The following is an 89,036-nucleotide window of genomic DNA, read 5'->3' on the forward strand; positions in this document are numbered from 1 at the left end:
GCGCGGCCGAGCGGCTTGTCGCAGCTCGAAAGGAGCTCTCCGCATGACGAAGAAGATCTACCTGCAGGATGTGACGCTGCGGGACGGGATGCACGCGATCCGCCACCAGCTTGAGCCCGCAAAGGTTGCCGAGATTGCACGGGCACTCGACAGCGCGGGTGTCGACGCAATCGAGGTCACCCACGGCGACGGGCTCTCGGGCTCGAGCCTCACCTACGGCCCAGGCTCACACACCGACCTCGAATGGATCGAGGCCGCCGCAGACGTCGTCGAGAATGCGCGGCTCACGGCGCTGATCCTCCCCGGGATCGGTACCCTCCACGACCTCAAGGCCGCATTCGACGCAGGGGTACGCTCCGTGCGCGTCGCCACCCACTGCACTGAGGCAGACGTTTCCGCGCAGCACATCACGGCGGCCCGGGAGTGGGGCATGGACGTCTCAGGGTTTCTCATGATGTCTCACCTGAGTGACCCTGCGAGTCTCGTCGAGCAGGCGAAGCTCATGGAGTCGTACGGGGCGAACTGTGTCTACGTCACCGACTCGGCCGGGCGACTCACCATGGACGGCTACCGGGAGCGGGTGCGCGCCTACCGCGACGCCCTGCAGCCCGAGACCGAGATCGGGGTGCATGCTCACCAGAACCTCTCGCTCGCGGTCGCCAACTCCGTCGTCGCCGTCGAGGAAGGCGCGTTCCGCGTCGACGCCTCGCTCGCCGGCCACGGTGCTGGAGCAGGCAACACCCCGATTGAGCCCTTCGTCGCAGTTGCGAAGCTGCACGGCTGGGACGTCGCCGCCGACCTCTTCGCACTGCAAGACGCCGCCGACGACCTCGTTCGCCCGCTCCACGACCGTCCGGTGCAAGTGGACCGCGAGACGCTCACGGTCGGCTATGCGGGCGTCTACTCGAGCTTCCTCCGCCACGCGGAGCACGCAGCCCAGACATACGGCCTCGATGCGCGAGACATTCTCGTCGAGGTTGGCGCTCGCCGACTCATCGGTGGGCAAGAAGACATGATCACCGATGTCGCACTCGACCTCGCGAAGAGAAAGGCCTAGCAATGGCAGACGCACAGTACACAAGCACCTGGATGGACCTCGCCGAGACGAGCTTCTCGCAGGGCTACATGGAGGCGGGCGGCTACGAGACGCGCTACCTGCGCGCTGGCGACCCGGACAACCCCCGCAAGCTGCTGCTCATGCACGGGATCACCGGCCACGCCGAGGCGTACAGCCGTAATCTGCAGTCGCACGGCGAGCACTTCGACGTGTTTGCCTTCGACTTCATCGGCCACGGTTACTCGGCGAAGCCCGAGCACCCGCTTGAGATCAAGCACTACATGGAGCACGTCCACGGCGTCATGGACGCGCTGGGGGCCGAGAAGTACTACATGTCTGGTGAGTCGCTCGGCGGCTGGACCACGGCAAAGTTCTCGCAGCTCTACCCCGAGCGGGTCGAGCGCGTTGTGCTCAACACCATGGGCGGAACTATGGCGAACCCCCAGGTCATGGAACGGCTATTTTCACTCTCGATGGAAGCCGCGAAGGACCCCTCTTGGGAGCGCGTGAAGGCACGGCTCGAGTGGCTCATGGCAGACCCGTCGATGGTCACCCCAGACCTCATTCGGGTGCGTCAGCGCATCTTCGAGCAGCCCGACTGGGAGATGGCGTGCCGCATGAACATGGCACTGCAGGATCTCGAGACTCGCAAGCGCAACATGCTCAGCGATGCAGACCTCTCCGCGATCTCGGTCCCCGCACTCGTGCTCTGGACAACGAAGGATCCCTCGGGGCCCGTCGACGAGGCGCGCCGCATCGCCGACCTGATCCCGAACGGCGAACTCGCTGTCATCGATGAGGCAGGCCACTGGCCGCAGTACGAGAAAACCGATGAATTCAACCGGCTGCATCTCGAGTTCCTGCTTCGAGACGCCGCCTAATCTCCCACTGCACACGACTTCATTACACGAAGAAAGAAGGTAAGGAATGACAAAGCTGTCTGACGGGTACGATCCCGGCCCGGGCATCTCCCACGCAGGCTCAATCAGCCTCGGCACGAAGGATCTCGAGAAATCACTCTGGTTCTTCCGCGACATCCTGGGCATGGAGGAGGTGGAGCGCGACGGTGACGTCGCGTACCTCCGCGCCTTCCAGGAGCTCGGACACCACTCGCTGGTGCTCCGAGAGCAGGACGAGAACGTGGTGAACGCCTTCAGCATGCGCACGAAGCGCCCGGAAGACGTGGAGCTGTTCTACGAGCACCTGCAGCGCGAGGAGATCGAGTCGGTGGAGATCCCCGCTGGCACTGAGAAGGGCCGCGGCACCGCGGTGCGCTTTCTCCTGCCAGGCGGAGAGCACCCCTTCGAGCTCTACTACGACATGGAGAAGCCCGAGGCGCCCGAGGAGATCCGCTCGCGGCTCCCGTCGAATAGCTCGACTCGTCGCGGGCTCGGCGTGCGCCGACTGGACCACTTCAACATCCAGACCTCACCGTCGACAATCAATCAGACCGAGCAGTGGGCTCGCGAGCACCTCGGGCTGAAGCGCCGCGAGTACGCGTACCTCCCCGATCACCCTGAGACGCTCATGGCGTCGTGGACCTCGGTCACCCCGCAGATGCACGATGTCGCCTTCGTCGCGAACAGGGCTGAGAAGACCGGCCAGCTGCACCACCTCGCCTACAACCTCGAGAACATGAGCGACGCGCTCACCGCGGCGGACATCCTCCGGGATCTCGATGTCTCGTATGGCGCTGGCCCGGGCAAGCACGGTATCGGTCAGGCGATGTACCTCTACGTTCACGACCCAGGCTCGGACCACCGCGTCGAGCTGTACGCCGGTGGCTACCTCATCTTCGACGAGGATTGGGAAGCGATCGAGTGGCGTCCGGAGGACTTCCCGGAGGGGCTTACCTGGTACGGGGATCCGATCGACACGAAGCCGGGTAGCCGCGGCCGCGACACGACGGGAACGGCTGGCCTGCAGAACCCGCTGCTCGGTGCCTAGTCTGGTAGTTCGCCGTAAGGCAGCGTAGATCTCCCTACCGTGAGAACCAGGTTCCTCCTGGGAACCGGTTCACTCGGTAGGGAGATTTGCGTCTTTCCCCACGAGCTCCGTGTCAGCAGGCGCGCGCCTCGCATACCGGAACGCCAGGAACACCCCGATTGCGAGCACCGCGATCCCGAGCGGGATGTGCACCGACATGCCAAGGCTCAGGTGCCCGAGCGAGAACTGGCCGAGCTCGAGTACCCAGAGGATGAGCGACCAGTTGAGGAGGTCGCGTGGCCACGCGGCTCGGCCTTTCCACACAATGAGCGCCATGACGATCTGCACGAGCCCGACCGTCACGACCGTCATCGCGACCATCCGGTGCATCGTCTGCGGGTCGGGGCTCATCGCGTCGAGCATCGCCCCGGCGAGGAACGGCTGGGCGGCGAGCAGTGCCGCGTGCAGGATGAGCACCCAGCGGGTGATGAGCGCCGCAACGGAGCCGCGGCGAACGGGGGCGGCACTAGTGGCTGTCATGTGATCCTCCATCGCGGATTGCTGGGGTGTCGAGCGGGCCCGCGGCTTCGCCGGGTTTCACGACCACGAACTGCGCCATCATGCCCTGATCCTCGTGCTGCAGCAGGTGGCAGTGGAACATGTACGGCAGGTGCGGGTCGGTCGACGAGCCGAACTCGACGTCAACGATGACCGTGCGGCTCGGCGGCGCGTACACAGTGTCCTTCCATCCGCGCAGCTCAGCGGCCGGCTCCCTGCCGCCAATCGAGTGCACGCGAAAACGAGCGTTGTGGATGTGCAGGTTGTGCGGCAGAAAATGCTCGTTCGTGATGAACCAGCGCTCGCGGTCGCCGACGCTGACGACCTCGTCGATTCGGCTCATGTTCATGCGCCGGTGGTTGATCTTGCTGTCCTGCAGGGTGACGGTGCGCCGCTTGTCTGGCTCTGCGTCGGAGGGGAAGGGCGCCGCGAGAAACCCGCCCGCCGCGACCCACTCGGCGAGCTGCGGGCGGTCGCCGCCGGCCTCTGCCGGGTCGCCGCCGTCGCCCGATTCCCGCGTGAGCTCCAGAATGTCGAAGCTGTCGCGGGTGCCGCTCGCGCGCTCGGTTGTTCCGAGCAGCCCGAGCGAGTGCGTGGCCGACCGCAACATCGCGGTCTCGCCAGGTGCGAGCGTCACGATGACCTCGGCGCGCTCGCCAGGGGTGAGGGTGATGCCGTCGATGATGACGGGCTCGGGAAGGAGCCCGGAATCGGTGCCGACGAGCTCGAGTTTGCTGTTGGCAGGGTCGGTGCCTGCGAGCTGCAGTCGGTAGCTGCGGGCGGTGGATCCGTTGAGTACTCGCAGCCTGGTCGTCGCACGGGTCGCGGTGAACTGCGGCGCGACCGTGCCGTTCACGAGGATCGTGTCGCCGAGCATGCCCGCGGCGGATCTATGCTGCTCGGCGAAGGATCCATCTGCCGCAAAGCTCCGGTCGCTGAGGATGAGCGGCACGTCGTCGACGCCGTAGTCGCGCGGCAGCGGGGAGTCCTGCGGGGGCTCCGCATCATCGATGAGGAACAGGCCCGCGAGTCCGCGGTACACGTGCGCCTCGGTCGTGCCGTGGTTGTGCGGGTGGTACCAGAGCGTCGAGGCGGGCTGCTCGACCGTCCACTCGGCGACCCAGCTTGCGCCCGGTTCGATGGGCTGGTGCGGGCCGCCGTCGGCGAGCGCAGGGAGCTTCATACCGTGCCAGTGGGTGGTCGTGACCTCGTCAAGGTCGTTGCGCACGGTCACCCGGACCCGCTCGCCCTCGGCGGCGCGGAGCGTCGGGCCACCGAAGGGGCCGTTGTACCCCCAGGTCTGGGTCTGCTTGCCCGGCAGGAAGGCGCTTGTGCCGGCCTGCGCCGCGAGCGTGAACTCGCGGACGCCGTCGCTAGCGACTGTGCCCTCGTCAAGTGGCGGGATCGCGAGCGGGGCGCGGCCCGTGTTCGCGCCTGCGGCACCGACGGGGTCGGGGGAGAGGATCGGCCGCTGCCCGATCCGCCACCCACCGAGGGCGATGATTGAGGTCGTGATGGCCCCGGCTGCGGCTCCGGCAAGCACGCCGCGGCGCGTGATCCGCGATGACGCAGGCATGAATCTCCTTGAACTTGGCGGCGCAAGAGATGTGCGCAACCCCTCTAGTATCTCCCAGCCGCCTGAACCCCAGGAGTTGGCAGTTTTTGTCGCCTCCGCTCCGCTCACGCGACAATAACTGCCAACTCCGGGCGTGCGGATGGGCGGGGAGTGCCTGGCACCGATGTGAGAACCCTCCGGGGGCTCGCGTAGGATGGATCTCTACGCCTACACAACGGAGGAACCCGCCACATGAGCGAGCAGACTGCGCCGAATCCCGCCACTGAAGAAGTTCAGAGCGAAGAGGAAATCTTCGAGCAGAAGCGCATCCGCTTGGAGAAGCGGGAGCGGCTGAACGCCGCGGGTGGCCTTGCCGGCGGCGCATACCCGGTCGCAGTACCGGTAACGACCACGATTCCCGCGGTGCGGGCGCAGTGGGGGCACCTCGAAGAGACCCCCGATTCGGCTTCGGGCGAGACCGTCGGCATCGCCGGCCGCATCGTCTTCCAGCGCAACACCGGCAAGCTCTGCTTCGCCTCGATCCAGGCCGGCGATGGCACCCGCATCCAGGCGATGCTGTCGCTCGCGGAGGTCGGCGAGGAATCGCTCGCCGAGTACAAGGAGCTCACCGACCTCGGTGACCACCTGTTCGTGAGCGGCGAGGTCATCTCGAGTCGCCGCGGCGAACTCTCGATCATGGTGAGCGAGTGGCAGGTCGCCGCGAAGGCGATCGCCCCGCTGCCGAACCTGCACGCAGAGCTCAACGAGGAGACGAGGGTGCGCCAGCGCTACCTCGACCTCATCGCCCGCGAGCAGGCGCGCACGAACGTGCTCACCCGCGCCCGCACCATGGCGAGCCTGCGCGAGACCTTCGCGAAGCACGGCTTCATGGAGGTCGAGACCCCCATGCTGCAGACCATGCACGGCGGTGCCTCGGCACGCCCCTTCGTCACGCACTCGAACGCTTTCGACATGGAGCTGTTCCTGCGCATCGCACCCGAGCTGTTCCTCAAGCGCGCGGCCGTCGGCGGCCTCGAGCGCGTCTTCGAGATCAACCGCAACTTCCGCAACGAGGGCGCTGACTCGACGCACAGCCCCGAGTTCGCAATGCTCGAGTCGTACCAGGCATACACCGACTACAACGGCATCGCAGACCTCACGCAGGAGCTCGTGCAGAACGCCGCGCTCGCCGCAAACGTTGGCAGCGACCGCGAGGGCACGCACACGGTGAAGTGGGCCGACGGCACGCTGTTCGACCTCGGCGGTGACTGGGCGCGCATCTCGATGTACGGCTCGCTCTCCGAGGCTGCCGGCGTGGAGATCACCCCGGAGACCTCCGTGGCTGACCTCCAGGCGATTGCCGACAAGGAGGGTGTCGAGGTGCCGCTGGCGAACCACGGCAAGCTCGTCGAAGAGCTCTGGGAGCACTTCGTGATCGACTCCCTCACCGGCCCGACGTTCGTCATGGACTTCCCGGTCGAGACGAGCCCGCTCACGCGCCACCACCGCTCGATTCCGGGCGTCGTCGAGAAGTGGGATCTCTACATCCGCGGCTTCGAACTCGCAACGGGGTACTCCGAGCTCATCGACCCCGTCGTGCAGCGCGAGCGCTTCGTGCAGCAGGCAGCCGAGGGCGCGCGCGGCGACGTCGAGGCGATGAAGGTTGACGAGGACTTCCTCCGCGCGCTCGAGCACGCTATGCCTCCCACCGGCGGCATGGGCATGGGCATGGATCGCCTGCTCATGGCGCTCACGGGTCTGGGGATCCGCGAGACGATTCTCTTCCCGCTCGTGAAGTAATCTCGGCCGACAGCCAGAATCAGGCCCCCGCGCTTAGCCGCGGCGGCCTGTTTTGGTGGCAGATCTCCTTCGCCAGTTCACGCTGAGCACGGCGATCCCGAGCAGTACGAGGGCGAGCCCGAGCCAGCCGCCAGCGGTGAGCCGCTCGCCGATCACCAGCACGGCGAGCAGCGTCGCGACGGCCGGTTCGAGCAGCGTGTAGAGCGTGACTGTCGACGCCGAGAGCGCGGCGAGCGACCAGCCGAAGAGTGCGTGGCCGATCGCCATGGGCACGATCCCGAGGTAGAGCAGCGGCGGCCACACAGCTGGATCGAGCAACTGTGCGCCACCGGAGACCACCATGAAGCCGAGCAGCGGGGGAGCCGCGACCCCGAGGATCGCCGCGACGCCCGCGGTGCGACCGAGTCCGGCGGGACGCTTCGGGGTGGCCTTGATGAGCCGCCCGAGCAGCCAGGCGTACACGGCGTAGGCCACCCCCGCGAGCAGCCCCACCGCGACGCCGAGCGGAAGCTGCGCGGGGTCAGAGCCCATCCAGCCGCCGCCCTCGCCGCGCCCCGTCACGAGGAGTACGCCGCCGACGATTGCGAGCAGTGCGGCGACGTACCAGCTGCCTCCGAGGCGCTGCCGGTCGATGAACAGCTCGAGCAGGCCAGCGAAGATGGGGGAGGAGCAAATCGTCACAATCGTGCCGAGGGCGACGCCCGCGAGCCCCATCGAGGCGTAGAAGCTCACCGTAAACACGCAGATCGCGGCCGCTCCGGCGAGCACGAGCGGCGTGGCACCCGGGGCCCGGAAGATGCCCCCGAGCTTGCGCAAGTTGCCGAGTGCGAGCAGGGCACCGCCGATGCCCATTGCCGCCGCCCCGGTCGTGACAGCGCTTAACGGTGCGGCGAACGATGCCCCGAATCCGGTCGTCCCCCACAGCACTGCGGTGACGAGTACGGCGATCGTTGCCTGCGCCCTGGCTGTGCTGCGCGTCGCTGCGGTGTGCATGGTTGTGATCCTAGGCGCTGCCGTCACGGGAGGCGACCGCCGTCGCGCAGAGTCGCGTTCTGCGACGCGTGCCGCAGACGTGCGTGAACGCCCAGGAAACCCACGGGAGGGGGCGGGTAAGGTTGGCAATTATGGATAACTGGTGGATGAATGCAGTCTGGTCGCTCACGCCGACCGTGCTCATCGGGCTCTTCTTCTGGATGGTCATGAGGCTCATTCTTCGTGCGGACCGCACTGAGCGACGCATTTACCGCGAGATCGAGGATCAGGAGCGCCAGAAGGCTGGCCTCCCCGCGCGCGACGAGTAACCCCCCGACTCGCTAGAATGGCGGGAGGCGCGGGTTTCCGCGCGGCTCCGGCATTCCCAGCGAGAGGACGACGATGGAGTTCTTTTCGGGCTGGAACTGGGCCGCTATCGGCGCAGCGGTCGCGATCACGATCGACATGGCGATTCGAATTGTCGCCCTCTTCGTGGTGCCGCGAAACCGCCGCCCAACCTCCGGCATGGCCTGGCTGCTCGCTATCTTCCTGCTCCCGGTGCCCGGTCTCATTGTCTTTCTGATCATTGGATCGAACCGGCTCCCGGCGCACCGCGAGAACAAGCAAGACGCCATCAACGAGATGGTCTCGAGCATTGCAGAGCGCGAGAACCGCGGGCTGATCTCAGACATTGACGCCATGTCGCCAGGGCTTGAGAGCGCCGTGCGCCTCGGGCAGACGCTCGGCGCGCAGCCCATGCTGCGGGGCAACGTCGCCTCGATGACGATCGACTATGAGCTCTCGTTTCACCAGATCGCCGAAGCTATCGACTGCGCGCGCGACTACGTGCACGTGCAGTTCTACATTCTTGTGCACGACGAAACCACCGATGTGGTGTTCGACGCGATGCGCCGAGCCATCGAACGCGGCGTCAAGGTGCGCGTCATGCTCGACCATATTTCTGCCGTGCGAAATCCCGGACGTCGCCGCACCGCCCAGAGCCTCAAAGACATGGGCGCCGAGTGGACCTACATGCTCCCGGTGCGCCCCTGGCGCGGCGAATATCAGCGCCCCGACCTGCGCAACCACCGCAAGCTCGTGGTCGTTGACGGCAAAGTCGGCTTCACGGGCTCACAGAACCTCGTCGACTCGAGCTACAACAAGCGCGGCAACATTCGGCGCGGCCTGCACTGGCGCGACATCATGGTGCGCGTTGAGGGGCCGATCGTGTTGGGCCTTGAAGCCGTGTTCCAGGCCGACTGGTACCTCGAGACCGATACCTTCCTCGACCAGCTCGAGATCGACATCGACACGGAGCAGACTGAGCTTCCGGGCGAACTCGACTGCCAGATCGTGCCGAGCGGCCCCGGATACGCTGCGGAAAACAACCTGCAGGTGTTTGTGTCGCTGCTGTACGCCGCCAGGCACCGCATCAGCATCACGAGCCCCTACTTCGTGCCCGACGGCTCGATCATGAACGCGCTGCGGGCGGCGACCGCGCGCGGCGTCGAGGTCGAGCTGTTCGTCTCGGAAATCGGCGACCAGGCCCTCGTGTATCACGCGCAGCGCTCCTACTACGAGGAACTCTTGAACGCGGGCGTGCGTATCTGGATGTACCGGCCGCCCTACATTCTCCATTCGAAGCACTTCACGATCGACGATGAGGTCGCGGTCGTCGGATCCTCGAACATGGATCCGCGCTCGTTCGGCCTGAACATGGAGATCTCGATGGTCGTGCGCGGCGAGAGCTTCGTGCAAGACCTCGACGAAGTCACCGATTACTACCGTGCGAACTCCCGCGAGCTCCTGCCCGAGGAATGGGAGAAGCAGCCGCTGCGCTCGCAGCTGCTTGACGGACTCGCGCGCCTCACCTCGGCGCTGCAGTAGTTCCCGCGGCTTGGCCCGGCGCGCGCGGAAGCGTCCCGGCCGTGCCTGCGCGCCGCGGGCGTTCGTTAGCCCAGCTTCATCGCCGAATAGTCGCTGCCGTCGAGGCGCAGCAGCCAGATCTCACCGTTGAGGATCCGCGGAACGTCAGACCCGGTGAGCAGTGCGAGCCCGGCCCGGAGCATCGCACCGTGTGCGACCGCAACGGAACCGGGGTGCGTCTGCGAGAGCTCACGGATCGCGTCGGCTGAGCGCTGGGCGACGTCCTCGATCCGCTCGGCTGCGGGGACGTCCCGGAGCCCAGGCCAGCGCGCCTCGCTCTCGGCGACGAGCAGCCCCTCGGCCTCGCCGAAGTCGCGCTCCCACAGGCCCCCGTTGATCCCGGGGGCATTGAGCCCGAGATGGTCAGCGATGATGTCGGCGGTCTCGATCGCGCGCCCGAGCGGTGAAGCGTGCACCGAGGCCCACGGTGCGGGTGCCGACGAACTCAGCAGCTCGGCGGCGCTGAGTGCCTGGGCGCGGCCGGTTGCATTGAGGGGCACCTCGGTGCGTCCCTGTATACGTCGAGCTCGGTTCCAATCGGTTTCGCCGTGTCGAACGAGCGCGAGCACCGGAGTTCCTGCAGTCATGCTGCCACGCTATCGGCTCTGGCAGGGTCGAAGTCTGAGGGTGCGCTCGGGGTGCGATGCGCCGACTGTTCGCGCGCCGCCTGTGGCACCGCGGAACCGTCGGAGTACACGAGCGTGCGGTCGCACTCGACGCGCACTCGCGTACCCGCGGGGACCCTGCTGCCAGCGATCCGGCTGCGCAGCCTGAGCCCGAGCCAGTCGACGGTGAGGTCGTCGCAGTCGCGCCCGAAGAGCGAGGAGGTGACGACTGCCTCCCCACCCGGGTCTGGCACGACCCGCACCCACTCGGGCAGGATCGCGAGCTCGGCGCTGTGCGCGGATGCTCCGGGGGAGGTGCGCTGCCCGGCGAGCTGTTCGAGATGTGCGGCGGGCACCGCGAGCGGGTGTTGCGCTGCGGTGAATCCCTCGGAGTCGAGCGAACCCGGAACGATCGTCGCGTCAGCGATAAAGCGCGCGACGAACGGCGTTGCGGGGCGTGCGAGTACCGCGGCCGGGGTGTCCTGCTGTTGGATCCTGCCGCCATCGAGCACGACTACACGGTCCGCGAGTGCGAGCGCCTCGCCGCGGTCGTGGGTGACGTGGATCACGGTGAGCCCGAGCTCGCGGGTAAGCTCCCGCAACTCGAGTCGCAGGCGATCGCGCAGCGGCTCATCGAGCGCGGAGAGCGCCTCATCGAGGAGGAGCACCCTGGGCCGCGCGACGATTGCTCGCGCAATCGCGACGCGCTGGCGTTGCCCGCCGGAGAGCGTCGCGGGGTTACGGGCTTCGGCGCCGGCGAGGCCGACGAGGGTGAGTGCCTCGCTCACGCGTTCGCGGCGCTCCGATCGCGATACTCCGGCCCGCTTGAGCGGGTACTCGATGTTCTTTCCGACGCTCCAGTGTGGCCACACGGCATGCTGTTGAAACACCATGCCGAGGCCACGGCGCTCCGGTTCGACCGCGCGGCCCGCGCCCGCGACGACGGTGTCGCCGATGCGCACGGTGCCGGCAGTCGGCTCGGCGAAGCCGGCAACGGTTCGTAGCAGCGTCGTTTTGCCCGAACCGGAGGGCCCGACGAGCGCAACGAACTCGCCGTCCCCGACGCTGAGGTCGACGTCGGCGAGGCCGAGGGTGCCGCCTGGAAACGCGAGGCTCACGGATTCGAGGGTGACCGATGACATGATGCTCCTAACGGGAGGCGCGCGCGGTGAGTCCGAGGCCTGCGAGGCCGACGAGCGCGACGATGAGGGACAGCGCAGACGAGGCGTTGTAGGCGCCGGCCTGCTGGAGGTTGAAGATGACCACACCAAGGGTCTGGGTGCCGGGGGCGAGGAGCAGCACCGACAGGGTGAGTTCGCGAACTGCTGTGAGCGCGACGAGCACAGCCCCGGAGAATGCGGCGGGCAGCGCCATCCGGCAGGAGATATCCCAGAGGGCGCGGAGCTTGGTGGCACCTGAGATCCGCGCGGCCTCCTCAGCGGTGGTCGGTGTCGCGGCGAGCGGCGCAGATACCGACTGCACGACGAGCGCGACGAACGATGTGAGGTACGCGCAGAGAATGATCCACGGAGTGTTGTACAGGCCGATGCGTGGGGCGATGACGAGCCAGGCGACCGCGATGACGAGCCCGGGGATCGCCTGCGGCAGCAGTGAGAGCCCGAGCAGCGCGCGGTTGCCGCGTGCACGGGTGCGAGTGACGACGGTGCCGACGGCGAGGCCGAGCACGCCGCAGATCAGCGCGGCCATGCCCGCGAGCCACAGCGAGTTCGTGACGCCGCTGAGCGTGCCGGGGGAGGAGAGCGCGCGTTCGAAGCTCGCGAGCGTGATGGTCTCGAGGGACAGCGGGACACCGGGTGCCGGAAGCAGTGCCTGCACGGTGAGCGTGAGGAGCGGCAGGATCGTGACGGCCACGATAACGACGGCCGCGATGATGCCAACGGGCAGCCGGGCCGGGCCGAGCGGGAGCCGGGCGGGAGCCGCGGACTGTGCGTCGAGCTCGACGCGAGTGCGCGAGCGGAACAGGTCGACGACGACTCCGAGTAGCGCGACCACGAGCAACAGGAACCCGATTGCGGCGACGACGGCGAGCGGATCCTCAACCGTGCCGGACTGCAGATACCGGTACACGAGCGTCGACAGGGTGACGTAGCGGCCGGGCAGGCCGACGATCGACGGGATGCCGAAGTCAGCGAGGTTCGCGACGGCGATGAGCATGAACGATGAGAGCATCGCCGGGCGCAGCAGCGGCAGCGTGACCTCGCAGAGCGCGCGCGGGGCGGAGGAGCCCGCGATTCTCGCGGCCTGTTCGAGGTCCGCGGGGACCCGGCGGAGAGCGGCCGTGACGATCATCATCGCGATCGGGAAGCTATGGATGGTGAGCAGGAACACGACGCCTGCCCCACCGTAGAGATTCCAGAGGGGGCCGCCGAAGCGTGCTGCCCAGAACTGGTTCAGCCCGGAGCTCGGCCCGAGGAGGCTGAGCCAGGCGATCGCGCCCACGAACGGCGGCATGAGCATTGGGCTGAGCGCGAGCAGCCGCAGGGTGCGGCGGAACGGAATGTCGGTGCGCTCGAGCAGGATCGCGAAGAGCGTTCCGATGGCGACGGCGAGCGCGCCCGAGAGGGTTGCCGAGACGAGCGAGTTCACGGCGGCGACGCGCACGTCTGGGGAGGTGAGCTCCGACCAGCCGCCGCCCGTGGCCGCGAGCACCACGATCGTGCCGATGGGGAGCAGCACGAGCGCGGAGACCGCGAGCCACAGCCCGGCGCGGGCGAAGGCGAAGCCGTCGAGCCTCACCCGTGCCGGCGCGAGCCTGCGGGGACGGCCGTGACCGGCCGCCCCCGCAGGTGACACGGCAAGCGCGTTACTGGAAGAGGCCATTGAAGGTTGCAACGGCGTCGGCCTGCGTCGACCGGATCTTGTCCAGCTCGGGCGACAGCAGCGCGAGATCCTTGACCTCAGGTGCGCCCTTGGGGGCAGCGACGTCCGAGCGGATCGGGAGGTACGACTGCGACACCGCGATCTCCTGGCCCTGCTTCGAGATGAGGAAGTCGACGAACAGCTTCGCTGCCTCGGGCTCTTCGGTGTTCGCGAAGATCCCGACCGGCTGCGTGACGTATGGAACGCCCTCGCTCGGGTACACGGCCGCGATCGGTGAGCCCGCAGCCTCGAGGTCGCGCACGAGCGAGTCGACGACGATGCCAACGGGGCTGCTGCCATCGGCAACCGCCTGCGATACCGGGCCGTTGCTGTCGACGACGAGGGGCTCGTTCTTCGCGAGGGCCTCAAGCCACGGCTTGCCGAGCTGTGCCTCGTCGAGCCAGACGGCTGCGTTGTACGCCGCTGCGCCCGAGACGTCGGGGTTCGGCATGGCGATCTTGCCCGCGTATGCGGGGTCGGTGAGATCCTGCCACGACGTCGGCGCGTCGGTGATGACATTCGTGTTCACCGCGATCACGGTGGGCAGCATGCGCGTTCCCACGTAGAAGTTCTCGGGGTCGAGCAGCTCGGGAAGGATGGCCTCGGCCTCGGGCGAAGCATACTCAAGCAGCAGGTCGCGAGCCGCGTAATCCTCGAACGTGCCCGCGTCTGCGGCGAGGAGCAGGTCTGCGCCAACGGCTCCGGCCTTTTCTTCGGCCGCGATGCGCGCGGTGAGGTCGCCGGTTCCCGCACGGAAGACCTCGACCGAGATCTCTGGCTGCTCCTCGGAGAACGCCGCAACAATCGCGTCGATCTTTTCCTGCGGCTCAGAGGTGTAGAGGGTCAGGCTCGCAGCCTCGGCTGGCGATTTCGCCGCCGGTGTCTCGGAGCTTGACGAATCGGTTGCTGCGGAGCATCCGGTGAGCGCGATGGCGCCGAGGGTGACTGCTGCGATGGCACCGAGGGTGTGCTTACGAATCATGGTGGTGTTACTGGCTTTCTGTCGAGTGAAGCGTGGTGGTGAGCGGAGAAACATAGGGGACAAGGGAAGGAGTAGGTCGTGAGCGCACGGGCTCGTTGAAGAGCGGTTCGTGGGCGGAGAGTGAGACCTCGGCCGCGCTTACGCCGAGGCTCGTGAACTGCACGAGCGAGAACGCGGGGGCGTCGTGGCCCGCTACGTGATCCGGGCCGGCATCCATCACCTGGTGGTACGCGAGCGAGGGCCCGACGAGCACTGGGATGCCAGCGGCCGTTGCCGCCAGCGAGTGATGGAAGTGGCCCGCGAGCACGGCTCGCGTATCGCTGCCCGAGAGCACTGCGAGGAACTGCTCGGCGTCGGCAAGGCCCTGCCGGCTGAGCGTCGGAAGCGGCGAACCCAGGGGTGCGTGGTGCAGCGCGACGATGGTGCCGGTTGGTGCCGGCTCCGCGAGTACGTCAGCGAGCCAGTCGAGCTGGTCGCCGCCGAGAGCGCCGGTGCGCGAGTCGAGCCTGATGATCCGCATGCCGTCAACGAGCGACACCCCGCGGTGGCTTGTCTCATGGCCGGGAAGCACCCGGGAAGCGATTGGATCGTCGTGGTTGCCGAGCACTGTGAGCACGGGAGCCGCGACTGCCTCAGACAGCGCGCGGCACGCCGCGGCAACGGCGGGGTACGCGCCTGGGTTGCCGCGCTGGACGAGGTCGCCCGTGATGATCACCGCTTCGGGCGTGATTCCTGTCGCACGCGCGTACTCGCCCACCCGTTCGAGTCGCTCGAGCCCGTCGACTGCCCCGTAGAGGCTGCAGTCGTCCGTGGCGTGGACGTCGCTCACGTGCAACACCGTGAAGCGGCCGCTCTCGCGGCTCACGAGGAGACCACCTGGGCGCCGGCTCGTGCGCGCAGCGCCGCGAGCTGTGAGGACTCAACCCCGTGCGCGAGGAGGTACTCGGCTGCGCCGCCCCACGCGTCGAGCGCAGCGATCGCGGTCTCGAGCGCTTCGCCAGGGCTGTCGAGGTGCAGCCGTTCAGCGGCGGCACGCTCGGCACCGGAGACCTGGAGCGCGTCGAGCTGGGCAGCAACGAGCCCGCGCCGCGCCGGTCGCACGGTCTCGCCCGAGCGGGTGTAGTCGTCGACAACCTCCGGGCGGGATTCACCCGCGGCGAGCCGGGCGAGCGCGACGACGAGCCCCGTGCGATCCTTCCCCGCCGCGCAGTGCACGAGGCAGACGCCGGGGTGATCGGCAATGGTCGCGACCGCCTCGGCGAGGGCGGCCCCGCGCCGCTGGATCAGCCCAAGGTAGATGTCTTCGAGCGACCCGGCAGCCGGCGGCGTTTCGCCGTAGAGCGGTACCGAAACGACCGGCAGCAGGTGCAATCGCTCGCCGTGTTCGGCGGTCTCGCGCAGATCGAGAATGAGGTCAACGCCAGCCGCTCGCAGGATCGCCTCGTCGTTCGGCGTAATGGCGTCGGGCGCAGCTGAGCGCACGAGCCACGGCTCTGCCTCTGCCCCGACTCCGCGTGCGTTGTAGCTGCCCTGTAGTGCGATGGTGTTCACGCCTGGCCCCTCCGGTGAATCTCGGTGTCGTGCGCTGTTTCGTGTGGTTTCATCGGCGATGAAACGCGCTTCACGAATCACTATCCTGGGCCGGGGTAGCGGGCGCGTGAACGAAGCATCAACCCTGCGTGAAGCTCAGGCGTGCATGCGGGGAGTGCCCGAGCGGCGCTGGTTGCGGGAGGCGGCGCGGCTGCCGGGGGTGCGACTGCCGGGGGCGCGGCTGGCGGGGTGCGGTGCCTGGGTGCGGTGCCGGGGGCGCGGCTGCCGGCGCTTGGACGCCGGGGCGCGGATGCGCCGCGGCTAGTTGGGGGCGTCAGCGAGGGCGCCTGCGACAACCTCGCGCATGCCGCCGCTGCGGCGGGGGATCTCGAGCGCGCTGAACGACTCGAGGAGCGCCTGCAGTGCAACGGAGTGGTTGATGCGGGCAAAGAACGGGTCGACAGCGTGCTGCTGGCCGACCGCCCCGGTCGAAATCACGACGTCGGCGAGCTCGGGGATGGGGGCTCGTGCATAGCTGCAGAGCGCGATGATGGCGGCTCCGCCGTGCTGCGCCGTGCGGACGGCGGCGAGCGTGTGGGTGTTTGCGCCGGAGTGGCTGAGGGCGAGGCAAACATCGCCGGGGCCTAGGGTGTGCGCGGTGAACTGCTGCGCGAGAATGTCGAGGGGAGCTTCAACAGGCCGGCCGCTCGTAGCGAAACGCATCGCCGCATCCTGCAGTGGTGGTGCCGAGAAGCCGTTGGCTGCAAACATCACCCGGCTGGCACCTGCGATCAGGCCCGCCGCCCGTTTCACGGCCTCCCTGTCCACCGCCCGTTCGCCGAGCTGGAGCGCCTCGCGCGCGCTCGCGAACACGTTGGCGACTCGGTCGCCCTGCTCGGGTTCGGTCGGGGCGTCTTGACGCGCAAGCTCGATGCGCAGGTGCTGGTAGCCGCGGAAGCCGAGGCGTTTGCACGCGCGAATGACCGTTGCCGGTGAGGTGCCTGCCGCCGTTGCGAGCTCCAAGGTAGACCAGTAGGGAATCTCCTCCGGTCGTTCCAAGATCACCCGAGCGACCGCCCCCTCCCCGTGGCCAAGGCCGGGGGCGTATGCCCGCACGAGCGCAAGCGCTGTGCTGCTTGCCCCAGTGGGCGAAGCATCCTGTCCCTGGGAGGTAGGCGCGGCCGTGGGAGACATACCTGCCACTGTATGTGGGTCGACGGCGCGGGAACGGCGTGGACGCTAACGCTTCGCCAGCTGTTCACCCGGTGGCCAGGTGCCGGGCTGATGCGTGGCGGCCACGCGCACCTGCCCCCGCATGCGCCCCTTTACAGCGAAACGCTCTGAGATTACCCTTAGGAAAACCATTGGGGTAACTAAGGGAAGCGATGGCGCTCACCTACGATCGAGTGAACGTGCGTGTCATCGCGGCTGAGGGGGCCGGACATGATGCGACACAAATTCTCCAAACTGCTACTCGGCATCGGGCTCGCCGGCGTACTCGTGGCGGCCCCAGCGGTGAATCCCGCGAGTGCGGCAGGCCCCGGGCCCGCGCCCGACTCCGGGCCGGTAATCGGCGGCACGCGCGTTGAGCTCCCGGCGCTTCCGGAGGAGGCCTACGTCGCTGCAACCACGGGCTATCAGCATTCCGTTGCTCTGGGCACGAGCGGAACGGCGTACGCGTGGGGTCTGAACGCGAACGGCCGACTGGGGAACGGTACGACCGCCGGCGAAACGTCTCCCGTGCCGGTCAGCATGCCGGAGGGCGTGAAGTTCGCCAAGATCGACGCTGGGTCACGCCACTCGCTTGCGATAGCGGCCGACGGCAGCGCATGGTCATGGGGTGCAGGGTTTAACGGGCAGCTCGGCACCGGCAGCAGAGAGGACAGCCCCATCCCCCAGCGAGTGTCGGCACCCGACGGGACGACGTTTGCAGCGGTGTCGGCGGGGTCCGTGGTTTCCCTGGGGCTTGCCAGCGACGGAACGCTGTACTCTTGGGGATCCAACGCGGACGGCCAACTCGGCGTCGGAATTCCCAATGAGGATCTCCACGGCAGCTTGGCCCCGATGAAGGTGGCAGCACCTGCGGGCGCAACATTCACGCAGATCTCGGCGGGGTTCTCGCACTCGCTGGCCCTCAGCTCTGACGGGAAAGTCTACGCCTGGGGCGGGAACGGGTATGGGCAGCTTGGCCTCGGCGACACTGCTCACCGAGACGCACCGACCCCGGTGGGCGTCCCTGACGACGTGAGGTTTGCTGAGGTCTCGGCGGGGCTGCTGCACTCGTTGGCGGTGACTGACGACGGGCGCATGTTCAGCTGGGGGAGCAATGCCGACGGCCAGCTCGGGCTGCTCACGCAGCCACTGCAGGAGCTCTCGCCAGTGGTGGCCGACGGAGCAACTGCGGCAGTCTCGACGCAGGTGCGGGCGAGCAACACCTTCTCGCTTGCGTTTTCCCCAGGCGGGGGAGCCTACGCGTGGGGGACCAACGCAGACGGGCTCGAAGGATCACCGGGCGTGACCAATTCGCCCGCCGCGCTCCCTGTGCTGCTCCCAGACGGAGTGCTGCCGCTTGACGTGCGCACCGATCAGGGGTTCTCACTCGTGCTCGGCGACGACGAAAACGTGTACTCCTGGGGGCGGAACGCCGACGGACAGCTCGGAGCCGGGAGCACTGAGGCGAGCCCGACACTGCAGCCAGTTCCGCGCCCGGTTGTTGAGGTCGCTCAGGTGACCTTCGGCGGCCTCCCGGGAAGCGCGCTGGAAACCGCGGGAGACGGCACGCTCTCAGTGCTCACCCCGGCGCACGCGGCAGGACCAGTCGACGTCGCCGTCGAGTGGAGCATTGCGGGCATTCCCCAGCCCCCGATCGTCTACGCGCAGGGCTTCACTTATGTTCCGGAAGCAACCGCGCCGACGATCTCCGATCCCGCCCCGCAGAGCGTCGTGGCCGGTGCGACGGCAACATTCTCGGTGACCGCAACGGGCACGCCCACGCCCGCGGTGGTCTGGGAGGTTTCGCACGACGGTGGGAAGACCTGGGAAGCCGCTACGGCATCTGCTGGCATGACACCGGGCACCGACGGGCTCACGCTCAGCGTCGCCACGACCGCGGATCACGACGGGCTCCTCTTCCGCGCGACCGCGACGAATGAGGCAGGAACAGTGGTGTCGGGCACCGCGCTGCTGAGTGTCACCGAACCCGCTGGCCCAGACCCGGATCCGGGCGAGGGCGAGAAGCCCGGCCCGGGCGCGGGCGGCGGCGGGACCGGGCCGGGGGCCCCAGGGCTCGCGGCGTCGGGATCGCCAGCTGGGGGTTCTGTGCTGGGATTCGGCGCTGTGCTCCTCGGGCTCGGCGCGATGCTTGCGGCGTGGGGTGCCTTCGCCGCGCGGGCGGCGAAGCGGCGGGGCTGATCCCCCGGATCGACGGGATCACGAGCGGTGGCAACTGCGGTTGCCGCCGCACGTGGTTGTGCGGGGCTGCCTGGTTCGCGGGGCCGCCCCTCCCATCCTCACCTCCCCGATGTATTCAGACCGACCCTTGCGAGCCCCGAAATGGGGTCGGAATGGATTACACGGGGGTGTGGGGTGTGGGGTGCGGGATGTGGGGGTTTGGAGGCTCGGGGGTGGGGGATTCGCGTGGGGCAGCATCGTGGCCGATCGATCGGGTGCGCACCCTCGACGCCGCAGAGCCCATGTGAATTCGCAACTGCGCTAGACATTTGAGTTAGTGACCGCTAACCTTTCGGTACGGCCGGGCGGCGCGAGCCTCCCGGGAACGCACCGAAAGGGGAGCGTCGATGGAGACCCTCACAAGCCAGGCGAGGCCAGCGAGCGCGGAGTATCGCGCGAACGAGGCCGCGCACCTCGCCGCCGTCGCCGACATGCGTACGCGCCTCGCCGAGATTTCGCTCGGTGGCAGCGAAGCGTCGCGCGAGCGCCACGTGGGCCGCGGCAAGCTGCTGCCGCGCGAGCGCGTCGAGCGCCTCGTGGATCGCGGCAGCCCGCTGCTCGAGGTCGGCGCGTTCGCGGCCGACGGAGTCTACGACGACGACATTCCCGCTGCGGGTCTCATCACGGCCGTGGGCGAGATCCACGGCCGCAAGGTCATGATTATCGCGAACGATGCGACGGTGAAGGGCGGCACCTACATGCCGCTCACCGTGAAAAAGCACCTCCGCGCACAGGAGATCGCGGCCGAGAACGAGCTGCCGTGCGTGAGTCTCGTGGACTCGGGCGGCGCGTTCCTCCCGCTGCAGGACGACGTCTTCCCCGACCGCGAGCACTTCGGCCGGATCTTCTACAACCAGGCACGCATGTCGGCCCGCGGCATCGCGCAGATCGCCGCGGTGATGGGGTCGAGCACCGCCGGCGGCGCGTACGTCCCGGCGATGAGCGACGAGGTCGTCATCGTGCGCGAGCAGGGCACGATCTTCCTGGGCGGCCCGCCGCTCGTGAAGGCCGCGACCGGTGAGGTCGTGAGCGCCGAGGAGCTCGGCGGCGGCGTCACGCACACCCGCGACTCCGGCGTCGCCGACCACCTCGCGGAGAACGACGAGCACGCGCTCGAGATCGTGCGCGACATCATCGCGCAGCTCCCCGCGCCCGGTCCCCGCGCCTGGGAGGTCGAGGCCTCGGAGGATCCCGCGGTCGACCCGAGCCAGCTCTACGGCGTTGTCCCGCCCGAGCCGCAGCAGCCGTACGATGCGCGCGAAATCATCTCCCGCATCGTCGACGGCAGCCGATTCCACGAGTTTAAGCGTGACTTCGGTTCGACGCTCGTGACGGGCTTCGCGCGGATCGAGGGGCACCCGGTCGGGATCATCGCGAATAACGGCGTGCTGTTTGCCGAGTCCGCGCAGAAGGGTGCGCACTTCGTGCAGCTGTGCGACACCCGCAAGATCCCCCTCGTGTTCCTGCAAAACCTCTCGGGGTTCATGGTGGGCCGCGAGTACGAGCGCGGCGGCATCGCCAAGCACGGAGCAAAGATGGTGACGGCGGTCGCGTGTGCGCGGGTGCCGAAGCTCACCGTCATCGTCGGCGGATCCTTCGGCGCGGGCAACTACGCGATGAGCGGCCGCGCGTATTCCCCGCGGTTCCTCTGGATGTGGCCGACGTCGAAGATCGGCGTGATGGGCGGGCCACAGGCGGCGTCCGTGCTTGCGACCGTGAAGCGCGATCAGATCGAGGCGAAGGGCGGCACGTGGAGCGCCGAGGAGGAGGCCGAGTTCTCGCGGCCCACGCTCGAGCGCTTCGCCACGCAGAGTGATGCGCGGTACGCGAGTGCGCGGCTGTGGGACGACGGGATCATCGATCCGCTCGTCACCCGCGGGGTGCTCGGCCTCGCGCTCGACACTGTTTCGCGGGCGCCGCTCGCGGAGACCGGCTATGGAATCTTTCGGATGTGATGGCAATGTTCTCTTCAGTACTTATTGCAAACCGCGGCGAGATCGCCTGCAGGATTATCAAGACGCTGCGCGAGCTAGGCGTCCGCTCGGTCGCGGTCTTCAGCGCCGCCGACGCGGACGCGCCGCACGTCAGGCTCGCTGACACGGCCGTCGCGCTCGACGGCACCGAACCCGGGTCTGCCGGCGGCTACCTCAGCGTGCGGCAGATCATCGCCGCAGCGCAGGCGACCGGTGCCGAGGCGATCCACCCCGGCTACGGCTTCCTCTCCGAGCAGCCAGCGCTCGCGCTTGCCTGCGCCGCAGCGGGCATCGTGTTCGTCGGGCCCAGCGTCGAGGCCCTCGAGGTCATGGGTGACAAGATCCGCGCCCGCGAGCGGGTGTCGGTGCGCGGCGTGCCGGTCGTGCCCGGTGTCTCGGAACCCGGGCTCGATAACGACGAGCTCGTCGCCCGATCCGCGAGGCTCACGTTCCCCGTGCTCGTGAAGCCGGCCGCGGGCGGCGGCGGCAAGGGAATGCACGCGGTCGACCGCGCGGAGGATCTGCCCGCAGCCCTCGAAACCGCCAGGCGAGAGGCGAAGGCGTCGTTCGGCGACGACACGCTGTTTCTCGAGCGGCTCATCGCCAGGCCCCGCCACATCGAGGTGCAGGTCGTCGCCGACAGCCACGGCACCGTGATCCACCTCGGCGAGCGCGAGTGCTCGCTGCAGCGGCGGCACCAGAAGGTCATCGAGGAGGCCCCGGCGCCGAACCTCACCGACGAGCTGCGTGCCAGGCTCGCTGACGCCGCGGTCGAGACGGCGCGCAGCGTCGACTACCTGGGCGTCGGCACGGTCGAGTTCATCGTCTCTGCCGACGACCCCGAAGAGTTCGCGTTCATGGAGATGAACACCAGGCTCCAGGTTGAGCACCCCGTCACCGAGGAAGTCACGGGTGTGGATCTCGTCGCCGCCCAGCTGCGCATCGCAGCGGGCGAACCGCTCGGTCTCACACAGGACGACGTGCAGATCACCGGCCACTCGATCGAGGCGCGCATTTATGCGGAGGATCCGCGAGCCGGCTTCCTCCCCACCGGCGGCGTCCTCGAATCGGTCTCGTTGCCCTCGGGCACGGGGATCCGCGTCGACGCCGCGCTCACCGAGGGCGCGCGCATCAGCTCGGACTACGATCCGATGCTCGCGAAGGTCATCACCTGGGCGAGCGACCGCGCCGGAGCGATCCGGCTCTTGCAGGGCGCGCTCGCGGAAACCGTGACGCTCGGCGTCGACACGAATGTTGAGTTTCTTCGGCTGCTGCTCGACGACCCCGACGTGCGTGCGGGGCTGCTCGACACTGCCCTCATCGAGCGCGTCGCCGGGGAACTCGCGTTCCGCGATGCCGATGATGACGCCTTCGCGGCGGCCGCCCTCGTGCTGCATGCGCGCGAGGTCGCAGGCCGCGCGCCCGGAGCCGCGGGCCTCGGCTGGCGCGTCGGCGAGCACGCTGCGGCGCGCTTCCGGCTCCGTGTCGCGGGGGCAGCCGATACGACGCGCACCGTGTTCGTCGCGGGCGCGCCCGGTGCCGCGCGGGTGCGGATCGAGGACGGCGAGTGGCGCGCGGGGAGCGTTCGGCTCGACGGTGCTCGTGCTGCGGGCGTTGGATCCGCTGCCGCCGGATCCGGTGCCGCGGGATCCGCTGCCGGTGGGCCGGGATCCGCCGCCGGCACCGCCCAGGTGCACCTCGACGGCCGGAGCGCGCGCGTGCACTTCGCGTTCGATCCGCGGGCTGTGAGCGCGCGGCCCGGCAGCATCGACGGGGCGCTGCGCCTCGCAAGCGACGGCGCCGCATGGCGCTTCGAAGACGTCGTGCTTGAGCGGGTCGCGCGGAGCGACGCCGCTGCACCCGAGCTGCTGTCGCCGATGCCCGGTGCGGTCGTTGCGATCCACGCGGAGGACGGCGCGATCGTTGCCGCGGGCCAGCCCGTGCTCAGCGTCGAAGCGATGAAGATGGAACACGTGCTGCGCGCGCCCGTGGACGGCACTCTCGTACTGCGCGTCGCGGCCGGCCAACAGGTGGGCGCGAACGAGGTGCTCGCAGAGGTGTTGCCGGTGGCGGAGGCTGAGGGCGGTGCCGGAGCTAGCGCCGGCGCGAACTCCGGTGCGGGCTCCGAGGAACGGGAACTACAATCGGCCGAAACGGCCAAGGAAGGTGCGGGACGATGAGCGGACGCAGATTCGAGCAGCGCGGGCGGTACTTCGAGGAGTTCGAAGAGGGTGATGTGTTCGTTCACGCCCCGGCTCGCACGGTGACCGAGGCTGACAACGTGTTGTTCACGACGATGACGATGAACCCGCAGTCGCTCCACCTCGACGCCGAGTGGGCCGCCGATACCGAGTTCGGCGAGCGGCTCGTGAACAGCATGTTCACGCTGTCAACGATGGTCGGCCTGTCAGTCGCTCAGCTCACACAGGGCACCATCGTCGCGAACCTCGGGATGACCGATATCCGCTTCCCCTCCCCGATGCGCGCGGGCGACACCATGACCGCCGAGACGCTCATCGTCGGCAAGCGCCTCTCACAGTCGCGCCCCGGCCAGGGCGTTGTCGAGTTCGAGCACACCGCGCGCGACCAGCACGGCAACGTCGTCGCGATCGCGCGCCGCTCGACCCTCATGCTCTGCCGCCCTGACGGGGCGTCCGGGCTCGGGGGGCCGGAGGATCCAGAACCCGCAGCAGGCGGTGCCGCATGATCGCCGGGCCCGCCCTGCTGTTCTGCCCGGGCGACCGCCCCGACCGCTACAGCAAGGCGGCCGAGCGCGCGGACACCGTGATCATTGACCTCGAAGACGCTGTCGCGCCGGCGGATAAGCCCGCCGCGCGTGCGGCGCTCATCGCGACCCCGCTCGACCCCGAGCGAGTCATCGTGCGGGTGAACCCGAGCGGCTCCGAGTTCCACGCCGCCGACTTGGAGGCGCTCGCGCAGACCGCGTACCGCACGGTCATGCTGCCGAAGGCCGAAACCCCCGGCGATCTCGACGGCCTCGACGGGTACGACGTGATCGCGCTGTGTGAGACGCCCGTCGGTGTCCGCGACGTCGACGCGCTTGCCGCCGAGCCGCGCGTGACCGCCCTCACCTGGGGTGCGGAAGACCTCGTGGCCGCGATCGGTGGCTTCAGCAGTCGCACCGCCGACGGCCGCTTCGGCGAGCTCGCGCAGTATGCCCGGTCGCGGGTGCTGCTCGCCGCTGCCGCGGCAGGCAAGCCCGCCTACGACACCGTGCACACCAACCTCGCTGACGACGACGGCCTCCGTGAGGAGGCGACCGAAGCGGCAGGCTCGGGGTTTCGCGGGGCGATGTGCTTGCACCCGCGACAGGTGCCGATCCTCCGCGAGGCCTATCTGCCCGGTGCAGCGGCGATCGCGTGGGCCACGGGCGTGCTCGACACCGCAAGCGCGGCCACCAGCGGGGTGTTTGCCTACAATGGGCAGATGATCGACGAACCGCTGCTGCGCCAGGCCCGCCGCATTGCCGAGGCCGCCGGGGCCGCGGGGGCGGCGGACTGACCGATGACCGGCCAGCCGTACTCCGGGCAACCACGCACCCCCGTGGTGCCGCGGCGCTCGGCGTCGCTGCTGTTGGTGCGCGACGATCCACTGCGGGTGCTCATGCTGCGTCGCGGCAGCTCGCGTGGCGCCTTCCCCTCTGCCCTCGTGTTTCCTGGTGGGGTGCTTGAGCAAGCGGATTGGGAGTGGCCCGGGACTGAAAACCTCGTCCCCGCAACCGAGGAAGCCGCGCTGAAGGTGACAGCGGTTCGCGAAACATGGGAAGAGGTCGGCGTGCTCCTCGCCCGCGACCGGGGCGGCCGACTCCTCCCGGAAAGCGCTGTTCCCACCCCCGCTGCGGCCGGCGAGGCGGGTCTCGCCGGGGTGCTTGCGCGGGCGGGTGCGCAGCTCGCCGCCGAAGAGATTGTGCCGTTTGGGCGGTGGATCACGCCAGAGGGCGGGCGGCGCCGCTTCGACACTGATTTCTTTGTAGCACGCGCCCCGGAGGAGCAGGAGCCCACTGCCGATGGCGTGGAGGCGGTGGCGATTCGCTGGGTTCGGCCCGACGAGGTCGCGGAGCTTACGAGCGAGATGCTGCTGCTCCCCACGCTCATGAACCTCAAACGGCTGGGCGAACACGGAACCGTGGACGAGGTGCTCGCCGCGGCCCCGAGTTTTCCCCGGGTCCCGGTGCAGCCGACCATTGGCTTCGCTGACGATGGCGCGCCCGTGGTGCGGATCCCCGCCGAGGCGGGCTACGGTCTCACCGAGTTCCGCCCAAAGGACGCGGGCCACCACGAACTCGAGGGTTAGCGGCGGCCTCCGCTCGGCCTCCGCTCGGCTTTCGCTCGGCCCGCGCCCGGCTTTCGCTCGGCCCGCGGCGCCCCTTGCGCCCGCCCTGCCGCCCTTGCGCTCGTCCTCACTGCCCCTATTTTTCTATTCCGAGCCCTGCGCCGCCCGCATAAGGCTCACCTAGGAAAAATAGGGTCGGAATGGATGCGCGGGCAGCAGCCTGGACACCCGCGCCGCAGTGACCCGCGCCGCAGCTACTTCGCCGCGAGCAGGTTGCTGAGCGCCATCTCGGCGAGGATGCTGCGCACTCGCGTGGGCGAGGCGAGCGAGCCGCTGTACGGGGTCGAGTTCAGCAGGCCGAAGACCGCGTGGAGTCGCACGGTGAGATCAGCGCGGCTGGCGTCGGGCATGAGTCGCTCGGCAACCTCAACCCAGCCATTGACGTAGCGGCGCTGCAGGCTGCGGACCTGATGGCGAGGCTCGTCGGGGAGATTCCCCAGCTCTCGTTCCTGCGCCAGGATCACGTTGCGTTCGTTCGTGGCGAAGTCGAGGTGGAAGTCGACGAGGCGGTGGAGGGTCTCTTCATCGCCGAGTTCCTCATCGATGATTGCCTCGTACCCTGCGAGCAGCCGCTCGCTCGCACCAACGAGCAACTGGGTGAGAATATCCTCTTTGCTCGAGAAGTGCCGGTAGAGCGCTGGCCCGCTCACGCCAACCGCGGAGCCGAGGAGGTCGATCGAGACGCCGCTGAAGCCGCGTTCGGCGATCAGCGTCGCCGCGGCCTCGAGATACCGTTCGCGGCGCTGCGCCTTTGCAAGCTCCCTTGGCAATGCTGACATGTTGATCATCGTAGCCCAGCACACGCTTTTGCCGACAGTACGGGCGACTCCGGTTATTGAACGGTAACCGTTGGAGTGATCGTTCCCGATGCTACGCCACGACGAGCAGTTCGCCCACCTCGCAGTCGAGCGCCCGGCAGATCGCGGTGAGGGTCGAGAAGCGGATCGCGCGCGCACGGTCGTTCTTCAGGACCGACAGGTTCACGATGCTCACCCCGACGCGCTCGCTGAGTTCGGTGAGCGTCATGCCGCGCTCGGCGAGAAGCTCGTCGAGCCGGCAGCGGATCGCGTGCCCCTCCTCGGGTTCCGCCGGGCTCATACGAGCCCCTCGGTCTCCCGCTGGATGCGCGCGCCAACGGAGTAGGCGGTCGCGATGATGCCGAAGACAAAGATCGCGACGAAGAAGTAGACGGGGTTCGCGGAGACGCCGAAGCTGAAGTAGTCGCCCTCAGAGAGGTCGAGGAGCGCCTCTGTTGTTCCCATTTGGCCGAGGATCGGCGGGAGCATCACGCCGAAGATTGCCGCGAAGCCGGTGGTCACGATGAGGGCGGTGCTACTGCGCCCGAAGAAGACGCCGCGCAGCGCCCGCTTTCCGAGGATGAGGAGGCACACGATCACCGTCGTGATGGCGACGAAGCGCGTTGCCTGCTCGGCGATGAGGAATCCGGTTGCCGGTGCCACGAGCGCGGGCAGGTCGACGGTTGCTGCGGTCACCACCGCGGAGACGTCGCTGCCGCCCGGGCCGAGCGGGAGCTTGGCGGGGAGTTCGAAGAATGTCGGGCTGACTGTGTGCGGGCCGGGACCCAGCGTGCGCACCGTGCTCGTTACGAAGTCGATCGCGCTTGCGATGATGATGGCCGCGCCGAGCAGCATGAGGATCACGAGGGCGACGCGGTCGGCCTTGGCCGGGCGGTAGTTGGAGGGGGCGCTCATGCGTGTGGGTCCTTGTGGGGTGATGGGGCAGGTGAGTTGGGCCGGGCTGGAGAGGTGTTGGATTACACGAGCCCCTCGGTTTCGCGCTGCATCCTTGCGCCAATGGCGTAGGCGATGGTCACGATGCCGAAGGCGAAGAATCCCAGGAAGTAGGGCATCATGTCCCCGCTGCTGCCATACACGGCTGGCTTGCCGACCGAGAGCCTGCTGATGATCTCGTTCGAGGCCAGCTGCCCGAGGAAGTGGCTGATGCCATAGCCGAAGGCGGCTGCAATGCCAGCCACAGTGAGTAGAACGGTGTTCCTGCGCTGGAATATCGCGCCACGAAGCGTGTTTCTTGCGAGCAGGATCAAGCAGATGATGATGGTCGCAATGGCGAGGAATGTCAGGATCTCTTTGGCGAGGAGCAAACCAGCCTCAGCTCCCGCCAGCTGAGCCACGGTCAGGGTGCCAGCAGTGATCTCAGCTGCGACGGCATCGCCCGAACCGAGCGGCACTGCAGCCTCGAGGTTTCGCGGCGTGATGGGTGCTCGGTGCGGCCCCGGGCCCGTGATGCTGACAATGCGCATTACGAGACCTACTGCCCGCTCGACTCCGATGAGCGCGCCGATGGCCATGAGGGCCCCGAGGGCGAAGCGGTCCGCGGTCGCCGGAGCATATGGCGTAGCAGTGCTGCTGTTCTCTGTGGTGGACATGCCTTCGTCCCTTCGGGTGTGTTATCGATTATCGTTGTTATCGCTTATCGATAAACTAATGTCGGATCGCAAGGGATGTCAAGTCCGGCATTTGGGGGTGAGAGGTGGCGGGGTGGTGCCCGATCCCGCGCGTCACGCCTCTGGCGAACACGGCCCCAAGTAGCCCCCGCTGCGCGTAGCCTGGATGCATCGGCGGATCCACACTCCGTGCGAACCGTCAAGGAGGGTATAGATGTTTGAGAGATTCACTGACCGCGCTCGTCGCGTGATCGTGCTCGCCCAGGAAGAGGCGAAGCTGCTCAACCACAACTACATTGGTACTGAGCACATCCTGCTCGGCCTCATTCACGAGGGCGAGGGTGTCGCGGCGAAAGCTCTTGAGCAGCTCGACATCTCACTCGACGCTGTGCGCGCACAGGTCACCGAAATTATCGGGACCGGTCAGCAGCCTCCGTCGGGCCACATTCCGTTCACGCCGCGTGCGAAGAAAATGCTTGAGCTGAGCCTGCGCGAGTCGCTGCAGCTCGGGCACAACTACATCGGCACCGAGCACATCCTCCTCGGCCTCATCCGTGAGGGCGAGGGCGTTGCCGCTCAGGTGCTCGTGAAGCTTGGCGCCGACCTCAACCGCGTGCGCCAGGCCGTGATCCAGCTCCTCTCCGGCTACCAGGCCGGCAAGGAGAGCGCGACCGTCGGCGCCCCCGAGGCAGGCGAAGCGCCCAAGGGATCGCAGGTGCTCGACCAGTTCGGTCGCAACCTCACCCAGGCCGCCCGCGAGGGCAAGCTCGATCCCGTCATCGGGCGCGAGAAAGAGGTCGAGCGGGTCATGCAGATCCTCTCGCGCCGCTCGAAGAACAACCCCGTGCTCATCGGCGAACCCGGCGTCGGCAAGACCGCCGTCGTCGAGGGGCTCGCGCAGGCAATCATCAAGGGCGAGGTGCCCGAGACGCTGAAGGACAAGCAGGTCTACGTGCTTGACCTCTCGTCGATGATCGCCGGCAGCCGCTACCGCGGTGACTTCGAGGAGCGCCTGAAGAAGGTCACCAAGGAGATCCGCAACCGCGGCGACATCATCATCTTCATCGACGAGATCCACACACTCGTCGGCGCAGGTGCTGCCGAGGGCGCGATCGACGCCGCGAACATCCTCAAGCCGATGCTCTCGCGCGGCGAGCTGCAGACCATCGGTGCGACCACGCTCGACGAGTTCCGCAAGCACTTCGAGAAGGACGCGGCGCTTGAGCGTCGCTTCCAGTCGATCATGGTCAACGAGCCGTCGCTGCCGCACTCGATCAACATCCTCAAGGGCCTCCGCGACCGCTACGAGGCACACCACAAGGTGTCGATCACTGACGGCGCGATCGTCGCCGCCGTGAACCTCGCGGATCGCTATGTGCAGGATCGCTTCCTCCCGGACAAGGCCATCGACCTGATCGACGAGGCCGGCGCACGCCTGCGGCTGTCGATCCTCTCGAGCCCGCCCGAGCTGCGCGAATTCGACGAGAAGATCGCCGTTGTCCGCGCCGACAAGGAGCAGGCAATCGAGGCGCAGGACTTCGAGAAGGCCGCGAACAAGCGCGACGAGGAGAAGAAGCTCATCGCCGAACGCCTCCGCCTTGAAAAGCAATGGCGCGCAGGCGACGTCGCGACGAACGCCGAGGTTGATGAGGGACTCATCGCCGAGGTGCTCGCGCAGGCGACCGGAATCCCCGTCTTCAAGCTCACCGAGGAAGAGACCAGCCGTCTCCGCTTCATGGAAGATGCCCTGCACCAGCGGGTCATCGGCCAGAACGAGGCGATCTCGGCGCTCGCGAAGACGATCCGCCGCCAGCGTGCTGGCCTGAAGGATCCGAAGCGCCCCTCGGGCTCGTTCATCTTCGCCGGCCCCACGGGCGTCGGCAAGACCGAGCTCGCGAAGGCCCTCGCGGAGTTCCTGTTCGACGACGAAGACGCGCTCATCTCGCTCGACATGTCGGAGTACGGCGAGAAGCACACCGTGTCCCGCCTGTTCGGTGCCCCTCCCGGGTTCGTCGGCTTCGAAGAGGGCGGTCAGCTCACCGAGAAGGTGCGCCGCAAGCCGTTCTCCGTCGTGCTCTTCGACGAGATCGAGAAGGCGCACCCCGACATCTTCAACTCGCTGTTGCAGGTGCTCGAGGAGGGTCGTCTCACCGACGGCCAGGGCCGCGTTGTTGACTTCAAGAACACCGTCATCATCATGACCACGAACCTCGGTTCCTCGGCAATTGCCGGCGGCCCGGTCGGGTTCCAGCTCGAGGGCGACTCGCAGGTCGGCTACGAGACGATGAAGGGCAAGGTCAACGAGGAGCTGAAGAAGCACTTCAAGCCCGAGTTCCTGAACCGTGTCGATGACACCATCGTGTTCCCGCAGCTCTCGAAGCCCGAGCTGCTGCAGATCGTCGATCTCTTCGTGAAGCAGCTCAAGGATCGTCTCCTTGACCGCGACATGTACATCGAGGTCTCGCAGTCGGCGCGCGAGCGTCTCTCCGAGATCGGGTACGACCCAACGCTCGGTGCGCGTCCGCTGCGCCGTGCGATCCAGCGCGAGATCGAGGACAGGCTCTCCGAGCAGATCCTCGGTGCGGAGCTGCTCGCAGGCGACACCGTGATGGTGGATCTCGAAGAGGGCAAGTTCACCTTCGAGACGAAGCGCGACACTGAGAAGTCGCACGGCGAGGCCTCGGCCGCCGCCGCTGCAGCTGCCGCCTCGACCGGGATCACCCCGGGCCAGGGCGAGTAGCGCTCAGCAACACCAGCTTTACCCTTCACTCACAGGGGCCCGGCATTGCGCCGGGCCCCTGTGGCGTTTGCGGGAGGTGTCGGAGCGCCCCAGGCTCGGCGCGGTCGGGCCCTTCGTGCTTGCGGGTGTGTGCCCGGTGTCTCTGGCTCCCTCCGCATCCTCTCTGCCCCGATTAATTCAGACCGACCCTTGCGAGGGGCGAAAACGGGTCGGAATGGATTAATCGGGGGTGTCGCGATCTGGGTGCGGCGGGAACCGGGGTGTTGTGGGAGGGAAAGGCTGCCGCGGGCGTCACGGGCATTTGCTGATTGCTCAGGTGTGCGCCCACGAATGCGAAGACCGTGTTATCGTTTATCAATCGATCGAATAACGATAGGAGTGGTCATGGGTGTACTGACGCGAGTAAGCACAAAAGTAGCGCTGACCCTGCTCTTTCTCTTCACGGTGTTCGCGACGGCCGTATTGCTTCCACTCACCCTCGGCGAGATCTCGGCGGCATTCCCAGAGGTGTCCTACCTCGTCACGCCCGGCTTTGTTGGAGCTGCGCTGATCGCGCTCTGCGGTCTCGCGATGATCGTGATCACGTGGGTGCTCACCTCGATGACACGCGACGACCGAATTTTCACCCCGCGAGCACTTCGCCTGGTCACAGCTCTTACCGTCCTACCGTTTGCGATCGTCGTGCTCCTCGCGGTCGCGATGAGTGTGCTGACCGCGCTCGAGCTCACCCCGCTCGGCGTGATGGCCGCGATGCTCGGGGCGCTCACAATCGCGCTCGTTGTTAGCCTCGTGCTCGTCACTATGCGTGCGCTCCTCGTCCGCGCAGCGACGCTGCACGCGGAGCTCTTGGAGGTCGTCTGATGGCGATCAGAGTGAACATCGACAAGCAGCTCGCCGAGCGCGGCCTGACCGTCGCAGAGTTTGCGGCGGCCGTCGGCATCACCCCAGCGAACGTTGCTGTGCTTAAGAACGGCCGTGCCCGCGCGATCCGTTTCACCACGCTCGATGCGATATGCCGCGTGCTCGACTGCCAGCCCGCGGACGTGCTGTCGTATGTGCCGGACGCGGGCAGACCGACGGACTCCGGCGGAGCCGCTGCCGGGGGTTAATTGGCCGGAGCCGCCGCCGGGGGTTAGTCGGTCGGTGCCGCCGCCGGGGGTTAGTCGGTCGGTGCCGCAGCTGCGGCCTGCGCTGCCGAGTTCACCGAGACTCTCTCAAACGTGAGCAGCCGATCCTTGACCGCCTCTCCGAAGAGATACCCGCCGAGCCCTCCGTTGGCGCGGACGATGCGGTGACACGGAACGATGAGCGCGATGAGGTTGTTCGCGCAGCCCGAGGCCGCTGCGCGAACAGCCGCAGGCCTGCCAGCCAGCGCAGCGAGCTCGGAGTAAGTGACCGTCTGGCCCGCGGGCACGCGCCTCAGCGCCCGCCAGACCTCGCCCCGAAACGGGGTCTCGCGCTGGGACACGTCGAGCCCGTCGAGCGCTCCGGTGTTCCCGACGGCGTATGCGCGAAGCGCCGCGGGGATAGCCCCTGCCGCGGTTGCCTCGGTCGCAAGACCACGCGCGGCGAGCGCGGGATCGCTCGCGCTGAGCCGCTTCCAGAGCGCGTCGGAGCACCGGGATCCGTCGACGGCTCGAGCTGCGCTGGCGTCCGTGCCAGCGCCGTGTACTGCCTTCCGGAACCCTGCGGCCCGCACCACCCCGTCCTCTGGCGACCACACGGTGAGGAACGGCCGGCCGACGATATCGACGGTGAAGTGTGCGAGCTGCCGTGTCATGGTGTCTCCTTAGAGCCAGTGGACGCGAGGAAGTCCGTCCAGAGAAACTGCGTCGCGTAGCCGCGGTACGGGCGCCAGGCCTCGGCGATCTGCTCCGCCTCCCGAGCACTCTCGACTCCGAGCGCCCTGCGCAGCACGAGGTCGCCCGAAGGAAACGCATCAGGGTCGCCGAGTGCACGCATCGCAATCATCTCGACGGTCCAGGGCCCGATCCCACGCAGCGCGAGCAGCTCGGCTCGCGCGGAGTCGCGATCGGCACCCGGGCCGAGGTCGAGACCGGCCGCGAGGGACTCGGCGAGCAGCCGGAGCGTCGCGGCCCGGGCACCGGTGATGCGGAGCGTCGCCTGCAGCGAATCGACGGCTTCGGCGCTGATGCGCTCGGCCGAGACTCTGCCCGAGAAGCGGGGGAGAAAGGATCCATGCTCGGCACCGGCGACCCCGGCCGACGTCGCGGGCGCACCGGGCGCACCGGGCTCGGCGAACGCCGCGACGAGCCTGCCCTGGAGCGTTCGAGCGGCGGCGAGTGAGACCTGCTGCCCGAGCACCGTCGCGAGGGCAAACTCGTGTGGGTCGCGAGCGCCGGGAAGCCTGAGCCCCGGGCGGGCGGCAACGAGCGGTGCGAGGATCGGGTCCCCGGCAAACGCGGCCGCGACCTGCCCGGGATCCGCGTCGAGGTCGAGCATACGGCGCACGAGTTGGATCGCCGGCATAGCATCAGCGAGACTCGGCAGTGTGAGCACTACTGGAATGCCCACCGAGGTGCCGGTCTGCGACGCAACGACGGGTATCTCGCGCCACGCGATTGCGACGCTCCCGGTTCCGCCGGGAACGTCGAGCGCGTGCTCGGTCGCGCCGCTTGCGCCGTGGACCACGTCGCGGCCCGGAATCGCGTGTGCGACGAGGAACGCCCGTGTCGCGATCGCGTCGAACGGTGCCCGTGTCTGGAGCCTGAGCGAGAGCCGGGGGAGCTCCGCAGAGGAGGGCACATCGCTCCCGCCTGCCCCGGCGGCTGCGCCTGCCCCGGCGGCTGCGCCTGCCACGGCGCCTGCGCCCGCGCGCACCCTCCTGCGTGCGATCTCGGAGGGCGCGAGCCCGAACTCATCCCGCATCGTGTCACCGAACTGTCTGACGCTCCCGAAGCCGGCCGCGAAGGCGACGTCTGTCAGGGAGAGCGTTGTCTGCTCGAAGAGGGCCCGCGCCGCGTGCGCTCGGCGTGTGCGTGCGAGCTGTAGCGGCGTCGCGCCGACCTCGTCCTGCAGAATGCGGCGCAGGTGCCGTTCGCTCACCGCGAGTTCTGTTGCGAGCCCTGCGACGCCAACGGTATCCACGGCACCGTCGCGGATCCGCCGCACCGCGCGGGCCACGAGGTCGCCGCGGTGATCCCAATCACGGCTTCCGGGAAGCGCGTCCGGTCGGCAGCGCTTGCACGCGCGGAAGCCCGCGGCGACGCACGCCGCGGCGCTCGGGAAGAACCGGCAGTTCTCGGGCCGCGGCTTTCGCGCCGGGCACGACGGCTTGCAGTAGATGCCCGTGCTGGTGACGCCGAGGTAGATACGGCCGTCCCATCGCGTGTCTCGGCCCGATGCGGCACGGTAGCACGCATCGAAGCTGAGGGGGAGCTGGGGCGAAGGGGAGAGCACGGCACAATTCTCCCTCGCCTCACCGGCCGCCGCACGCGGAAATCGGACGTCGTGGTGGGCGGATCCTCCGCGCGGGCGCTGCGCTGCGCCCCCACTAGACTTTGATCATGAGTTCGAGCGAGTCCAGCGCTATCAACGTCCGCCCCGCGACCACGCACGACGTCGTGAAAATCGTGGAACTCATGGAGCCCCTTGTCGCCAGGCGAATCCTGCTCGGCAAAGACATGGTCGAGCTCTACGGCGCTGTTCCCGGATTCATGGTGGCCGAGGACGCAGAGGGGCACGTCATCGGGTACGGTGCCCTCCACGTGATGTGGGAGCACCTCGGCGAGGTACGCACGCTTGGCGTATCCGAGGCGTACCTGGGCCGCGGCGTGGGCCGTGCGGTGCTTTGCGCACTCGAGGAGCGGGCGCGTGGCCTCGGCCTGCAGCAGCTGTTCTGCCTGACCTTTGAAACCGAGTTCTTCGGGCGTAACGGCTTTGAGGAGGTCGGCGAGAACACCGAGCTCGTCGCCGCCGAGGTCTACGCCGAGTTGCTGCGCTCGCACGATGAGGGCATCGCCGAGTTCCTGGATCTTGCCCGAGTGAAGCCAAATACCCTCGGCAACACCCGCATGTTGAAGCGGCTGTAGCGAAACCACGGGGTACGCTGTGGCCATGACCAGGCGTCCTCCTCAAGACCCGTCGGATGAGCACGGGACCCGGTCAGCGCTGCGCGATCCCGTCGGGCCGCAAAACCGCAGCGTGTACGTGCGCCGCCGCCTGATCGTGTTGCTCGGGTTGCTCGCGGTCGTCGCCGCGATCGTGCTGATGATTGTGCGGCCCGGTTCGAACAGTGGATCGGACCCCGCGACGAACGTCGACGTCCCGGCTGATGTCTCTGAGAAGCCAAACGGCGATGCCGCGAAGGATCCTGAGAAAGCCGGCGACCCTGTCGCCTGCGCGGTCGGGGCGCTCGAGGTGCTGGCCGTGACCGACCAGGGAACGTACGGCGACGGTGAGTTTCCGCAGCTCTCGCTGTCGGTGAAGAACACCGGCAAGGAGTCGTGCATCGCAGACCTTGGAACTGCGGGCATGAGCTTCACGGTGTCGAGCGGAACCGACGACGTGTGGCGTTCCACCGACTGCCAGGTGGATCCCGAGAGCCTCCCCGTTGTGCTGAAGGCCGGCGAGGTGCTCGAGAGCGAGCCCGTCGCATGGGATCGCACGCGCTCAAGCACCGAAACCTGCGAGATCGAGCGGGATCCGGTTGTCGCTGGCGGTGCCTCGTACCACCTCACGGTGACAGCGGGCGGCGGCGAAAGCGCAGAGACCGCCCAGTTCTTGCTGTACTGACCTGCGCTAGTCCTCGGGATCTTCCGATGCTGGGCGTAGACTCTGCCTATGACCGAGCTGCCCCAAACCCCAGAACCCACCTCCGCGAATGCTGAGCAGCCGCAGTACGCGCCTCCCGTTCAGCAGTGGCAGCAGCCGGTGCCGCCAGCGGGCTACCCGGAGCAGCCCGGCTACGCACCGCAGCCCGGCTACCACATGACGCAGGCGTTGCCCCCGATGAACGTCTTCGCCATCATCGGGTTTGTCGCGGTGTTCTTCTCCGGACTCGTCGGGGTCATCCTCGGCCACATCGCGCTCAGCCAGATCAAGCGCACCGGCGAGCGCGGCCGCGGCCTCGCACTCTCCGCCACCATCATCGGCTATGTGCGTCTCGCGGGCGAGATTCTCGGCGCGTTCTTGCTTCTGGCGATGTTTGGCGTGTTCGGGTACGCCGCGGCAAGCGGCTCGACAATGAGCTAGCCACAACTCGGTGAGCGAGCTAGCGCCCGCCGCGCTCGCTACAGCCCAGCGACCGCGCGCCCGGCGGCCCGCCCTGAGAACAGGCAGCCGCCGAGGAACGTCCCCTCGAGGGCGTTGTAGCCGTGCACCCCGCCGCCGCCGAAGCCCGCGACCTCGCCAACGGCGTACAGCCCCGGGACCGGGGTGCCGGTCGCATCAAGCGCGCGCGAGGAAAGATCGGTCTGCACCCCGCCGAGCGTCTTCCGCGTGAGCACGTGCAGTTTGATGCCGACGAGCGGGCCCGCGGAACGGTCGAGGAGCTTGTGCGGTTTCGTCGTGCGCGTGAGCTTGTCGCCGAGGTAGCGGCGCGAGTTGTGCACGCTCATCGCCTGGGCGTCTTTCGAGAAACTGTTCGAGAACTCGGCGTCGCGGGCGCGCACAACCTCCGCGACCGCCGCCGCGTCGAGCAGCGGCTCGTCGGTGAGCGCGTTCATCTTCTCCACGAGTTCCGCGACCGTGTCGGCGGTGACGAAGTCCGCGCCGCGGTCGATGAACGCCTGCACGGGACCCGGCGCGCCCCTGCCGAGCCGAGTCTTGACGAGGAGTTTCTTGTCGCGGTTCGTGAGGTCCGGGTTCTGCTCAGATCCCGACAGCGCGAACTCCTTGGCCGCCATGCGGCTCGTGACGATGAACCATGAGTGGTCGTGCTCCGCGAGATCCGGGAGCGTGCGCAGCAGTTGGAGCGTGCCCAGCGTGTCATGCCCGGGGAGGCCTGGGGCGGGGAGCCTGCGACCGAGCGCGTCGAGCCAGAGCGGGGACGGGCCGGGCAGGATCCGGATCGCGTGGCTCGGCCACACGGGGGCCCAATTTTTGATGCCCTCCGTGTAGTGCCACATACGATCCTGATTGACGAGGCGCGCACCCGCGTCAGCGGTGATATCAATCATGCGGCCGTCGACGTAGGCGGGCACTCCCGTGACCATCTCGCGGGGTGCGGTGCCGAGCCGCTCAGGCCAGTGCTTGCGCACGAGGTCGTGGTTGCCACCGATGCCGCCGCTGGCGACAATCACTGACGGCGCGCGCAGCTCGAAGTCGCCGGTCTCGCTGCGGCTCGATGAGGCACCGCGAACACCGGTGTCGGGCGCGAGCAGCGCGCCGCGCACCCCGACGACCGTGCCGTTCTCGGTGATGAGCTCGTCGACGCGGTGCCGGTGCTTGAGCTGGGTAAGGCCAGCAGCGACCGCCTCGTGTGCTGCCGCGATGAACGGCCCGACGACGCCGGTTCCCGTGCCCCACGGCACGTGAAAGCGGGGAACCGAGTTCCCGTGGCCTGTCGCAGTGAGATCGCCCCGCTCAGCCCACCCGACCATGGGGGTGAGGTCGATCCCGAGCTGCCTGATCCACTCTCGCTTGCCGCCCGCAGCCCACTCGACGTAGGCGCGGCCCCAGCGAGCGGCCCAGCCGTCTTCGGGAGTCTCGCCGTAGAACCTGTCCCACTGGGCGCTGCCCTGCCAGTCTTGCCAGGCGAGCTCGAACGAATCCTTGACGCCGAGCCTGCGCTGCTCCGGTGAGTTCACGAGGAAGAGCCCGCCGAACGACCACCAGGCTTGACCGCCGAGATCCTGCGGGCCCTCCTGATCGACGATGATCGTGCGCAGCCCCGCAACATAGGCCTCGCGAGCGGCGACCAGCCCGGAGAGACCTGCCCCTACAACAATGACATCAGCGTCCATGCCGCCATGCTACGCGCCGATGCTGCCCTCGGCGAATCTATCGACCCGCTCCTGCCCGGTGAGGGCCTGGATCTCGGTCATCATGCGCTCGGTCGCCTCGCGGCGGGCGCGGCCGGCGGGAAGCTCACCCAGATCGTCGAGACCAAACGGAGCGCCGAAGTGGATCCGCACCCGCTCGCGCTTGCCGGTGCGCGGGTCGCGAACATCGCGATTCGTGCCAAGGATCCCGACCGGCACCACCGTGGCTCCCGTCTCGAGCGCGAGCCAGGCCGCGCCGCCCTTCCCACGGTACAGCTTGCCGTCGCGCGACCTGCTGCCCTCGGGAAACACCGTAAAGACACTGCCGTCGAGGAGCACCTCGCGGCCCGCCGACAGCGCTTCCTGCGCTGCAGAGGAGGACCCGCGGTTCACGGGCACCGCACCGATTCCGTTGAAGAACCAGCGGCCGATAACACCGGAGAAGAGCGAGGACTTCGCAAGAAACTGCACCTTGCGCGGCGTGAACGACGGGATGAGTACGGTGTCGAGCATCGAAAAATGATTGCTCACGATGAGCACGGCGCCACGCTCCGGAAAATCCTCGCGCCCCGTGATGACCGGCCGGTACAGCAGCCACAGGAGGGGCTTAAGGATCGCCCTCCCCACGAAGAACACGGGGCCCGGGCGTGCGGGAGAAGGCGCAGAAGTCACCACAAGAGCTTATGGCACCCGTCGCGCCCTCGCTGCCGGGGGCGGCTTGCCCGCGCCGCGGGCGGATACCGCGCGGGCGGCCATCGTGCGGGCGGATACCGCGCGGACAGATACCGCGCAGACAAATACCGCGCGGGCGGTTATCGCGCGAGTGGCGGGTGTGGGTACTCTGGCTCGCGCTGCTGGAAGTCGAGGATCGCAGGGTTTTGGATCACGCCGTCACGAACCTCCACCGCGTGCGCGATGGTCGCGTCCGCCTCCCACGCCGCCGGGCCGCCCATCACTGCAGCGAGAAACGGCAGGAGCGCTGCACTGTTCTCCCAACTCGCGGAGTTCCAGAGGTACGACGGGCTGTGATCCACCGCGTAATAGGTGACGCCGTGCGCGAGCTCGATCGTCGGGTGCGCGAATGAGGTCGGGGTCGCCCAGCTGAATCCCATGCCCTCGTCACACGAGACGTCGACGATGAGGCTGCCCTGCCTGAACCGGTCGAGATCGCCGTCGCTGAGATAGATCACCGGCGCGCTCGGATCTTGCAGCGTGCAGTTCACCACAATGTCGCTCCTGCCCAGAAAGCTCGCGAGATCGACCCGGCCGCCCGCTCCCGAATGCTCCTCGACAAATGGGCCATCGTCAGAGTCGAAGTGCAGCATTTCTGCCGCGTGAATCGGCGAGGCAACCGCGGCGAGGTCGCGGCTCGTGAGCACGCGAATATCGGTCACGCCGCAGGCGGTGAGTGCGGTCACCGCACCGCGCGCGGTCGCCCCGAACCCGATCACTGTGGCGCTGAGTCGCCGGCCGTAGCTCCCGGTGACACCCTTGAGCTGCAGCGCGTGCAGCACGGAACTGTATCCGGCGAGTTCGTTATTGGTGTGAAACACGTGCAGCCCCGCCGCGCCGTCCGCCGCTCGATGATGCATCTCCTCGAACGCGATGAGGGTGAGCCGCCGCTCGACCGCGATCTGGGTGAGCTCGGCGTCTTGCACGCAGTGCGGCCAGCCCCAGAGCGTCTGGCCGGGCCGCATGGCCCGCAGATCCGCAAGCTGTGGCTTCGGGATCACCACGATGTCGGCGGCGCGGATCGCCGCAGCCCGGTCACGGACCGCGCCGAACTGCGCGGCGAGCTCTGCGTCCGAAACCGCGAAGCGCTCCCCGTAGCGCCCCTCGATGGTGATGCGCTCCCTGAGCTCGGCAGGGATGCGCTCAAAATGGTCAGGGTGGATGGGCACGCGGAACTCGTCGGGCTTTAGCGATGTGCCGATGAGTGCGAGTGTCTGTTCGGGAGGATGGGCGATTTGCGCGTTCATTGCGTCCGTTCGCGGGAATGCCAAGATGGCTCCCTACTCAGCACCCACGGTAACGCCCCAACTTGTGGCCCTTTCAGACTCGCTCAGCGCGTGCGCCTACTCAGCCTGCGTGGTCTGTTGCGCGCGGAGCCGTCGGCCTGCGGAGCCGTCAGCCTGCGTAGTCGGCTGCCGCGGGCAAGCCGAAGAACTCCTCGAGCGTCTGCATGCCCTGCGCCTTGACCTCCTGCGCAAGCTCAACGCCGACGTAGCGGTAGTGCCAGGGCTCGAAGAAGTATCCGGTGATGCCCTCGTAGCCGTCGGGGTAGCGCATGGTGAAGCCGAAGTCGGCAGCGTACTTCTGCAGCCACTGGCCCGCCGCTGTGTCGGCAAAGCAGGTGTCGAGCGTGCACGCATCGTCACCAGCGAAGTCGGCGGTCAGCCCCGTCTGGTGCTCGGAGTGGCCCGGGCGCGCAGAGGTGGTGTCGGCAAACGCCTGCCCCTGGTTCGCCACGAAGCTGCCGTAGATGCTCACCTGGGTGTCGTAGTCGCGGAAGGCGCTCACCAGGTGGATCGCTACGCCGTCAGCCGCAGCGGCGGCAACCATCTGCTCGGTCGCCCCGGCCGCGACCTGGCGCAGCGGCTGCCCGTTGGTGTTGCGGACGTTCGGAACGACGAGATCCCCCGGGGTATACGTCTGCGGGGTGAGCGGGCGAAGCTTGTTCGCGATCACCCAGATCGAATTCGGGTCGTCGAGCGAGTGCGCCGCGCGGTCGAAGGCTGGCGACTCGGGGGCGGCAGGCTCCTCCGGTGCGCTCACCTCGGGTGAAGCTGGGGGATCCTCCGCCTTCGGCGCGACAGGCTTCGGAGTTTCCTTCCCCTTCGTCGCAGGTGCCGTCGGATGTATCGCGTCGGGTTCGCTCGCGCACGACGTCAGCAGGCCGGCCGCGAGGACGCTCGCGATCGCCACGGCCGATACGCGGGCGATTGACCTGAATCTGAGAGCTGGCATGAAATCCACCCTAGTGCGCGGTTGATCTCGGGAGAGTGGGAAGTTCACGGGTCAATATCTCGAACCGGCGATGAACAGCTGACAAGTTTGACAGAATGAGGGCATGGCGATCGGAACTGCAGACTTCCCAGACCCCGACGGTCCGGAGGATCGTCCCGCGCCCGCCGGCAACCCCGGCTGGCTCAACGACGAGGAGCTCGCGTTTGTGCGCGGTCGCATCCCCGTGCTGTACGTCGAGGCGGTGCCCGTGAGGCTTGACGGCCTCGGCAAGGTGATCGAGGTTGGCCTGCTGCTGCGAAGCACCGCGGAGGGGCACCTCACCCGTGCGTTCGTCTCGGGCCGGGTGCGCTTCGGTGAGCCGCTGCGTGAGGCGCTGTACCGGCACCTTGAGAACGACCTCGGGCCGATGGCGTTTCCGCAGATGCCGACGGCGCTCATGCCCGCGATGGTCGCCGAGTACTTTCCGATGCCCGGGATCTCGCAGTACGTCGACGAACGCCAGCACGCGGTCTCGCTCGTCTATGTGGTACCGGTGACGGGAAGCTGCGACCCCAGGCAGGACGCCCTCGAGGTCACTTGGATGACCCCCGAGGATGCGCTCGCCGCAGACACCCTTGGTGAACTCCCGGGCGGCCGCGGCCAGCTGCTGCGCCAGGTGCTCAGCACTGTCGGCTGCTAGCCGGCTGCTCGGCCGCCTGCCCAGCGTTCCGGAGCGCCCGGAGCGCCCGGCCCCGCCTCCCGGAGCGCCTGGCCCCGTCTCCCGGAGCGCCCCGCCCCGCAGCCATCCTCCGTGCCCCGATTAATTGAATCTGAGCCTTATACAGCCCAAGAAACACTCGGAATGGATTAAACGGGGCAGTTAGGATCGCGAGGTCGGGCGGCGCTCCCAGCGGATGAGGTGCGCGCGGGAGAAGCCTCGGGAACACTTCGCACAGGAAGCTTCGCGCACCGGCTTCCGGAACCTGAAGTGTTCGTGTCCGCCGGGGCAGTGCCCGACCCAGGGGGCGCGCTCGTGCGCGATCTCGCCGTCGTGGGTGCGACCCCCGACATAGCCGAGGTCGCGGGCAACCTGCTGCCAGGCAGGGCCGTGCGCTGCCGCCGGGCCCGCGAGCGCATGCGCGACCTCGTGCAGCAACACCTGGTGGATCTCGTCGTCCTCGAACTTCTCGGCGAGATACTTCGACACTGTGATTCGGCGGTCGGTGTAGTTGCACAGCCCGGCCCGGCGCTTCGCGTTGTCGAATCCAAAGCTCCATGACCCGGCACCAAAGCGCGGGTCAAGGTGGTGCCGGATGAGCGCCTCAGCCCAGCCGCGCACCCGCTGTAGCTCGCTCACGGCTACGCCCCGAAGATGCCCGGGCTGGGGGCGGGGGAGTCGACCGCGGTCGCGTCGGTGACCGGTTTCGTGGTTCCGATGAGCTCTGCGAGCTCGCGGTCGGCAAGCATCCGTGCGGGATGCGGGCCGCCGGCGAGCAGCCGCGGCAGCCAGTCGAGCTCGCTCTCAGGGGATCCGGCTGCGCCGTTCGACGCGACAATCACAACGTTGCCGTAGCGGCGTCCCTTGAGCACCTGCGGCTCGGCGATCGCGACGACCTCGCTGAATAGCGACTTCAGCGTTGCAAGCTGACCGCGCACAAACGGCAGGCCCTTGCCGTCTGCGGCATTCACAACGACCAGGCCGTCGGGAGTGAGTAGCGGGCGCACGACCTCGTAGAACTCGACGCTCGAAACGTGCGCCGGGGTCTGGGACCCAGCAAAGATGTCAACGACGACGAGATCCATTGCTCCGTGCATGCCAGCCGGAAGCTTGCCGAGTACCTCGCGGGCGTCGCCGTGCCGCACGCGAATGCTCGCCCGCTTGGGCAGCGGGGCCGCCGCGCGGACGAGCTCGACGAGGGCGCTCTCCAACTCGATCACCTGCTGGCGGCTGCCAGGCCTGGTGGCTTCAACGTAGCGGGGGAGCGAGAAGGCTCCACCGCCGAGGTGCAGCGCCGAAATCGGTGCGCCAGGGGTACGAAACAGGTCGATGACGTGCCCGATACGACGCATGTACTCAAAGAACAGGTCAGAGGGGTCACCGAGATTAACGTGGGACTGCGGGGTGCCGTCAATCACGAGCTCGATGGCACCGTTCACCCACCGATCCTCCTGGATCGAAGCGGTGTGCCCCGAGGTGAGTGTGACGGGAGGCGGGAGGATCACACCAGCCCGAGCTCGGCGAACTTCGCGCGCATGTCAGCGTCGCTCGGCTCGACCTGGTGGCTGCCGTCGGGGTAGGTGATGACCGGAATGTTCTTGCGGCCGCTGATGTCTTCTGCGACCTGCGCGGCCTCAGGGGTCTCGATGAGGTCGATCCACTCATAGGCGACCTCCGCCTCCCCAAAGACGCGCTTAGCGCGGCGGCAATCACCACACCAGTCGGCGCCAAAAATACGGATGCTCTGGGACTCGGGCTGCTGCGTCTCGCTCATGCGAACAATCCTACGGACTTCCGTCAGCGGGTGTGCTGGCGTTCGCCAGTTGTGGATAACTCGGTGCGCCGGCGGCGCCAGATTCGCTGCGCGATGACGGCCGTTGCGATCCCGAGCAGCGCCCCAGCGAGGGTGTCGCTGAGCCAGTGCACGCCTAGCGCGGAGCGGCTCCACATCATCGCGAGAGTCCACGAGACGGCAGCGATCCAGATCCAGGTCACCGATGACCTGTTGACGAAGGTTGCTCCGCGGCGGTACACCGACGACACCGCGTACGCGACGGAGACCGCGAGCGCGGCCGCTCCCATCGAGTGACCGGAGGGGTACGAGTATCCATCCCAGGCGTAGAGCGCGTCGATGGGGCGCGGGCGCTCCACCAGGTACTTCGTGAGCTCAGAGAGCGCGACGCCAAGAATGAGCGCGGTGGCAAGCGCACCGGCTTCGCGGACGAAGTGGCGGGTCAGCAGCAGCGCGCACGCGACCGCGCCGCAGGCAGCGACGCCAAAACCCGAGCCGATCTCAGCCATGAACGCGGCGACCGTGAACGCGACCGACCCGGGGGTGAGACGCGCGGCCTCACGCCACACCTCGTCAAAGGGCAGCGGGCCGCTGTTCTCGAAGTGGAGGTACGCGCCGAGCGCCGCGACCGCAAGGATCGCGATGACCGCCCAGGCAATGGCCGGGGACGTGCGCTTCGAACTCATGCACTCACAGTAACGGGAGAGCCTGCCGCTCGCCTGGTAGCCAGCTTTGCCTGAGCTGGCAGTCGGGCAAGGGACTGGGCTACGGTGGGTGTGTGCCGGAAACGGGTGCAGCTTGGCGACCCTTGTGGCGACGCTGCGATGGTGTTACAGTTGAAAGCTGCACTATGGACACGAGTCTGCCTTCATATAGCGGAAGGCCTCGGGAGTTGGCGCGCAGGCGCAAATGAACCCCGTGTGACCCAAGAGCAATTCTTCGCAAGACCAAGTCAACCGGCCCGACGGGGCCCACGGAGGTACTTCCTTGGCTGCTGCGCCCAACGCATCGTCCACCAATAACCCGAAGAACGGTCGCAATCACTCGCGGCTCTCTTTCGCCAAGATTTCTGACACGCTGTCAGTACCAAATCTTCTGGCACTTCAGCTCGAGAGCTTTGATTGGCTCGTCGGTAACGACGCGTGGGCAACCCGCGTTACAGAGGCACAGGCTCAGGGGCGCGATGACATCGCGCTGAAGAGTGGCCTCGAGGAGATCTTCGAGGAGATGTCCCCGATCGAGGACAACGCTGGCACTATGCAGCTCTCCTTCGAGAACCCGATCCTCGACGAGCAGAAGTTCTCGATTGATGAGTGCAAGGAGCGCGGGAAGACCTACTCGGCTCCCCTCTACGTTGAGGCAGCGTTCTACAACACCGAGACCCAGGTACTGAAGAGCCAGACGGTCTACATGGGCGACTTCCCGCTCATGACCGACAAGGGCACCTTCATCATCAACGGCACCGAGCGCGTCATTGTGTCGCAGCTCGTCCGTAGCCCCGGCGTCTACTTCGAGCGCCAGCAGGAGAAGACCTCCGATAAGGACGTCTTCTCGGCACGCGTGATCCCGAGCCGTGGTGCATGGCTCGAGTTCGAGATCGACAAGCGCGACCAGGTCGGCGTCCGCATCGACCGCAAGCGCAAGCAGTCGGTCACCGTGTTCCTGAAGGCGCTCGGCATGACCACCGCCGAGATCCTCGAGGAGTTCGCCGGCTACGAGTCGATCGCGCTCACCCTCGAGAAGGACGGCGTTGTCGAGAAGGAGGGCGCAAACCTCCAGGAAGACGCCCTCAAGGACATCTACCGCAAGCAGCGCCCGGGCGAGCAGGTTGCGATCGAGGCCGCGCGTGCGCTCCTCGACAACAGCTACTTCAACCCGAAGCGTTACGACCTCGCAAAGGTCGGTCGCTACAAGATCAACCGCAAGCTCGGTCTCGAAGCTCCGATCACCGATTCGGTGCTCTCGCTCGAGGACATCGTTGCGACGATCAAGTACCTCGTAGGTCTCCACGCAGGCACCGAGACGCTTCCCGGCACCCGCGAGGGCAAGGCATTCGACAACCGCCTCGACACCGACGACATCGATCACTTCGGTAACCGTCGTATCCGCGCGGTTGGCGAGCTCATCCAGAACCAGGTGCGCACCGGCCTCAGCCGCATGGAGCGCGTCGTTCGCGAGCGCATGACCACGCAGGACATCGAAGCGATCACCCCGAACACCCTGATCAACACGCGCCCCGTGCTCGCGGCGATCAAGGAGTTCTTCGGCACCTCGCAGCTGTCGCAGTTCATGGATCAGAACAACCCGCTCGCAGGACTCACGAACAAGCGTCGTCTGTCTGCGCTCGGCCCCGGCGGTCTCTCACGTGACCGCGCAGGCGTCGAGGTGCGAGACGTTCACCCGTCGCACTACGGCCGTATGTGCCCCATTGAGACCCCGGAAGGCCCGAACATTGGCCTGATCGGTGCACTCGCAACGTTCGCACGCATCAACGCGTTCGGCTTCATCGAGACCCCGTACCGCCGCATCGTCGACGGCACCGTCACCGACAAGGTCGACTACCTCACCGCGCACGAAGAGGACGAGTTCCTGATCGCGCAGGCCGGTGCACCGATCGATAAGGACGGCAAGTTCGCCGACGAGCAGGTCCTCGCACGCCCCCGCGGCTCCGAGGTGCAGCTCGTCGACGCAGACACCGTGCAGTACATGGACGTCTCCGCGCGCCAGATGGTGTCGGTCGCGACTTCGCTGATCCCGTTCCTCGAACACGACGATGCGAACCGCGCGCTCATGGGCGCGAACATGCAGCGTCAGGCCGTGCCGCTCGTCCGTTCCGAGTCGCCGCTCGTCGGCACCGGCATGGAGGGCTACGCAGCCATCGACGCGGGTGACGTCATCGTTGCCGAGCAGGCCGGCGTCGTCACCGACGTCTCGGCTGACTTCGTGAGCATCACGCTCGACGAAGGCGGCACGAAGAAGTACTACATGCGCAAGTTCGACCGCTCGAACCAGGGCACGAACTACAACCACCGCGTCATCGTCAAGGCTGGCGAGCGGATCGAGGCCGGCGAGGTTATCGCTGACGGCCCCGCAACCGAGAACGGTGAGCTCGCACTCGGCAAGAACCTCCTCGTAGCGTTCATGCCGTGGGAGGGTCACAACTTCGAGGACGCGATCATCCTCAGCCAGAACCTCGTGAAGGACGACACGCTGTCGTCGATCCACATCGAGGAGTACGACGTCGATGCCCGCGACACCAAGCTCGGGAAGGAAGAGATCACCCGCGATCTCCCCAACGCGAGCATGGAGGCGCTGAAGGATCTCGACGAGCGCGGCATCATCCGCATCGGCGCAGAGGTCAACCCCGGCGACATCCTCGTCGGCAAGGTCACGCCGAAGGGTGAGACCGAGCTGTCGGCCGAGGAGCGTCTGCTCCGCGCGATCTTCAACGAGAAGAGCCGCGAGGTTCGCGACACCTCGCTGAAGGTTCCGCACGGCGTTGCCGGTACCGTTACCTCCGTCAAGGTGTTCGACGCTGAGAACGACAACGATGATGACCTCGGCTCTGGTGTGAACCAGCGCGTCGTCGTCTACATCGCGCAGAAGCGTAAGATCACCGAGGGCGACAAGCTTGCGGGCCGCCACGGTAACAAGGGCGTCATCTCGAAGATCCTCCCGGTCGAAGACATGCCGTTCCTCGAAGACGGTACCCCCGTCGACGTGATCCTCAACCCGCTCGGTATTCCCGGCCGCATGAACTTCGGCCAGGTGCTCGAAGTACACCTGGGCTGGATCGCCAAGCAGGGCTGGAAGGTCGACGGCAACCCGGAGTGGGCTGCAAAGCTCGCGAAGTCGGCGCTCGAGGCTGCCCCGAACACCAAGGTCGCGACCCCCGTGTTCGATGGCGCATCTGAGATCGAGATCGCAGGTCTTCTCGACTCGACCACGCCGAACCGTGACGGTGAGCGTCTCATCGACTCGTCGGGTAAGACCCGACTGTTCGATGGCCGCTCAGGTGAGCCGTACCCGTACCCGATCGCTGTCGGTTACATGTACATCCTGAAGCTCCACCACCTCGTGGACGACAAGATCCACGCGCGTTCGACCGGACCGTACTCGATGATCACCCAGCAGCCGCTCGGTGGTAAGGCGCAGTTCGGTGGCCAGCGCTTCGGTGAGATGGAAGTGTGGGCCCTCGAGGCCTACGGTGCCGCGTACGCGCTCCAGGAGCTGCTCACGGTGAAGTCGGATGACATCCTCGGCCGCGTCAAGGTCTACGAGGCGATCGTTCGTGGCGAGAACATTCCGGAGCCGGGCGTGCCCGAGTCGTTCCGCGTTCTCATGAAGGAAATGCAGTCGCTCTGCCTGAACGTTGAGGTGCTCGGCGCCGACGGTAACGCCGTCAGCCTGCGCGACAACGACGACGAGGCACACCGCACCGCGGAAGAGCTCGGCATTAACCTGTCCACTCGCTTCGAGGCAGCTTCGGCTGACGAGATCTAAGTAGGCTGCGCGCCCCGCCCGCGGGTGGGGCGCCCCTAGCCACTTCAGAATTTTTACGTTTTCATCCAAGGAGAACATTTTGCTCGAGGGTACGAGTTTCAATGAGCTGCAGATCCGCTTGGCAACCGCCGACGATATCCGCGGCTGGTCATTCGGCGAGGTTAAGAAGCCGGAGACCATCAACTACCGCACGCTGAAGCCGGAAAAGGACGGTCTGTTCGGCGAGCAGATCTTCGGTCCTTCCCGCGACTGGGAGTGCGCCTGTGGCAAGTACAAGCGTGTCCGTTACAAGGGCATCGTGTGTGAGCGCTGTGGCGTAGAGGTCACCAAGTCGAGCGTTCGTCGTGAGCGCATGGGCCACATCGAGCTCGCAGCTCCCGTGACCCACATCTGGTACTTCAAGGGCGTCCCGTCACGCCTGGGCTACCTGCTCGACATGGCACCGAAGGACCTCGAGAAGGTCATCTACTTCGCTGCGTACATGATCATCGACATCGATGACGAGGGCCGCCACGAAGACATGGCTGAGCTTGAGGCCGAGCTGCGGCTCGAGCTCAAGGCGCTCGGCGACCAGCGCGATATCGCGGTGGCACAGCGTCAGAAGCAGGCCGAGACCGACCTGGCCGCACTTGAGGCTGAGGGAGCGAAGGCAGACCAGCGCCGTCGCGCCGAGGCATCGGCCGAGAAGGACATGACCCTGATCCGCCGCGGCTTCGACGACGACATTGCTCGTCTCGAGCGCGTCTGGGACGACTTCCGCAGCCTGAAGATCGGTGACCTCAAGCCTGAGGACGCAATCTTCGCTGACCTCATGGATCGCTACGGCGACTACTTCGAGGCATACATGGGCGCAGAGGCCATCAAGAAGCGCCTTGAGGCGTTTGATCTTGAAGCAGAGGCAGAAATGCTGCACCTCCAGATCGCCGAGGGCAAGGGCCAGAAGAAGATCCGCGCGATCAAGCGCCTGAAGGTCGTCAGCGCCTTCCTGCAGACCGGCGCGAGCCCGGCCGCAATGGTGCTCGACGTCGTTCCGGTGATCCCGCCCGAGCTTCGCCCGATGGTGCAGCTCGACGGTGGCCGCTTCGCGACCTCGGATCTCAACGATCTGTACCGCCGCGTGATCAACCGTAACAACCGCCTCCGTCGTCTGCTCGATCTCGGTGCTCCCGAGATCATCGTGAACAACGAGAAGCGCATGCTGCAGGAAGCCGTCGACGCACTGTTCGACAACGGCCGCCGCGGCCGCCCCGTTACGGGCACCGGCAACCGTGCGCTGAAGTCGCTCTCTGACATGCTCAAGGGCAAGCAGGGTCGTTTCCGTCAGAACCTGCTCGGTAAGCGCGTTGACTACTCGGGCCGTTCGGTGATCGTCGTTGGACCGCAGCTCAAGCTGCACCAGTGTGGTCTGCCGAAGCAGATGGCGCTCGAGCTGTTCAAGCCGTTCGTCATCAAGCGCCTGATGGATCTGTCGCACGCACAGAACGTGAAGGCCGCCAAGCGCATGGTCGAGCGTTCACGCAGCGAGGTCTGGGACGTGCTCGAGGAGATCATCCGCGAGCGCCCCGTGATGCTCAACCGCGCACCGACGCTTCACCGCCTCGGTATTCAGGCGTTCGAGCCGCAGCTCGTTGAGGGCAAGGCTATCCAGCTGCACCCCCTCGTATGTGCAGCGTTCAACGCTGACTTCGACGGCGACCAGATGGCAGTGCACCTGCCGCTGTCGGTCGAGGCGCAGGCTGAGGCACGCGTGCTCATGCTCGCATCGAACAACATCCTGAAGCCGTCTGACGGCCGCCCGGTCACCCTGCCCTCGCAGGATATGATCATCGGCCTGCACCACCTCACCACGGTGAAGCAGGGTGCAGTCGGCGAGGGTCGCGCGTTCGCATCGATCGCCGAGGCTATCCTCGCGATGGACGAGAACTCGCTCGATCTCGGCGCAACGGTGAAGATTCGTCTCACCGGCTACACCGACGCTTCGGGTGTCACCTCAGAGAAGCCCGTGCTCGTCGAGACCACTCTCGGCCGCGCGCTCTTCAACGAGGCGCTCCCCGCTGACTACGTGTACTTCGAGCAGGTCGCAGACAAGGGCACGCTTTCGAGCCTCGTCAACGATCTCGCTGAGCGCTACCCGAAGGTCGAAGTTGCTGCAACGCTTGACCGCATCAAGGATGCGGGCTTCCACTGGGCAACTCGCTCGGGTGTGACCGTTGCGCTGTCCGACATCGTGACCCCGTCGAACAAGGCTGAAATCCTTGAGACGCACGAGAAGGAAGCAGCGGCAGTTCAGAAGCGCTTCGAGCGCGGTCTCATCACCGAGAACGAGCGTCACGCTGATCTCGTGAAGATCTGGACCCAGGCAACCGACGAGGTCGCAGAAGCCATGCGCGACGCGTTCCCCGAGGACAACAGCATCTTCCGGATGGTGTCGTCGGGTGCACGTGGTAACTGGCTGCAGATCCGTAACATCGCCGGTATGCGTGGCCTCGTGTCCGACCCGAAGGGTGAGATTATCCCTCGCCCGATCATTAACTCGTACCGTGAGGGTCTGTCGGTTGCGGAGTACTTCATCGCGACCCACGGTGCGCGTAAGGGTCTTGCCGATACCGCGCTGCGTACCGCTGACTCGGGTTACCTGACCCGTCGTCTGGTCGACGTCTCGCAGGATGTCATCATCCGTGAGGAAGACTGCGGCACCCGCCGTGGCCTCGAGCTCCCGATCGCTGCTGAGGTAGACGGGGTGATCGTCCCCGACGAGAACCTTGAGAACTCGGTCTACGCTCGTACGCTCTCGTCTGACGCTGTTGATGCAGACGGTAACGTCGTTGCTCCCGCAGGTTCGGACGTCGGCGACGTCGCAATCGAGAAGCTCGTCGCTGCTCGCGTCACCGAGATCAAGGTGCGCTCCGTGCTCACCTGTGAGTCGGCAGTCGGCGTGTGTGCAACCTGCTACGGCCGCTCGCTCGCGACCGGTCAGCGCGTTGACATCGGTGAGGCAGTTGGCATCATCGCGGCGCAGTCGATTGGTGAGCCGGGAACCCAGCTCACCATGCGTACCTTCCACACCGGTGGATCGGCTTCGGCTGACGACATCACGCAGGGTCTGCCCCGCGTGCAGGAGCTCTTCGAAGCACGTACCCCGAAGGGTGCGTCGCCGATCGCCGAGGCCGCTGGCCGCGTCACGATCGAAGACACGGACAAGAGCCGCCGCCTGATCCTCACGCCTGACGATGGCTCCGAGGAGAAGCAGTACCCCGTGCTGAAGCGTTCAACGCTCATCGTCGAAGACGGTGACCGTGTTGAGCTCGGCCAGCCCTTCATCCAGGGAACGCTCGACCCGAAGGACATCCTTCAGGTTGGCTCGACCGAAGAGGGCAAGCACATTCCGGGCGAGCGCGCAGTGCAGAAGTACCTCGTTGAGGGCGTGCAGGGCGTGTACCGTTCGCAGGGTGTACCGATCCACGATAAGCACATTGAGGTCATCGTTCGTCAGATGCTCCGCAAGGTGACCGTTGTCGATCACGGCGAGACCGAGCTGCTCCCGGGCGAGCTCGTCGACCGTTCGCGCTACCAGCGGATCAACCGCGAGGCGCTCGTCGACGGCAAGCGCGCCGCGACGGCCCGCCCCGAGGTCATGGGTATCACCAAGGCGTCGCTCGCAACCGAGTCGTGGCTGTCGGCGGCCTCCTTCCAGGAGACCACCCGCGTGCTCACGCAGGCTGCGATGGAGGGATCGCGAGATCCGCTCGTCGGCCTCAAGGAGAACGTCATCATCGGTAAGCTCATCCCGGCCGGTACGGGACTCAGCGTCTACCGCGATGTTGATGTTGCCGCGACCGAGGAGGCTCGTGCCGAGCGCTACCCGAACCGCATGTACGCGGGCGAGGGAACGTTCGACGAGAACGACTTCTCGTTCGTCGACTTCGACACCTTCACCTCTGACGAGTTCAACCCCGGCAACTACAGCTAAGGGTTCCGGCCTCCCGTCTCGCGGGTAGCCGGGTCAGGCACTGAGCGGGCGTCCACCTTCGGGTGGGCGCCCGCTTTGGGTTTTCAAGCCCGGGCTGTGTGCTTTTCGCGGCGCCCGCGGCAGCCTCCCTCTCCTGCAGCCACAGGAATGCCGCCGCACCCGAATCCCGATGCTCCCCGCGCATCCTAAAGCCCCCGATTAATCCATTCCGACCTCTTTTTGCCCCTCGCAAGGGTCGGTTTGAATAAGTCGGGTCGGAGAGGATGGGAGGGGTGACGCCGCGACCGAGAGAAGGCACGTCCTCAAGGTGGAATGCCGCCGTCCCGCAGCCGGCCCAGTTGCCTGACTAGTGGTCACTGTGCGCCACCGAACTCGGCGTGGCGGCGGCGAGCGTGGCGCACAGTGACCACTAGTCGGGCTAGGAAGGCCGGGTTGGTTCGGGGCGGACCACGTTGGGGCCCCAAGCAGGGGAGAGGCCCGCGCGAGCTAGCGCGGGCCCATACGGCCGCCCGCAGTGGGGTTTCCATCGCGTGTTGGGCGCGGGATCGCGCATTTGGGCCACATAGCTTGTATCGTGGCGGCAGAACGCAAGGCACTCGAGAGGCATACCAATGAGCGATGAGCGCGAAACTCCCGTCGATCCCGGCGCGGCAGTAGAGGAGCAGGTGGCGAGTGACGCCGCCGTGCAGGAGGCCGTAGTCCGCGCGACGACGACTCCCGACCCGGCTGCTGAGATCATCGTTGTCGATGCCTCGGGCACAGTGGTGGACCCCGCCGCCGAGACGAGCGCCGCAGAGACGGGCGCCGTAGAGACCAACGCTGCCGAGACGACCGCGGTCGCCGCCGGAGCCGAAGCCCTCGCGCAGCAGGCGCACCGCGAACAGGCGGCCAGCCTCGATACGCAGATGGATCTCGACACCCCCGCGACGCAGGAGCCCCGCATCGACATGGCTGAGGAGCTTCCCTCTGCGGCCGCTGAGGTTCCGGTGGTTGCCGCGGCTCCGACGGTGCAGTTTGCTGAGCCCGCGCGTGACGGTGAGATCCGCATCAGCGCTGATCACCCGATGGCCGCGCTCTACATGCAGTCGCCGATGCCGCCAGACCTCAAGGGCAACCGCGGGGCTGGTGTGCTTATCGCGCTGCTCGGCACGCTCGCGTTCGCGCTGCTCTATGCAGGGCTCATCTCGGCGATGATTGCACGCGATTTCCCGCCGTCGACTTTCCTCACCGAAGGCCTGCTGCCGTGGGTGACCTCGTGGGGCTTCATCGCCGGCGTCGTCGCGTTCTTTGTTGGCCTGTCGATTCTCGTGCTCATCTTCGGCCGCGCTGGCTGGTGGGCCTACGTGATCTTTAGCCTGTTCGTCGGCGTCATCGTGTGGGTTGCGACGACCAGCACATTTGCGCTGGCAGGCGGCCCGCTTGGGGCCGAGGGCGTCACCGGCTTCATTGCATCAGCACGACAGCTCGCGTTCACGCTGCCGACGTTGGGCGCTGCGATTCTCGCGCGCGAGGTCGCAGTGTGGTTCGGAGCCTGGATCGGTGCCCGCGGGCGCCGCGTCACCGCGAAGAACACTGTGATGCTTGAGGAGTATGAGGTCGCTCTCGCTGAGGTCCGGGCGAAGCAGTAGTGACTGACGGAGCGAAGCGCGGAGTGACCCGGGGATACGTCCTTGGGTTGCTCGGTGCGACGCTCGTTGTGGCCGCGGCGCTCGTTGTCGCGGCGTGGGGCCTGCTGGGCATGGCGCTCGGGCGTGAGCCCATCGAGACATCTGAGGTGCCGCTCTGGTTTGGGGTGGTCACCATTGGTCTGGGGCTCGCGGGGCTTGGGATGCTGCTGTGGCAGCAGGCCCTCTCGCTGCTGCGCGGCAATAAGCGTCCGATCTGGGGTCTCGTCATCGTCGCAATGTTCGGGATCTACCTCATATGGGGGCTCGCGGGGGTTCTCGCAGAGCTCACGATTGAGGAGACCTGGTTTAGTCCGTTCGCGCTCATTCTGATGCCGGTGTGGGGGATCGCCGTGATCCTCTTCTGGGCGGTGCTCGCGCGGCGAATCTACACCGACCGCCCGACGCCGCAGTGGCCGTGGGAGCGTCGTGAGGGCCGGGAGTGAACCTGGTGGGCGTGATCGACAGGCGCGTGAACACAGCTGTTGACGCCTGGCTGGCCTGGGTGCCCAAGTGGGAGCCGGCCGCCTATCGTGCACGCACGCGCCTGTGCCGCAGGTGCACCGGGTCGCCCGTGCTTGTCGCGTCGGGGATTCCCGAGGGCACGCCGCACCAGGTGAAACACTCGCTCGTGTCGCGGGTGCAGCGGATTGTGGATCGCGTGGTCGACGACTACACCGCCGAGCATCTGCCGATGCTGCATGCCGAGCTCAGCGGAGCGGATATGTGGCGGGTGGCCGGGTACGATCCCGCGGCTGGGCTGGACCCTGAGTATGACGGGCTGGATCCTGACCCGGAACCGACTGAGGCCGGTCAGCCCTTCCTCTTCACCATGGCTGGGCTCGCTGCCGAGTCGCAGCCTGAGCCGCCGCTGCCGCGTCCGCCGCTGAGCCAAGCCGAGAAGGAGCAGCTGCGCCGCGAGATCGAGCTGGCTGACCTGCGGGCGGCCGATATCGGCAACGAAGTTTGCTTTTCGCTCATGGCGCACCGCCCTCGAATCGCGGCTGCGATTGACAGGTTTGTTGAGCCGCAGGTGCGCGCGATGCTCGACGACCTCTCGCGCAACCTCGAACCCCCGGCCTAGTGCGCGGCGAGACCCTTGCGCAGGGGCTCCGCAGCGCGTAAGGTTATTCCTTGGTGCACTCCACCTGTCTCGCGCGTGCGCGAATGCAGGGGGAGAGCATCGAGGGTCACTCGCTCCCAGAGCTGAAACCCCCACGGCATAGCTGCACTCGGACCCACGGTTTCGGCCAAGGGTTCAGCAGCTCAGCGCGTGCGCAAGCTCGCGCAAATGCTCGCCCATTTGAAGCATTCCTGTCACCGTGCAGGACTACTAGGAGAATCAGTGCCTACTATTCAGCAGCTGGTTCGCAAGGGGCGGTCGCCGAAGGTCTCCAAGACCAAGGCTCCCGCACTGAAGGCGAACCCCCAGCAGCGCGGTGTGTGTACTCGTGTGTACACCACCACCCCGAAGAAGCCGAACTCGGCGATGCGTAAGGTCGCTCGTGTGAAGCTCTCGAACGGTACCGAGGTTACGGCCTACATCCCCGGTGAGGGCCACAACCTGCAGGAGCACTCGATGGTGCTCGTGCGCGGCGGTCGTGTGAAGGATCTCCCCGGTGTTCGTTACAAGATCGTGCGCGGCGCACTCGACACGCAGGCGGTCAAGGACCGCAAGCAAGCTCGTAGCCGCTACGGTGCAAAGAAGGTGAAGTAATGCCCCGTAAAGGTCCTGCTCCCAAGCGTCCCGTAGTAGCCGATCCGGTTTACGGCGCACCCATCGTCAGCCAGCTCGTCAACAAGATTCTTGTTGACGGCAAGAAGGGCCTCGCTGAGCGCATTGTTTACAATGCACTCGAGGTCGTTGCTGAGAAGAGCGGCCAGGATGCCGTGGTCGTACTCAAGAAGGCGCTCGACAACGTGCGCCCCACCCTTGAGGTACGTTCACGTCGTGTTGGTGGCTCGACCTACCAGGTGCCCGTTGAGGTCAAGCCGCACCGTGCGAACACACTCGCACTGCGTTGGCTCACCAGCTACGCGAAGGCTCGTCGAGAGAACTCGATGACCGACCGTCTGACCAATGAGATCCTCGACGCATCCAACGGCCTTGGTGCCGCTGTGAAGCGCCGCGAGGACACGCACAAGATGGCAGAGTCGAACCGCGCGTTCGCTCACTACCGCTGGTAGTCATCTGAGTGAGGGGCGGATCGTTACCCGTTCCGCCCCTCGCTTTGCGGATAACACCGCGCCCCACACTCTTAAATCCCCACCCCGGAGGAGACACCCGTGGCACAAGACGTGCTCACCGACCTGAGCAAGGTCCGCAACATCGGCATCATGGCCCACATTGATGCTGGCAAGACCACCACCACCGAGCGCATCCTGTTTTACACGGGTGTGAACCACAAGCTGGGCGAGACCCACGACGGTGGCGCGACGACTGACTGGATGGAGCAGGAGAAGGAGCGCGGCATCACGATTACGTCTGCCGCCGTAACCTGCTTCTGGAACGAAAACCAGATCAACATCATTGACACCCCCGGTCACGTTGACTTCACCGTCGAGGTGGAGCGTTCGCTCCGCGTTCTCGACGGCGCTGTCGCAGTGTTCGACGGCAAGGAGGGCGTTGAGCCCCAGTCGGAGACCGTCTGGCGTCAGGCTGACAAGTACGGCGTCCCGCGCGTCTGCTTCGTCAACAAGATGGACAAAATGGGTGCTGACTTCTACTTCACCGTAGACACCATCATCAACCGCCTGGGCGCGAAGCCGCTCGTCATGCAGCTGCCGATCGGTGCAGAGTCTGACTTCATCGGCGTCGTCGACCTGCTGTCGATGAAGGCCTTCGTCTGGGAGGGCGACTCGAAGGGTGACGTCACCCTCGGTGCGAACTACGAGACCAAGGAGATCCCCGCTGACCTCCTCGAGAAGGCGAAGGAGTACCGCGAGAAGCTCGTCGAGACTGTCGCCGAGACCGACGACGCACTTCTCGAGAAGTTCTTCGCTGGCGAGGACATCAGCATCGACGAGATCAAGGCGGGTATCCGCAAGCTCGTCGTGAACAACGAGATCTACCCGGTCTACTGTGGCTCGGCCTTCAAGAACCGCGGCATCCAGCCGATGCTCGACGCGGTTGTGGACTTCCTGCCGAACCCGCTCGACGTTGGTGCTATCGAGGCACACGACCCGCGCGACGAGTCGATCGTTATCGAGCGCCTCCCGAAGGCTGACCAGCCGTTCTCGGCACTCGCGTTCAAGGTTGCAGTGCACCCGTTCTTCGGTCGCCTCACCTACATCCGCGTGTACTCGGGTCGCATCGACTCCGGTGCCCAGGTCATCAACTCGACCAAGGGTAAGAAGGAGCGCATCGGAAAGATCTTCCAGATGCACGCCAACAAGGAGAACCCGGTTGACGACCTCATGGCCGGCAACATCTACGCGGTTATCGGTCTGAAGGACACCACCACCGGTGACACCCTCTCGGATCCGAACGAGCAGGTTGTGCTCGAGTCGATGACCTTCCCCGAGCCCGTGATCGAAGTGGCCATCGAGCCGAAGACCAAGGGTGACCAGGAGAAGCTCGGCACTGCGATCCAGAAGCTCGCAGAAGAGGATCCGACCTTCCGCGTCAGCCAGAACGAAGAGACCGGCCAGACCGTTATTGCGGGTATGGGCGAGCTCCACCTCGACATCCTTGTCGATCGCATGAAGCGCGAGTTCAAGGTTGAGGCCAACGTGGGCAAGCCCCAGGTTGCGTACCGTGAGACCATCCGCAAGACCGTTGCGAAGTACGACTACACCCACAAGAAGCAGACCGGTGGATCCGGTCAGTTTGCTAAGGTGCAGATCTCGATCGCTCCGCTTGAGGTTGAGGGCGACAAGATCTACGAGTTCGAGGACAAGGTCACCGGCGGCCGCGTGCCCCGCGAGTACATCCCCTCGGTCAACGCTGGTATCCAGGACGCCATGCAGTACGGCATCCTCGCTGGCTTCCCCGTTGTGGGCGTCAAGGCGCAGCTGCTCGACGGCCAGTACCACGATGTTGACTCGTCTGAAATGGCGTTCAAGATCGCTGGCTCGATGGCATTCAAGGAAGCCGCTCGCCAGGCGCAGCCGGTTATCCTTGAGCCGATGATGGCCGTTGAGGTTCGTACTCCCGAGGAGTACATGGGCGACGTGATCGGCGACCTCAACTCCCGCCGTGGCCAGATCCAGTCGATGGAAGACGCGAGTGGCGTAAAGGTCATTCGTGCACTGGTTCCGCTTTCAGAAATGTTCGGGTACATTGGTGATCTCCGGTCGAAGACCAGCGGTCGCGCAGTGTTCTCGATGACCTTCGACTCCTATGCTGAGGTGCCGAAGGCCGTGGCCGATGAGATCGTTCAGAAGGCTAAGGGCGAGTAACTTCGCCTCTTGATCTGTGGCGGGGTCCGCCTCGCCACAGATCACCCGGCTCAGGTCGCGTAGATAGACCAGAGCTTGTAACATTAAGTACACACCCTGTGCTCGTACCCTCTCGAAACCGTCAAGAGGAATGCGGCACATGACTGTCCTGAGGAGGACCATAGTGGCGAAGGCCAAGTTCGAGCGGACCAAGCCGCACGTAAACATCGGAACGATCGGTCACGTTGACCACGGTAAGACCACTCTTACCGCAGCAATCTCGAAGACTCTTGCAGACCATTTCCCGTCGGCAACGAACGTCCAGCGCGATTACGACCAGATCGACTCCGCACCCGAGGAGCGCCAGCGCGGCATTACCATCAACATCTCGCACGTTGAGTACGAGACCGAGAAGCGTCACTACGCTCACGTTGATGCACCAGGCCACGCTGACTACATCAAGAACATGATCACCGGTGCTGCTCAGATGGACGGCGCAATCCTCGTGGTTGCTGCTACTGACGGCATGATGGCGCAGACCAAGGAGCACATCCTCCTTGCGAAGCAGGTCGGCGTTCCCTACCTCCTCGTTGCACTCAACAAGTGCGACCAGGTCGACGACGAGGAAATCCTCGAGCTCGTCGAGATGGAGGTCCGCGAGGAGCTCTCGAAGCAGGGTTACCCCGGAGACGACGTTCCCGTCGTCCGCGTTTCGGGCTACGGCGCACTCCAGGGCGAAGAGAAGTGGGCAAAGTCCATTCTCGAGCTCATGGAAGCAGTAGACAACAGCGTTCCGGACCCCGTCCGTGACCGTGACAAGCCCTTCCTCATGCCTGTCGAGGACGTCTTCACCATCACCGGCCGTGGCACCGTTGTTACGGGCCGCGCCGAGCGTGGGACCCTGAAGATCAACTCTGAGGTCGAGATCGTTGGTCTCCGCCCCACGCAGAAGACCACCGTTACCGGTATCGAGATGTTCCACAAGCAGCTCGACGAAGCATGGGCTGGCGAGAACTGTGGCCTCCTGCTCCGTGGCACGAAGCGTGAAGATGTTGAGCGTGGCCAGGTTGTCGTAGCCCCCGGCTCGATCACCCCGCACACCAACTTCGAGGGCACCGCCTACATCCTCAAGAAGGAAGAGGGCGGCCGCCACAACCCGTTCGAGACGAACTACCGTCCGCAGTTCTACTTCCGTACGACTGACGTGACCGGCGTTATCACGCTGCCCGAGGACAAGCCGATGGTTATGCCCGGCGACACCACCGACATGGTCGTTGAGCTGATCCAGCCCATCGCTATGGAGGATGGCCTCGGCTTCGCAATCCGTGAGGGTGGCCGCACCGTCGGCGCCGGCACGGTGACCAAGGTTCTTTCCTAAGTCGCAGCCGTGTAGTCTCTGACTACTTCGTAGCCCTTGGCTACGAGAAGAACCCCGGAGGGTAACCTCCGGGGTTCTTTGCGTTTTCGGGGCGGGGTGTCGGGGGCCCCGGTCGTCGCGCGCTATCCTTAGATCTATTCTTAACGATCGGGTTACGCCGTTCGTTTCCGGGGCGAGTGCCCGTAGACACATGGGAGGGCGCGTGCGGAAGCCTGCGAGTGGCCGATTTGCACACTTCGTCGAGACGTACGGTGGGTTGTTCCTGCTCGATGTCATGGCCTGGGCGGTCGGCATCATTGTCGCGCTGGTGCTTCGGTTCGACTTCGCCTTCGGGCGGATCCACTGGGGCTTGACCCTCGCGGTCATCGGAGTGGCCGCAGCGCTTCAGCTGCTCTTCGGCTGGGTCTTTTCGATTTACCGCAGCCGGTATCAGATCGGCAGTTTTGACGAGGTGCGCGCGGTCGTGTTCAGCGTGACGGCAGTCACCCTGGTCACCTGGGGCTTCGCCTATCTCGTCGGGTACGGCAAGGGCATCCCGCAGAGCACCCTGGTGATCGCAGCGCCCATCACGTTTTCGCTCATGGGGGTCGCGCGCTACGTGCTCCGCCTGCTCACCGAGCGCAGCCTCAAGCCAGCGAAGGCCGAGCGCGTGCTGCTGTACGGTTCAGGCTACCTCGGAGTGCAGACCGCAAAGCGGCTGCTCACCGACGCGAAGTCTGAGTACCTCCCCGTCGGCTTTCTCGACGACGACCCCGCAAACAGCAACCTCGAGGTGCGCGGCGTAAAGGTGCTTGGCGGCATCCACGACCTCGAAAAGGTTGTTCGCAAGACGGGCGCGACCTCAGTGCTCGTGTGTATCGGCGACGCCGACTCGGGCATGCTCCGCAGGCTTGACGCCGATGCAGACCGACTGGGCCTCAGGGTCATGGTGCTGCCCCCGCTCAACCAGCTGCTCGACAACTCCGCGGCGATCTCGAACGTGCGAGCCTTGTCGATCGAAGACATTATCGGCCGGCACCCCGTGCGACTGAACACCGAGTCGATCGCGGACTATCTCCAGGGCAAGCGGGTGCTCGTCACCGGCGCTGGCGGTTCGATCGGCTCCGAGCTCTGCCGACAGCTCGTGAACTTCTCCCCGAGCGAGCTCATCATGCTCGATCGCGACGAGACCGCGCTGCAAGAGGTACAGATCTCGATCGCAGGTCACGGCCTGCTCGACACGAACGACGTGGTGCTTGCCGATATCCGCGACGGAGAGTCGCTCAGGGAGCTCTTCCTTGAGCGCAAGCCGGAGGTCGTGTTTCACGCCGCGGCGCTCAAGCACCTCCCGATGCTCGAACAGTACCCGGACGAAGCGTGGAAGACGAACGTGCTCGGCACGCTCAACGTGTTGAACGCGGCCCGCGCGGTGGAGGTGGGCACCTTCGTGAACGTGTCCACCGATAAGGCCGCGAACCCGACGAGCGTGCTCGGGCACTCGAAGCGCGTCGCTGAGAAGCTCACCGGCTGGATGGCGGAGCAGACGGGCGGCCGCTACCTGTCGGTGCGCTTCGGAAATGTCATTGGTAGCCGTGGATCGATGCTGCCGACCTTCCGCTACCTCATCGAGAAGGGCGGACCGATTACGGTCACCCACCCCGAGGCGACCCGGTTCTTCATGACGATCCCTGAGGCCTCACAGCTCGTGATCCAGGCCGGCGGGATCGGCCGCCCGGGCGAGGTCTTGATCCTCGACATGGGCGAGCCCGTGCGCATCCTCGACGTCGCGGAGCGGCTCATCGCCGAGTCCGGCAAGGACATCGAGATTGTCTTCACTGGGCTGCGGCACGGCGAGAAACTGCACGAGGTACTCACCGGAGATGGCGAGGGCAACGAGCGGCCCTTCCACCCGAAGATTTCGCACGCTCACATCGGCGTGATCAGCCCCGATATTCTTGACCACGACGGCTGGGTTGCCCGGCTCGATCTCACCCGCGCGGCTGAGGGGCGGGTACATTGAGCGCCCCGCAGTTCGCGCTTGTAGCCTTCGCCGCGACGCTTGCGCTGAGCCTCAGCCTGCCGCTTGTCATTCGCCCGCTGCTGGTGAAGCTCGGGGTCATGGACGTACCGAACGAGCGCTCCTCGCACGAGCGGCCGATTCTCCGGGGTCTCGGCCTTGCGGTGATGCTAGCGATGGCGCTCGTCGGGGGAGCCGCGACAGTGTTCGCGGCCGTGACCGGACCGGACGGCGCCGCCTGGAAGTTCATGCTCGTTGTGTCGCTCGGCTCGCTCTGCGCAGGGCTGCTCGGGTTCAGCGAGGATCTGCGCGGCATCAGCGTACCGGTGCGTAGCGCGATCCTGCTGCTCATCGCGGCCTCGACGTCGGTAGCGCTGCTGTGGCTTGCACGCACGCAGGTGCTGCCGGAGAGCGCCGGCCTCGACGTAGGCGCACTTCCGATGTGGATCGTGGTCGCCCTCGGCGTCTACGGGCTTCTGTTTGTGTCGAGCTACATTAACGTCGCGAACTTCATGGACGGCCTCAACGGCATCAGCGGGTTCCACGGCCTGATCGCGGGGCTCGCGTTTGCGGCCGCCGGCGCGCTGAGCGGACATGACTGGCTGCTCGTCATGGGGGTCATCCTCGCCGCCGGTTACGGCGGGTTCCTTCCGTGGAACCTCTCGCAGCCCGGTGCGTTTCTCGGCGACGTCGGCAGCTACCTCCTGGGCGGCGCGGTTGCGATCACGAGCTCCGCCGCGTTCGTGGCGGGCGTTCCGATCCTCGCCACCATCGGCCCCATGGTCATCTATTTCGGCGACGTCGGCACGACGCTCGTGAAGCGGATGCGCAAGGGCCACAAGTGGGACGAACCGCACAAGGAGCACGCCTACCAGCGGCTGCAGCAGCTCGGGATGTCACACGTGGCGGCATCGGCCATCAACGCGGGCTTCACGCTCGCCGCGTCGATCCTCGGGCTCGTCTCGTTCTTCGTCGCTCCCGCGTGGTGGATCCTGCTCCTCGTACTCGGCCTCGCACTCGTGGTGCTCTACCAGCTCACGCCCCGCCTGCTCGAAAAGAAGTTCGCCGCCTAACCCAGCTGCCTCATAGGATGATCCCTGTGAGTGAAACCAGCCATACAGTTTCTCAGCGCCTCGACGCGCTGCCGTTTACGCGCAAGCACCTGCGGGTGCTGTCGGGCTCGGGCCTCGGCTGGGCACTCGACGCGATGGACGTCGGGCTCATCTCCTTCATCATTGCGGCGCTCACGCAGCACTGGGGGCTCACGAAGGGCGAGGGTGGCCTCATCGCTTCGGTCGGCTTCCTCGGCATGGCGATCGGTGCCAGCCTCGGTGGGCTCCTCGCGGATCGGATCGGCCGCCGTCAGGTGTTCGCGATCACGCTCCTCATCTACGGACTCGCGACCGGCGCGAGCGCGCTCGTCGGCGGACTCGGGCTGCTGCTCATCTTCCGCTTCGTCGTGGGACTCGGCCTCGGAGCCGAGCTCCCCGTCGCCTCGACCTACGTCTCGGAGTTTGCCCCCGCACGCATCCGCGGCCGCATCATCGTGATCCTCGAGGCGTTCTGGGCGGTCGGCTGGACCGCATCGGCAATCATCGGCTACTTCGTTGTGCCGGCCTCCGAGAACGGGTGGCGCTGGGCGTTCGTGATTGGCGCGGTGCCCGCGGTGTACGCGCTTGTCGTGCGTCTCGGGCTGCCGGAGTCACCGCGTTGGCTGGCGTCACGCGGTCGCACCGCAGAGGCTGAGAAGATCGTCGCAGAGTTTGAGGCGTCTGCGGGCATCGGCTCGCTCGGTCGCGGGGGAGACGCTGGTGCTGGTGCTGCCGGACAGCGATCCTCCGCTGCTGCCGAGAACCGATCCACTGCCGCTTCCCCCGCCCCCGTGCGCAACCGCCTCGCTGCGATCTGGGCTCCCGAGTACCGCACCCGCACCGCCGCGATCTGGGCGGTCTGGTTCTGCGTGAACTTCGCGTACTACGGCGCATTCATCTGGATCCCGAGCATCCTCGTCGACGCGGGCTTCGGCCTTGTACGCTCCTTCGGGTTCACGCTGCTCATCACGCTCGCGCAGCTGCCGGGCTACGCGGTCGCGGCGTGGCTCATCGAGAAGTGGGGGCGCCGGCTCACGCTCTCGGTGTTCCTCGTCGGATCGGCTGCCTCGGCCGTGGCCTTCGGAACCGCAGAGGTCGAGGGCGCGATAATCGGCGCCGGCATGGCGCTGTCGTTCTTCAACCTCGGTGCCTGGGGCGCGCTCTACGCGGTCACCCCCGAGATCTACCCGACGTCGCTGCGCGGCACTGGGGCTGGCTGGGCCGCGGGCTTCGGGCGTATCGCCTCGATCATCGCGCCGCTGCTGGTGCCCGTGATGCTCGCAGCCGGAGGGGCTGGCCTCACCTTCACCGTGTTCGCGGTGTTCTTCATCGTTGCTGCGGTGGCGGCGTGGGGGCTCGTGGAATACAAGGGGCGGGCGCTCGACGAAGGCTGAGGCTGCAGCGGTGTGCACCCCGCTGCACTATTGAAGGCGTAGACCCCAGCCACCAGGAGCGCTCAACTGCCATGACCTCAGCGAGGTCATGAGGTTTTTACTGTAAATCACTCCTGACTTCGCTGAGGTCATGGGTTGTGAGCGATTCTGGCTGGGGGTTGAGGCTTGGGGCTGGCGCTGGGGGTGGAGGTGCGGGTTCGCGCTACCGCGCCTTCAACGCCTCGAGCGTGACGACGCGGGTCTCGGCGGACGGGGCCGCGTCGCGCACGTAGCCCGCGTGGACCCTCACCTCCGCGAAACCGGCGGCCTCGAGCAGCAGCCGCATTTCGTGCACGCCCCAGAGCCGCAGCGCGAACTGCTCAAGTTCGGTCTCGGCGAGCGCCCCGCCGTGCCAGCGCTCGTATCTCAGTTGCGCGACCGTGGTCTGCGCGACGACGTCGACGGACTCAGACAGGGCGGTGAGCGTGAGCAGATCGTCCCCGTCATGCCACGACTTCGCCCACGGCTCCGTCTCAGCGAGCGCATGCAGCGAGTCGAGGTCGAGAATCAATCGGCCGCCGGGGCGCAGCGCCCGGAAAAAGCCCTCGACGATCGCGCGGGTGCTGCCCGGGTCGAGCACGAGTTGCAGCGAGCCCGCGGGAATGATGACCGCGGCGTATTCGGAGCGGACATCGACCGTGTCGAAGCGACCGAGCGAGAGTTCAGCCGCGAGCCCGCGGGATTCGCACTCGGCGCGGCAGCGATCCAACATATCTGGCGAGGGATCGGTGCCGACCATCTCCAGTCCCGCCTCCAACAGCGGCACGAGCACGCGGCCGTTGCCCGCGGCCGGCTCAAGGATTGGCCCGTCGGTGCCGCGCAGCAGCTCCGTGTACAGCTCGACATCGCCAAACGACCGTCCGATCGGTTTGTCAGCGTGGTAGACGCGGGCGGCGAGGCTCCGATAGCGGTTCACCAGTGAAGAATCGGTCATGCAGCAAGGCTAGCAACCTGGCAGCGGTATACAGCGAATCGGGGAGGAGCTACCGGCTGGTAGCTCCTCCCCGATCCAGGGGTGCTGCGGGTATTCGGTGACGCGGTTACTCGGTGCTGCGGTTACTCGGTGACGCGACGGCTGCGGAACACGAGGTATCCGCCTGCCCCGAGGATCGCGGTCGCCGCGAGGGCGATGCCCGCGATGCTGCCGCCGGTTGCCGCAAGGCCGCCCTTGCCCTCGGTGACCGGGTCAGCCGGGGTTTTAGGTTTCTCGCCAGGCTTGTCGCCACCCGGGGTGTCGGTGCCGGGCTGCTTGCCCGGGTTTTCGCCGTCGGGGTTCTCACCGTCCGGGTTCTCGCCACCGGGGTTTTCGCCACCGGGGTTCTCGCCACCCGTGTCGGGGGCAGAGGTGACGGAGACGGGCTGGCTCAGCTCGCTGCCGTCGGCGCGGATCGCGACCACGGTGTGCTCGCCAGCAGCGGTGTCAGCCGGGATGGTGAGGGCGTGTGAGAACGCGCCAGTGTCGTCGGCTGCGACGGTGCCGAGCTGCTGCGGGGTGGAGCGCAGCTCGAACTTCAGCTCTTCGTTCGCTGCGAACCCCGTTCCCGTTGCGGTGATCGACTTGCCGGCCTCAACGGTGGTGCCCGAGAGCGTGAGCTCGGCGGGAACCGCAGGCGGCTCGGCCTGGCTGACGCGCACCTGGTCGATGACCCAGAACGCCGCGTTGGTTGCTGCGTATTCGAAGTGGAGGCTCGCGGTCTTCGGCAGCTCGCCGTTTGCGTCGCGGGGGAGGTCGAGGGCGAAGTGCTCGACCTGGTTGACCGGGTTCAGGCGGCTGCCCTCGGGCTGGTAGGTGACGAGCTTGTGCGGGGCAATGCCCGACGCCTCATCGAAGGCGACCCAGACGATGGCCTTCTGCGGGTCGTCAACCGCGTAATCAGAGACGTAAGAAATGTCGAGCACGTCGTTACCGTTGAGCTCATATGCCGGGCTCTTCAGGGTCGAGTTGAACTGGCCTTCGCCCCTGGGGGTCACATCGGCCCACTCATCTGAGTCGGCGACCGCGAAGACGTTGCGCGAGTGTACGTTGTTCTCGCGGAACTGGCCGAGCTCGACGTTCGAGAAGAAGTCGTCGGTCATGAATGTCCAGCCGCTGAACTCCGGGGCGCCACCCGAGGGCATCTTCGAGTTGTCGATCGACCAGCCGTTGGGGGCGGTGTTCGTCCATCCAAGGAGGTTCTCCGGGCCCTTCTCCTGCACCGCGGGCTTGAGCTGTGGGCGCAGCGCATCGAAGTCATCGGGCTGGATCTCGTTGATGACCGAGCCATCAAGATCCCACGCGGGATCGTTCGCGATGCCGATGTGCGAGAGCACCGACGGCGCGATGTCCGAGATCTTCACGTCGTGGCGCTCGGTGCCGGGAGCGAAGGGGCTGCCCTGGGCCGCAACGAACGTCTTGCGCTCGAGCTTGGTCGATCCGCCATGCCCGCCTGAAGGGGTGTGGCCGTGGTCGGCGGTGATGACGATCAGCCAGTCTTCTGACTGGTAGCTCGCGCGCGCCTTGATCGTGTCGACCATTTGCCCGATCTGACCGTCTGCCTTGAGCAGCGCCTGACGGTACGCCGCGGAGCTGGATCCGGATCCGTGCCCGGCCCCGTCGACCTCGTCGAGGTGCACAAAGAGATCGTCAGTCGTGGGGGACGCGAGCTTCTCGACGGCCGCCTGCGTGGTGAGGGTGTCGTTGCCGAACTGTGCGCGGCTATCGACTGCTGCGCCGAAGATCGTCGTCGAGATCGGGCCCCAGGTGCCGACCACGTTCGTGCTGCGGTTGGGGGTGTTCTGCTCGACCCGCGTGAGGTAGTCGGGGAACTGGCCGTAGTTGGGGTTGGTGAAGTTGTTGTTCGTGACGTTGTGCTTCGTGGGCCAGGTTCCCGTCGCGATCGTCGACCAGCCGGGGCCGGAGACGGTGGGGGCCATGGGGTTGCCCGGGAGGTTGCTCGTGCCGGTGAGGCCGCCGGCCTTGATCGCGGTCACCGTGGGGGTGGACTCGGGCGACATGATGTCGAACGAGGCACCATCGATGCCGACCACGAGGGTCTTCGGGGTCTTCTGGGTCGCGGCGGCCGGGGCTTCTGCCTGGGCCGGGGTTGCTGCTGCTCCGCCGACGCCGGTCGCGCCGAGCAGCAAGGCGGCTGCGGCAACCGCCATTGAGTGTTTCTTCACGTGTGTCTCCAAGGAAGGGGGTGAGGCCCGCGAAACCGCGGCCCGGTCACTGAGTGTTGCTTGGGAAAGAAGTCAATACAAGTCAACAGGCGCACGGTTTTCGAAGCTTCAAGAGCCCGCAAAGCGGCGTTGGCTCGCGAGACAGCCGCCCGTAACCTTGCTGGTCTCCCCTTCACCTAAAAGCAGTCGAGGCGGGGGTTGCGCATGTACCCCTGGGGGGTATAGTGTTGGCGTGTTGGTGATACCCGTATGGGGTATCCTGGATGTGAGGAGAAACGTCATGGCTACGACCGAATATCAGGTAACCGGAATGACCTGCTCGCACTGCGAAATGTCGATTCGCGAAGAAGTGAGCCAGATCGATGGCGTCGCAGATATCAGCGTCAGCGCTGCGACGGGCAAGCTCGAGGTCAGCGCGACCGGCGACGTCACCGACGCAGCCGTCATCGCAGCTGTCGCTGAGGCCGGCTACGAGGCGGTGCGCGCCTCGTGAGTACCGCAGCCCGCCTCACGCTCTACGGCGCAGGACTCGTGGCCGCCTTTGGGGCTGCCTTCGGGATCGCAAGCGTCGTCGTCCCAGAGAGCTTTGTCGCTGACTGGATCGCGTCAGGTGACCAGGCGGAGCACGAAGCTCCAACTGCTCCGGCGGATCCCAAGACACCGGAATCAGGAACGCACTAGCCCGCGGGCCGCGATCCTGAACTGAAGAAAAGGAAGAAGAGATGAGTACCTCTGCGCTCCCGAGTGCAAGCACCGGTGTCGAACTAGAAATCGGTGGCATGACCTGTGCCTCTTGCGCCAACCGCATCGAGAAGAAACTCAACAAGCTCGACGGCGTCGTCGCGACCGTGAACTACGCGACCGAGAAGGCAAAGGTGACCGTGCCCGAGGGCTACGATCCCGCGCTGCTCATCGCCGAGGTCGAAAAGACCGGCTACTCCGCGGCGATGCCCGCCCCGAAGAACGCGAAGAAAGACACTTCGGGCGACGAGGGCCAGGAAGAGGACGCAGAGCTCACCTCGCTCAGGCACCGACTCATCGGGTCGGTGATCCTTACTGTGCCCGTCATCGCGATGGCGATGATCCCGGCGCTGCAGTTTACCTACTGGCAGTGGGCCTCGCTCGCGCTTGCCGCCCCGGTCATCGTGTGGGCGGCGTGGCCGTTCCACAAGGCGGCCTGGACGAACCTCAAGCACGGTGCGGCAACCATGGACACGCTCATCTCGATGGGCACCTCCGCCGCGTTCCTCTGGTCGCTCTACGCGCTGTTCCTCGGAACCGCGGGCGTGCCCGGCATGACGCACCCCTTCGAGTTCACGCTCGCTCCGTCTGACGGTGCCGCGAACATCTACCTCGAGGTGGGCGCGGGAGTGACGATGTTCATTCTCGCTGGCCGCTACTTCGAGAAGCGCTCGAAGAAGCAGGCCGGTGCCGCGCTGCGCGCACTGCTTGAGCTCGGTGCGAAGGAAGTTGCGGTGCTGCGCGGGGGAGTCGAGACCAAGATCCCCGTTGAGGATCTGCAGGTCGGCGACGAGTTCGTCGTGCGCCCCGGCGAGAAGATCGCGACCGACGGCGTCGTCGTCTCAGGCACCAGCGCGGTCGACGCCTCCATGCTCACGGGCGAGGCTGTGCCCGTCGAGGTTGCAGCGGGCGACACCGTCACCGGCGCGACCACGAACGTCGGCGGACGCCTCGTCGTGCGCGCCAGCCGCATCGGCTCCGACACGCAGCTCGCGCAGATGGCGAAGCTCGTCGAAGACGCGCAGACCGGCAAGGCCGAGGTCCAGCGCCTCGCTGATCGAATCTCCGGTATCTTCGTGCCGATCGTCATCATGGTCGCAGCCGTCACGCTCGGCGGCTGGCTCGGAGCCGGCTTCCCGGTCTCCGCGGCCTTCACCGCGGCCGTCGCCGTGCTCGTGATCGCGTGCCCGTGCGCCCTGGGTCTCGCGACCCCGACCGCGCTGCTCGTCGGCACCGGCCGTGGCGCACAGATGGGCGTGCTCATCAAGGGCCCCGAGGTGCTCGAATCGACCCGCAAGGTCGACACCGTCGTGCTCGACAAGACCGGCACCGTCACCACCGGCAAGATGACCCTCGTTGACGTCGTCACCGAGCCCGGTGCGGACCGCGCCGAGCTGCTGCGCCTCGCTGGTGCACTCGAGGACGCCTCCGAACACCCGATCGCCCAGGCGATCGCAAAGGGGGCCACGCAGGAGGTCGGAACGCTCCCGCAGGTCGAGGGATTCGCGAACATCGAGGGCAAGGGCGTACAGGGCGTCGTCGACGGCCACGCCGTGCTCGTCGGCCGCGAGTCGCTGCTCGCCGAATGGTCGCTGCAGCTGAGCCCCGCGCTCGCCGCAACCAAGGCGCGCGCCGAGGGCGAAGGCAAGACCGTCGTCGCTGTCGGCTGGGACGGGCAAGCCCGCGGCATCATGATCGTCGCAGACACCGTGAAGCCATCGAGCATGCAGGCCATCAAGGAGCTCAAGGCGCTCGGGCTGCAGCCGATCCTGCTCACCGGCGACAATGAGGCGGTCGCACGCCACATCGCCGCCGAGGTCGGGATCGACGAGGTCATCGCCGAGGTGCTCCCGCAGGACAAGGTCGACGTCGTCAAGCGGTTGCAGGGCGAGGGCAAGATCGTCGCGATGGTCGGCGACGGCGTGAACGACGCCCCCGCGCTCGCGCAGGCCGACCTCGGCCTCGCGATGGGAACCGGCGCCGACGTCGCGATCGAGGCATCCGACATCACGCTCGTGCGTGGAGACCTGCGGAGCGCGGTCGACGCGATCCGCCTCTCGCGCAAGACGCTCTCGACGATCAAGACGAACCTGTTCTGGGCATTCGCCTACAACGTCGCGGCTATTCCGGTCGCAGCGCTCGGCATGCTCAACCCGATGCTCGCCGGGGCGGCGATGGCGCTCTCGAGCGTCTTCGTCGTGGGCAACAGCCTGCGCCTGCGCGCGTTCAAGAGCGTCGCAGCCTAGCCGCACGCACCCCGCTTTACGCACACCACTACGAAGGGATCCACCCGCATGACCGAAACCACCGCTCGCCCCGAAGCCACCGATCGCACTGAGGCAGCTCCCGCCGCGTCGAGCTGTTGCAGCACCTCCTCGGCGGCACCCGCAGTCGCCGCGAACGGCCGCGAAAACCTCATGGGCGGCGGCACGGCCGACGACATGACCACCTGCCCCGTGATGGTGGGCAGCCCCGTCAGCAAGGCGCAGGCAGAAGCCGTCGGCCTCTACCGCGACTTCGAGGGCGAGCGCTACTACTTCTGCTGCGCAGGGTGCGGGCCAGCGTTCGACTCCGATCCAGCGAAGTACGCCGCGAACATGGCGTAACTGCCAGACGAGGGCCCGCGGGAGACCGCGGGCCCTTTTCTTTTCCCCTCATGCCCCACCCCGCCACACACAGAACGAAGCCAATGAGCACACACCACGTCGTGATCCTCGGAGCAGGATCGGCAGGACTCTCAGCCGCACGCACCCTCGCGGCCCACCCGCAGATCACCGTCACCCTCGTCGGCCAAACGGGGGAGCGGCCCTACACCCGCATGCTCATCAAGGGCGTCGCCTTTGGAGACATCGCACCTGAGGCCATTCGAGCGCGGCTGCCGAAGACCGAATTCGTCACCGACAGCGCACTCTCGGTGGACAGCGAGGCGCGCGAGGTCGCGCTCGAGTCTGGCGTGAGGCTCAGCTTCGACTCACTCATCGTCGCGACGGGGAGTCACCCTCGGGAGCTCGCACCCGCCGTACCGGGGACGGCGGAAGCTGCGCGCCGCGGCGTGCTCACCACACTCCACAGCGTCGAGGACGCGGCGCGCATCGCTGCCCGGTTGGAGGCATCGTTCGAGCGGCTGCCCGTGGTGATTTACGGCGCGGGACTCACGGCTGCGGAAACTGCGTCGTCGCTGCGCTCCCTCGGGCACCCCGTGGCCCTCGTGGCGCGGAGCGAACAGCCCGGGGTTGCCTCCTTCGGGGCGGCTATCGCCGAACGCATCGCGGCGGCGCACGGGGAACACGTTGAGACTCACTTCGGGCGGACGATGAGTTCGATCAGTTCGGGGGCCGTGGGCGACGCCGATGCGACCGCGACGGTGCTGCTCGATGACGGCACCGAGCTGCAAGCCGCCCTCGTGATCGTCGCCACCGGCACACTGCCCCACGCTCCGAATCCCTGGCCGGCCGGCGTCGTCGTGGACGCCGGGCTCGGGGTGACGGGCGCGGCCAGCAGCGCTGAGGATATTGACGGTTTCGGCGCGGCTGGCGCGGTCGACACGGCTGGCGCAACCGTTGAAACCGGCGAAACCGGCGAAACCGTTGCAACCGGCGCGCCGGGCGACACGTCGGGCATCCCCGCTCCGGGAATCTACGCTGCGGGCGGGGTAGCGATCCACCGCGGCGGACCGCTCGGCAACTGGCGCATCGACCACTGGGAAGACGCGTCGGAGCAGGGCGCGCACGCGGCGCGGCGCGTGCTGTTCAGTCTGGGCCTTGCTGACGACCCGGGCGACTACCTCCCGCGCAGCGCTCACCTCGCGATGATCTACGGTCACACGGTCGCGGCTGCGGGATACACGGGGATCCCCGGGGCTGATCCCGATGATGCAGGTGTCTCCCTGCACGAGCGGGGCGGCGTGGTCGTCGGTGCGAGCGCGATCGACGCGGTGGGTCCCGTCTACCAGTGGGCGCAACTGCTGCACGGCGCAGGCCGGTAGATGCTCACCCTCACCGAGACTCAGCGCCGGCTCGGCCTGGGCTTTTGCCGTGGTGGCAACGATGCTGCTCATGCTTGCTGCCAGCGCGCCCTCGCCGTTTTATCCGATCTTCGCCGAACGCCTCGGGCTCCCGCCCGTCGCCACCACCCTCATCTTCGCGATCTACGCCTTCACCATGCTTGCCGCCCTGCTCACCACGGGCTCGCTCTCCGATATCGTCGGGCGGCGGCCCGTCGTCACGGTCGGCGCGGGACTGCTCGCAGTGAGCCTCGTGCTGTTCTGGCAGGCCTCGGGGCTCCCGTTGCTGCTGATTGCGCGCGCTGTGCAGGGCATCGCGGCCGGCCTGCTGCTCCCCGCATTCTCGGCGATGGTCGTCGACTTTACCTCGCCCAGGCGCCCTGATTCTGCCTCGCTCTGGAACACCATTGGCGCGATGACTGGGCTCGGCACCGGCGCGATCTCAGCGTCGGCAATCATCGACACCTCGACGAGCCCCGCCGCGGTGGTCTTCGGCTCGCTGGCCGCAGTATTTGTGGTCATCGCAGTCGCGGTGTGGGGCGTTCCGGGTGGGTCGGTTGGCGGAATCAGCGGGGGATCCGCAGCCGGTGATCCTTCGAAACCACGATCCCGGCGGTTCACCGTGCCGCGGCTCCGTGTGCCCGGCTACCTGCGCAGGCCCCTGCTCGTCGCGGTGCCCGCAATCATTGCGGGCTGGGCGACAAACGGGCTGTTTCTCGCGCTCGGGTCGTCGGTGGTGAAACAGGAGTTCGGCGCGCTCAGCCACGCCCAGCAAACGGTCGCGATCCCCATCTTCGCCGCCTCTGGCATCCTCGCCTCGACGCTGCTGTACCGCCGGAGCGCGCGCCTCGTGAGTGTCTACGGCACCGCCGCGCTCGCCCTCGGCACCGCGCTCAGCCTGGTGGCGTTGGGAGCCGACTCGCTCCGCGGCTACCTCGCGGCCGCAGCGGTGACGGGCACGGGTTTCGGGACCGCGTTCATGGGGGTGCTGAAGACGCTGATGCCGCGGGTGGATCCCGCTGAGCACGCCCAGGTGATGGCCGTGATCTATGTGGTGTCCTATCTCGCGTTCGGCGTGCCGACGATTGTGGCCGGGCTGCTCGTTCCGGTGATCACGCTCGGTGTGACGATGCAGGTGCTCGGGCTCGTCATAGTCGCGCTGGGTGCGGTCGCGACGGTGCTGCGACTGCGCTCTGGCCGGGAGGGGCGGGGGCTCGCGCGAGCGTGAGCGCGGGCTGATGAGCTGAGCTGCTGAGCTGCTGAGCCGTTGGGCTGCTGGGCCGCTGAGTCGCTCGGCCTCGTGGCTTCGCCTCGGAGTACTGCCGCGCCGCCTCGCCTGTTGGGGTGGGGCGCTGCGTGCGTTGTGCTCCGGGCGAAAGCAGGTGCGCTTTATACCCCAAGGGGGTATCCTTGAGGCGTGAAGAATTACCGAATCTGCGGTCGCTAGTTCGCGGTTCCCCGCGATCCTCAGCCCGCGCCTGATCCCCAGCTCGCACACGCCGAAGGACACACTCATGAACGACCAGCTCACCCTCACCGAGACCCCGCAGGACGCCGCGCACGACGGCTCGCACGAGGGGCCGCACGGCTACATCAGCGACAAGGACAAGTACCTGCAGCGCCTGAAGCGCATTGAGGGCCAGGCGCGCGGGATCTCACGGATGGTCGACGACGAGAAGTACTGCATCGATATCCTCACGCAGATCAGCGCCATGACGAGTGCGCTCCAGGCGGTTGGGCTGGGCCTGCTCAACGACCACCTCGGGCACTGCGTGGTTGACGCCGCCCGCATGGACGGCCCCGAGGCACAGGCGAAAATCAAGGAAGCAAGCGATGCGATCGCCCGCATGGTGAAGTCCTAACTCGCAGACAGAAGCCGGCCCCACACCGTGATTACGGAAGTGGGGCCGGCTTCGTGCTGTGTGGCGGGTGCCGGGTGCCGGCTCCGCCGGCACCGGCGTCGGCACCAGCTCCGCCGCCGGCCGCCCACTCACCCACCCACCAGCCACCGCCCCCTGAGTTCTGGTCAGTTCGCGCCATCTGCGCGGCTGATCCTCGAAAAGACTGGCGTGAACTGACCAGGAGACGTCACGGGAGCATGGTTCCGGAGCGATGGCGATCAGATGCGTCGGTGCGCATGCGCGCCCCCGCGCTTAGCTCGGGGTGGCGAAGACGCGCTTCGGCGACTTCATCGCGACCGCGCTGACGACTGCTCCAGCGAGGGCAAGCGTCGCCGCCCCGAGGAACGCCGCGGAGTACCCCGCCGTGAGCTCGGCGAGAGCCGGATCGATGCCCGCGACACCGTATGCGACAGCCGTGAGGATCGCGAGGGTGAGCGCCGAACCGATCTGGTAGCTCGTGCTGACGAGGCCAGAAGCGACGCCGGTTTCGGCGGGAGGTGCCGCGTTGATCGCTGTGCCCAGCGACGGTACGAACGTTAGTGACATTCCGAGCGCAGCAACGAGCGAAGCGGGGAGCACGTCGACGACGTAGTTGCCGTCAGGGCGTGCGAACGAGAGCCACAGGAGCCCAGCCGCGAGTATGAGTAGGCCTACGACGATGAGCGGCTTCGCACCGAATCGCGTCTGCAGGCGCGGCGCGAGCGCGATCATGACGAGCACGACGAGGCCGGTCATCGGCAGGAGGGCGGCTCCCGCGGCGAACGCGGATGCGCCGAGCACCTGCTGCAGGTAGAGGTTCAGGAAGAACCACATGGAGACCCACGCGCCGCCGAGCACGAGCTGCGCGCCATTGGCCGCCGCGAGCTGCGGGGCCCGGAGCATGCCGAGGCGCAGGAGCGGCGTGCGGCTGCGCGACTGGATCACGAAGAACGCGACGAGCAGCACGATACCCGCGGCGATGGCCCCGATCGTCGTGGGGGTAAACCAGCCGATCTCGGGTGCCATGACGATGCCGTAGACGAGAGCAGCGAGGCCGCCGGTGACAGTGACTGCCCCCGCGATGTCGATCGGGCCAGAAGCTCCGCGCTCGGTTCGAGGGAGAGCGGTCGCAGTGAAAGCGAGCACGATGAGGGCGAGTGGGATCGTTGCGTAGAACACCCACGGCCAGCTCGTGTACTCGGTGAGCACTCCGCCAATGAAGACGCCCGCGGCACCACCGATGGGTGCGGCCGCGCCGTAGACGGCGAAGGCCTTCGGGAGATCGGAGGTGCCGCCGAAGAGCATCATGAGGAGTGTAAGTGCTGCCGGGGCAATGAGCGCGGATCCGGCACCTTGAATTGCGCGGCCGGCGATCTCCGCGCCGACGCTGCCTGCCGCCCCGGCGATGACCGAGCCCGCAATGAGCACGAGCCAGCCGGTGACGAAGATCTTCCGCGCGCCGAAGGCGTCCGAGAGGCGTCCGCCGAGGAGCAGGAGCCCGCCGAAGGCGACGACGTAGGCGTTGAATACCCAGGAGAGTGACTCGGCGGTGAAGCCGAGATCACGCTGGATGTAGGGGAGCGCGACGCCAACGATCGAGGTGTCCATGATGACGACGAACTGGGCGGTGGCGATGAGGGCGAGGCCGAGCCATCTCTTGGCTCGGGATGGTGGGTGCTGACTGGACATGCTGGTTCCTCCTGAGAAGTCGCCGGCGAGTCCGGCTAGTGGAAAGCATATACCTATACCCGGTAGGGGTATGTAGCGTGACAGAGCATTACGTACCCAGTGGCGCTTGTGGGGTGCGGGTATCGTGGGTCAGTGGCGCACGTGCGGCTCATTGGTTGAAGCTTGATTGGATCCAGTTTGACCGAATTGGATCCAAAGTAAGCATAAAGTTTGCAAAATAAGCCACCATTGGCCTACTTTGGATACAATTGCTCGTGATGAGTGATTTCTGCCGTGCGGTTTTCTCAAGCGTCAATGACGACGAGGTCCGGCTCCATGGCGGCGCCTGCTACTGCAAACTTCGAGGAGAAGTAGACAATGCTCGTAATCGCTGATTTCTTCAGTCGTCTGGTGAGAAGATATCTCCCTGACCCGCTCGTGATCGCAATCCTGCTAACGATAGTGACGATCCTTTCGGCACTGCTGTTCGCAGGAAGCACTCCCCTCGACATCGTGAAGTATTGGGGCGAGGGCTTCTGGGGGCTGCTGGCCTTCTCGATGCAGGTTGTGCTGATCATCCTTACGGGGTTCCTGCTGGCACGGACGCCAATTGTGGATAAGGCCCTCGACAGGCTGGCCAGCATTCCGAAGGGCCCGCGCTCGGCGATCATGATGGCCGTCGTCATCACCGGACTCGCGAGCTGGCTCCAGTGGGGCTTCGGGCTCATCGTCGGCACGCTGATCGCGCAGAAGATCGCCGCGAACGTTCGCTCTTCGCACTACCCGCTTGTCATCGCGTCGGCATACGCCGGCTTTGTCGTCTACGGGATGGGTATCTCTGCAACGATCCCGCTGCTGGTCGCGACCCCGGGACACTTCCTCGAGGATCAGATGGGGATCGCGCCGCTCAGCGAGACGATTTTTCACCCTGTCGTGCTCGGTACGACGGTGTTTATTCTCCTCACGCTTCCCATCTTCATGGCGCTCCTGCACCCGAAGAACCCTGACAAGGTCGTTCCGTTTGACCCAGCTGTGCTCGCTACGCCCAAGGTGATCAAGCTGGACCCAACGCAGATGAGTTGGGGTGAGAAGATGAACCAGAGCCCGGTCCTCGGTATTGCGGCCGGCGCGCTCGGCGTCGGGTACTCGGTGATCTACTTCTTCGAGGGTGGTCAGTTGAACCTTGACTCGGTGAACCTGCTCTTCCTGTTCCTCGCATTCTTGCTCTTCGGTCGTCCCGCGAGTTTCATCGCTGCGATGCAGGAGGGGGTCAAGACGGTGGGAGGCGTCATCGTGCAGTACCCGTTCTACGCGGGCATCATGGCGATTCTCACTGGCTCGGGGCTCGTCGTTACATTCTCCGAGTTCTTTGTCTCGATTTCGAACGCGACGACTCTGCCGTTCTGGTCGTTCCTCTCCGCAGGGTTCATTAACGTGATGATTCCGTCTGGGGGCGGCCAGTGGGCAGTGCAGGGGCCGGTCATGATTGAGGCGGCTGCTGCGGTCGGGGCGAGCTCCGCCGCAACCGCAATGGCGGTATCGATCGGTGATCAGTGGACGAACATGCTGCAACCGTTCTTCTTGCTTCCCGTGCTGGCGTTGTCGAAGCTCAAGCTGACCGATGTCATGGGGTACACCATCATGGTCCTGTTCTATTCAGGGCTCGTGTTCACCGCGTCGACGCTGATCTACGGGGCGGTGACCGCGTGACCGAGCCGCAGAACGCCGTGAATCGCGCAGCCAGGGGCATTCCCGGAATGCGCGGAACAGACCATGTCGGCTTTACGGTGCCCGACATGGGGGAGGCGCACGAGTTTCTCACCGAGATACTCGGCTGCGACCTGGTCTATACGCTTGGGCCGTTCCCGTCGACGCCGGAGCTGATGCGCGATAGCCTCGGCGTGCACCCCGAAGCGGTCATGCAAGAAATTCGTTTCTATCGGTGTTTCACCGGAGCAAACTTCGAGGTCTTCTCGTACGACGCTCCCGATCAGCGGCGTGAACAGCCGAGGAACTCCGATGTTGGCGGGCATCACCTGGCGTTTTATGTCGACGACATCGACGAGGCAGTTGTCTGGCTGGCGGCGCAGGGCGTGGAGGTGCTCCGCGGCCCGAATGCGAGCTCCGGCCCGAGCGCGGGCCAGCGGTGGGTGTACTTCCGTGCACCGTGGGGTATGAGTTTTGAACTGGTGAGTTTCCCCAACGGGAAGGCATACGAGTCTCAGGCTGAGACAAAGCTCTGGGACGTGCGCGCTCCGCAGGAGTGATCGTGGCGTGTGTGGGATCCCTGGTGCGGCACGGTCCCACACACGTTACTTTCCGGGTGCGTCCGCGAAAATCTCGGGGTGGTTCTCGAGCGCAATGCGGGTGTTCCGAATATGCATCGCCATGAGCGCTTCGGCACCCGTGACGTCACCCACCGTGATGGCCCGGCGGAGCAGGCGGTGCTCCATGAAGATCTGGTCCATCCCGTCGGGCCACGTGAGCTGAATGTATGCGCGGCGGTAGTGCTGAGTGGTGTTCCACAGCTGATCGACCATGGCTCGCAGCTGCGGGAGCGCTGGGCCCTCAAACGTCGCGAGGTGAAAGCGGCGATCGAAGTCAAGAAACTCCTCGACCGACTCTGCGGTTTCAACCGCGATGGCCAAGTGTTCGAACTTCGCAATGGACTCCGCAGTGTGGTGCGGAACTGCGAGACCGAGGAGCAACGGCTCGACTCGTTCTCGGATGAGGTAGATCTCTTGGCACTCGGCGAGGTTCAGCGACGACACCCACGCGCCAGTTGAGGGGACGAGTGTGATGAGGCCTGAGGCCTCAAGGATGCGGAGCGACTCTCTGATCGGGAGTCGGCTCACGCCAAACTCTTCAGCGATCTGCTCCTGACGGATGCGGGTGCCGGGGGGCATAGTTCCGCTGAGAATTCGGGCGCGGAGCTCATCAGCGATCCGTGTGCTCGTGGCTCCCGCCATTACTGACCTCCCAAGCCAAGTTCATCCACAGCCCCAACTGTACTTGTCGAAGGATCTGCGGCAGAACTTTTCGACGATTGGATCCAAACTTGCCATTATTATCCCATAATATTCCAAAATCTGCTTCCATTGGATCCAATCATGATCTATTCTGGCTAGGTACCGCATCACCGCCGATGGCGGCTTTGGAATAGCAGGAGAGTTCATGCCGAACCAGACACCACTTTCGACCCCTCGCCAGGTCGAAGTGCTTACGACCACGAAGCGCGACTGGGATGCAGTAGCCCCCGCGCTACTGGAGACCATGTTGGTCCAGCTCCATGCCGTGCGAGTTTTTGAGGAAGTCGTCCTCGAACTCGCGGGCTCGGGCCTCGTCCACGGGCCTGCGCACTCTAGCATCGGGCAAGAAGGCGGAGCCGTGGGCTCGGCGCTCGCGCTTAACGGTGCCGACGGAGTGAATGGAACGCACCGTGGGCACCACCAGTTCCTCGCGAAGGGCCTCGCCTATCTCCGCCCGCAGGGAATGTCAGTTGCCGACGGCCTCGCTGGCGCGGATGTGACGGAGTTTCTTTACCGTACGCTCGCCGAGATTCTCGGCCTCAAGGACGGGTTCTCTGGCGGGCGCGGTGGCTCGATGCATCTCCAGTGGCTCGAGGCGGGCGCGCTCGGCACCAACGCAATTGTTGGCGGGGGAGTGCCGCTCGCCGCTGGAAACGCGTGGGCGCAGCGCCACGATGCAGCTCAGTCGGATCACGAGTCGGGTGTCACCGTCACGTACTTCGGTGACGGGGCTTCGAACATTGGATCCACGCTGGAGACGATGAACCTCGCCGCTGCCTGGAAGCTCCCCCTCTGCTTCTTCATCGAGAACAATCTGTATGCGGTGTCTACTGACATTCGCGATGTCACCGCTGAGCAGGACCTCGCGTTGCGGGGCCCCGGTTTCGGAATCCGCAGCTGGCAGGTCGACGGGATGGATCCGCTCGCCGTCTACCTCGCCCAGCAGGAGGCGGTTGCGCACATGCGCGCAGGGGGCGGCGCAACGCTGATCGAGGCGAAGACCTACCGCTTCTTCCATCAGAACGGGCCATTCCCCGGATCGGCATTTGGGTACCGACCCAAAGACGAGGAAGCCGAGTGGAAGGGGCGTGACCCGGTTACTCGCGTCGCCGATGAAATGGTTGCGCGCGCGCTCCTCACCGCGGACGAAAACACCGCCCTCAGGCAGCGCATCCGGGGTGTCGTTGACGGGATCGTTGAGCGCCTCACTGAAAAGGATCCAGAGTCGGATCGCGGTGCTCGCCGCATCATCGCCGCCGCCTGGCCCGACCCGAAGGGGAAGGACTCCGGTGTGCGCTCCGATGCTGCGCATGGCGAGATCCTCTCGGGTGAGCAGGCCCCAGTGGATTCCCCGACGGTCGAGCGGCGGTTCGTTGACGCCATTGCCGACACCCTCGAGCACCGCATGACCCACGACCCCGGCATCGTCGTGCTCGGCGAAGATGTGCACCGGCTGAAGGGTGGCACGAACGGCGCGACCCGCGGTCTCGCTGATCGCTTCCCTGACCGTGTGCTCGGCACTCCGATTAGCGAAAACGCCTTTACTGGGCTGGCTGGCGGGCTATCGATGACGCTGCGCTACAAGCCCGTGGTGGAGTTCATGTATTCGGACTTCATGTGGGTCGCCGCTGACCAGTTGTTCAATCAGATCGGCAAGGCCCGACACATGTTCGGCGGACAGTCAGCGATGCCGGTGGTGCTCCGTTCCAAGGTCGCAATGGGGGCTGGGTACGGCTCACAGCACTCGATGGACCCGGCGGGAATCGTCGCGACGAACCCGGGCTGGCGCATCGTGGCTCCTTCGTGCGCTGCTGACTACATCGGCCTGATGAACACGGCGCTTGACCTTGAAGACCCGGTGCTCGTTCTCGAGCACGTCGACCTGTACGCCCAAAAGGACGAGGTTCCTGAGGGCGACCCCGCGCACCGACTGCCGATCGGAAAAGCTATGGTTCGGCGCGAGGGGGCTGACGTCACGGTGCTCACCTATCTCAACATGGTTGGGCTGAGCCTCGCCGCTGCTGAGAAGCACGCCGCGGTTGACGCTGAGGTCGTCGATCTCCGTTGGCTCGACAGAGCCAGCCTCGACTGGGAGACGATTGGCGACTCGATTCGCAAGACAGGCAGCGTGCTCATCGTGGAGCAGGGCACGGTAGGTACTTCGTATGGTGGCTGGCTCGCCGACGAGATTCAGCGCCGGTTCTTTGACTACCTCGACCAGCCGGTGCAGCGAGTCACCGGAAGCGAAGCAAGCCCCTCCATCTCGCAGGTGCTCGAGGCTGCGGCAAACGCAGATCTCACCGACGTAATTGCTGGCTTGGACCGCGTAGCCGCGGGCCTGGGCCGAGCCTGAGAAAGGGACTGTCATGGCAACAATCATTCAGATGCCGGCCATTGTCGCCGACGCGGCCGAAGCGGTCGTCGCTGCCTGGAACGTAGCTGTTGGCGACGTCGTCACTGCTGGACAGGTGATCGCCGAGATTGAGACCGAGAAGGCAACGGTCGATTTTGAGGTCGATGCATCCGGAACCGTCGCTGCGCTCCTCTTCGAAGCGGGCGATAGCGTGCCCGTTGGCGTGCCGATCGCGGTTCTCGCCGCTGAAGGAGAGAGCGTGGATGCCGCGATGGCTACGCTGACGGAGGCTGTCGGGGGCGCTGCTCCGGAGTCCGCAGATGTTCCTGCGCCTGCTACCGCTGCCACTTCAGGCACGCAGGGTGTGGGATCGCCAGGGGCAGAGCTGCTCACCGAGCCGGCAGTCGCGCCAAGTGAGCGCCGTTTCGCTTCCCCGCTGGCGCGACGCCGCGCCAAAGAACTGGGGCTCGAAATTGACGCGCTCGTCGGAAGCGGTCCGGGTGGCCGCATCATCCGATCCGACGTCGAGTCAGCAGCTCAAAGCCTGCCGCAGGGCCTTGAGGCAGCTCCTCCTGCTGTGCAGTGTGTCAGTGAACCGGGTTCCCCGACGGCAGCAGCCGGGCAAGCCGGATTCACGGACGAGCCCCTCACGGGGATGCGCCGTGCGATCGCGCGAGCGGTGACCGCGAACAAGACGACGATCCCGCATTTCTATGTGACTGCTGATGTGCGATTGGACGAGCTGCTCGTGCTCCGCGCTCAGATGAACGAGAGCCTGAAGCCCAGGGGTCTTAAAGCCTCGGTGAATGACCTGATTCTCAAAGCGCTCGGCAACGCGCTAGCGAGTGTTCCCGAGGCGAACTCGGCGTTTATAGGTGACGCAATTCGGCGATTCGACCGGGTGGATATTGCCGTGGCGATGGCGACGGACGGCGGATTGCTGATGCCCGTGGTCGCGGACGTCGCGGGGCGCGGAATTGCGAGTCTGTGCTCGGCTACCGATGGCCTCAAGCAGCGTGCCGCAAGCCGCGACATCAAGCAGCATGAGCTGCAGGGCGGTTCGTTCGCTCTCTCGAACCTTGGCATGTTCGGGGTCAGGGAGTTCTCGGCGATCATCAATGGGCCGCACGCCGGCATTCTCGCCGTCGGGGCTGGCGAGCAACGGCCGGTAGTGATCGATGGTGAGCTCGCCGTGGCGACAGTGATGACGGCCACCATCTCCGCTGACCACCGTGTGCTTGACGGCGCTGCAGCGGCTCAGCTCATGCAGGCGTTCAAGGCGCAGCTGGAGGATCCCTTCCGTCTGCTGCTCTAGGTAGTTGCCGGTCGCATGGCGTGCAGGCCGGCGTTACAGTGAAACTACTAACAGCGGGCTGACGAATAGAATCTCGCTATGTCTACTCGAGACGTTCCCGAACAGATCGGTGACCTGCCAAAGATCGGCAGGCCCGCGACCTCCGCGCTGCTGTTGCTCGGGGTGACGACGCTCGCCGACGTTGCGCCCATGCGGCGGCAGGACCTGCTCGCGCTGCACGGGGTCGGGCCGAAAGCCGTGCGGATCCTCGGCGAAGCGCTCGCCGCAGCTGGGCTCGACTTCGCGGCTGAACGCCAGGAGTGAAGCTGGAAGCGACGGAGCGACGGAGCGACGGAGCGACGAGGCGCTGAAGCGCTGGTGTGCTGCAGAAGCTCTGCAGCACACCAGCGCTGGTCAGTTTGCGCCACCGAAACCGGACGACAGGCCGACTTCGGTGGCGCAAACTGACCATTTGTTGGCGGAGCGGGGGAGGTTAGCCCTCGCTGCGCTTGAAACGGCGGGCGATGAGGAGCGCACCCCCGAGCAGGAACGCTGCGGCGAGGGCGATCCCTGTCGCTGCGAGTGGTGCGGAACCCGAGAGCGCGAGAGCGCCCCGCGCGGCGTCTGCGCCAGAAACTGCACCGGTGCCGGTGCCTGCGTTGTTGCCCGCGTCGGTACCTCCTGCGCCGTCGGTCCCGCCGGTGCCGTCGGTCCCGCCGGTGCCGTCGGTCCCGCCGGTGCCGTCGGTCCCGGCATCCACCGCCTTCTGCCACGCGGCGAGCGCGTCGCGTAGCTCGCTGGCCGCACTCGCGATGGCCTCCTGCGGAACGTTGAGAGTCTCATGCACCGTCTTTGCCTCCGCGAGCTCGCCGCGCAAGGCCTGCTTGGCGACCTCAGCCGCGTCGGCCTCACCAGCACCAGCAGCTCGCGTCCGCGAACCGTCAGCCGCCTGCGAACCGTCAGCCGCCTGCGAACCGTCAGCCGCCTGCTTGTCGCCCAGCGCTTGCTCGGCATCGGTGATCGCCGTTGCGAGCTCCGCGCGGTCAACCTGCGAGACCATCGCAGCGAGGGCCGCCGCGGCATCGATGATGTCAGCCGCCTGCTTATCGGCTGCGTCCTGCGTGGTCGCCGGGGTCGCGGCCGCCGTAATCAGGGAGCGGAGCTGCGTAACGGCGGCCTGCGCGGCCTCCGGGTCGGCAATGTAGGCGGCGTAGTCCGAATCCTCGGCGGCGGCTGCGCCCGGCAGCGCGAGTACGCGCTCGACCTGTGCGAGCGTCGGCTGGGCGTCGGCCACGGCGGCTTCGGCCCCGCTGGAGTCGATCGCGCCAGCAACGAACTGGAAGCTGCGCGGTTCGGTCGAGTTGCCGTAGGAGTCGTAGCCGACGAGTGTGGCCTCGTAGCTGCGCCCGATTTCGAGGGTGCGGTCGATCGGCTGGCCGACCTTGTCGCCCTTGCGCATCGCGAGCGGAATATCGAGCACGGCGGGCATCGGGGCCACGACGTAGTCGGAGTAGATGCGCCCGTTCTCTGGCACCAGGGTGGTCGTTGCGCCCGTGGCGACATCCTTCACGACGAGGGTGTACTCGGCAGTGAACTGGTCGTCGCTTGACTGGGGGAGGCGGAGCACGGGGCCCGTCTCGGTCTGGCGGACGCTCGGCTGCTGGTCACCCCAGGCAGGTGCGACGCGGTTGCGCTTCGCGCTCGTGTACTCGAACTTCGACTTCGTCTCGGCGGGGGTGGCACCGCGCGCGATGCTCCATGTCGGGCCGGCGAGAGATCCGGAAGACGCGAACGGCGGGTTCTCCTGGAAGCCCCAGACGCCCTCATCGGTGTAGGTGCGTCCCGGCTCGGCGGCGTAGTTGATGCGGTCGATTTCGATGCGGTCTGCGTAGACGTCGACGACGACTGACTGGGCGGTCGGGATGGTCGCGTCGCGCGCGAGCCCCGCACCAAAGATCTGGTATTTGCCGTTGTTTTCGCCGTACGACATGGATCCCTCGTTCACCGAGGTGAAGCCCTCCTGGTGGATCGACCGCTCGTCGGTGATGTTCAGGTGTGAGTGACCCGAGAAGTAGACGACCTGCGGGAAGTCGCTGAGGGTCTGCTTCATGCCGCCGTTCGACGACTGGGCGCCGTCCCAGACGGTTGAGGCGATGGGGCGGTGCCCGAAGACGAAGATGGGCTGGCCCTGGGTCGCGGGATCCTTCGAGATCGCCTCAAGCTCGGCGTAGAGCCAGTTCGACTGCGTGGTGTTCCACGCCTCGGTGTTCACGACGAACGCGGGGAATCCGCCGATGCTCGACTCGTAGTAGCCGGTCTCTGTGGGAAACCAGTCTGTCGGGTACTCGGCGGCCATGCGGTGCACGTAGTCGTCGTGGTTGCCGAACGTCATCATGACCTGGGTGTCAGTCATCCCGGTGCGAGCGAGGTTCTGCTCGAGCATGCGCCGGGGGTGCTGGTGGTCCTTCGCCGAGTTGAAGTAGTTATCGTTGATCTGGTCGCCGTTCGAGACGAGGGCGTCAGGGTTTGGGGCGATGCGCTTAAGCGCGTCGAAGTAGCCGGTCCACTTGTCCATCGCTGGGCCTTCGCCGGTCGACAGGTGAATGTCGCTCATTACGGCGAACTGGGAGAGTGGCTCCTCAGTTGTCTTGACAAGAATTCCGCGGATCGTCGCCTGGCTCTCGCCGCGTGCGGTGAAGGCGACGGCGCTGAGGTTCGCGGTCTTCTCGACGAGGATCGGGCCAGTCGCCACCGGGCTCTGCCTGGTGGGGTGGGAGCCGTCGAGTGTGTAGCGGATCTCAGCCCCGGGCTCCGCAGTCAGCGTCACGTTTTGCGGGCCGACATAGCGGCCGCTTTCGTGGCTGGCTGCGGGTGCTGCGGGGGCGGCATTGGCCTCTTGTGAGGCGGCGGCTGGGGTGTGAGCGGGCAGTGCTGCCTGCGCACCGAGCAGTGCGACTCCGGTGAGTGCGAGCGCCGCGATTCTGCTTCTGGACATGAAGTTCTCCTCCTGCTGCGCATCGAATTGCGCACCAGAGTCAAACTTGTCTATACAGCATGACGGCAGGCGAACGGCGGCATGACATGAGAGTGAATCTTGCTTCACTCGCGGTTTACGGGCGGCTCGGGATCCGGCACGACGCTGCTCGTCAGCCCCAAGCCCCGTCAGGGCTCCACACCCCCGTTTCATCCATTCCGAGCTATTTTCGGCCCTCACAACAGTCGGTTTGAATTAATCGGGTCGGAGAGGAAAGGGGCGGAGGGGAAGGGGCGGAGGGGAAAGGGGCGGAGGGGAAGGGGCGGAGGGGACGGGGCGGAGGGGAAAAGGAGAAAGGGGGAGGAGGGGGTGAGGGGTGGCTCCCGGGTTGACCGGCGGTTCGAGGGGGCGGGGCCTCAGCGCGCGGTTCTGGATCGCGCAGGCCCGGTGGGGCTGGCCCATGGGCCAGCCCCACCGGGCCTGCTGTGTCGTGTTAGCTGGCGCGCTGCGAGCGTCGTCGGGTTAGCATCGCTGCGATGCCGAGGCCGAGCAGCAGGGCCGCTGCGGCAGCGTATCCCAGAGGTCCTACCGCGCCGCTGTCTGCGAGCGCTGCACCAGGCTTCGATTCGAGGCTGGGGTTGGCAGGCTTGTTCTCTGCGGGAAGCTCAGGGGGCGTGTCAACCCCAAACTCGGGCTTCTCCTCGTCGGACGGGTGGGTTTCGTCGGACGGGTGCGTTTCATCGGACGGGTGCGTTTCGTCGGACGTCGAGGTGTCGCAGGTGACGGTCGCGAGCTCGTGAGTCCAGGTCGCAGTGCCGTCTTCGCCGAGCGTCCAGCCCTCGCCGGGCTGTGCTCCGGTGAGGGTGTAATCAGCGTCGGCAGTCGCGGTGATGGTCGCGGTGTTACCGGTGATGGTGACGTCGCTGTAGCTGATGCCGTGGCCGGCCGCAGGCGCCGCGACGGACTCGCTGAGCGTCTTGCCCGCGGTGTCGGCGGTGCACTCGGGCACGGGCGTGACGACCGGCTTCGCGAGGGTCGCGACCGTGTCGGGCAACTGGGTGGCGATGCGGACCGTAAAGAAGAGGTGGCCGGTGTGGCCCCCGCTGCCCCACTCGGCCGCGTCTGCCGGCTTCTGCTTCACGAACGGGGGCGTGCCGGCCGGCGGGTAGCCCCAGATCAGCCGCATCGGGAAGACCGCCCCAGGATCCGTTTCGCCAGACGGGCTTGTCGCGTCAATGACGAACGCATAGAGGGTGCCGGCTTCAACGACGGGGCGATCGGAGAACGTTGCTGTTGCCGTAGCCAGCGGGTACGGCGCTTCGTCTGGCTTGGTCGCGTCTTCGAAAGAGAGTGAGCCCTGGCCGCCCGTGACGGGTGCAGGGTAGACCTCGCCATCTTCACCTACCCTGTGAAGGGAGAGGCTGGTGAACTCGGGGGAGTTCTCGGCGGTGACCGTGACGGAAATATCGTGAAGTGCACCGTCTTGAGTGGGGGAGAACGGCTGGGCGATCAGCTCAGGCGAGGGAGCAAGTTGGGAGAGCATGCTCGACTGGCTGTAGTCGTGTGCCTGATCCACCGTGATCTCCTCGGCCGCGTGGGCGGCGGTCGCCGGCCCGGCTACGCCAATGAGCAGCGCGGCTCCAGCGGCGACTGCCGTGGCATAGCGCCGCGATCGCTGTAACGGTGTGTGTGATTGCATGACAAATCCGCCTTCTTTTCGCGTCTTTTTGGGCACGGAAAGTGATCCCCCCAGTGAGGCAGCGTAGGCGGGAGCCTCAGTAGTCGCAAACCCGATGCTGGGAAAGTTCACAGTCTCGCCACCTTTAACTTGCACACTAGTGTGCACTATTCGTAGAATTGTCCTCGTGAGACAGAGCTGGCAGATATTTACACGGGACGTGAAGCGACTCGCGCGGCAACGCAAGGCGTGGATCATTGTCGTCGGCATCTTGGTGACCCCCGCGCTCTACGCCTGGTTCAACATCAATGCGTTCTGGGATCCGTACGCGAATACCCAAAACGTGAAGATCGCCGTCGCGAACCTCGATCGGGGAGGCGAGTCAGAGCTCACCGGCAAGGTGAACATTGGCGACCAGGTGGTTGAGCAGCTGGCGGAAAACGACCAGCTCGGCTGGCAATTCATGAGCGAGTCAGAGGCGCAGCGTGCCGTGAAGCGCGGCGATGCCTACGCGGCGATCGTGATTCCCAAGGACTTCAGCGCCGATCTGCTCACGATGACGACCGGCGAGTTCACGCAGCCCGCGCTCGAGTACTACGTGAACGAAAAGGCGAGCGCGATCGCGCCCAAGATCACCGACGTTGGGGCAGCAACGCTCAGCTCGCAGATTACGAGCGCTTTCAAAGAACAGGTCGCCGCAGCCGCAAGTGAATCGGTCAAAGACGGCGGCCAATCGGTCGAGACGAAGCTCAACGATGCTCGCGGGGACACCCTCAACGCCTTCGACGACGCCGCCAAGACGATTGACTCTGCCCGGAAGAACATCGCCAAGCTGCAGGACGGGCTCGGCTCATCACGCGAGTCGCTCGCCTCGTCGCAGGCGACCCTCGGTGAGGTGAAGACGATCCTCGGCGACATGCAGGTCGCAGTCTCTGAAGCGCAGGCGCTCGCCGCCGAGACGCAGCAGCAGATCGTGACGTTCGGTGACGCCGCAACGAGTGCATACCTGCAGGGCACCACTCTGCTCGCCGACGCTGCCGCCTCCGCAAACGTCTCGGTGTCGGAACTCAGCCAGCAGCTCACCCAGGCCAGCGGTCGGCTCGACGCATCGATCACTGAGCTCACGGCAGTAGTCGCTGCGAACGAGCAGACGATCGAGCAGCTCACTGAGCTGCTGGCCCAAGCCGAGCCGAACAGCGAGGTCGCGGAGCGTCTGCAGAGCGCGCTGGACATGCTCAAGGACCAAAACGCCGCGCACCAGCAGCTGCTGGGCGACCTCGCGGGAGTGAACACCGACACCGCCGCGGCCGTGCAGGCGGTTGCCGGCGCGGCTGACGCACTCGGAGGAGCAATGGACTCCACGAAGGGTGCCGCCGCCGGGATGCGAGCCGCCCTGAGCGAGACGGTGCCCGAGGTGAACGCCGCGATGACCAAGCTGTCGGCGAGCGCGGGGGCTTTCGGCGCTGCGCTCGGCGCGCAGCAGACCGTGATCGACCAGGCAGCTACCCTGCTCGGCGACATCGGCACCCAGCTGGGGGCGACCGGCGATGCCCTCGAGCGCTTTGACGGCGACCTGAAGAATATGGGGGCTGGCGTGCAGACCGCACGAGCGGACGTGCTCGCACTCGGCACAGCCTCCGATTTCGGGGCGCTTGCTACTCTCACGGGGCTCGACCCGCAGCAGATCTCCGAGTTTGTGGCCTCGCCCGTGACGATCGATGAGCAGGCCGTCTTCCCCGTTGCCGCCTACGGCTCCGCGATGGCAGCGTTGTTCACGAATCTTTCGCTCTGGATCGGTGCCTTCGTGCTCATGGTGATCTTCAAGATTGAGGTGGACACCGAGGGCCTTGAAGACGTCACGGTGAGTCAGGCCTACATGGGTCGCTTCTTCCTGCTCGGATCGCTTGCGATGCTGCAAGCGGTCATCGTGAGTATCGGAAACCTCATCATTGGCGTGCAAACCGCGAGCGCCGTCGCGTTCGTGGCGACCGCTGTCTTCACCGCGCTCGTCTACGTGAGCATTATCTATGCGCTCTCTGTCGCGTTCGGCCACGTCGGTCGCGGCCTCTGCGTGCTGCTCGTGATCATGCAGATTCCGGGTGCCTCGGGGCTGTACCCGATCGAGCTCATGCCGGGGTTCTTCCGCGCAATCTATCCGCTGCTGCCGTTCTCCTACGGCATCGATGCGATGCGTGAGACCATCGCTGGCTTCTACGGCGGCCACTACTGGCGCTTTGTCGGGGTGCTCGCGCTCATGATGCTGCTCGCCTTCGTGCTCGGGCTGGTGCTCCGCCGCAGGCTCGCAAACTTCAACCTGCTCTTCAACCGCGAGATCGCCTCGACTGACCTGCTCATCGGCGAAAAGGTGCAGGTTGTGGGCTCGGGTCATCGGCTCGCGGACATCTTCCGCGCGGTGCAGCACCAGGGGGAGTACCGCGAGGATCTGGATCGGCGCGCAAAACCGTTCACCGAGCACTACCCCGCACTCAAGCGGGTCACGCTCATCGTCGGTATCACCGGCACCGTCACGATTGCGGTGGCGGCGTGGGCGCTTCCCAACGCGAAGGCCCCGCTGCTCGGAATCTGGGTGCTCTGGTGCCTGCTCGTGATGGGGTTCCTCGTCGTCATTGAATACATCAAGCAGAGCTACGCTCACGCCCACGAGCTCGCCGCGACGGTATCCGCGCCGTCGCCCGTGACAGCCACCGTG

At 66.4% G+C, this 89,036-nt stretch carries 74 protein-coding genes; 44 read left to right on the top strand and 30 right to left on the bottom strand.

Annotated features, from left to right (window positions below):
- The first annotated feature begins 43 nt into the window (after positions 1-43).
- From dmpG to ACI1US_RS06090, 3 genes are read left to right on the top strand one after another with little or no spacing between them, the layout of a single operon-like run.
- Positions 44-1,057, top strand: coding sequence for a 4-hydroxy-2-oxovalerate aldolase (gene dmpG / locus ACI1US_RS06080; RefSeq protein ID WP_461639013.1), 1,014 nt, complete (start codon positions 44-46; stop codon positions 1,055-1,057).
- Positions 1,058-1,059: 2 nt separating this feature from the next.
- Positions 1,060-1,938, top strand: coding sequence for an alpha/beta fold hydrolase (locus ACI1US_RS06085; protein ID WP_461639015.1), 879 nt, complete (start codon positions 1,060-1,062; stop codon positions 1,936-1,938).
- Between the two features lie 46 nt (positions 1,939-1,984).
- Complete coding sequence (locus ACI1US_RS06090) at positions 1,985-3,004, top strand: VOC family protein (protein ID WP_461639017.1); 1,020 nt, start codon at positions 1,985-1,987, stop codon at positions 3,002-3,004.
- A gap of 69 nt (positions 3,005-3,073) precedes the next feature.
- Here the strand turns inward: ACI1US_RS06090 and ACI1US_RS06095 are convergent, their stop codons facing one another.
- A complete protein-coding gene (locus tag ACI1US_RS06095; RefSeq protein WP_461639019.1) occupies positions 3,074-3,523 on the bottom strand; it encodes a hypothetical protein in 450 nt (149 codons plus the stop codon).
- Complete coding sequence (locus ACI1US_RS06100; protein WP_461639021.1) at positions 3,510-5,117, bottom strand: multicopper oxidase family protein; 1,608 nt, start codon at positions 5,115-5,117, stop codon at positions 3,510-3,512. The genes ACI1US_RS06095 and ACI1US_RS06100 overlap by 14 nt, the downstream gene beginning before the upstream one ends.
- Before the next feature lie 231 nt (positions 5,118-5,348).
- On the opposite strand from ACI1US_RS06100, the gene lysS reads away from it, so the two are divergent.
- A complete protein-coding gene (gene lysS, locus ACI1US_RS06105) occupies positions 5,349-6,896 on the top strand; it encodes a lysine--tRNA ligase (protein ID WP_416549845.1) in 1,548 nt (515 codons plus the stop codon).
- A gap of 33 nt (positions 6,897-6,929) precedes the next feature.
- Here lysS and ACI1US_RS06110 read toward each other — a convergent pair whose 3' ends face one another.
- Positions 6,930-7,889 (bottom strand): DMT family transporter, encoded by a 960-nt coding sequence (locus ACI1US_RS06110; RefSeq protein ID WP_461639023.1) that lies wholly within the window; start codon positions 7,887-7,889, stop codon positions 6,930-6,932.
- A 131-nt stretch (positions 7,890-8,020) separates the two neighbouring features.
- Between ACI1US_RS06110 and ACI1US_RS06115 the strand changes: the two genes are divergently transcribed.
- Entirely contained in the window at positions 8,021-8,197 is a 177-nt protein-coding gene (locus tag ACI1US_RS06115; RefSeq protein ID WP_461639025.1) for a hypothetical protein, read from the top strand.
- 73 nt (positions 8,198-8,270) lie between these two features.
- Positions 8,271-9,755, top strand: coding sequence for a cardiolipin synthase (gene cls, locus ACI1US_RS06120; protein ID WP_461639027.1), 1,485 nt, complete (start codon positions 8,271-8,273; stop codon positions 9,753-9,755).
- Positions 9,756-9,820: 65 nt separating this feature from the next.
- On the opposite strand, the gene ACI1US_RS06125 is transcribed toward cls, so the two are convergent.
- The 7 genes from ACI1US_RS06125 to ACI1US_RS06155 all read right to left on the bottom strand — a co-directional run bounded on the left by ACI1US_RS06125 (position 9,821) and on the right by ACI1US_RS06155 (position 16,985).
- A complete protein-coding gene (locus ACI1US_RS06125; protein ID WP_461639029.1) occupies positions 9,821-10,381 on the bottom strand; it encodes a histidine phosphatase family protein in 561 nt (186 codons plus the stop codon).
- Positions 10,378-11,541: an ABC transporter ATP-binding protein gene (locus ACI1US_RS06130; RefSeq protein ID WP_461639031.1), complete on the bottom strand. Its 1,164-nt coding sequence runs from the start codon at positions 11,539-11,541 to the stop codon at positions 10,378-10,380. Before ACI1US_RS06130 ends, ACI1US_RS06125 begins: the two co-directional genes overlap by 4 nt.
- A gap of 7 nt (positions 11,542-11,548) precedes the next feature.
- Positions 11,549-13,240 carry an ABC transporter permease gene (locus ACI1US_RS06135; RefSeq protein WP_461639033.1) on the bottom strand — a complete coding sequence of 564 codons (1,692 nt, stop codon included), beginning with the start codon at positions 13,238-13,240 and terminating at the stop codon, positions 11,549-11,551.
- Entirely contained in the window at positions 13,224-14,261 is a 1,038-nt protein-coding gene (locus ACI1US_RS06140) for an ABC transporter substrate-binding protein (RefSeq protein WP_461639035.1), read from the bottom strand. Before ACI1US_RS06140 ends, ACI1US_RS06135 begins: the two co-directional genes overlap by 17 nt.
- 7 nt (positions 14,262-14,268) lie before the next feature.
- Positions 14,269-15,126 carry a metallophosphoesterase family protein gene (locus tag ACI1US_RS06145; RefSeq protein ID WP_461639037.1) on the bottom strand — a complete coding sequence of 286 codons (858 nt, stop codon included), beginning with the start codon at positions 15,124-15,126 and terminating at the stop codon, positions 14,269-14,271.
- Positions 15,123-15,812, bottom strand: a complete 690-nt coding sequence (locus tag ACI1US_RS06150) for a tyrosine-protein phosphatase (RefSeq protein ID WP_461639039.1) — start codon at positions 15,810-15,812, stop codon at positions 15,123-15,125. The genes ACI1US_RS06145 and ACI1US_RS06150 overlap by 4 nt, the downstream gene beginning before the upstream one ends.
- Before the next feature lie 300 nt (positions 15,813-16,112).
- Positions 16,113-16,985, bottom strand: coding sequence for a MurR/RpiR family transcriptional regulator (locus ACI1US_RS06155; RefSeq protein ID WP_461639041.1), 873 nt, complete (start codon positions 16,983-16,985; stop codon positions 16,113-16,115).
- 249 nt (positions 16,986-17,234) lie between these two features.
- Between ACI1US_RS06155 and ACI1US_RS06160 the strand changes: the two genes are divergently transcribed.
- From ACI1US_RS06160 to ACI1US_RS06185, 6 genes are all read left to right on the top strand, one after another.
- Entirely contained in the window at positions 17,235-19,202 is a 1,968-nt protein-coding gene (locus ACI1US_RS06160; RefSeq protein WP_461639043.1) for an RCC1 domain-containing protein, read from the top strand.
- Between the two features lie 386 nt (positions 19,203-19,588).
- Entirely contained in the window at positions 19,589-21,196 is a 1,608-nt protein-coding gene (locus ACI1US_RS06165; protein WP_416549844.1) for a carboxyl transferase domain-containing protein, read from the top strand.
- Complete coding sequence (locus ACI1US_RS06170; RefSeq protein WP_416549843.1) at positions 21,196-23,394, top strand: acetyl/propionyl/methylcrotonyl-CoA carboxylase subunit alpha; 2,199 nt, start codon at positions 21,196-21,198, stop codon at positions 23,392-23,394. Before ACI1US_RS06165 ends, ACI1US_RS06170 begins: the two co-directional genes overlap by 1 nt.
- On the top strand, positions 23,391-23,921 hold the full coding sequence (locus tag ACI1US_RS06175) for a MaoC family dehydratase (protein ID WP_416549842.1): 531 nt from the start codon (positions 23,391-23,393) through the stop codon (positions 23,919-23,921). The genes ACI1US_RS06170 and ACI1US_RS06175 overlap by 4 nt, the downstream gene beginning before the upstream one ends.
- On the top strand, positions 23,918-24,736 hold the full coding sequence (locus tag ACI1US_RS06180) for an HpcH/HpaI aldolase/citrate lyase family protein (protein WP_416549841.1): 819 nt from the start codon (positions 23,918-23,920) through the stop codon (positions 24,734-24,736). The genes ACI1US_RS06175 and ACI1US_RS06180 overlap by 4 nt, the downstream gene beginning before the upstream one ends.
- A 3-nt stretch (positions 24,737-24,739) precedes the next feature.
- Entirely contained in the window at positions 24,740-25,528 is a 789-nt protein-coding gene (locus ACI1US_RS06185) for an NUDIX hydrolase (protein ID WP_461639047.1), read from the top strand.
- Positions 25,529-25,761: 233 nt separating this feature from the next.
- Here the strand turns inward: ACI1US_RS06185 and ACI1US_RS06190 are convergent, their stop codons facing one another.
- The 4 genes from ACI1US_RS06190 to ACI1US_RS06205 all read right to left on the bottom strand — a co-directional run bounded on the left by ACI1US_RS06190 (position 25,762) and on the right by ACI1US_RS06205 (position 27,974).
- On the bottom strand, positions 25,762-26,346 hold the full coding sequence (locus tag ACI1US_RS06190) for a TetR/AcrR family transcriptional regulator (RefSeq protein ID WP_461639049.1): 585 nt from the start codon (positions 26,344-26,346) through the stop codon (positions 25,762-25,764).
- A gap of 91 nt (positions 26,347-26,437) precedes the next feature.
- Positions 26,438-26,665 (bottom strand): helix-turn-helix domain-containing protein, encoded by a 228-nt coding sequence (locus tag ACI1US_RS06195; protein ID WP_461639051.1) that lies wholly within the window; start codon positions 26,663-26,665, stop codon positions 26,438-26,440.
- Complete coding sequence (locus ACI1US_RS06200; protein ID WP_461639053.1) at positions 26,662-27,279, bottom strand: hypothetical protein; 618 nt, start codon at positions 27,277-27,279, stop codon at positions 26,662-26,664. Before ACI1US_RS06200 ends, ACI1US_RS06195 begins: the two co-directional genes overlap by 4 nt.
- A gap of 62 nt (positions 27,280-27,341) precedes the next feature.
- The gene (locus ACI1US_RS06205; RefSeq protein ID WP_461639055.1) at positions 27,342-27,974 is read right to left on the bottom strand and encodes a hypothetical protein; all 633 of its coding nucleotides are present in this window, start codon (positions 27,972-27,974) and stop codon (positions 27,342-27,344) included.
- Positions 27,975-28,206: 232 nt separating this feature from the next.
- Between ACI1US_RS06205 and ACI1US_RS06210 the strand changes: the two genes are divergently transcribed.
- The 3 genes from ACI1US_RS06210 to ACI1US_RS06220 all read left to right on the top strand — a co-directional run bounded on the left by ACI1US_RS06210 (position 28,207) and on the right by ACI1US_RS06220 (position 31,841).
- The gene (locus ACI1US_RS06210; RefSeq protein ID WP_416549840.1) at positions 28,207-30,732 is read left to right on the top strand and encodes an ATP-dependent Clp protease ATP-binding subunit; all 2,526 of its coding nucleotides are present in this window, start codon (positions 28,207-28,209) and stop codon (positions 30,730-30,732) included.
- 384 nt (positions 30,733-31,116) lie between these two features.
- Positions 31,117-31,593 carry a DUF2975 domain-containing protein gene (locus ACI1US_RS06215; protein WP_461639057.1) on the top strand — a complete coding sequence of 159 codons (477 nt, stop codon included), beginning with the start codon at positions 31,117-31,119 and terminating at the stop codon, positions 31,591-31,593.
- A complete protein-coding gene (locus ACI1US_RS06220) occupies positions 31,593-31,841 on the top strand; it encodes a helix-turn-helix domain-containing protein (protein WP_461639059.1) in 249 nt (82 codons plus the stop codon). Before ACI1US_RS06215 ends, ACI1US_RS06220 begins: the two co-directional genes overlap by 1 nt.
- Positions 31,842-31,891: 50 nt before the next feature.
- Here ACI1US_RS06220 and ACI1US_RS06225 read toward each other — a convergent pair whose 3' ends face one another.
- Together ACI1US_RS06225 and ACI1US_RS06230 are read right to left on the bottom strand one after the other, a co-directional pair.
- Positions 31,892-32,512, bottom strand: a complete 621-nt coding sequence (locus ACI1US_RS06225) for a methylated-DNA--[protein]-cysteine S-methyltransferase (protein WP_461639061.1) — start codon at positions 32,510-32,512, stop codon at positions 31,892-31,894.
- Entirely contained in the window at positions 32,509-34,152 is a 1,644-nt protein-coding gene (locus ACI1US_RS06230; RefSeq protein WP_461639063.1) for a DNA-3-methyladenine glycosylase 2 family protein, read from the bottom strand. Before ACI1US_RS06230 ends, ACI1US_RS06225 begins: the two co-directional genes overlap by 4 nt.
- A gap of 107 nt (positions 34,153-34,259) precedes the next feature.
- On the opposite strand from ACI1US_RS06230, the gene ACI1US_RS06235 reads away from it, so the two are divergent.
- Genes ACI1US_RS06235 through ACI1US_RS06245 form a run of 3 tightly spaced genes read left to right on the top strand, consistent with a single transcriptional unit; the run spans position 34,260 to position 35,946 of the window.
- Entirely contained in the window at positions 34,260-34,784 is a 525-nt protein-coding gene (locus tag ACI1US_RS06235; RefSeq protein WP_461639065.1) for an amino-acid N-acetyltransferase, read from the top strand.
- A gap of 25 nt (positions 34,785-34,809) precedes the next feature.
- Positions 34,810-35,487: a hypothetical protein gene (locus ACI1US_RS06240; RefSeq protein ID WP_461639067.1), complete on the top strand. Its 678-nt coding sequence runs from the start codon at positions 34,810-34,812 to the stop codon at positions 35,485-35,487.
- A gap of 48 nt (positions 35,488-35,535) precedes the next feature.
- Positions 35,536-35,946: a DUF4190 domain-containing protein gene (locus tag ACI1US_RS06245; RefSeq protein WP_461639069.1), complete on the top strand. Its 411-nt coding sequence runs from the start codon at positions 35,536-35,538 to the stop codon at positions 35,944-35,946.
- A gap of 38 nt (positions 35,947-35,984) precedes the next feature.
- On the opposite strand, the gene ACI1US_RS06250 is transcribed toward ACI1US_RS06245, so the two are convergent.
- The 4 genes from ACI1US_RS06250 to ACI1US_RS06265 all read right to left on the bottom strand — a co-directional run bounded on the left by ACI1US_RS06250 (position 35,985) and on the right by ACI1US_RS06265 (position 40,643).
- A complete protein-coding gene (locus ACI1US_RS06250) occupies positions 35,985-37,658 on the bottom strand; it encodes an FAD-binding dehydrogenase (RefSeq protein ID WP_461639070.1) in 1,674 nt (557 codons plus the stop codon).
- A 9-nt stretch (positions 37,659-37,667) separates the two neighbouring features.
- Positions 37,668-38,348, bottom strand: coding sequence for a lysophospholipid acyltransferase family protein (locus tag ACI1US_RS06255; protein WP_461639072.1), 681 nt, complete (start codon positions 38,346-38,348; stop codon positions 37,668-37,670).
- Between the two features lie 140 nt (positions 38,349-38,488).
- The gene (locus tag ACI1US_RS06260; RefSeq protein ID WP_461639134.1) at positions 38,489-39,655 is read right to left on the bottom strand and encodes a Rossmann-fold NAD(P)-binding domain-containing protein; all 1,167 of its coding nucleotides are present in this window, start codon (positions 39,653-39,655) and stop codon (positions 38,489-38,491) included.
- 148 nt (positions 39,656-39,803) lie between these two features.
- Positions 39,804-40,643: a M15 family metallopeptidase gene (locus ACI1US_RS06265; RefSeq protein ID WP_461639074.1), complete on the bottom strand. Its 840-nt coding sequence runs from the start codon at positions 40,641-40,643 to the stop codon at positions 39,804-39,806.
- Positions 40,644-40,746: 103 nt separating this feature from the next.
- On the opposite strand from ACI1US_RS06265, the gene ACI1US_RS06270 reads away from it, so the two are divergent.
- The gene (locus ACI1US_RS06270; RefSeq protein ID WP_461639076.1) at positions 40,747-41,322 is read left to right on the top strand and encodes a DUF4916 domain-containing protein; all 576 of its coding nucleotides are present in this window, start codon (positions 40,747-40,749) and stop codon (positions 41,320-41,322) included.
- A 180-nt stretch (positions 41,323-41,502) separates the two neighbouring features.
- Here ACI1US_RS06270 and ACI1US_RS06275 read toward each other — a convergent pair whose 3' ends face one another.
- From ACI1US_RS06275 to ACI1US_RS06290, 4 genes are read right to left on the bottom strand one after another with little or no spacing between them, the layout of a single operon-like run.
- Positions 41,503-41,979 carry a SprT-like domain-containing protein gene (locus ACI1US_RS06275; protein ID WP_461639078.1) on the bottom strand — a complete coding sequence of 159 codons (477 nt, stop codon included), beginning with the start codon at positions 41,977-41,979 and terminating at the stop codon, positions 41,503-41,505.
- A 2-nt stretch (positions 41,980-41,981) separates the two neighbouring features.
- Positions 41,982-42,845 carry a spermidine synthase gene (locus tag ACI1US_RS06280; RefSeq protein ID WP_461639080.1) on the bottom strand — a complete coding sequence of 288 codons (864 nt, stop codon included), beginning with the start codon at positions 42,843-42,845 and terminating at the stop codon, positions 41,982-41,984.
- Entirely contained in the window at positions 42,842-43,114 is a 273-nt protein-coding gene (locus ACI1US_RS06285) for a glutaredoxin domain-containing protein (RefSeq protein ID WP_461639082.1), read from the bottom strand. The genes ACI1US_RS06280 and ACI1US_RS06285 overlap by 4 nt, the downstream gene beginning before the upstream one ends.
- Positions 43,115-43,137: 23 nt before the next feature.
- Positions 43,138-43,818, bottom strand: a complete 681-nt coding sequence (locus ACI1US_RS06290) for a phosphatase PAP2 family protein (RefSeq protein ID WP_461639084.1) — start codon at positions 43,816-43,818, stop codon at positions 43,138-43,140.
- A 301-nt stretch (positions 43,819-44,119) separates the two neighbouring features.
- Here ACI1US_RS06290 and rpoB point away from each other — a divergent pair, with 301 nt between their 5' ends.
- The 12 genes from rpoB to ACI1US_RS06350 all read left to right on the top strand — a co-directional run bounded on the left by rpoB (position 44,120) and on the right by ACI1US_RS06350 (position 63,508).
- Entirely contained in the window at positions 44,120-47,635 is a 3,516-nt protein-coding gene (gene rpoB, locus ACI1US_RS06295; protein WP_416549839.1) for a DNA-directed RNA polymerase subunit beta, read from the top strand.
- A gap of 79 nt (positions 47,636-47,714) precedes the next feature.
- A complete protein-coding gene (rpoC, locus tag ACI1US_RS06300; RefSeq protein ID WP_416549838.1) occupies positions 47,715-51,605 on the top strand; it encodes a DNA-directed RNA polymerase subunit beta' in 3,891 nt (1,296 codons plus the stop codon).
- Between the two features lie 611 nt (positions 51,606-52,216).
- Positions 52,217-53,233, top strand: coding sequence for a hypothetical protein (locus ACI1US_RS06305; protein WP_461639086.1), 1,017 nt, complete (start codon positions 52,217-52,219; stop codon positions 53,231-53,233).
- Positions 53,233-53,715, top strand: coding sequence for a hypothetical protein (locus tag ACI1US_RS06310; RefSeq protein WP_461639088.1), 483 nt, complete (start codon positions 53,233-53,235; stop codon positions 53,713-53,715). Before ACI1US_RS06305 ends, ACI1US_RS06310 begins: the two co-directional genes overlap by 1 nt.
- Before the next feature lie 26 nt (positions 53,716-53,741).
- Entirely contained in the window at positions 53,742-54,353 is a 612-nt protein-coding gene (locus tag ACI1US_RS06315; RefSeq protein ID WP_416549837.1) for a spermidine/putrescine ABC transporter substrate-binding protein, read from the top strand.
- Positions 54,354-54,614: 261 nt separating this feature from the next.
- On the top strand, positions 54,615-54,986 hold the full coding sequence (rpsL, locus tag ACI1US_RS06320; RefSeq protein WP_059060402.1) for a 30S ribosomal protein S12: 372 nt from the start codon (positions 54,615-54,617) through the stop codon (positions 54,984-54,986).
- Entirely contained in the window at positions 54,986-55,456 is a 471-nt protein-coding gene (gene rpsG, locus ACI1US_RS06325; protein ID WP_042544729.1) for a 30S ribosomal protein S7, read from the top strand. Before rpsL ends, rpsG begins: the two co-directional genes overlap by 1 nt.
- A gap of 99 nt (positions 55,457-55,555) precedes the next feature.
- Complete coding sequence (fusA, locus tag ACI1US_RS06330; protein WP_416549836.1) at positions 55,556-57,670, top strand: elongation factor G; 2,115 nt, start codon at positions 55,556-55,558, stop codon at positions 57,668-57,670.
- Positions 57,671-57,833: 163 nt separating this feature from the next.
- Entirely contained in the window at positions 57,834-59,027 is a 1,194-nt protein-coding gene (tuf, locus tag ACI1US_RS06335; protein ID WP_416549835.1) for an elongation factor Tu, read from the top strand.
- A 274-nt stretch (positions 59,028-59,301) separates the two neighbouring features.
- Complete coding sequence (locus tag ACI1US_RS06340; protein ID WP_461639136.1) at positions 59,302-61,026, top strand: polysaccharide biosynthesis protein; 1,725 nt, start codon at positions 59,302-59,304, stop codon at positions 61,024-61,026.
- Positions 61,023-62,096, top strand: coding sequence for an MraY family glycosyltransferase (locus ACI1US_RS06345; protein WP_461639091.1), 1,074 nt, complete (start codon positions 61,023-61,025; stop codon positions 62,094-62,096). The genes ACI1US_RS06340 and ACI1US_RS06345 overlap by 4 nt, the downstream gene beginning before the upstream one ends.
- Before the next feature lie 17 nt (positions 62,097-62,113).
- Positions 62,114-63,508, top strand: coding sequence for an MFS transporter (locus ACI1US_RS06350; protein ID WP_461639094.1), 1,395 nt, complete (start codon positions 62,114-62,116; stop codon positions 63,506-63,508).
- 202 nt (positions 63,509-63,710) lie between these two features.
- Here ACI1US_RS06350 and ACI1US_RS06355 read toward each other — a convergent pair whose 3' ends face one another.
- Entirely contained in the window at positions 63,711-64,481 is a 771-nt protein-coding gene (locus ACI1US_RS06355) for a class I SAM-dependent methyltransferase (RefSeq protein WP_461639096.1), read from the bottom strand.
- 122 nt (positions 64,482-64,603) lie between these two features.
- The gene (locus ACI1US_RS06360; RefSeq protein WP_461639098.1) at positions 64,604-66,706 is read right to left on the bottom strand and encodes an alkaline phosphatase family protein; all 2,103 of its coding nucleotides are present in this window, start codon (positions 66,704-66,706) and stop codon (positions 64,604-64,606) included.
- A gap of 280 nt (positions 66,707-66,986) precedes the next feature.
- Between ACI1US_RS06360 and ACI1US_RS06365 the strand changes: the two genes are divergently transcribed.
- From ACI1US_RS06365 to ACI1US_RS06395, 7 genes are all read left to right on the top strand, one after another.
- Positions 66,987-67,199, top strand: coding sequence for a heavy-metal-associated domain-containing protein (locus tag ACI1US_RS06365; protein ID WP_461639100.1), 213 nt, complete (start codon positions 66,987-66,989; stop codon positions 67,197-67,199).
- Complete coding sequence (locus ACI1US_RS06370) at positions 67,196-67,387, top strand: hypothetical protein (RefSeq protein WP_461639102.1); 192 nt, start codon at positions 67,196-67,198, stop codon at positions 67,385-67,387. The genes ACI1US_RS06365 and ACI1US_RS06370 overlap by 4 nt, the downstream gene beginning before the upstream one ends.
- A 41-nt stretch (positions 67,388-67,428) precedes the next feature.
- Entirely contained in the window at positions 67,429-69,693 is a 2,265-nt protein-coding gene (locus ACI1US_RS06375) for a heavy metal translocating P-type ATPase (protein WP_461639104.1), read from the top strand.
- Positions 69,694-69,741: 48 nt separating this feature from the next.
- The gene (locus tag ACI1US_RS06380) at positions 69,742-70,053 is read left to right on the top strand and encodes a YHS domain-containing protein (protein ID WP_461639106.1); all 312 of its coding nucleotides are present in this window, start codon (positions 69,742-69,744) and stop codon (positions 70,051-70,053) included.
- A gap of 83 nt (positions 70,054-70,136) precedes the next feature.
- The gene (locus ACI1US_RS06385) at positions 70,137-71,432 is read left to right on the top strand and encodes an FAD-dependent oxidoreductase (protein ID WP_461639108.1); all 1,296 of its coding nucleotides are present in this window, start codon (positions 70,137-70,139) and stop codon (positions 71,430-71,432) included.
- 49 nt (positions 71,433-71,481) lie between these two features.
- Positions 71,482-72,678, top strand: coding sequence for an MFS transporter (locus ACI1US_RS06390; RefSeq protein ID WP_461639110.1), 1,197 nt, complete (start codon positions 71,482-71,484; stop codon positions 72,676-72,678).
- 286 nt (positions 72,679-72,964) lie between these two features.
- Positions 72,965-73,312: a metal-sensitive transcriptional regulator gene (locus tag ACI1US_RS06395; protein ID WP_461639112.1), complete on the top strand. Its 348-nt coding sequence runs from the start codon at positions 72,965-72,967 to the stop codon at positions 73,310-73,312.
- Positions 73,313-73,603: 291 nt separating this feature from the next.
- On the opposite strand, the gene ACI1US_RS06400 is transcribed toward ACI1US_RS06395, so the two are convergent.
- A complete protein-coding gene (locus ACI1US_RS06400; protein WP_461639114.1) occupies positions 73,604-75,019 on the bottom strand; it encodes an MFS transporter in 1,416 nt (471 codons plus the stop codon).
- A gap of 357 nt (positions 75,020-75,376) precedes the next feature.
- Here ACI1US_RS06400 and ACI1US_RS06405 point away from each other — a divergent pair, with 357 nt between their 5' ends.
- Entirely contained in the window at positions 75,377-76,708 is a 1,332-nt protein-coding gene (locus ACI1US_RS06405) for a short-chain fatty acid transporter (protein ID WP_461639116.1), read from the top strand.
- A complete protein-coding gene (locus ACI1US_RS06410) occupies positions 76,705-77,265 on the top strand; it encodes a VOC family protein (RefSeq protein ID WP_461639118.1) in 561 nt (186 codons plus the stop codon). The genes ACI1US_RS06405 and ACI1US_RS06410 overlap by 4 nt, the downstream gene beginning before the upstream one ends.
- A 45-nt stretch (positions 77,266-77,310) precedes the next feature.
- Here the strand turns inward: ACI1US_RS06410 and ACI1US_RS06415 are convergent, their stop codons facing one another.
- Positions 77,311-77,967 carry a GntR family transcriptional regulator gene (locus ACI1US_RS06415; protein ID WP_461639120.1) on the bottom strand — a complete coding sequence of 219 codons (657 nt, stop codon included), beginning with the start codon at positions 77,965-77,967 and terminating at the stop codon, positions 77,311-77,313.
- A gap of 205 nt (positions 77,968-78,172) precedes the next feature.
- Here ACI1US_RS06415 and ACI1US_RS06420 point away from each other — a divergent pair, with 205 nt between their 5' ends.
- The 3 genes from ACI1US_RS06420 (at position 78,173) to ACI1US_RS06430 (ending at position 81,998) form a co-directional block, all read left to right on the top strand.
- Positions 78,173-80,380, top strand: coding sequence for an alpha-ketoacid dehydrogenase subunit alpha/beta (locus ACI1US_RS06420; protein WP_461639122.1), 2,208 nt, complete (start codon positions 78,173-78,175; stop codon positions 80,378-80,380).
- 13 nt (positions 80,381-80,393) lie between these two features.
- Positions 80,394-81,695, top strand: coding sequence for a dihydrolipoamide acetyltransferase family protein (locus ACI1US_RS06425; RefSeq protein ID WP_461639124.1), 1,302 nt, complete (start codon positions 80,394-80,396; stop codon positions 81,693-81,695).
- A gap of 78 nt (positions 81,696-81,773) precedes the next feature.
- A complete protein-coding gene (locus ACI1US_RS06430) occupies positions 81,774-81,998 on the top strand; it encodes a helix-hairpin-helix domain-containing protein (RefSeq protein WP_461639126.1) in 225 nt (74 codons plus the stop codon).
- A 169-nt stretch (positions 81,999-82,167) separates the two neighbouring features.
- On the opposite strand, the gene ACI1US_RS06435 is transcribed toward ACI1US_RS06430, so the two are convergent.
- Together ACI1US_RS06435 and ACI1US_RS06440 are read right to left on the bottom strand one after the other, a co-directional pair.
- A complete protein-coding gene (locus tag ACI1US_RS06435) occupies positions 82,168-84,669 on the bottom strand; it encodes a chitobiase/beta-hexosaminidase C-terminal domain-containing protein (RefSeq protein WP_461639128.1) in 2,502 nt (833 codons plus the stop codon).
- Between the two features lie 472 nt (positions 84,670-85,141).
- On the bottom strand, positions 85,142-86,347 hold the full coding sequence (locus ACI1US_RS06440) for a hypothetical protein (protein WP_461639130.1): 1,206 nt from the start codon (positions 86,345-86,347) through the stop codon (positions 85,142-85,144).
- Positions 86,348-86,513: 166 nt separating this feature from the next.
- On the opposite strand from ACI1US_RS06440, the gene ACI1US_RS06445 reads away from it, so the two are divergent.
- A partial coding sequence (locus tag ACI1US_RS06445; protein ID WP_461639132.1) for a YhgE/Pip domain-containing protein occupies positions 86,514-89,036 on the top strand: 2,523 nt, incomplete at its 3' end.

Origin of the sequence: Leucobacter sp. BZR 635 (assembly GCF_048061935.2) — a bacterium.
Taxonomy (GTDB): domain Bacteria; phylum Actinomycetota; class Actinomycetes; order Actinomycetales; family Microbacteriaceae; genus Leucobacter.

Coding starts and splice junctions, on each gene's coding strand:
- ACI1US_RS06375 (WP_461639104.1), top strand. CDS start 67,429: ATGAGTACCTCTGCGCTCCCGAGTGCAAGCACCGGTGTCGAACTAGAA.
- ACI1US_RS06265 (WP_461639074.1), bottom strand. CDS start 40,643: ATGCCAGCTCTCAGATTCAGGTCAATCGCCCGCGTATCGGCCGTGGCG.
- ACI1US_RS06095 (WP_461639019.1), bottom strand. CDS start 3,523: ATGACAGCCACTAGTGCCGCCCCCGTTCGCCGCGGCTCCGTTGCGGCG.
- ACI1US_RS06355 (WP_461639096.1), bottom strand. CDS start 64,481: ATGACCGATTCTTCACTGGTGAACCGCTATCGGAGCCTCGCCGCCCGC.
- ACI1US_RS06245 (WP_461639069.1), top strand. CDS start 35,536: ATGACCGAGCTGCCCCAAACCCCAGAACCCACCTCCGCGAATGCTGAG.
- cls (WP_461639027.1), top strand. CDS start 8,271: ATGGAGTTCTTTTCGGGCTGGAACTGGGCCGCTATCGGCGCAGCGGTC.
- ACI1US_RS06400 (WP_461639114.1), bottom strand. CDS start 75,019: ATGTCCAGTCAGCACCCACCATCCCGAGCCAAGAGATGGCTCGGCCTC.
- ACI1US_RS06240 (WP_461639067.1), top strand. CDS start 34,810: ATGACCAGGCGTCCTCCTCAAGACCCGTCGGATGAGCACGGGACCCGG.
- ACI1US_RS06430 (WP_461639126.1), top strand. CDS start 81,774: ATGTCTACTCGAGACGTTCCCGAACAGATCGGTGACCTGCCAAAGATC.
- ACI1US_RS06110 (WP_461639023.1), bottom strand. CDS start 7,889: ATGCACACCGCAGCGACGCGCAGCACAGCCAGGGCGCAGGCAACGATC.
- ACI1US_RS06340 (WP_461639136.1), top strand. CDS start 59,302: ATGGCCTGGGCGGTCGGCATCATTGTCGCGCTGGTGCTTCGGTTCGAC.
- ACI1US_RS06305 (WP_461639086.1), top strand. CDS start 52,217: ATGAGCGATGAGCGCGAAACTCCCGTCGATCCCGGCGCGGCAGTAGAG.
- ACI1US_RS06435 (WP_461639128.1), bottom strand. CDS start 84,669: ATGTCCAGAAGCAGAATCGCGGCGCTCGCACTCACCGGAGTCGCACTG.
- ACI1US_RS06205 (WP_461639055.1), bottom strand. CDS start 27,974: ATGTCCACCACAGAGAACAGCAGCACTGCTACGCCATATGCTCCGGCG.
- ACI1US_RS06440 (WP_461639130.1), bottom strand. CDS start 86,347: ATGCAATCACACACACCGTTACAGCGATCGCGGCGCTATGCCACGGCA.
- ACI1US_RS06190 (WP_461639049.1), bottom strand. CDS start 26,346: ATGTCAGCATTGCCAAGGGAGCTTGCAAAGGCGCAGCGCCGCGAACGG.
- ACI1US_RS06420 (WP_461639122.1), top strand. CDS start 78,173: ATGCCGAACCAGACACCACTTTCGACCCCTCGCCAGGTCGAAGTGCTT.
- ACI1US_RS06285 (WP_461639082.1), bottom strand. CDS start 43,114: ATGAGCGAGACGCAGCAGCCCGAGTCCCAGAGCATCCGTATTTTTGGC.
- ACI1US_RS06270 (WP_461639076.1), top strand. CDS start 40,747: ATGGCGATCGGAACTGCAGACTTCCCAGACCCCGACGGTCCGGAGGAT.
- ACI1US_RS06415 (WP_461639120.1), bottom strand. CDS start 77,967: ATGGCGGGAGCCACGAGCACACGGATCGCTGATGAGCTCCGCGCCCGA.
- ACI1US_RS06100 (WP_461639021.1), bottom strand. CDS start 5,117: ATGCCTGCGTCATCGCGGATCACGCGCCGCGGCGTGCTTGCCGGAGCC.
- ACI1US_RS06090 (WP_461639017.1), top strand. CDS start 1,985: ATGACAAAGCTGTCTGACGGGTACGATCCCGGCCCGGGCATCTCCCAC.
- ACI1US_RS06130 (WP_461639031.1), bottom strand. CDS start 11,541: ATGTCATCGGTCACCCTCGAATCCGTGAGCCTCGCGTTTCCAGGCGGC.
- ACI1US_RS06395 (WP_461639112.1), top strand. CDS start 72,965: ATGAACGACCAGCTCACCCTCACCGAGACCCCGCAGGACGCCGCGCAC.
- lysS (WP_416549845.1), top strand. CDS start 5,349: ATGAGCGAGCAGACTGCGCCGAATCCCGCCACTGAAGAAGTTCAGAGC.
- ACI1US_RS06160 (WP_461639043.1), top strand. CDS start 17,235: ATGATGCGACACAAATTCTCCAAACTGCTACTCGGCATCGGGCTCGCC.
- ACI1US_RS06175 (WP_416549842.1), top strand. CDS start 23,391: ATGAGCGGACGCAGATTCGAGCAGCGCGGGCGGTACTTCGAGGAGTTC.
- ACI1US_RS06425 (WP_461639124.1), top strand. CDS start 80,394: ATGGCAACAATCATTCAGATGCCGGCCATTGTCGCCGACGCGGCCGAA.
- ACI1US_RS06210 (WP_416549840.1), top strand. CDS start 28,207: ATGTTTGAGAGATTCACTGACCGCGCTCGTCGCGTGATCGTGCTCGCC.
- ACI1US_RS06140 (WP_461639035.1), bottom strand. CDS start 14,261: ATGATTCGTAAGCACACCCTCGGTGCCATCGCAGCAGTCACCCTCGGC.
- ACI1US_RS06200 (WP_461639053.1), bottom strand. CDS start 27,279: ATGAGCGCCCCCTCCAACTACCGCCCGGCCAAGGCCGACCGCGTCGCC.
- ACI1US_RS06225 (WP_461639061.1), bottom strand. CDS start 32,512: ATGACACGGCAGCTCGCACACTTCACCGTCGATATCGTCGGCCGGCCG.
- ACI1US_RS06195 (WP_461639051.1), bottom strand. CDS start 26,665: ATGAGCCCGGCGGAACCCGAGGAGGGGCACGCGATCCGCTGCCGGCTC.
- ACI1US_RS06215 (WP_461639057.1), top strand. CDS start 31,117: ATGGGTGTACTGACGCGAGTAAGCACAAAAGTAGCGCTGACCCTGCTC.
- ACI1US_RS06250 (WP_461639070.1), bottom strand. CDS start 37,658: ATGGACGCTGATGTCATTGTTGTAGGGGCAGGTCTCTCCGGGCTGGTC.
- ACI1US_RS06235 (WP_461639065.1), top strand. CDS start 34,260: ATGAGTTCGAGCGAGTCCAGCGCTATCAACGTCCGCCCCGCGACCACG.
- ACI1US_RS06115 (WP_461639025.1), top strand. CDS start 8,021: ATGGATAACTGGTGGATGAATGCAGTCTGGTCGCTCACGCCGACCGTG.
- ACI1US_RS06405 (WP_461639116.1), top strand. CDS start 75,377: ATGCTCGTAATCGCTGATTTCTTCAGTCGTCTGGTGAGAAGATATCTC.
- ACI1US_RS06125 (WP_461639029.1), bottom strand. CDS start 10,381: ATGACTGCAGGAACTCCGGTGCTCGCGCTCGTTCGACACGGCGAAACC.
- ACI1US_RS06155 (WP_461639041.1), bottom strand. CDS start 16,985: ATGTCTCCCACGGCCGCGCCTACCTCCCAGGGACAGGATGCTTCGCCC.
- ACI1US_RS06180 (WP_416549841.1), top strand. CDS start 23,918: ATGATCGCCGGGCCCGCCCTGCTGTTCTGCCCGGGCGACCGCCCCGAC.
- ACI1US_RS06165 (WP_416549844.1), top strand. CDS start 19,589: ATGGAGACCCTCACAAGCCAGGCGAGGCCAGCGAGCGCGGAGTATCGC.
- ACI1US_RS06170 (WP_416549843.1), top strand. CDS start 21,196: ATGGCAATGTTCTCTTCAGTACTTATTGCAAACCGCGGCGAGATCGCC.
- ACI1US_RS06260 (WP_461639134.1), bottom strand. CDS start 39,655: ATGAACGCGCAAATCGCCCATCCTCCCGAACAGACACTCGCACTCATC.
- dmpG (WP_461639013.1), top strand. CDS start 44: ATGACGAAGAAGATCTACCTGCAGGATGTGACGCTGCGGGACGGGATG.
- ACI1US_RS06350 (WP_461639094.1), top strand. CDS start 62,114: ATGATCCCTGTGAGTGAAACCAGCCATACAGTTTCTCAGCGCCTCGAC.
- ACI1US_RS06135 (WP_461639033.1), bottom strand. CDS start 13,240: ATGGCCTCTTCCAGTAACGCGCTTGCCGTGTCACCTGCGGGGGCGGCC.
- ACI1US_RS06290 (WP_461639084.1), bottom strand. CDS start 43,818: ATGAGTTCGAAGCGCACGTCCCCGGCCATTGCCTGGGCGGTCATCGCG.
- ACI1US_RS06365 (WP_461639100.1), top strand. CDS start 66,987: ATGGCTACGACCGAATATCAGGTAACCGGAATGACCTGCTCGCACTGC.
- rpsG (WP_042544729.1), top strand. CDS start 54,986: ATGCCCCGTAAAGGTCCTGCTCCCAAGCGTCCCGTAGTAGCCGATCCG.
- ACI1US_RS06085 (WP_461639015.1), top strand. CDS start 1,060: ATGGCAGACGCACAGTACACAAGCACCTGGATGGACCTCGCCGAGACG.
- ACI1US_RS06185 (WP_461639047.1), top strand. CDS start 24,740: ATGACCGGCCAGCCGTACTCCGGGCAACCACGCACCCCCGTGGTGCCG.
- ACI1US_RS06220 (WP_461639059.1), top strand. CDS start 31,593: ATGGCGATCAGAGTGAACATCGACAAGCAGCTCGCCGAGCGCGGCCTG.
- ACI1US_RS06380 (WP_461639106.1), top strand. CDS start 69,742: ATGACCGAAACCACCGCTCGCCCCGAAGCCACCGATCGCACTGAGGCA.
- ACI1US_RS06385 (WP_461639108.1), top strand. CDS start 70,137: ATGAGCACACACCACGTCGTGATCCTCGGAGCAGGATCGGCAGGACTC.